Source organism: Klebsiella planticola ATCC 33531 (assembly GCF_000735435.1).
Taxonomy (GTDB): Bacteria; Pseudomonadota; Gammaproteobacteria; order Enterobacterales; family Enterobacteriaceae; genus Klebsiella; species Klebsiella planticola.
This window is the reverse complement of record NZ_JMPP01000055.1, coordinates 55,665-167,191: the sequence shown is the minus strand read 5'-3', so window position 1 is coordinate 167,191 and position 111,527 is coordinate 55,665. Positions and strand designations below refer to the sequence as shown.

The 111,527-nt window shown below is 53.9% G+C and carries 125 protein-coding genes and 2 pseudogenes (2 of these 127 cut by a window edge); 87 read left to right on the top strand and 40 right to left on the bottom strand.

Going from position 1 to position 111,527, the window contains the following annotated elements; genetic code table 11:
* Both GRPL_RS04580 and GRPL_RS04585 read left to right on the top strand, forming a co-directional pair.
* Positions 1-332: the final stretch of a dimethyl sulfoxide reductase anchor subunit family protein gene (locus GRPL_RS04580; RefSeq protein WP_032688602.1), read on the top strand. 532 nt of this gene lie to the left of the window's left edge; the window shows 332 of its 864 coding nt (coding positions 533-864); its start codon lies off the left edge, out of view; it ends in the stop codon at positions 330-332.
* A 271-nt stretch (positions 333-603) separates the two neighbouring features.
* The gene (locus GRPL_RS04585) at positions 604-1,752 is read left to right on the top strand and encodes an MFS transporter (protein WP_032688601.1); all 1,149 of its coding nucleotides are present in this window, start codon (positions 604-606) and stop codon (positions 1,750-1,752) included.
* Between the two features lie 112 nt (positions 1,753-1,864).
* Here the strand turns inward: GRPL_RS04585 and pflA are convergent, their stop codons facing one another.
* The 4 genes from pflA to ycaO form a co-directional block, all read right to left on the bottom strand.
* Entirely contained in the window at positions 1,865-2,605 is a 741-nt protein-coding gene (gene pflA / locus GRPL_RS04590) for a pyruvate formate lyase 1-activating protein (RefSeq protein WP_032688600.1), read from the bottom strand.
* A gap of 201 nt (positions 2,606-2,806) precedes the next feature.
* Positions 2,807-5,089 (bottom strand): formate C-acetyltransferase, encoded by a 2,283-nt coding sequence (gene pflB / locus GRPL_RS04595; protein WP_032688599.1) that lies wholly within the window; start codon positions 5,087-5,089, stop codon positions 2,807-2,809.
* 51 nt (positions 5,090-5,140) lie between these two features.
* Positions 5,141-5,998 (bottom strand): formate transporter FocA, encoded by an 858-nt coding sequence (focA, locus tag GRPL_RS04600; RefSeq protein WP_032688598.1) that lies wholly within the window; start codon positions 5,996-5,998, stop codon positions 5,141-5,143.
* Positions 5,999-6,383: 385 nt separating this feature from the next.
* Positions 6,384-8,144 carry a 30S ribosomal protein S12 methylthiotransferase accessory factor YcaO gene (gene ycaO / locus GRPL_RS04605; RefSeq protein WP_032700516.1) on the bottom strand — a complete coding sequence of 587 codons (1,761 nt, stop codon included), beginning with the start codon at positions 8,142-8,144 and terminating at the stop codon, positions 6,384-6,386.
* Between the two features lie 115 nt (positions 8,145-8,259).
* Between ycaO and GRPL_RS04610 the strand changes: the two genes are divergently transcribed.
* The 13 genes from GRPL_RS04610 to GRPL_RS04670 all read left to right on the top strand — a co-directional run bounded on the left by GRPL_RS04610 (position 8,260) and on the right by GRPL_RS04670 (position 23,305).
* Positions 8,260-8,952, top strand: a complete 693-nt coding sequence (locus GRPL_RS04610; protein ID WP_032700446.1) for a DUF421 domain-containing protein — start codon at positions 8,260-8,262, stop codon at positions 8,950-8,952.
* Positions 8,953-9,139: 187 nt separating this feature from the next.
* Positions 9,140-10,228, top strand: coding sequence for a 3-phosphoserine/phosphohydroxythreonine transaminase (serC, locus tag GRPL_RS04615; protein WP_032695660.1), 1,089 nt, complete (start codon positions 9,140-9,142; stop codon positions 10,226-10,228).
* A 72-nt stretch (positions 10,229-10,300) separates the two neighbouring features.
* Positions 10,301-11,584, top strand: coding sequence for a 3-phosphoshikimate 1-carboxyvinyltransferase (aroA, locus tag GRPL_RS04620; RefSeq protein ID WP_032688595.1), 1,284 nt, complete (start codon positions 10,301-10,303; stop codon positions 11,582-11,584).
* A gap of 204 nt (positions 11,585-11,788) precedes the next feature.
* Entirely contained in the window at positions 11,789-12,472 is a 684-nt protein-coding gene (gene cmk / locus GRPL_RS04625; RefSeq protein WP_032688594.1) for a (d)CMP kinase, read from the top strand.
* A gap of 136 nt (positions 12,473-12,608) precedes the next feature.
* Positions 12,609-14,282 carry a 30S ribosomal protein S1 gene (rpsA, locus tag GRPL_RS04630; RefSeq protein WP_004860074.1) on the top strand — a complete coding sequence of 558 codons (1,674 nt, stop codon included), beginning with the start codon at positions 12,609-12,611 and terminating at the stop codon, positions 14,280-14,282.
* 151 nt (positions 14,283-14,433) lie between these two features.
* Entirely contained in the window at positions 14,434-14,721 is a 288-nt protein-coding gene (gene ihfB / locus GRPL_RS04635) for an integration host factor subunit beta (RefSeq protein ID WP_004100704.1), read from the top strand.
* A gap of 209 nt (positions 14,722-14,930) precedes the next feature.
* On the top strand, positions 14,931-17,195 hold the full coding sequence (locus GRPL_RS04640) for a ComEC family protein (RefSeq protein WP_032700445.1): 2,265 nt from the start codon (positions 14,931-14,933) through the stop codon (positions 17,193-17,195).
* 36 nt (positions 17,196-17,231) lie between these two features.
* Entirely contained in the window at positions 17,232-18,980 is a 1,749-nt protein-coding gene (msbA, locus tag GRPL_RS04645; protein ID WP_032688592.1) for a lipid A ABC transporter ATP-binding protein/permease MsbA, read from the top strand.
* Positions 18,977-19,957 (top strand): tetraacyldisaccharide 4'-kinase, encoded by a 981-nt coding sequence (gene lpxK, locus GRPL_RS04650; RefSeq protein WP_032695663.1) that lies wholly within the window; start codon positions 18,977-18,979, stop codon positions 19,955-19,957. The genes msbA and lpxK overlap by 4 nt, the downstream gene beginning before the upstream one ends.
* A 55-nt stretch (positions 19,958-20,012) precedes the next feature.
* On the top strand, positions 20,013-21,242 hold the full coding sequence (locus tag GRPL_RS04655; protein WP_032695664.1) for a winged helix-turn-helix domain-containing protein: 1,230 nt from the start codon (positions 20,013-20,015) through the stop codon (positions 21,240-21,242).
* Between the two features lie 101 nt (positions 21,243-21,343).
* Positions 21,344-21,526 carry a Trm112 family protein gene (locus tag GRPL_RS04660; protein ID WP_004860086.1) on the top strand — a complete coding sequence of 61 codons (183 nt, stop codon included), beginning with the start codon at positions 21,344-21,346 and terminating at the stop codon, positions 21,524-21,526.
* Positions 21,523-22,269, top strand: a complete 747-nt coding sequence (kdsB, locus tag GRPL_RS04665; RefSeq protein ID WP_032688588.1) for a 3-deoxy-manno-octulosonate cytidylyltransferase — start codon at positions 21,523-21,525, stop codon at positions 22,267-22,269. The genes GRPL_RS04660 and kdsB overlap by 4 nt, the downstream gene beginning before the upstream one ends.
* Positions 22,270-22,411: 142 nt before the next feature.
* Positions 22,412-23,305, top strand: a complete 894-nt coding sequence (locus GRPL_RS04670; RefSeq protein WP_032700444.1) for a YcbJ family phosphotransferase — start codon at positions 22,412-22,414, stop codon at positions 23,303-23,305.
* On the opposite strand, the gene elyC is transcribed toward GRPL_RS04670, so the two are convergent.
* Positions 23,282-24,061, bottom strand: coding sequence for an envelope biogenesis factor ElyC (gene elyC, locus GRPL_RS04675; protein ID WP_032688586.1), 780 nt, complete (start codon positions 24,059-24,061; stop codon positions 23,282-23,284). The genes GRPL_RS04670 and elyC overlap by 24 nt on opposite strands.
* A 121-nt stretch (positions 24,062-24,182) precedes the next feature.
* On the opposite strand from elyC, the gene cmoM reads away from it, so the two are divergent.
* The 7 genes from cmoM to GRPL_RS04710 all read left to right on the top strand — a co-directional run bounded on the left by cmoM (position 24,183) and on the right by GRPL_RS04710 (position 34,789).
* Complete coding sequence (cmoM, locus tag GRPL_RS04680; RefSeq protein ID WP_032695666.1) at positions 24,183-24,962, top strand: tRNA uridine 5-oxyacetic acid(34) methyltransferase CmoM; 780 nt, start codon at positions 24,183-24,185, stop codon at positions 24,960-24,962.
* 3 nt (positions 24,963-24,965) lie between these two features.
* On the top strand, positions 24,966-26,288 hold the full coding sequence (mukF, locus tag GRPL_RS04685; protein ID WP_032688584.1) for a chromosome partition protein MukF: 1,323 nt from the start codon (positions 24,966-24,968) through the stop codon (positions 26,286-26,288).
* A complete protein-coding gene (gene mukE, locus GRPL_RS04690; protein ID WP_004860098.1) occupies positions 26,269-26,973 on the top strand; it encodes a chromosome partition protein MukE in 705 nt (234 codons plus the stop codon). The genes mukF and mukE overlap by 20 nt, the downstream gene beginning before the upstream one ends.
* Positions 26,973-31,421 (top strand): chromosome partition protein MukB, encoded by a 4,449-nt coding sequence (mukB, locus tag GRPL_RS04695; RefSeq protein ID WP_032688582.1) that lies wholly within the window; start codon positions 26,973-26,975, stop codon positions 31,419-31,421. Before mukE ends, mukB begins: the two co-directional genes overlap by 1 nt.
* A 184-nt stretch (positions 31,422-31,605) precedes the next feature.
* Positions 31,606-33,396, top strand: a complete 1,791-nt coding sequence (gene ldtD, locus GRPL_RS04700) for a L,D-transpeptidase (protein WP_032695669.1) — start codon at positions 31,606-31,608, stop codon at positions 33,394-33,396.
* A 180-nt stretch (positions 33,397-33,576) separates the two neighbouring features.
* Positions 33,577-34,128, top strand: a complete 552-nt coding sequence (gene mepK / locus GRPL_RS04705; RefSeq protein ID WP_015584788.1) for a peptidoglycan L,D-endopeptidase MepK — start codon at positions 33,577-33,579, stop codon at positions 34,126-34,128.
* Positions 34,129-34,141: 13 nt separating this feature from the next.
* Entirely contained in the window at positions 34,142-34,789 is a 648-nt protein-coding gene (locus GRPL_RS04710) for an MBL fold metallo-hydrolase (RefSeq protein WP_032688580.1), read from the top strand.
* A gap of 59 nt (positions 34,790-34,848) precedes the next feature.
* On the opposite strand, the gene aspC is transcribed toward GRPL_RS04710, so the two are convergent.
* The 24 genes and pseudogenes from aspC to GRPL_RS04775 form a co-directional block, all read right to left on the bottom strand.
* Positions 34,849-36,039, bottom strand: a complete 1,191-nt coding sequence (gene aspC / locus GRPL_RS04715; protein ID WP_032695670.1) for an aspartate transaminase — start codon at positions 36,037-36,039, stop codon at positions 34,849-34,851.
* 183 nt (positions 36,040-36,222) lie between these two features.
* Positions 36,223-37,305 carry a porin gene (locus GRPL_RS04720; protein WP_032688579.1) on the bottom strand — a complete coding sequence of 361 codons (1,083 nt, stop codon included), beginning with the start codon at positions 37,303-37,305 and terminating at the stop codon, positions 36,223-36,225.
* A 592-nt stretch (positions 37,306-37,897) separates the two neighbouring features.
* Complete coding sequence (gene asnS, locus GRPL_RS04725) at positions 37,898-39,298, bottom strand: asparagine--tRNA ligase (RefSeq protein ID WP_004860113.1); 1,401 nt, start codon at positions 39,296-39,298, stop codon at positions 37,898-37,900.
* A gap of 177 nt (positions 39,299-39,475) precedes the next feature.
* Positions 39,476-40,678 carry a nicotinate phosphoribosyltransferase gene (gene pncB / locus GRPL_RS04730; RefSeq protein WP_032688578.1) on the bottom strand — a complete coding sequence of 401 codons (1,203 nt, stop codon included), beginning with the start codon at positions 40,676-40,678 and terminating at the stop codon, positions 39,476-39,478.
* Between the two features lie 259 nt (positions 40,679-40,937).
* Positions 40,938-42,227, bottom strand: a complete 1,290-nt coding sequence (locus tag GRPL_RS04735; RefSeq protein ID WP_032700443.1) for a tyrosine-type recombinase/integrase — start codon at positions 42,225-42,227, stop codon at positions 40,938-40,940.
* Between the two features lie 42 nt (positions 42,228-42,269).
* Positions 42,270-42,518, bottom strand: a complete 249-nt coding sequence (locus GRPL_RS27180; RefSeq protein WP_015584784.1) for an excisionase family protein — start codon at positions 42,516-42,518, stop codon at positions 42,270-42,272.
* Positions 42,519-42,531: 13 nt separating this feature from the next.
* Positions 42,532-42,771 carry a DUF4222 domain-containing protein gene (locus tag GRPL_RS04740; RefSeq protein ID WP_032700442.1) on the bottom strand — a complete coding sequence of 80 codons (240 nt, stop codon included), beginning with the start codon at positions 42,769-42,771 and terminating at the stop codon, positions 42,532-42,534.
* 3 nt (positions 42,772-42,774) lie between these two features.
* Entirely contained in the window at positions 42,775-42,993 is a 219-nt protein-coding gene (locus GRPL_RS0126030; RefSeq protein WP_032700441.1) for a TraR/DksA family transcriptional regulator, read from the bottom strand.
* The gene (locus GRPL_RS04745) at positions 42,990-43,181 is read right to left on the bottom strand and encodes a DUF1382 family protein (protein ID WP_032700440.1); all 192 of its coding nucleotides are present in this window, start codon (positions 43,179-43,181) and stop codon (positions 42,990-42,992) included. Before GRPL_RS04745 ends, GRPL_RS0126030 begins: the two co-directional genes overlap by 4 nt.
* Complete coding sequence (locus GRPL_RS04750; RefSeq protein ID WP_032700439.1) at positions 43,178-43,714, bottom strand: phiTE_072 family protein; 537 nt, start codon at positions 43,712-43,714, stop codon at positions 43,178-43,180. The genes GRPL_RS04745 and GRPL_RS04750 overlap by 4 nt, the downstream gene beginning before the upstream one ends.
* Positions 43,711-43,933 (bottom strand): annotated as a pseudogene (locus GRPL_RS28065) (hypothetical protein). The gene GRPL_RS04750 and the pseudogene GRPL_RS28065 overlap by 4 nt, the downstream one beginning before the upstream one ends.
* Positions 43,930-44,700, bottom strand: a complete 771-nt coding sequence (locus GRPL_RS04755) for a hypothetical protein (protein WP_032700438.1) — start codon at positions 44,698-44,700, stop codon at positions 43,930-43,932. The pseudogene GRPL_RS28065 and the gene GRPL_RS04755 overlap by 4 nt, the downstream one beginning before the upstream one ends.
* Entirely contained in the window at positions 44,697-45,224 is a 528-nt protein-coding gene (locus GRPL_RS04760; protein ID WP_032700437.1) for a phage N-6-adenine-methyltransferase, read from the bottom strand. The genes GRPL_RS04755 and GRPL_RS04760 overlap by 4 nt, the downstream gene beginning before the upstream one ends.
* Positions 45,221-45,379, bottom strand: a complete 159-nt coding sequence (locus GRPL_RS27170; RefSeq protein ID WP_072003706.1) for a DUF1317 family protein — start codon at positions 45,377-45,379, stop codon at positions 45,221-45,223. The genes GRPL_RS04760 and GRPL_RS27170 overlap by 4 nt, the downstream gene beginning before the upstream one ends.
* The gene (locus GRPL_RS0126025) at positions 45,376-45,666 is read right to left on the bottom strand and encodes a hypothetical protein (RefSeq protein WP_032700436.1); all 291 of its coding nucleotides are present in this window, start codon (positions 45,664-45,666) and stop codon (positions 45,376-45,378) included. Before GRPL_RS0126025 ends, GRPL_RS27170 begins: the two co-directional genes overlap by 4 nt.
* A pseudogene (locus GRPL_RS26310) lies at positions 45,650-46,302 on the bottom strand (ERF family protein). The gene GRPL_RS0126025 and the pseudogene GRPL_RS26310 overlap by 17 nt, the downstream one beginning before the upstream one ends.
* Positions 46,299-46,457 (bottom strand): hypothetical protein, encoded by a 159-nt coding sequence (locus tag GRPL_RS28060; protein WP_162180113.1) that lies wholly within the window; start codon positions 46,455-46,457, stop codon positions 46,299-46,301. The pseudogene GRPL_RS26310 and the gene GRPL_RS28060 overlap by 4 nt, the downstream one beginning before the upstream one ends.
* Positions 46,454-46,651: a hypothetical protein gene (locus tag GRPL_RS0126015; protein WP_032700434.1), complete on the bottom strand. Its 198-nt coding sequence runs from the start codon at positions 46,649-46,651 to the stop codon at positions 46,454-46,456. The genes GRPL_RS28060 and GRPL_RS0126015 overlap by 4 nt, the downstream gene beginning before the upstream one ends.
* 8 nt (positions 46,652-46,659) lie before the next feature.
* Positions 46,660-47,664 carry a coiled-coil domain-containing protein gene (locus tag GRPL_RS04765; protein ID WP_032700433.1) on the bottom strand — a complete coding sequence of 335 codons (1,005 nt, stop codon included), beginning with the start codon at positions 47,662-47,664 and terminating at the stop codon, positions 46,660-46,662.
* An 88-nt stretch (positions 47,665-47,752) separates the two neighbouring features.
* Entirely contained in the window at positions 47,753-47,947 is a 195-nt protein-coding gene (locus GRPL_RS04770; protein WP_032688565.1) for a hypothetical protein, read from the bottom strand.
* Entirely contained in the window at positions 47,940-48,050 is a 111-nt protein-coding gene (locus GRPL_RS28055; protein WP_162180112.1) for a hypothetical protein, read from the bottom strand. Before GRPL_RS28055 ends, GRPL_RS04770 begins: the two co-directional genes overlap by 8 nt.
* Positions 48,047-48,292, bottom strand: coding sequence for a hypothetical protein (locus GRPL_RS0126010; protein WP_032700432.1), 246 nt, complete (start codon positions 48,290-48,292; stop codon positions 48,047-48,049). Before GRPL_RS0126010 ends, GRPL_RS28055 begins: the two co-directional genes overlap by 4 nt.
* A gap of 359 nt (positions 48,293-48,651) precedes the next feature.
* Positions 48,652-49,086: a hypothetical protein gene (locus GRPL_RS0126005; RefSeq protein ID WP_050500331.1), complete on the bottom strand. Its 435-nt coding sequence runs from the start codon at positions 49,084-49,086 to the stop codon at positions 48,652-48,654.
* Between the two features lie 19 nt (positions 49,087-49,105).
* Positions 49,106-49,801, bottom strand: a complete 696-nt coding sequence (locus GRPL_RS04775; protein ID WP_032700430.1) for an XRE family transcriptional regulator — start codon at positions 49,799-49,801, stop codon at positions 49,106-49,108.
* A gap of 102 nt (positions 49,802-49,903) precedes the next feature.
* Between GRPL_RS04775 and GRPL_RS04780 the strand changes: the two genes are divergently transcribed.
* The 55 genes from GRPL_RS04780 to pepN all read left to right on the top strand — a co-directional run bounded on the left by GRPL_RS04780 (position 49,904) and on the right by pepN (position 89,429).
* Positions 49,904-50,125, top strand: a complete 222-nt coding sequence (locus GRPL_RS04780) for a helix-turn-helix domain-containing protein (protein WP_032700429.1) — start codon at positions 49,904-49,906, stop codon at positions 50,123-50,125.
* Positions 50,126-50,165: 40 nt separating this feature from the next.
* Entirely contained in the window at positions 50,166-50,387 is a 222-nt protein-coding gene (locus GRPL_RS0126000) for a CII family transcriptional regulator (protein WP_032700427.1), read from the top strand.
* On the top strand, positions 50,387-50,641 hold the full coding sequence (locus GRPL_RS28050; protein WP_032700425.1) for a hypothetical protein: 255 nt from the start codon (positions 50,387-50,389) through the stop codon (positions 50,639-50,641). Before GRPL_RS0126000 ends, GRPL_RS28050 begins: the two co-directional genes overlap by 1 nt.
* Before the next feature lie 75 nt (positions 50,642-50,716).
* Complete coding sequence (locus tag GRPL_RS28045) at positions 50,717-50,863, top strand: hypothetical protein (protein ID WP_162180111.1); 147 nt, start codon at positions 50,717-50,719, stop codon at positions 50,861-50,863.
* A 40-nt stretch (positions 50,864-50,903) separates the two neighbouring features.
* Complete coding sequence (locus GRPL_RS04790) at positions 50,904-51,755, top strand: DNA replication protein (RefSeq protein ID WP_162180110.1); 852 nt, start codon at positions 50,904-50,906, stop codon at positions 51,753-51,755.
* On the top strand, positions 51,745-53,175 hold the full coding sequence (locus GRPL_RS04795; protein WP_032700423.1) for a DnaB-like helicase C-terminal domain-containing protein: 1,431 nt from the start codon (positions 51,745-51,747) through the stop codon (positions 53,173-53,175). The genes GRPL_RS04790 and GRPL_RS04795 overlap by 11 nt, the downstream gene beginning before the upstream one ends.
* Entirely contained in the window at positions 53,175-53,474 is a 300-nt protein-coding gene (locus GRPL_RS04800) for a MarR family transcriptional regulator (protein ID WP_032700421.1), read from the top strand. Before GRPL_RS04795 ends, GRPL_RS04800 begins: the two co-directional genes overlap by 1 nt.
* Positions 53,471-53,845 (top strand): hypothetical protein, encoded by a 375-nt coding sequence (locus GRPL_RS04805; RefSeq protein ID WP_032700419.1) that lies wholly within the window; start codon positions 53,471-53,473, stop codon positions 53,843-53,845. Before GRPL_RS04800 ends, GRPL_RS04805 begins: the two co-directional genes overlap by 4 nt.
* A complete protein-coding gene (locus GRPL_RS27165) occupies positions 53,842-54,051 on the top strand; it encodes a hypothetical protein (RefSeq protein ID WP_072010699.1) in 210 nt (69 codons plus the stop codon). The genes GRPL_RS04805 and GRPL_RS27165 overlap by 4 nt, the downstream gene beginning before the upstream one ends.
* The gene (locus GRPL_RS04810) at positions 54,048-54,293 is read left to right on the top strand and encodes a DUF7446 family protein (RefSeq protein ID WP_032700417.1); all 246 of its coding nucleotides are present in this window, start codon (positions 54,048-54,050) and stop codon (positions 54,291-54,293) included. The genes GRPL_RS27165 and GRPL_RS04810 overlap by 4 nt, the downstream gene beginning before the upstream one ends.
* Positions 54,290-54,640: a hypothetical protein gene (locus GRPL_RS0125995; RefSeq protein WP_080718646.1), complete on the top strand. Its 351-nt coding sequence runs from the start codon at positions 54,290-54,292 to the stop codon at positions 54,638-54,640. Before GRPL_RS04810 ends, GRPL_RS0125995 begins: the two co-directional genes overlap by 4 nt.
* Complete coding sequence (locus tag GRPL_RS28340; protein ID WP_050500330.1) at positions 54,637-55,296, top strand: hypothetical protein; 660 nt, start codon at positions 54,637-54,639, stop codon at positions 55,294-55,296. Before GRPL_RS0125995 ends, GRPL_RS28340 begins: the two co-directional genes overlap by 4 nt.
* The gene (locus GRPL_RS0125980) at positions 55,296-55,493 is read left to right on the top strand and encodes a hypothetical protein (RefSeq protein WP_032700415.1); all 198 of its coding nucleotides are present in this window, start codon (positions 55,296-55,298) and stop codon (positions 55,491-55,493) included. Before GRPL_RS28340 ends, GRPL_RS0125980 begins: the two co-directional genes overlap by 1 nt.
* Complete coding sequence (locus GRPL_RS04815) at positions 55,493-55,756, top strand: hypothetical protein (protein WP_032700413.1); 264 nt, start codon at positions 55,493-55,495, stop codon at positions 55,754-55,756. The genes GRPL_RS0125980 and GRPL_RS04815 overlap by 1 nt, the downstream gene beginning before the upstream one ends.
* Before the next feature lie 11 nt (positions 55,757-55,767).
* Positions 55,768-56,427 (top strand): DUF551 domain-containing protein, encoded by a 660-nt coding sequence (locus GRPL_RS26300; protein WP_050500329.1) that lies wholly within the window; start codon positions 55,768-55,770, stop codon positions 56,425-56,427.
* Entirely contained in the window at positions 56,424-56,729 is a 306-nt protein-coding gene (locus tag GRPL_RS0125965) for a hypothetical protein (RefSeq protein ID WP_032700412.1), read from the top strand. Before GRPL_RS26300 ends, GRPL_RS0125965 begins: the two co-directional genes overlap by 4 nt.
* Entirely contained in the window at positions 56,722-57,027 is a 306-nt protein-coding gene (locus tag GRPL_RS04820; RefSeq protein ID WP_032700411.1) for a hypothetical protein, read from the top strand. Before GRPL_RS0125965 ends, GRPL_RS04820 begins: the two co-directional genes overlap by 8 nt.
* Positions 57,028-57,184: 157 nt before the next feature.
* Positions 57,185-57,394 (top strand): hypothetical protein, encoded by a 210-nt coding sequence (locus GRPL_RS04825; RefSeq protein ID WP_032700409.1) that lies wholly within the window; start codon positions 57,185-57,187, stop codon positions 57,392-57,394.
* Positions 57,394-57,588, top strand: a complete 195-nt coding sequence (locus GRPL_RS04830; protein WP_032700408.1) for a hypothetical protein — start codon at positions 57,394-57,396, stop codon at positions 57,586-57,588. Before GRPL_RS04825 ends, GRPL_RS04830 begins: the two co-directional genes overlap by 1 nt.
* Before the next feature lie 189 nt (positions 57,589-57,777).
* On the top strand, positions 57,778-58,227 hold the full coding sequence (locus GRPL_RS04835) for a recombination protein NinB (protein ID WP_032700407.1): 450 nt from the start codon (positions 57,778-57,780) through the stop codon (positions 58,225-58,227).
* Positions 58,220-58,390, top strand: coding sequence for a NinE family protein (locus GRPL_RS27160; RefSeq protein WP_032700405.1), 171 nt, complete (start codon positions 58,220-58,222; stop codon positions 58,388-58,390). The genes GRPL_RS04835 and GRPL_RS27160 overlap by 8 nt, the downstream gene beginning before the upstream one ends.
* Complete coding sequence (locus tag GRPL_RS04840; RefSeq protein ID WP_032700404.1) at positions 58,383-58,964, top strand: recombination protein NinG; 582 nt, start codon at positions 58,383-58,385, stop codon at positions 58,962-58,964. Before GRPL_RS27160 ends, GRPL_RS04840 begins: the two co-directional genes overlap by 8 nt.
* A complete protein-coding gene (locus GRPL_RS27895) occupies positions 58,961-59,101 on the top strand; it encodes a YlcG family protein (RefSeq protein ID WP_032700403.1) in 141 nt (46 codons plus the stop codon). Before GRPL_RS04840 ends, GRPL_RS27895 begins: the two co-directional genes overlap by 4 nt.
* Entirely contained in the window at positions 59,098-59,787 is a 690-nt protein-coding gene (locus GRPL_RS0125955) for a bacteriophage antitermination protein Q (protein WP_032700401.1), read from the top strand. Before GRPL_RS27895 ends, GRPL_RS0125955 begins: the two co-directional genes overlap by 4 nt.
* Positions 59,788-60,172: 385 nt before the next feature.
* Positions 60,173-60,376, top strand: coding sequence for a phage holin family protein (locus tag GRPL_RS0125950; RefSeq protein ID WP_032700399.1), 204 nt, complete (start codon positions 60,173-60,175; stop codon positions 60,374-60,376).
* Complete coding sequence (locus tag GRPL_RS0125945) at positions 60,348-60,842, top strand: lysozyme (protein WP_080718645.1); 495 nt, start codon at positions 60,348-60,350, stop codon at positions 60,840-60,842. The genes GRPL_RS0125950 and GRPL_RS0125945 overlap by 29 nt, the downstream gene beginning before the upstream one ends.
* Complete coding sequence (locus GRPL_RS04850; protein ID WP_032700398.1) at positions 60,839-61,306, top strand: lysis protein; 468 nt, start codon at positions 60,839-60,841, stop codon at positions 61,304-61,306. The genes GRPL_RS0125945 and GRPL_RS04850 overlap by 4 nt, the downstream gene beginning before the upstream one ends.
* Positions 61,307-61,363: 57 nt before the next feature.
* Positions 61,364-62,104, top strand: coding sequence for a hypothetical protein (locus GRPL_RS04855; RefSeq protein ID WP_032700397.1), 741 nt, complete (start codon positions 61,364-61,366; stop codon positions 62,102-62,104).
* A gap of 3 nt (positions 62,105-62,107) precedes the next feature.
* On the top strand, positions 62,108-63,439 hold the full coding sequence (locus GRPL_RS04860) for a terminase large subunit domain-containing protein (RefSeq protein WP_032700395.1): 1,332 nt from the start codon (positions 62,108-62,110) through the stop codon (positions 63,437-63,439).
* 11 nt (positions 63,440-63,450) lie between these two features.
* Entirely contained in the window at positions 63,451-64,869 is a 1,419-nt protein-coding gene (locus GRPL_RS04865; protein WP_032700394.1) for an anti-CBASS protein Acb1 family protein, read from the top strand.
* On the top strand, positions 64,866-65,687 hold the full coding sequence (locus GRPL_RS04870; RefSeq protein ID WP_032700393.1) for a hypothetical protein: 822 nt from the start codon (positions 64,866-64,868) through the stop codon (positions 65,685-65,687). Before GRPL_RS04865 ends, GRPL_RS04870 begins: the two co-directional genes overlap by 4 nt.
* 12 nt (positions 65,688-65,699) lie before the next feature.
* A complete protein-coding gene (locus GRPL_RS04875) occupies positions 65,700-67,316 on the top strand; it encodes an NUDIX hydrolase (RefSeq protein WP_032700392.1) in 1,617 nt (538 codons plus the stop codon).
* A gap of 15 nt (positions 67,317-67,331) precedes the next feature.
* On the top strand, positions 67,332-68,192 hold the full coding sequence (locus GRPL_RS04880; RefSeq protein ID WP_032700391.1) for a hypothetical protein: 861 nt from the start codon (positions 67,332-67,334) through the stop codon (positions 68,190-68,192).
* 13 nt (positions 68,193-68,205) lie between these two features.
* A complete protein-coding gene (locus GRPL_RS04885; RefSeq protein ID WP_032700390.1) occupies positions 68,206-69,237 on the top strand; it encodes a hypothetical protein in 1,032 nt (343 codons plus the stop codon).
* A 71-nt stretch (positions 69,238-69,308) separates the two neighbouring features.
* Entirely contained in the window at positions 69,309-69,791 is a 483-nt protein-coding gene (locus tag GRPL_RS04890) for a hypothetical protein (RefSeq protein WP_032700389.1), read from the top strand.
* Positions 69,788-70,216 carry a hypothetical protein gene (locus GRPL_RS0125940; RefSeq protein WP_032700387.1) on the top strand — a complete coding sequence of 143 codons (429 nt, stop codon included), beginning with the start codon at positions 69,788-69,790 and terminating at the stop codon, positions 70,214-70,216. The genes GRPL_RS04890 and GRPL_RS0125940 overlap by 4 nt, the downstream gene beginning before the upstream one ends.
* Positions 70,213-70,647 (top strand): hypothetical protein, encoded by a 435-nt coding sequence (locus tag GRPL_RS04895; RefSeq protein ID WP_032700384.1) that lies wholly within the window; start codon positions 70,213-70,215, stop codon positions 70,645-70,647. Before GRPL_RS0125940 ends, GRPL_RS04895 begins: the two co-directional genes overlap by 4 nt.
* Positions 70,631-71,569, top strand: coding sequence for a hypothetical protein (locus GRPL_RS04900; protein ID WP_032700383.1), 939 nt, complete (start codon positions 70,631-70,633; stop codon positions 71,567-71,569). The genes GRPL_RS04895 and GRPL_RS04900 overlap by 17 nt, the downstream gene beginning before the upstream one ends.
* Before the next feature lie 4 nt (positions 71,570-71,573).
* Positions 71,574-72,968 (top strand): hypothetical protein, encoded by a 1,395-nt coding sequence (locus GRPL_RS04905; protein WP_032700382.1) that lies wholly within the window; start codon positions 71,574-71,576, stop codon positions 72,966-72,968.
* A gap of 3 nt (positions 72,969-72,971) precedes the next feature.
* Complete coding sequence (locus tag GRPL_RS04910) at positions 72,972-73,409, top strand: hypothetical protein (RefSeq protein WP_032700380.1); 438 nt, start codon at positions 72,972-72,974, stop codon at positions 73,407-73,409.
* 3 nt (positions 73,410-73,412) lie between these two features.
* On the top strand, positions 73,413-73,985 hold the full coding sequence (locus GRPL_RS04915) for a hypothetical protein (protein WP_032700377.1): 573 nt from the start codon (positions 73,413-73,415) through the stop codon (positions 73,983-73,985).
* A 123-nt stretch (positions 73,986-74,108) separates the two neighbouring features.
* On the top strand, positions 74,109-75,926 hold the full coding sequence (locus GRPL_RS04920; protein ID WP_032700376.1) for a hypothetical protein: 1,818 nt from the start codon (positions 74,109-74,111) through the stop codon (positions 75,924-75,926).
* Positions 75,926-76,636 carry a hypothetical protein gene (locus tag GRPL_RS04925; RefSeq protein WP_032700375.1) on the top strand — a complete coding sequence of 237 codons (711 nt, stop codon included), beginning with the start codon at positions 75,926-75,928 and terminating at the stop codon, positions 76,634-76,636. The genes GRPL_RS04920 and GRPL_RS04925 overlap by 1 nt, the downstream gene beginning before the upstream one ends.
* Positions 76,633-76,911, top strand: a complete 279-nt coding sequence (locus GRPL_RS28335; protein ID WP_072010698.1) for a hypothetical protein — start codon at positions 76,633-76,635, stop codon at positions 76,909-76,911. The genes GRPL_RS04925 and GRPL_RS28335 overlap by 4 nt, the downstream gene beginning before the upstream one ends.
* On the top strand, positions 76,908-77,945 hold the full coding sequence (locus GRPL_RS04930; RefSeq protein WP_032700374.1) for a hypothetical protein: 1,038 nt from the start codon (positions 76,908-76,910) through the stop codon (positions 77,943-77,945). Before GRPL_RS28335 ends, GRPL_RS04930 begins: the two co-directional genes overlap by 4 nt.
* Positions 77,942-78,658, top strand: a complete 717-nt coding sequence (locus GRPL_RS04935; RefSeq protein WP_032700373.1) for a hypothetical protein — start codon at positions 77,942-77,944, stop codon at positions 78,656-78,658. Before GRPL_RS04930 ends, GRPL_RS04935 begins: the two co-directional genes overlap by 4 nt.
* Positions 78,655-78,987: a hypothetical protein gene (locus GRPL_RS04940; protein WP_032700372.1), complete on the top strand. Its 333-nt coding sequence runs from the start codon at positions 78,655-78,657 to the stop codon at positions 78,985-78,987. The genes GRPL_RS04935 and GRPL_RS04940 overlap by 4 nt, the downstream gene beginning before the upstream one ends.
* Positions 78,984-80,402 carry a ubiquitin-activating E1 FCCH domain-containing protein gene (locus GRPL_RS04945; RefSeq protein ID WP_032700371.1) on the top strand — a complete coding sequence of 473 codons (1,419 nt, stop codon included), beginning with the start codon at positions 78,984-78,986 and terminating at the stop codon, positions 80,400-80,402. The genes GRPL_RS04940 and GRPL_RS04945 overlap by 4 nt, the downstream gene beginning before the upstream one ends.
* Position 80,403: 1 nt before the next feature.
* Positions 80,404-81,108, top strand: coding sequence for a hypothetical protein (locus tag GRPL_RS04950; RefSeq protein ID WP_032700370.1), 705 nt, complete (start codon positions 80,404-80,406; stop codon positions 81,106-81,108).
* Between the two features lie 56 nt (positions 81,109-81,164).
* On the top strand, positions 81,165-81,626 hold the full coding sequence (locus tag GRPL_RS04955) for a hypothetical protein (protein WP_032700369.1): 462 nt from the start codon (positions 81,165-81,167) through the stop codon (positions 81,624-81,626).
* A 79-nt stretch (positions 81,627-81,705) separates the two neighbouring features.
* Positions 81,706-84,048 carry an SGNH/GDSL hydrolase family protein gene (locus GRPL_RS0125935; RefSeq protein ID WP_434799913.1) on the top strand — a complete coding sequence of 781 codons (2,343 nt, stop codon included), beginning with the start codon at positions 81,706-81,708 and terminating at the stop codon, positions 84,046-84,048.
* A 5-nt stretch (positions 84,049-84,053) separates the two neighbouring features.
* Positions 84,054-84,863, top strand: coding sequence for a hypothetical protein (locus tag GRPL_RS04960; RefSeq protein WP_032700368.1), 810 nt, complete (start codon positions 84,054-84,056; stop codon positions 84,861-84,863).
* A 271-nt stretch (positions 84,864-85,134) separates the two neighbouring features.
* Positions 85,135-85,455 carry a S24/S26 family peptidase gene (locus GRPL_RS0125930; RefSeq protein WP_032700367.1) on the top strand — a complete coding sequence of 107 codons (321 nt, stop codon included), beginning with the start codon at positions 85,135-85,137 and terminating at the stop codon, positions 85,453-85,455.
* Between the two features lie 53 nt (positions 85,456-85,508).
* The gene (locus tag GRPL_RS27890; RefSeq protein WP_155274643.1) at positions 85,509-86,513 is read left to right on the top strand and encodes a hypothetical protein; all 1,005 of its coding nucleotides are present in this window, start codon (positions 85,509-85,511) and stop codon (positions 86,511-86,513) included.
* A gap of 300 nt (positions 86,514-86,813) precedes the next feature.
* Positions 86,814-89,429, top strand: coding sequence for an aminopeptidase N (pepN, locus tag GRPL_RS04965; RefSeq protein WP_032700366.1), 2,616 nt, complete (start codon positions 86,814-86,816; stop codon positions 89,427-89,429).
* A gap of 110 nt (positions 89,430-89,539) precedes the next feature.
* On the opposite strand, the gene ssuB is transcribed toward pepN, so the two are convergent.
* The 5 genes from ssuB to ssuE are packed head-to-tail and all read right to left on the bottom strand — an operon-like array spanning position 89,540 to position 93,784.
* Complete coding sequence (ssuB, locus tag GRPL_RS04970; RefSeq protein ID WP_032688507.1) at positions 89,540-90,313, bottom strand: aliphatic sulfonates ABC transporter ATP-binding protein; 774 nt, start codon at positions 90,311-90,313, stop codon at positions 89,540-89,542.
* Positions 90,310-91,101 (bottom strand): aliphatic sulfonate ABC transporter permease SsuC, encoded by a 792-nt coding sequence (gene ssuC / locus GRPL_RS04975; protein WP_004860122.1) that lies wholly within the window; start codon positions 91,099-91,101, stop codon positions 90,310-90,312. Before ssuC ends, ssuB begins: the two co-directional genes overlap by 4 nt.
* Positions 91,102-91,111: 10 nt before the next feature.
* On the bottom strand, positions 91,112-92,257 hold the full coding sequence (gene ssuD / locus GRPL_RS04980; protein WP_032700365.1) for an FMNH2-dependent alkanesulfonate monooxygenase: 1,146 nt from the start codon (positions 92,255-92,257) through the stop codon (positions 91,112-91,114).
* Positions 92,254-93,216 (bottom strand): sulfonate ABC transporter substrate-binding protein, encoded by a 963-nt coding sequence (locus GRPL_RS04985; RefSeq protein ID WP_032688505.1) that lies wholly within the window; start codon positions 93,214-93,216, stop codon positions 92,254-92,256. The genes ssuD and GRPL_RS04985 overlap by 4 nt, the downstream gene beginning before the upstream one ends.
* Positions 93,209-93,784 carry an NADPH-dependent FMN reductase gene (gene ssuE / locus GRPL_RS04990; RefSeq protein ID WP_004860128.1) on the bottom strand — a complete coding sequence of 192 codons (576 nt, stop codon included), beginning with the start codon at positions 93,782-93,784 and terminating at the stop codon, positions 93,209-93,211. Before ssuE ends, GRPL_RS04985 begins: the two co-directional genes overlap by 8 nt.
* A gap of 250 nt (positions 93,785-94,034) precedes the next feature.
* On the opposite strand from ssuE, the gene pyrD reads away from it, so the two are divergent.
* Positions 94,035-95,045, top strand: coding sequence for a quinone-dependent dihydroorotate dehydrogenase (gene pyrD, locus GRPL_RS04995; protein WP_004860131.1), 1,011 nt, complete (start codon positions 94,035-94,037; stop codon positions 95,043-95,045).
* Between the two features lie 167 nt (positions 95,046-95,212).
* The gene (gene zapC / locus GRPL_RS05000) at positions 95,213-95,755 is read left to right on the top strand and encodes a cell division protein ZapC (RefSeq protein WP_004860132.1); all 543 of its coding nucleotides are present in this window, start codon (positions 95,213-95,215) and stop codon (positions 95,753-95,755) included.
* Positions 95,756-95,761: 6 nt separating this feature from the next.
* Here zapC and GRPL_RS05005 read toward each other — a convergent pair whose 3' ends face one another.
* On the bottom strand, positions 95,762-96,871 hold the full coding sequence (locus GRPL_RS05005) for a YcbX family protein (protein ID WP_032700364.1): 1,110 nt from the start codon (positions 96,869-96,871) through the stop codon (positions 95,762-95,764).
* Positions 96,872-96,969: 98 nt separating this feature from the next.
* Here GRPL_RS05005 and rlmKL point away from each other — a divergent pair, with 98 nt between their 5' ends.
* The 6 genes from rlmKL to rmf all read left to right on the top strand — a co-directional run bounded on the left by rlmKL (position 96,970) and on the right by rmf (position 104,888).
* Positions 96,970-99,075: a bifunctional 23S rRNA (guanine(2069)-N(7))-methyltransferase RlmK/23S rRNA (guanine(2445)-N(2))-methyltransferase RlmL gene (gene rlmKL, locus GRPL_RS05010; protein WP_032688503.1), complete on the top strand. Its 2,106-nt coding sequence runs from the start codon at positions 96,970-96,972 to the stop codon at positions 99,073-99,075.
* Positions 99,076-99,087: 12 nt separating this feature from the next.
* Complete coding sequence (locus GRPL_RS05015; protein WP_032688502.1) at positions 99,088-100,995, top strand: ABC transporter ATP-binding protein; 1,908 nt, start codon at positions 99,088-99,090, stop codon at positions 100,993-100,995.
* Positions 100,996-101,009: 14 nt separating this feature from the next.
* Entirely contained in the window at positions 101,010-102,278 is a 1,269-nt protein-coding gene (gene pqiA, locus GRPL_RS05020) for a membrane integrity-associated transporter subunit PqiA (RefSeq protein WP_032688501.1), read from the top strand.
* Entirely contained in the window at positions 102,268-103,905 is a 1,638-nt protein-coding gene (pqiB, locus tag GRPL_RS05025) for an intermembrane transport protein PqiB (RefSeq protein WP_032700363.1), read from the top strand. Before pqiA ends, pqiB begins: the two co-directional genes overlap by 11 nt.
* Positions 103,905-104,465, top strand: coding sequence for a membrane integrity-associated transporter subunit PqiC (gene pqiC, locus GRPL_RS05030; protein WP_032688499.1), 561 nt, complete (start codon positions 103,905-103,907; stop codon positions 104,463-104,465). The genes pqiB and pqiC overlap by 1 nt, the downstream gene beginning before the upstream one ends.
* 255 nt (positions 104,466-104,720) lie before the next feature.
* On the top strand, positions 104,721-104,888 hold the full coding sequence (gene rmf, locus GRPL_RS27150) for a ribosome modulation factor (protein ID WP_004871568.1): 168 nt from the start codon (positions 104,721-104,723) through the stop codon (positions 104,886-104,888).
* A gap of 66 nt (positions 104,889-104,954) precedes the next feature.
* Here rmf and fabA read toward each other — a convergent pair whose 3' ends face one another.
* Positions 104,955-105,473 (bottom strand): bifunctional 3-hydroxydecanoyl-ACP dehydratase/trans-2-decenoyl-ACP isomerase, encoded by a 519-nt coding sequence (gene fabA, locus GRPL_RS05035; protein ID WP_004860150.1) that lies wholly within the window; start codon positions 105,471-105,473, stop codon positions 104,955-104,957.
* Positions 105,474-105,542: 69 nt separating this feature from the next.
* Complete coding sequence (locus tag GRPL_RS05040) at positions 105,543-107,300, bottom strand: AAA family ATPase (protein WP_032700362.1); 1,758 nt, start codon at positions 107,298-107,300, stop codon at positions 105,543-105,545.
* A 185-nt stretch (positions 107,301-107,485) separates the two neighbouring features.
* Here GRPL_RS05040 and matP point away from each other — a divergent pair, with 185 nt between their 5' ends.
* Positions 107,486-107,938 (top strand): macrodomain Ter protein MatP, encoded by a 453-nt coding sequence (matP, locus tag GRPL_RS05045; protein ID WP_004860155.1) that lies wholly within the window; start codon positions 107,486-107,488, stop codon positions 107,936-107,938.
* 105 nt (positions 107,939-108,043) lie between these two features.
* Here the strand turns inward: matP and ompA are convergent, their stop codons facing one another.
* Positions 108,044-109,114, bottom strand: coding sequence for a porin OmpA (gene ompA, locus GRPL_RS05050; RefSeq protein ID WP_032688496.1), 1,071 nt, complete (start codon positions 109,112-109,114; stop codon positions 108,044-108,046).
* A gap of 352 nt (positions 109,115-109,466) precedes the next feature.
* The gene (gene sulA / locus GRPL_RS05055) at positions 109,467-109,976 is read right to left on the bottom strand and encodes an SOS-induced cell division inhibitor SulA (RefSeq protein WP_032688495.1); all 510 of its coding nucleotides are present in this window, start codon (positions 109,974-109,976) and stop codon (positions 109,467-109,469) included.
* 459 nt (positions 109,977-110,435) lie between these two features.
* On the opposite strand from sulA, the gene GRPL_RS05060 reads away from it, so the two are divergent.
* Positions 110,436-111,059 (top strand): TfoX/Sxy family DNA transformation protein, encoded by a 624-nt coding sequence (locus tag GRPL_RS05060; RefSeq protein ID WP_032688494.1) that lies wholly within the window; start codon positions 110,436-110,438, stop codon positions 111,057-111,059.
* On the opposite strand, the gene yccS is transcribed toward GRPL_RS05060, so the two are convergent.
* Positions 111,047-111,527 carry the final stretch of a YccS family putative transporter gene (yccS, locus tag GRPL_RS05065; RefSeq protein WP_032700361.1) on the bottom strand. 1,655 nt of this gene lie beyond the right edge of the window, so the window shows 481 of its 2,136 coding nt (coding positions 1,656-2,136); the start codon falls outside the window, past its right edge; it ends in the stop codon at positions 111,047-111,049. The two genes, GRPL_RS05060 and yccS, sit on opposite strands and share 13 nt — an antisense overlap.

Sequence of the window (111,527 nt, the reverse complement as noted above, 5' to 3'; positions counted from 1 at the left end):
GTTGGGCGATGCGTCTGTTGCCGGTGGTCACGCTGCTGGCGCTGGTGGCCAGCGTGATTGTGGCCCTGATGCAAGGCAGCGAGCTGCCGACGATTCACAGCTCTATTCAGCAAGCCTCCGCGCTGGTGCCGGATTATGGCTCACTGATGGCCTGGCGTGTGGTTGCGCTGGTACTGGCTCTGGCATGCTGGGTTGTTCCGCTGCTCAAAGGCTATCAGCCCGCCGTGCCGCTGTTAAGTCTGGCATTTGTGCTGGTACTGGTGGGCGAGATGGTAGGGCGTGGCATCTTCTACGGTCTGCATATGACGGTCGGCATGGCTATCGCCAGCTGATTATCCGTTGCGCCAGAACGTCCGGTTCTGGCGCAACAAAAAAGTGCTGTTGATTCATGAAATTTTTCTACTGATATTCCCGCCGTTTTTTTTCAATAAATTAATAAAAACAATGGAATAATATAAAGAATAATTCTGTTGTCGCTCCGCTGGATGAAAAACTTCTATCGTTGCCCGTGAAACCGCGTCCCGCCTGATTTCTGGTGGATTGACAATGTTTTTAGCGGTGGCATGATGCGCACGAAATCTAAACTTCCTCACGGTTATATCCATGTCCATCTACACCCGGCCGGTGCAAATGTTGCTCTGCGGCCTGCTTCTGTTGACGCTGGCGATTGCGGTTTTAAATACCCTCGTCCCGCTTTGGCTCGCCCATGAAAATATGCCAACCTGGCAGGTCGGAATGGTGGGCTCGTCCTATTTCACCGGTAACCTGGTGGGGACGCTGCTGGCCGGATGGGTGATTAAGCGTCTGGGATTTAACCGCAGCTATTATCTTGCGTCGCTGATCTTTGCGGTGGGCTGCGTCGGACTGGGTATTACCCTCGGTTTCTGGACCTGGTTCAGCTGGCGCTTTCTCGCTGGCGTTGGCTGCGCGATGATTTGGGTCGTGGTCGAAAGCGCCCTGGTGTGCAGCGGAACGTCGCGTAGCCGCGGTCGTCTGCTGGCCGCCTATATGATGGTTTACTATGTGGGAACCGTGCTGGGTCAACTGATGGTCAGCAAACTGCCGACGGACCTGATGAGCGTGCTGCCGTGGGTGACTGCGCTGGCGCTGGCAGCGATTCTGCCTCTGCTGTTTACCCGCGTAGTGAATCAAAGTGATGAACAGCATGAGCCGGCGCGGATCTGGCCAATGCTCAGGCTGCGTCAGGCCCGCCATGGCGTGAACGGCTGCATTATCTCCGGAATTGTTCTCGGGTCGCTGTATGGATTGATGCCGCTGTGGTTGAACCATCAGGGCGTAAGTGACTCCGGCATCGGTTTCTGGATGGCGGTTATGGTCAGCGCAGGTATTCTGGGCCAGTGGCCGATCGGCCGTATGGCCGACCGCTATGGGCGCTTGCTGGTGTTGCGCGTTCAGGTTTTTGTGGTGATTTTAGGGTGCCTGGCTATGCTTAGCGGCGCGGCAATGGCTCCGGCGCTGTTTATCCTTGGCGCATCGGGCTTCACGCTGTACCCGGTGGCAATGGCCTGGGCCTGTGAGAAAGTCGAGCGCCATCAGCTGGTCGCCATGAACCAGGCGTTACTGATGAGCTATACCGTCGGCAGTCTGCTCGGGCCAACCTTCACCGCCATGCTGATGCAGAATTTCTCCGACAATCTGCTATTTATCATGATTGCCAGCGTGTCGTTTATTTATCTGCTGACGCTGCTGCGAAAAGCGGGGCACCATCCGACGCCGGTGGCGCACGCCTGATATTGTGATCATAAAAAGGGAGCGTCTACCGCTTCCCGTCCGCTGTTTTCTCCGACAGAAAGCAAAACGGCTGCCTGAAGCGGCAGCCGTAATGTAGGGGAAGGGGCGTGGATTAGTACATCACCTTATGGCCATACTGCTCCAGAATGCCTTTGACCCGCTCCATCGTCTCTTTCTTCGGCGGGTGTACGCCATCGAGCTTGTACTCTTCACCCATCGCCACCCATTTGTGCTTGCCTAACTCGTGATAGGGCAGCAGTTCGATTTTTTCGACATTGCCCATATCGCGGGTAAACTCGCCGAGGCGGTGCGCGGAATCATCATCGTCTGACCAACCGGGAACCACCACGTAACGAATCCAGACTTTGATGTTTTTATTCGATAAGTAGCGGGCAAACTCCAGCGTACGGTGGTTAGACACACCAACCAGATTCTGATGGATCTCATCATTCATCTGTTTGAGGTCGAGCATGACCAGATCGGTCACTTCAAGCAGCTCGTCAATCACCGGGTCGTAGCGCCGGACAAAGCCGTTGGTATCAAGGCAGGTATGAATGCCTTCTTTGCGGCAGGCGCGGAACCAGTCGCGCACGAACTCGGCCTGCAAAATTGCCTCACCGCCCGATGCCGTCACGCCGCCGCCGGAAGCGTTCATAAAGTGGCGATAGGTCACAACCTCTTTCATCAGGCTTTCGACGGTGACTTCGGTGCCGCCATGGGTATCCCAGGTGTCACGGTTGTGGCAATACAGGCAGCGCATCAGGCAGCCCTGGAAAAAGGTGATAAAGCGGATCCCTGGGCCATCGACAGTGCCGCAGGATTCAAAGGAGTGAATACGACCAATAGTTGACATTGCGGTGATATCTCCAGATTCGGCCCGTCCGGGGCCTGTGTATGCACAGCTCAAACCGGCTGTGTTAAGTCTGTTTTGGCTGTTATCCATGCAGTATAGATAGCGGGCAAAAGAGACTGTAGTACGGGAGGTGCTAAAAAGGCCCCACTTGCGTGGAGCCTTTATTGTACGCTTTTTAAATCGCGATTTCAGTCACAACCATTACATGGTCTGAGTGAAGGTACGAGTGATAACGTCCTGCTGCTGTTCTTTAGTCAGGGAGTTAAAACGTACTGCATAGCCAGATACACGGATGGTCAGCTGCGGATATTTTTCCGGGTTTTCCATCGCGTCGAGCAGCATTTCGCGGTTCATTACGTTGACGTTCAGGTGCTGACCGCCTTCGATTGACGCTTCGTGGTGGAAGTAACCATCCATCAGGCCAGCAAGGTTGGTTTTACGCACTTCGTCGTCTTTACCCAGTGCGTTCGGCACGATAGAGAAGGTGTAAGAAATACCATCTTTAGCGTAAGCAAACGGCAGTTTAGCAACGGAGGTCAGAGAGGCAACAGCACCTTTCTGGTCACGGCCGTGCATTGGGTTAGCACCTGGTCCGAACGGCGCGCCAGCACGACGACCGTCAGGGGTGTTACCGGTTTTCTTACCATAAACCACGTTAGAGGTGATGGTCAGAACGGACTGAGTCGGGATAGCGTTACGATAGGTAGTGAGTTTCTGAATTTTCTTCATGAAACGTTCTACCAGGTCAACCGCCATGTCATCAACGCGAGAGTCGTTGTTACCAAACTGCGGGTATTCACCTTCGATTTCGAAGTCAACGGCCAGGCCGTCTTCGTCACGAATCGGTTTAACTTTCGCATATTTGATAGCAGACAGGGAGTCAGCCGCAACGGACAGGCCAGCAATACCGCATGCCATGGTACGAATGACGTCACGGTCGTGCAGCGCCATCAGAGAGGCTTCGTAGCTGTACTTGTCGTGCATGTAATGGATAATGTTCAGGGCGGTGACATACTGCTTAGCCAGCCAGTCCATGAAGTGATCCATACGCTCCATAACTTCGTCGAAGTTCAGAACGTCGCCTTTGATTGGTTCGGATTTCGGACCAACCTGCATTTTCAGTTTTTCATCAACGCCGCCGTTGATAGCGTACAGCATGGTTTTCGCGAGGTTAGCGCGAGCACCGAAGAACTGCATTTGCTTACCAACAACCATCGGGCTTACGCAGCATGCGATAGCATAGTCGTCGTTGTTGAAGTCCGGACGCATCAGGTCATCGTTCTCGTACTGCAGAGAAGAGGTATCGATAGACACTTTAGCGGCGAATTTCTTGAAGTTCAGCGGCAGTTTTTCAGACCACAGAACGGTGATGTTCGGCTCCGGAGAAGGACCCATGGTGTACAGGGTGTTCAGGAAGCGGAAGCTGTTTTTGGTGACCAGAGTACGGCCGTCAACGCCCATACCACCGATGGATTCCGTTGCCCAAATCGGGTCGCCGGAGAACAGTTCATCATATTCCGGAGTACGCAGGAAGCGAACCATACGCAGTTTCATGACCAGGTGGTCAATCATTTCCTGAGCGTCTTGTTCAGTGATTTTGCCTGCTTTGATATCACGTTCGATGTAGGCATCCAGGAAGGTGGATACGCGACCGAAGGACATTGCTGCACCGTTCTGAGACTTAACGGCGGCCAGGTAGCCGAAGTAGGTCCACTGGATAGCTTCCTGTGCGTTGGTTGCCGGACCAGAGATATCGCAGCCGTATTTCGCTGCCATTTCTTTGATCTGACCCAGTGCACGGTGCTGTTCAGAGATCTCTTCACGCAGACGGATAGTCGCTTCCAGGTTTACGCCGTTTTCCAGGTCAGACTGCAGAGACAGGAACTGTGCGTATTTGTCTTTCATCAGGAAGTCGATACCGTACAGCGCAACGCGACGGTAGTCACCGATGATACGGCCACGGCCATACGCATCCGGCAGACCAGTCAGAACGCCAGACTTACGGCAGTTCAGAATGTCTTTGGTGTAGACATCGAATACACCCTGGTTATGGGTTTTACGGTATTCGGTGAAGATTTTTTTCAGCATCGGGTCCAGTTCGCGATCGTACGCTTTGCAGGAACCTTCAACCATTTTGATGCCGCCGAACGGGATAATCGCACGTTTCAGAGGCTTTTCAGTTTGCAGACCAACGATTTTCTCAAGAGCTTTGTTGATGTAGCCCGCGTCATGAGAAGTGATGGTGGATGCGAGGGAAGTGTCGAAGTCAACAGGCGCGTGAGTGCGGTTTTCCTGTTTAACACCTTCCATAACGTTGTCCCACAGCTTGGTTGTCGCTTCAGTTGCGCCAGCCAGGAAGGACTCGTCGCCTTCATACGGGGTATAGTTTTTCTGGATAAAGTCACGTACGTTGACTTCTTTCTGCCAGTCACCTTTCGCGAAACCTTCCCAGGCTGTGGCTAACTTTTCATTAAGCTCGGACATGTAACACCTACCTTCTTAAGTGGATTTTTTATTTACTGCCTGAAACGGCCCTTAGTGATGGTCGTCGCCACGCAGGTAAATGACCCAGTATGTCAACCCAACCAGCAGACCACCGCCGATAATGTTCCCGATAGTTACCGGAATCAGGTTATCAGTAATGAAGTTCATCACGGTCAGGTGAGAGAAATTTTCCGGAGCAGAACCAATAGCGGTCCAGAATTCCGGGCTTGCAAAGTCGCGGATTACGATACCCAGCGGGATCATAAACATGTTAGCGATACTGTGCTCAAAGCCGCTGGCAACAAACATAGCCACGGGTAAAACCATTATCATGGCTTTATCCATCAGGCTGCGGCCGGAGTAGCTCATCCACACCGCCAGACAGACCATCAGGTTAGCCAGGATCCCCAGACACACGGCTTCAATAAATGTATGGTGCATTTTGTGGTCGGCGGTTTGCAGGACGTTAAGGCCCCAGGCACCGTTGGCGGTCATATACTCGCCAGATAACCACATCAGCAATACAAACAGCAGTGCGCCTATCAGGTTACCAACATAGACGTTGAGCCAGTTTCTTGCCAGTTGACCCCAGGTAATTCGTCCGCTGGCTTTCGCCACGACGATAAGAACGGTGGAGGTAAACAGGTCGGCACCGCAAATGACGCAAAGAATCAGGCCGAGTGAAAAGCAGATCCCCCCGATCAGTTTAGCAATCCCGAAAGGCATCGCGGCAGTGCCGGTTGTCGCCGTAATATAGAAGACAAAAGCAATGGAAATGAAAACACCAGCGGTAATCGCCAGATAAAACGTCTTCATCGGGTGCTTTGTCGCTTTGTAGACACCTGCTTCTTCGGCGACTTTCGCCATGGCTGCAGGGAGTAAAAGATCAAAAGGGTTGTCAGCTTTCACACTAACTCTCTCTTTATAAAAGTTGGCGGTGAGATACTAACAAAGCATTATAGAAGGGAAATTGATGTAGATCATATCCCACCGGAACTATAAGCCCTGAATATGTGTGGTTTTGACTTATTATGGAAATAAATGATTGTTTTAGATGAAAAAAATAAATTTTAAAAATTACAACTTATGTTGATTTTTTTCATTTTGGGCCGCTCCGGACGGTTAATTAAAATGGGGTATTTTTTATTAAAATTAACAATCCCAAGCTGATGCGTAAAAAAAGTTTACTGTAAATTAACGTTGCAACCACAAATTAGCCGCGGGTCTACTTAGCGATGAAAAACGGGGTCTTTATCGACCCCGTAAATAATGTGGCTGGCAGTAAAATGAAGCCTTATTTAGCCCAGAATGCCGCTTTTGCCCGCTGCAGTTTTTCATAGGCTTTCAGTAAAGACTGATGGGCCGGGAAAGCCTGGAGATCGCTATCTACCGGCTGCAGGCCATAGAACGGCGCTTCACCGCTCATCGCCGCGCTGGCGGCTTCAACCGCATCAGCGCCGTACATGCGGATAAAGGCATTCAGGTACTGCAGAGGCTGGCGCTCTTCTTCCTGACTGAGCAGCAGCAGCGTCTGCAGGCAGCGGTAGTAATTTGCGCGTTCCGCACTGAAGATAGACGCATTGAATTCAATGGTCCATTCCGTCCAGATCAACGCCTGCTCCAGATCGCCGCCGGCCAGTGCCAGCATGGCTTTCAGTTCGCCAATACGCAGCGTATACCAACCGTTGTCTTTGCCCGTCGCCAGGCCCAGCAGCTCGCGTACGCGGGTGAAGTCATCATTTCCTTCATCGTCCAGTTGCTCGATCAGCGCCAGATAATCCTCTTTTTCCCATTCACTGCCCGGCAGGGAGAGCAGGGTTTCGCGCAGATGGCTGCCCATGCTGTTATTGGCCAGCCACAGATCTTCCGCCGGATAAATGTCTGACATTCCCGGAACGATGATGCGGCAGGCGTAGACGCTCAGGTGCTCATAATCGGCGATGTAAACTTCTTTATCTTCTTCTTTAAAGATAGCCATCAGGGTGGCGAACTCTTCTTCCGTCGTGCCGGAGAAGCTCCAGTCGACGAACGGGTAGTCGGCATCCTGTTTGAACATATCCCAGGAGATAAGACCGCTGGAATCAATAAAGTGGGTTTCAAGATTGGCGTGTTCGGCCACTTCTTCGTCATCGAAGGTAGGGGGGGTAAAGACATCGAGGTCTTTCAGGCTACGGCCTTGCAGCAGCTCGGTGACGGTACGTTCCAGGGCGACGCCGAAGTCCGGATGTGCGCCGAAAGAGGCGAAGCAGGTTCCGTTCGTCGGGTTAAACAACACCACACAGATAACCGGATATTTGCCGCCCAGCGAGCCATCGTAAGCAAAAATCGGGAAACCTTCGGCTTCCAGCTTATTGATGGACTCCACCACACCAGGATAACGCGCCATGACCTCTGCCGGAATTTCTGGCAGGCTGATGCTCTCCGCGATGATGCGGTTTTTAATATGACGCTCGAAGACTTCCGACAGCGCCTGAACGCGCGCTTCGTTCGCCGTGTTGCCCGCTGACATACCGTTAGAGACATACAGGTTGCCGACGATATTCATCGGGATATAGACGGTTTCGCCATCGGACTGGCGGGTGAACGGCAGGCCGCAAACGCCGCGTTCGTCGTTGCCCGACTGCAGGTCGACCAACATGCTGGCGGTCAACTGATCGTCAGGATCGTAAAATGCGCGCAGACGAGGATCCAGCAGACCTTCCGGCACCTCATCGTCTTCAGTCAGCGGGAACCATTTCTCATTGGGATAGTGGACGAACGGTCCGTTAGCGATGGTTTCGCCCAGCCAAAAGTCAGCAAAAAAGTAGTTGGTGGACAGACGCTCGAAATATTCGCCAAGAGCCGAAGCCAGCGCCGCTTTTTTGGTCGCCCCTTTGCCGTTGGTGAAACACAGCGAGCACTCTTTATCACGGATATGTACTGACCACACGTGCGGTACGGGATTCAGCCATGAGGCCTCTTCAATATCAAATCCGAGGTCGAGCAATTTCTGCTGGAAGCGAGCGATGGAATCTTCCAGGGCGGCATCTTTGCCGGGAATAAACGTTTGAGTCATGGCGATCACTTTTATCGTACGTAAAGCGCGCAATGATACGGCTTTTAGATGACCGGCGCTATCTCCATCGTCTGGCTATCCTTACTGACACCCGATAACTGTACAGGCGTTAACCATGAAGGCATTTGATTGGCATCGTATGGCGTTGGATAAAGTGCCAGTGGATTTTTTGGCTGAGGTGGCGCTCAGGAGCGTATACACCTTTGTCCTGGTATTTATCTTTCTCAAAATCACCGGCCGACGCGGCGTGCGGCAGATGTCGCTGTTTGAAGTGCTCATTATCCTGACCCTCGGTTCCGCGGCGGGGGATGTCGCTTTCTATGACGATGTCCCGATGCTGCCGGTGCTGGTGGTTTTTGTCACTCTGGCGCTGCTTTACCGGCTGATTATGTGGCTGATGGGCAAAAGCGAGAAGCTGGAGAACCTGCTTGAGGGTAAACCGATCCCGGTCATCGAACAGGGGGAACTGGCCTGGAAGAATTTACAGGCGGAAAACATGACCGAATTCGAGTTTTTTATGGAGCTGCGAATCAACGGCGTCGAACAGCTGGGACAGGTCCGGTTGGCTATTCTGGAAACGAACGGGCAAATTAGTCTCTACTACTATGCGGATCGGGACGTCAAAGCCGGTCTTTCTATTTTACCTCCGCCCCATAATGCAAGCTTCGCCACCATTCCGCGCGACGATGAATATGCCTGCGTACGTTGTAGCGCAGTTCTTAAGCTCCGCGCCGGGGATAAACAATTATGTCCGCGCTGCGCAAATGCAGAATGGTCGCGGGCCAGCAGGGCGAAAAGAGTCACCTGACAGCAATTATGTCGGTTTTATGACGTCAAGCCGGCAGATTCTTTTGTGTGACGGCAGCCACATTTCGTGGCTGCTTAGTTTTACTCGTTGCGGTGCGTGTCACTGAATGATAAAACCGATAGCCACAGGAATAACTTATGCCCGCGATGGTTCGCGGACAGACAACATAGCAACGTGGTGAGGGGAAATGGCTCAGGTCTATAACTTTAGTTCGGGCCCGGCAATGCTGCCGGCGGAAGTTCTCAAACTGGCACAGCAGGAGCTGTGTGACTGGCATGGTCTGGGTACGTCGGTCATGGAAATCAGTCACCGTGGTAAAGAGTTTATCCAGGTGGCCGAGGCGGCAGAACAGGATTTTCGCGATCTGCTCAATATCCCTTCCAACTACAAAGTATTATTCTGCCACGGCGGCGGTCGCGGTCAGTTCGCGGGCGTTCCGCTGAACCTGCTGGGTGATAAAACCACCGCTGACTATGTCGATGCCGGTTACTGGGCGGCAAGCGCGATTAAAGAAGCGAAAAAATATTGTTCGCCGAATGCCATTGACGCGAAAATCACGGTTGACGGCCTGCGCGGAGTTAAGCCGATGAGCGAATGGCAGCTGACGCCAGGTGCGGCCTATCTGCACTACTGTCCGAATGAAACCATCGACGGCATCGCGATTGATGAAACGCCGAATTTTGCTGACGACGTCGTGGTTGCGGCGGATTTCTCCTCCACGATTCTCTCTGCCCCGATTGATGTCAGCCGTTACGGCGTTATCTATGCGGGCGCACAGAAAAATATCGGTCCGGCGGGCCTGACGCTGGTGATTGTACGTGAAGACCTGCTGGGTAAAGCCAGCATCGCCTGTCCGTCAATCCTCGACTACACCGTACTGGATGCCAACGACTCCATGTTCAACACCCCGCCGACGTTTGCCTGGTACCTGGCCGGTCTGGTGTTCAAGTGGCTGAAAGAGCAGGGCGGCGTGGCGGCTATGGACAAAATCAACCAGCAAAAAGCCGATTTGCTCTATGGTACGATCGACCGCAGCAGCTTCTATCGTAACGATGTGGCAGCGGCTAACCGTTCCCGTATGAACGTCCCGTTCCAGCTGGCCGACAGTGCGCTGGATAAACTGTTCCTTGAAGAGTCCTTTGCCGCAGGTCTGCATGCACTGAAAGGCCACCGCGTAGTGGGCGGCATGCGTGCCTCTATCTATAACGCGATGCCGCTGGCGGGCGTGAAGGCACTGACCGACTTTATGCAGGATTTTGAACGCCGCCACGGCTAATCATCCTCCTGTTTTTCATCCCCGCGGCTGGTCTGCGGGGTTTTTATTCTGTTTGTTTGAGAGTTAAGTTTGATGGAATCCCTGACGTTACAACCCATTGCGCGAGTCGATGGCACCGTGAACCTGCCCGGGTCAAAAAGTGTCTCTAACCGTGCTTTGCTGCTGGCGGCTTTGGCCCGTGGCACCACGGTGCTGACCAACCTGCTGGACAGCGACGATGTACGCCATATGCTGAATGCCCTGAGCGCCCTGGGAGTTCATTACGTTCTGTCTTCTGACCGTACCCGCTGTGAAGTGACCGGCAACGGTGGGCCGCTGCAGGCCGGCAGTGCGCTGGAGCTGTTCCTCGGTAACGCAGGTACCGCCATGCGTCCGCTGGCCGCCGCGCTGTGTCTGGGCAGCAACGATATCGTGTTGACCGGCGAGCCGCGCATGAAAGAGCGCCCGATTGGCCATCTGGTTGACGCTCTGCGCCAGGGCGGCGCGCAGATTGATTATCTGGAGCAGGAAAACTATCCGCCTCTGCGCCTGCGCGGCGGCTTTACCGGCGGCGACGTTGAAGTGGACGGCAGCGTATCCAGCCAGTTCCTGACCGCGCTGCTGATGGCTGCGCCACTGGCGCCGCAGGATACCGTCATCGCGATTAAAGGCGAGCTGGTTTCCAGACCGTATATCGACATCACGCTGCATCTGATGAAAACATTCGGCGTTGAGGTCGAAAATCAGGCCTATCAGCGCTTTATTGTCCGCGGCAATCAGCAGTACCAGTCGCCGGGTGATTACCTGGTGGAAGGGGATGCCTCGTCGGCATCTTATTTCCTCGCTGCCGGCGCCATCAAAGGTGGAACGGTAAAAGTTACCGGTATCGGCCGCAACAGCGTGCAGGGCGATATTCGTTTTGCCGATGTCCTGGAAAAAATGGGGGCGACCGTCACCTGGGGTGAGGATTATATTGCCTGTACCCGCGGCGAGCTGAATGCTATCGATATGGATATGAACCATATTCCGGATGCGGCGATGACTATCGCCACCGCGGCGCTGTTTGCCAGGGGCACTACCACGCTACGCAACATCTATAACTGGCGCGTCAAAGAGACCGACCGTCTGTTTGCGATGGCCACCGAACTGCGTAAAGTGGGCGCCGAAGTGGAAGAGGGAGAGGATTACATTCGCATTACGCCTCCGCTGACGCTGCAGTTTGCCGAGATTGGCACCTATAACGATCACCGTATGGCAATGTGTTTCTCACTGGTGGCGTTGTCTGATACGCCGGTGACTATTCTTGACCCGAAATGCACGGCGAAAACCTTCCCGGATTACTTCGGGCAGCTGGCGCGGATCAGCACGCTGGCGTAACGTTCGCCTTCGCAAAAGCAAAACGAAAAAGTAAAATATTGTCATCTTCCGGGCTGGCGCTCCGTCAGCCCGCTATAATTGCGCAATTCTTCTGCGTTTCATTTCTGGTAGTCCGTAATTTGCAAGCAATGCTCACTTTCCGGCGTAGAGATGCGTATAATGCGCGGCGTTTATATTCTATGCGCCTTGCTGAAGGAGAAAAAGATGACGGCAAATATTCCGGTAATCACCATTGATGGGCCTGGCGGTGCAGGTAAAGGCACATTGTGCAAGGCAATGGCGGAAGCGCTGGGCTGGCATCTGCTGGATTCCGGGGCCATCTATCGTGTTCTGGCCCTCGCGGCGCTGCATCACCATGTTGATGTCGAATCTGAAGAGGCGCTGGTACCGTTAGCGGCGCACCTGGATGTGCGGTTTATCTCCACCGACGGCAGTCTGGAAGTGATTCTTGAAGGCGAAGACGTCAGCGCCGCCATTCGTACTCAGGAAGTGGCCAATACCGCATCGAAAGTTGCCGCTTTTCCCCGCGTGCGCGAAGCGTTGCTTCGTCGTCAGCGCGCATTTCGTGAACTGCCCGGCCTGATTGCCGACGGACGCGATATGGGAACCGTCGTGTTTCCCGATGCGCCAGTGAAAATTTTCCTTGATGCATCCGCACAAGAGCGCGCCCATCGGCGTATGCTGCAGTTGCAGGAAAAGGGCTTTAGTGTTAACTTTGAACGTCTTTTGTCCGAGATAAAAGAGCGCGACGATCGCGATCGTAATCGCAGCGTAGCGCCGCTTGTCCCGGCCGCTGATGCTTTAGTTCTCGATTCTACTGAACTAAACATTGAGCAAGTTATTGAAAAAGCGCTACACTATGCGCGCGAAAAACTGGCAGTCGCCTGACCGCTAAGCGGTGAAGCGAAACGGCCTCAGGATTATAGCAGTACCCCCGCAGCAATGGAGTGTTAGCGGGTATGTTAAACAACCCCATCCGGCACGGAGCCAGGTGGACGTTAAATATGAAACCTGAAGATTAAACATGACTGAATCTTTTGCTCAACTATTTGAAGAATCCTTAAAAACAATCGAAACCCGTCCGGGTTCCATCGTTCGTGGTGTTGTTGTTGCTATCGACAAAGATATCGTACTGGTTGACGCCGGTCTGAAATCTGAGTCTGCCATTCCGGCAGAGCAGTTCAAAAACGCCCAGGGCGAGCTGGAAATCCAGGTCGGTGACGAAGTTGACGTTGCTCTGGATGCAGTAGAAGACGGCTTCGGTGAAACCCTGCTGTCCCGTGAGAAAGCTAAACGTCACGAAGCTTGGATCACGCTGGAAAAAGCTTACGAAGAAGCTGAAACTGTAGTCGGTGTTATCAACGGCAAAGTTAAAGGTGGCTTCACTGTTGAGCTGAATGGTATTCGCGCGTTCCTGCCGGGTTCCCTGGTTGACGTTCGTCCGGTTCGCGACACCCTGCACCTGGAAGGCAAAGAGCTTGAGTTCAAAGTCATCAAGCTTGACCAGAAGCGTAACAACGTTGTTGTTTCCCGTCGTGCCGTTATCGAATCCGAAAACAGCGCAGAACGCGATCAGCTGCTGGAAAACCTGCAGGAAGGCATGGAAGTCAAAGGTATCGTTAAGAACCTCACTGACTACGGCGCATTCGTTGATCTGGGCGGCGTTGACGGCCTGCTGCACATCACCGACATGGCGTGGAAACGCGTTAAGCACCCGAGCGAAATCGTAAACGTTGGCGACGAAATCACTGTTAAAGTGCTGAAGTTCGACCGCGAGCGTACTCGTGTATCTCTGGGCCTGAAACAGCTGGGCGAAGATCCGTGGGTAGCTATCGCTAAGCGTTATCCGGAAGGTACCAAACTGACCGGTCGCGTGACCAACCTGACCGACTACGGCTGCTTCGTTGAAATCGAAGAAGGCGTTGAAGGCCTGGTTCACGTTTCCGAAATGGATTGGACCAACAAAAACATCCACCCGTCCAAAGTTGTTAACGTTGGCGACGTAGTGGAAGTTATGGTTCTGGATATCGACGAAGAACGTCGTCGTATCTCCCTGGGTCTGAAGCAGTGCAAAAACAACCCGTGGCAGCAGTTTGCGGAAACCCACAACAAGGGCGACCGTGTTGAAGGTAAAATCAAGTCTATCACTGACTTCGGTATCTTCATCGGCCTGGACGGCGGCATCGACGGCCTGGTTCACCTGTCTGACATCTCCTGGAACGTTGCAGGCGAAGAAGCAGTTCGTGAATACAAAAAAGGCGACGAAATCGCAGCAGTTGTTCTGCAGGTTGACGCAGAGCGTGAGCGTATCTCTCTGGGCGTTAAACAGCTCGCAGAAGATCCGTTCAACAACTGGGTTGCACTGAACAAGAAAGGCGCAATCGTCAACGGTAAAGTCACTGCAGTTGACGCTAAAGGCGCAACCGTAGAACTGGCTGACGGCGTTGAAGGTTACCTGCGCGCTTCTGAAGCTTCCCGTGACCGCGTTGAAGATGCAACTCTGGTTCTGAGCGTTGGCGACGACGTTGAAGCTAAATTCACCGGCGTTGATCGTAAAAACCGTGCAATCAGCCTGTCTGTTCGTGCTAAAGACGAAGCTGATGAGAAAGATGCCATCGCAACTGTTAACAAACAGGAAGATGCAAACTTCTCTAACAACGCAATGGCTGAAGCTTTCAAAGCAGCTAAAGGCGAGTAATCTTAGTCATTCAGGTTACAACAACCTGAATTACGACGAGTTTACTTGACAGATTGCAGGATTCGTCCTGTAATCAAGCACAAAGGGCGGCTACGGCCGCCCTTGTTTAAAGCAGTTAGCTAATTTTGCCTTGAAGGAAACCGGAGGAATAATGACCAAGTCAGAATTGATAGAAAGACTTGCCAGCCAGCAATCTCACATTCCTGCGAAAGCGGTCGAAGATGCTGTTAAAGAAATGCTGGAACATATGGCCTCAACGCTTGCTCAAGGTGAGCGCATTGAAATCCGCGGTTTCGGCAGTTTCTCTTTGCATTATCGAGCACCTCGCACCGGGCGTAACCCGAAGACCGGCGATAAAGTTGAACTGGAAGGTAAGTACGTTCCGCACTTTAAGCCAGGGAAAGAATTACGCGACCGCGCCAATATTTACGAAGAGTAAGTTTCGCAGAGCCGCGACAACGTACTCCGATGATAAAAAAAGCACCTCTGCGGTGCTTTTTTTATGTCTCTGGTTTGCCCCGCCTCACGGCAGTATCTTCGTTTTGCTGCAACCCCGTAGGTTTTTCGGAAGCCGAAATCCATACCCGCCCGCCGACCGCTGACGACCTTTAGCTTTCACGCGATACTCTCCGTCAACAGGGAGGGGACATGCGTTTATCACAGCTTGCCGGGTGCGTGGTTGTCGGGATCTGCCCACTGTTGTTCTTGCCAGAACTGCCCACACCGCTCGCCGTTCAGGTTATTATCGGTGGCGCGATCCTGATAGCGTTTTACCGCTGGGGGCCAGCACGTTACCTGGCTTTGACCATGCTGTTTTTTGCCTGGGGCGTGCTGAGCGCACGTCAGGTGTTGTGGCCGATGCAGGTGCTACCTGGTGGCAACCGGCAGGTTGAGATTAAGCTAACGGCAGTCGAAGGGGAGACCACCTACCAGGGAAATATTCTCCGTTTCAACGGGCAGAGGCTATGGCCAGCGCCAGGGGTGACTCTTTATGGTAACGCGCTGCCTGGCCTGCCATGTGCCGGGCAGCGCTGGAAGATGACCGTTCGTCTTCGCCCCATCCATAGCCAGCTCAACGAAGGGGGCTTTGACGGCCAGCGTTTTGCCCTGGCGCAACATCGTTCGCTAACCGGGCGCTTTACGTCGGCTGAAGCATCAGATCCGACGTGCAGCTACCGCGCACGCTATCTGGCATCGCTGGAACGCACTCTGGACGCTTTTCCCTGGCAGTCGGTGATACTCGGGCTCGGCATGGGGGAGAGACTGGTTGTACCGGGGGATATCAAACGTCTGATGCAGGAAACCGGTACATCGCACCTGATGGCGATCTCGGGTTTGCATATTACGCTAGGCGCCATACTCGGCGGACTGGTGGTTCGGGGCCTGCAATTCTTTTTCCCGTGCCGATGGATTGGCTGGAGAATGCCGCTACTTGTCGGTCTGGCCTGCGCGCTATTTTATGCCTGGCTGACCGGTATGCAGCCGCCTGCGCTGCGGACCTGCGTAGCCCTGAGCTGCGTGGTGGGCCTACGGCTATCTGCTAAACGCTGGTCGTCCTGGCAGATCTGGCTCTGTTGTATTGGCGCGATCTTATTTGCCGATCCGCTGGCGGTGTTGTCTGATAGTTTGTGGCTGTCCATCTTCGCCGTCGCAACGCTGATTTTCTGGTATCAGCTGGTGCCGCTGCAGCTGCACGCGTGGCGCTGGCCATGGCGCGAAGTGCTCGCTTTAGGCCATCTGCAGCTTGGGCTGATGTTTCTGCTATTGCCGATTCAGATTCTCCTTTTCCACGGCATCAGCCTGACTTCCTGGGCGGCAAATCTGATAGCCGTACCCTTGGTCACCTTTGCGGTTGTTCCCGCTATTCTGCTGGCGATGCTGCTGCATCTCAGCGGGCCCGTCGGGGTTGAAATGACGGTGTGGTGGTTGGCTGACCGACTGCTGGCAGCATTATTCTGGTTTTTGCGTCTGTTGCCGCAGGGCTGGCTCAGTCTGGATTTTCGCTGGGCGGGGCTCAGCGCATTGCCCTGGCTGATGCTGCTGGTATGGCGTTTTCATGCCTGGCGTTCGCTACCGGCGCTTTGTCTTAGCAGTACGCTGCTGCTGAGCTGGCCTTTTTGGCGTCACGGAGTGAAAGATGAATGGCGGGTTACGATGCTGGACGTCGGGCAGGGGCTGGCCATGGTCATTGAGCGGGAGGGGGCGGCAATCCTGTATGATACCGGACTGGCCTGGCCCGATGGCGACAGCGGTCAGCAGATTATTATTCCCTGGCTACGCTGGCATAACCTGCGCCCGGAGGGCGTTTTGTTGAGCCATGAACACCTTGACCACCGCGGTGGTCTCAATTCGCTGCTGAAGGCCTGGCCCGAGCTCTGGATCCGCAGTCCGCTGGGCTGGCAGGGACATCTTCCCTGTCGGCGAGGCGAAAGCTGGCGATGGCGTGGATTAACTTTTCGCGTGCTGTGGCCGCTGCCGGATTCCGACATGACGGGCAATAACCGCTCCTGCGTGGTCCGTATTGATGACGGAAAGCAGAGCATTCTGCTGACCGGGGATATTGAAATTCCGGCGGAACGGGCGATGATGAGCCACTACTGGCAGCATCTTGCGTCTACACTTATCCAGGTTCCGCATCATGGCAGCAATACCTCTTCTTCGCTGGCACTATTGCAGCGAACCGGAGGTGCGGCGGCGCTGGCGTCGGCCTCGCGATATAATACCTGGCGTATGCCTGCGGCCAAAGTGGTACAGCGCTACCGTCAGCAGGGCTATCGATGGCTCGATACGCCGCATCAGGGACAAATTACGGTTATTTTTTCTACAGAAGGTTGGCAAATCCAAAGCTTACGAGATCAACTTTTACCGCGTTGGTATCATCAGTGGTTTGGCGAGACCGTGGATAACGGGTAGAATATGCGGCTATTTCAACATAAGCTGGTTTATTGAATGCAGAATGATAAAGATCTCTCCACGTGGCAGACCTTCCGCCGCCTCTGGCCACTTATTGCGCCATTTAAAACCGGACTGATCGTCGCGGCAGTTGCGTTAGTCTTTAACGCCGCTAGTGATACCTTCATGCTATCGCTTCTTAAACCGTTACTGGATGATGGTTTTGGTAAAACGGATCGCTCAGTGCTGCTATGGATGCCGCTGGTCGTGATTGGGCTGATGTTACTGCGTGGCGTCACCAGCTACATTTCGAGCTACTGTATCTCGTGGGTTTCAGGCAAAGTCGTCATGACGATGCGCCGCCGTCTGTTCAGCCACATGATGGGGATGCCCGTCTCCTTCTTTGATAAACAGTCCACGGGTACCTTGCTGTCTCGTATCACCTATGACTCCGAACAGGTTGCGTCATCCTCTTCCAGCGCCTTGATTACCGTCGTGCGTGAAGGCGCCTCGATCATCGGCCTGTTTGTGATGATGTTCTACTACAGCTGGCAGCTGTCGCTGATTCTGATCGTCCTGGCCCCCATCGTCTCCATGGCGATTCGCGTGGTATCGAAGCGTTTTCGTAATATCAGCAAGAATATGCAGAACACCATGGGTCAGGTCACCACCAGCGCAGAGCAGATGCTGAAAGGGCATAAAGAAGTGCTGATGTTTGGCGGTCAGGCGGTAGAAACCAAACGTTTTGATAAGGTCAGCAACAAAATGCGCTTGCAGGGGATGAAAATGGTCTCTGCGTCGTCTATTTCTGACCCGGTTATTCAGCTGATTGCGTCACTGGCGCTGGCATTTGTCCTCTATGCCGCCAGCTTCCCGAGCGTCATGGAAACGTTAACTGCCGGTACCATCACCGTCGTCTTCTCCTCAATGATTGCGTTGATGCGCCCGCTGAAATCGCTGACGAACGTCAATGCTCAGTTCCAGCGCGGGATGGCCGCCTGCCAGACGCTGTTTGCGATTCTTGATTCCGAACAGGAAAAAGACGAAGGCAAGCTGGTTATCGAGCGTGCGAAGGGCAACCTGGAATTCAAAGACGTCACCTTTACCTATCCGGGCCGTGAAACGCCGGCGCTGCGAAATATCGACCTCAATATCCAGGAAGGTAAAACGGTCGCCCTGGTCGGGCGTTCGGGGTCGGGTAAATCGACCATCGCCAGCCTGATTACGCGTTTTTATGATATCGATAACGGTCAGATTCTGCTGGATGGCCACGATCTGCGTGAATACACTCTGGCATCCCTGCGCGACCAGGTGGCGCTGGTGTCGCAAAACGTGCATCTGTTCAACGATACCGTGGCCAACAACATTGCCTATGCGCGCACGGAAGAGTACAGCCGCGAGCAGATCGAAGAAGCGGCGCGTATGGCCTACGCGATGGACTTTATCAGCAAAATGGATAATGGCCTCGATACCGTTATCGGGGAGAACGGCGTACTGCTCTCCGGCGGTCAACGCCAGCGTATTGCCATCGCGCGTGCGCTGCTGCGTAACAGCCCGATTCTGATTCTGGACGAAGCGACATCGGCGCTGGATACCGAGTCTGAACGCGCGATTCAGGCTGCCCTCGATGAACTGCAAAAAAACCGCACTTCGCTGGTCATTGCCCACCGTCTTTCCACCATTGAACAAGCCGATGAAATTGTGGTTGTGGAAGATGGCCGCATTGTCGAGCGCGGTAGCCATGCCGATCTGCTGGAACACCGCGGCGTGTATGCTCAGCTACATAAGATGCAGTTTGGCCAATGATTGCGCGTATCTGGTCCGGTGAGTCGCCCGTATGGCGACTCTTGCTGCCGCTCTCCTGGCTCTATGGCCTGGTGAGCGGGCTGATTCGTCTCAGCTATCGGCTGGGGCTGAAGAAAGCCTGGCGAGCACCGGTTCCGGTGGCGGTGGTGGGGAATCTCACCGCCGGAGGCAACGGCAAAACGCCGGTGGTCATCTGGCTGGTGGAACAGCTCCAGCAGCGCGGTATTCGCGTTGGCGTCGTTTCCCGCGGCTATGGCGGGAAAGCAGCGAGCTATCCATTATTACTCAGCAATGACACCAGTACCGCGGAGGCCGGCGATGAACCGGTACTCATTTTTCAACGCACCGGCGCGCCGGTTGCGGTCTCACCAGAGCGTCGTGAGGCGGTACAGGCGCTGCTTCATGCACATGATTTGCAGCTCATCATCACCGATGATGGCCTGCAGCACTACAAACTGGCACGGGACAAAGAAATTGTCGTGATTGATGGCGAGCGCCGTTTTGGCAATGGCTGGTGGCTACCGGCCGGGCCGATGCGTGAACGCGCGTCACGTTTACGTAGCGTCGACGCCATCATTGTTAACGGCGGCGTCGCGCAGGCGGGGGAGATCCCCATGCAGCTGCGACCCGGACTGGCGGTGAATTTACGCAGCGGCGAACGGCGTGACGTGGCTTCTTTCGAGAATGTCGTTGCCATGGCCGGGATCGGCCATCCCCCGCGCTTTTTCGCCACGCTGGAAAGCTGCGGCGTCCTGCCGGTAAAAACCGTCGCGCTTGCCGATCACCAGGCATTGACTCAGGCGAGCGTTTCCGCCCTTGTGAACTCACAGCAAACGCTGCTGATGACCGAGAAAGATGCGGTGAAATGTCGCGGGTTTGCCGAATCAAACTGGTGGTATTTACCTGTCGACGCCATAATGACGGATGAACGCGCACAGCAGCTGCTGACGGAACTGGTGACGCTGGCGCAACGTTAGTTCTGCCACGCTCGCTTCAATAACGCTGTGCCGGAGTCCTTTACGGAGAACCTGCATGTCGGTATTACAACTGTCGCTTAAAGAAGCCCGTCATCTCCACCTTGCGGCGCAGGGATTGCTGAAGAAGCCCCGGCGACGTGCCCGCGCCAGCGATATTCTGCAAACTGTTCAGCAGATGTCCTTGCTGCAAATCGATACCATCAACGTCGTTGCCCGCAGCCCCTATCTTGTGCTTTTTAGCCGTCTTGGTCGCTATCCGCAAAGCTGGCTGGAGGACGCCCTGCGCAGCGGGGAGCTGATGGAATACTGGGCTCATGAAGCCTGTTTCCTGCCCCGTAGCGACTTTGCCCTGGTGCGCCACCGCATGCTGACGCCCGATAATATGGGCTGGAAGTATCACAAGGCGTGGATGACGGAACATGCGGACGATATTCAGCTGCTGCTGGAGCATATCGCGCAGAATGGTCCGGTTCGTTCGGCTGACTTTGAACATCCGCGCAAAGGCGCCAGCGGCTGGTGGGAATGGAAACCGCATAAGCGCCATCTGGAAGGCCTGTTTACCGCAGGTAAAGTGATGGTCGTGGAGCGGCGTAACTTTCAGCGGGTGTATGACCTGACGCATCGCGTGATGCCGCACTGGGACGATGAGCGCGATGCGCTGACGCAGCCGCAGGCGGAGGCGTTAATGCTGCGCAACAGTGCCCGGAGCCTCGGCATTTTTCGCCCCCAGTGGCTGGCTGATTACTATCGGCTCCGCCAGCCCGCTTTATCGACGCTGCTGGCGAACTGGCAGGAGGAAGGCATGGTGGTCCCGGTGAAGGTCGAGGAACTGGGCGACATGTGGCTCCACCACGAAGCGCTCGGGCAGCTGGAATCGGCGCCCGGCGGCAAACTTGCCGCCAGCCATAGCGCGGTGCTCTCGCCATTTGACCCGGTAGTCTGGGACCGTAAACGCGCTGAGCAACTCTTCAATTTTAGCTATCGCCTCGAGTGCTACACGCCGGCGCCGAAGCGTCAGTATGGCTACTTTGTTCTGCCGCTGCTGCACCAGGGAAAACTGGTGGGCAGAATGGACAGCAAGGTGCATCGGAAAACCGGAGTTCTGGAGGTTTTTTCGCTGTGGCTGGAAGAAGGGGTCAGGGTCACCTCGGGGCTGGAGAAAGGGTTGCACCGGGCGATTGAAGAGTTTGCTCTCTGGCAGTCGGCTCAACGTATAACCTTCGGTCGTTTGCCGCCGGGGCTTTTCTCTGACCGTCAGCAGGGCTGGGAGATTTCCCCGGCCTGAACAAGGCCACACCCCGCTCAGCCTTTGCCGCAAACGGATCCCTGAGTTTGCCATCATGTGATATGCTGCTGCGGAATCTATTCGGTCCATCAGGAGGAATCATGGATCACCGTTTACTAGAAATCATCGCCTGTCCTGTCTGCAACGGTAAACTCTACTACAGCCAGGATAAGCAAGAGCTGATCTGCAAAATTGACAGCCTGGCCTTTCCTTTCCGTGAAGGCATTCCCGTCTTGCTGGAAACCGAAGCCCGCGCACTAGCCGTGGGAGAGAGCCATTCATGAGTTTCGTGGTCATCATTCCTGCGCGTTTTGCCTCCACGCGTCTGCCGGGCAAGCCTCTACAGGATATCAACGGTAAGCCGATGATTGTTCATGTTCTGGAGCGCGCGCGCGAATCCGGGGCCGATCGTATTATCGTCGCGACGGATCATGACGATGTTGCGCGTGCGGTCGAGGCTGCCGGCGGCGAAGTGTGCATGACCCGTGCGGACCATCAATCCGGGACCGAGCGTCTGGCCGAAGTTGTTGAAAAGTGCGGCTTCAGTGATGACACGATCATCGTTAATATCCAGGGCGATGAGCCGATGATCCCGCCGGCGATCGTACGCCAGGTGGCTGAGAATCTGGCGGCCAATACCTGCGGCATGGCAACGCTCGCCGTTCCGATTCACGACGCAGAGGAAGCATTTAATCCGAATGCTGTGAAAGTGGTGATGGATGCGCAGGGCTATGCGCTCTACTTCTCCCGCGCCACCATTCCGTGGGATCGCGATCGCTTTGCGCAATCACGCGAGACTATCGGTGATTCTCTGCTGCGTCATATTGGTATTTACGGTTATCGTGCCGGCTTTATCCGTCGCTACGTCAGCTGGGCGCCGAGTCCACTGGAACAGATCGAAATGCTGGAGCAGCTGCGGGTGCTGTGGTACGGCGAAAAAATCCATGTCGCGGTGGCCGAAGTTGTCCCGGGGACCGGTGTCGATACGCCAGAAGATCTGGAGCGCGTGCGCGCAGAGCTGCGTTAATCCGTTCATCCCCTCCGTCGTGAGGGGATATCCTCAAGCTATTTTTCCATACTTTTTCCCCAAATTTTTTGATCTCACCTGATGACATCCCTGCGGCTGGCGCTCATTATAAAACCAGTAGTATTCACAGGGGTAATCAGAGATGGAACAGCTGCGAACCGAACTTAGCCACCTGCTGGGAGAAAAACTGAGCCGCGTGGAGTGTATCAGCGAGAAACCCTCCTCGGCGCTGTGGTCGCTGTATGACGCGCAGGGAAACCCGCTGCCGCTGTTGGCGAGAAGCTTTACCACGCCCGGGGTTGCCCGCCAGCTGGCGTGGAAAATCTCCATGCTGGCGCGCAGCGGTACCGCGCGCATGCCGGTGGTCTACGGGGTGTTGACGCATGAAGAGCATCCAGGCCCGGACGTGTTGCTGATTGAGCGGCTGCGCGGAGTCTCTGCGGAAGCGCCGGCCCGTACGCCTGAGCGTTGGGAACAGCTGCAGGAGCAGATCGTGGAAGCTCTTCTGGCCTGGCACCGGCACGATAGCGGCGGCTGCGTCGGTATGGTGGACAGCACCCAGGAAAACCTGTGGCCGCACTGGTACCGCCAGCGGGTAGAGATGCTGTGGAGTACCCTTAATTTGTATCAGGATACCGGCCTGACGATGCAGGATAAACGGATTCTGTTCCGCGCCCGCGAGTGCCTTCCGGATTTATTGAAAGATTTTAATGATAACTGTGTGCTGGTCCACGGCAGCTTCACGCTGCGCAGTATGCTGAAAGATGCGCGTAGCGATCAGCTGCTGGCGATGGTCGGGCCGGGCATGATGTTGTGGGCGCCGCGAGAATATGAACTGTTTCGCCTGTCCGACGGTGGGCAGGCGGAGCAGCTGCTGTGGCGCTATCTGCGCCGTGCGCCGGTGGCTGAATCTTTCCTGTGGCGACGCTGGCTCTATCTGCTGTGGGATGAGGTGGATAATCTCGTCAATACCGGGCGCTTTGACCGCGCCCGGTTTGACCTGGCCGCTAAATCAATCCTCCCCTGGCTCGCCTGAGCTGCCTTTTAACCATTGCCAGAGGCGTCCCAGCGTTTCGTAGCCGACGCGATCGCTGTGCATCAGCCAGACGGGAGAAGGGATCGCCTGTTCCCACGGATTGAGAGGTGACGCGATCGCCAGCTGATTGGCGGGCGCCGGCAGCGGGTTTAGCCCGACATGTTGGAAGAAAATCATCGCCCGGGGTAAATGCGATGCGGAAGTTACCAGCAGGAACGGCGCATCGCCGATGGCCTGTTTCACCGCCTCGGCTTCCTCTTCGGTATCTTTGGGTTTATCCAGAACGATAATTTCGCTGCGCGGTATCCCCAGACTCTCCGCAACTCTGGCGCCGGCTTCTGCCGTGCTGACGGGATTCGTCTTCGCCGCTGCGCCGGTAAAGATGAGTTTCGCGCCCGGATTCTCATACCACAGGCGGATTCCCTCCGTCAGCCGCGGCAGGCTGTTGTTGATGAGATTTGAACTGGGCGCCCACTCCGGATTCCAGGTGTAGCCCCCGCCAAGTACGACGACGTACTGCACGCGCTCTGCATTGCGCCACGTCGGGTATTTATCTTCGATTGGTTTGAGCAAACTATCGGCTACCGGTTGCAGGCTCAACAGCAGCAACAGCAGCCAGCTGAGGCTGACGCAGAGCTTGCCGGTACGCTGGAAACGGCTAAACCACAGTAACGCGATGCCGACCGCCATCAGCAACAGCAGCAGGGGAAGCGGCAGCATCATGCCGCCTAAATACTTTTTCAGTGTAAAAAGCATGCCAGATGGGTCCTTTTTTAACCATATAACCAAAGTTATGTCCGGATCTTATAACAGATCGCTTCATTCTCAGCGTGGGTATGACAAAATAGCGGCTTTGTGTTGGCAGGTGGATCCGTCCGTGAAAGATCGTAATTTCGATGACATGGCTGAAAAGTTTTCGCGCAATATTTACGGCACCACCAAGGGCGAACTGCGTCAGGCCATTCTGTGGCAGGATCTGCAACCGCTGTTGAGCCAGCTGGGGCCAGGGCCGCTTCGGGTTCTTGACGCGGGCGGCGGCGAAGGGCAAACGGCGGTAAAAGTCGCGGAAATGGGCCACCATGTGACGTTATGCGATCTTTCGGCTGAAATGGTGGCGCGCGCCCGGCAGGCTGCTGCCGATAAAGGTGTGATCGACAACATGCATTTTGTACAATGCGCCGCTCAGGATATTGCGCAGCATTTGGAAAGCCCGGTCGATCTGATACTGTTTCATGCGGTGCTGGAGTGGGTGGCCGAGCCGCAGGAGATGCTACGTACGCTGTGGTCGGTTTTACGACCCGGCGGTGCGTTATCGTTAATGTTCTACAATGCTAACGGTCTGTTGATGCATAACATGGTCGTCGGGAACTTCGACTACGTACAACTCGGCATGCCGAAAAAGAAAAAACGTACGCTGTCGCCGGACTATCCGCGTTCCCCGCAGCAGGTTTATGGCTGGCTGGAAGAGCAGGGCTGGCACATTACCGGTAAGACCGGCGTGCGGGTGTTTCATGATTATCTGCGTGAAAAACGCAAACAGCGCGACAATTTTGCGGCGCTGCTGGAGCTGGAGACGCGCTACTGTCGCCAGGAGCCGTATATCAGCCTGGGTCGCTACATTCATGTCACAGCGCTTAAGCCGCAGATGCAAGGATAAACTATGAGTGAATTTTCCCAGACAGTCCCCGAACTGGTTGCCTGGGCCAGAAAAAATGATTTTTCTATTTCGCTGCCGGTAGACAGACTCTCGTTTCTGCTGGCGGTTGCTACGCTGAACGGCGAGCGGCTCGAAGGGGAAATGACCGAGGGAGAACTGGTGGATGCGTTCCGCCACGTCAGTGATGCGTTTGAGCAGACCAGCGAAACCATCAGCCAGCGCGCCAATAATGCGATCAACGATATGGTGCGCCAACGTCTGCTGAACCGCTTTACCAGCGAAATCACGGAAGGCAACGCGATTTATCGCCTGACGCCGTTGGGTATCGGTATTACCGACTACTATATTCGGCAACGCGAATTTTCCACTCTGCGTCTGTCGATGCAGCTGTCGATCGTCGCCGGCGAGCTCAAGCGCGCAGCCGACTCGGCAGAAGAGGGCGGCGATGAGTTTCACTGGCATCGCAACGTCTTTGCGCCGCTGAAATATTCGGTTGCGGAGATTTTCGACAGTATCGATCTGACACAGCGCATCATGGATGAGCAGCAGCAGCTGGTCAAAGATGATATCGCTCAGCTGCTGAACAAAGACTGGCGCGCGGCGATCTCCAGCTGTGAGCTGCTGCTGTCAGAAACCTCTGGCACCCTGCGCGAGCTGCAGGATACGCTGGATGCCGCAGGCGATAAGCTGCAGGCTAACCTGCTGAGAATTCAGGATGCGACAATTGCGCGCGACGACCTGCATTTTGTCGACCGCTTAGTCTTCGATCTGCAAAGTAAACTGGACCGTATCGTCAGCTGGGGGCAGCAGGCTATCGACCTGTGGATCGGTTACGATCGCCATGTGCACAAATTTATCCGTACCGCTATCGATATGGATAAAAACCGTGTCTTCGCCCAGCGTCTGCGTCAGTCGATCCAGACCTACTTTGACGCCCCGTGGGCGTTGACTCACGCCAGCGCCGATCGTCTGTTGGATATGCGCGATGAAGAGATGGCGCTGCGTGATGAAGAGGTCACCGGGGAGCTCCCGGCGGATCTGGAATACGAAGAGTTTAACGAAATTCGCGAGCAGCTCGCCGCGCTGATTGAAGCGCAGCTGGTGGTTTACAAAGACAAAGGCGTCCCGCTGGACCTTGGTCTGGTGGTGCGCGAATATCTGGCGCAGTATCCGCGAGCTCGCCATTTTGATGTGGCGCGAATCGTCGTCGATCAGGCGGTACGCCTGGGCGTCGCACAAGCAGATTTCACCGGACTGCCGGCAAAATGGCAGCCGATTAATGATTACGGAGCCAAGGTACAGGCGCATGTCATCGACAAATATTGAACAAGTGATGCCAGTTAAACTGGCGCTGGCGTTGGGCAATCCGTTATTTCCGGCGCTGGATAGCGCCCTGCGAGCAGGCCGTCATATCGGCCTGGACGAACTGGATAATCACGCATTTTTGATGGATTTCCAGGATTACCTGGAAGAGTTTTACGCGCGTTATAACGTTGAGCTGATTCGCGCGCCGGAAGGGTTTTTCTATCTGCGCCCGCGCTCCACGACGCTGATTCCGCGCTCGGTGCTCTCCGAGCTGGATATGATGGTCGGCAAAATTCTTTGCTACCTCTATCTCAGCCCGGAACGGCTGGCTAACGAAGGGATCTTTACCCAGCAGGAGCTTTACGACGAGCTTCTGACCCTGGCGGACGAGGCTAAACTGCTGAAGCTGGTGAACAACCGTTCTACCGGGTCCGATCTCGACCGCCAGAAGCTGCAGGAAAAAATGCGCGCGTCGCTCAACCGTCTGCGCCGCCTGGGCATGGTCTGGTTTATGGGCCATGACAGCAGCAAATTTCGTATCACCGAGTCGGTCTTCCGCTTCGGTGCTGACGTTCGCGTCGGCGACGATCCGCGTGAGGCGCAGCTGCGCATGATTCGCGACGGCGAAGCGATGGCGCTGGAAAACCATCTGCGGCTCCATGACGAGAATGAAGAGAATCAGCCGGATAGCGGGGAGGAAGAGTAATGATAGAACGCGGTAAATTTCGCTCGCTGACGCTGGTTAACTGGAACGGTTTTTTTGCCCGCACCTTTGATCTGGATGAGCTGGTCACCACCCTCTCCGGCGGCAACGGCGCCGGGAAATCGACCACCATGGCGGCTTTCGTCACGGCGCTGATTCCGGATCTGACCCTGTTGCACTTCCGTAACACCACCGAAGCGGGCGCCACCAGCGGTTCGCGTGATAAAGGTCTGCACGGGAAGCTGCGGGCCGGGGTGTGTTATTCGGTACTGGACGTGGTCAACTCGCACCACCAGCGCGTGGTCGTGGGCGTGCGCCTGCAGCAGATCGCCGGTCGCGATCGTAAAGTGGATATCAAGCCGTTTGCTATCCAGGGACTGCCGATGTCCATTCAGCCGACCCAGCTGTTGACGGAAACCCTTAACGAGCGCCAGGCGCGCGTGCTGAGCCTCAACGAGCTGAAAGACAAGCTTGAAGAGATGGAAGGGGTGCAGTTCAAGCAGTTCAACTCGATAACCGATTATCACTCGCTGATGTTCGATCTGGGCGTTGTCGCGCGTCGTCTGCGTTCGGCCTCCGACCGCAGCAAATACTATCGCCTGATTGAAGCCTCGCTGTACGGCGGGATCTCCAACACCATTACCCGCTCGCTGCGCGACTACCTGCTGCCGGAAAACAGCGGCGTGCGTAAAGCGTTCCAGGATATGGAAGCCGCGCTGCGCGAAAACCGCATGACGCTCGAAGCCATTCGCGTCACCCAGTCCGATCGCGACCTGTTTAAACACCTGATCAGCGAAGCGACGAACTATGTTGCGGCGGACTATATGCGTCACGCCAACGAACGTCGCGTGCATCTGGACAAAGCGCTGGAGTATCGTCGCGATCTCTTTACCTCGCGGGCGCAGCTGGCGGCAGAGCAGTATAAGCACGTCGATATGGCCCGTGAACTGCAGGAACATAACGGCGCTGAAGGCGATCTGGAAGCCGATTATCAGGCGGCCAGCGACCATCTGAATCTGGTTCAAACCGCGCTGCGCCAGCAGGAAAAAATCGAGCGCTATGAAGCGGATCTCGATGAACTGCAGATTCGTCTTGAAGAGCAGAATGAAGTCGTCGCCGAAGCGACCGATTTGCAGGAAGAGAACGAAGCCCGCGCAGAGGCCGCTGAACTGGAAGTGGATGAGCTGAAAAGCCAGCTCGCCGACTACCAGCAGGCGCTGGATGTGCAGCAGACCCGTGCCATTCAATACAACCAGGCGCTGCAGGCGCTGGAACGTGCGAAGGCGCTGTGTCATTTACCGGATTTAACGCCGGAAAGCGCCGACGAATGGCTGGAAACATTCCAGGCCAAAGAGCAAGAAGCGACGGAAAAAATGCTGTCGCTGGAACAAAAAATGAGCGTGGCGCAGACCGCCCACGGTCAGTTTGAGCAGGCTTACCAGCTGGTGGCGGCCATCAACGGCCCGCTGGCGCGTAATGAGGCCTGGGACGTGGCGCGCGAGCTGCTGCGCGATGGCGTCAACCAGCGTCACCTCGCCGGGCAGGCACAAGGGTTGCGCAGCCGTCTGACCGAGCTGGAACAACGTCTGCGCGAGCAGCAGGATGCCGAACGCCAGCTGAGTGAATTCTGCAAGCGTCAGGGTAAACGCTACGAGATCGACGATCTGGAAGCGCTGCATCAGGAGCTGGAAGCGCGCATCGCCTCCTTGTCCGACAGCGTCTCTTCTGCCAGTGAACAGCGCATGAACCTGCGTCAGGAACTGGAGCAGCTGCAGTCGCGCACTCAGTCTCTGCTGCGTCGGGCGCCGATCTGGCTGGCCGCGCAAAATAGCCTCAACCAGCTCTGCGAGCAGAGCGGTGAGCAGTTTGAATCAAGCCAGGATGTCACTGAATATCTCCAGCAGCTGCTGGAGCGCGAGCGCGAAGCCATCGTCGAACGTGACGAAGTGGGCGCCCGTAAACGCGCCATCGACGAAGAGATCGAGCGCCTCAGCCAGCCGGGAGGGTCTGAAGATCCCCGTCTGAACGCCCTGGCTGAACGTTTTGGTGGCGTACTGCTGTCGGAAATTTATGACGATGTCAGCCTTGAAGACGCCCCGTACTTTTCCGCGCTGTATGGCCCGTCGCGTCACGCGATCGTGGTACCCAATCTGGCGCAGATCGCCGAACAGCTGGAAGGGCTGGAAGATTGCCCGGAAGATCTCTATCTGATCGAGGGCGATCCGCAATCCTTCGATGACAGCGTATTCAGCGTCGATGAGCTGGAAAAAGCGGTTGTCGTTAAGGTAGCCGATCGCCAGTGGCGCTACTCGCGTTTCCCGACCCTGCCGCTGTTTGGCCGCGCCGCGCGTGAAAGCCGCATCGAGAGTCTGCATGCCGAGCGTGAGGATCTGTCAGAGCGTTTTGCGACCCTCTCTTTTGACGTGCAGAAAACGCAGCGTCAGCACCAGGCCTTCAGCCGCTTTATCGGCAGCCATCTGGCCGTCGCGTTTGAAGACGATCCGGAAGAAGAGATCCGTAAGCTCAACAGCCGCCGCGGCGAGCTGGAGCGCGCGCTCAACGCGCACGAAAGCGACAACCAGCAGAACCGGGTGCAGTTTGAGCAGGCGAAAGAGGGGGTTTCCGCCCTTAACCGCCTGCTGCCGCGCCTTAACCTGCTGGCGGACGATACGCTGGCCGACCGCGTTGACGAAATTCAGGAACGGCTGGATGAAGCCCAGGAAGCGGCGCGCTTTATTCAACAGTATGGCAATCAGCTGGCGAAACTGGAGCCGATCGTTTCCGTCCTGCAGAGCGACCCGGAACAGTTTGAACAGCTGAAAGAAGACTATGCCTATGCGCAGCAGATGCAGCGCGATGCACGTCAGCAGGCGTTTGCGCTGAGCGAAGTGGTTCAGCGTCGTGCCCACTTCAGCTATTCCGATTCGGCGGAAATGCTGAACGGCAACAGCGATCTCAATGAAAAACTGCGTCAGCGCCTGGAGCAGGCGGAGGCTGAACGCAGCCGCGCCCGCGACGCGATGCGTACCCATTCCGCGCAGCTGAACCAGTACAATCAGGTGCTGGCGTCGCTGAAAAGCTCCTTTGATACCAAAAAAGAGCTGCTGAGCGATCTGTACAAAGAGCTGCAGGATATCGGCGTACGCGCCGACAGCGGTGCGGAAGAGCGTGCGCGTGCGCGCCGCGATCAGCTGCATACGCAGTTAAGCAACAACCGCTCACGCCGGAATCAGCTGGAAAAAGCGCTGACTTTCTGTGAAGCCGAAATGGACAACCTGACCCGCAGGCTGCGTAAACTTGAGCGCGACTACTGCGAAATGCGTGAGCAGGTAGTGAGCGCCAAGGCGGGCTGGTGTGCGGTTATGCGGCTGGTGAAAGATAACGGGGTCGAACGTCGTCTGCATCGCCGCGAGCTGGCCTACCTCTCCGCTGACGAGCTACGCTCGATGTCGGATAAAGCGCTGGGTGCGCTGCGTCTGGCCGTATCGGATAACGAACATCTGCGCGATGTGCTGCGTGTTTCCGAGGATCCGAAACGTCCTGAACGTAAAATTCAGTTCTTTGTCGCTGTCTACCAGCATCTGCGCGAGCGTATCCGTCAGGATATTATCCGCACCGACGACCCGGTAGAAGCGATTGAACAGATGGAAATCGAACTGAGCCGTCTGACGGAAGAGTTGACCAACCGCGAGCAGAAGCTGGCCATCAGCTCCCGCAGCGTAGCCAATATTATTCGCAAAACGATCCAGCGCGAGCAGAACCGCATCCGTATGCTCAACCAGGGGCTGCAAAGCGTCTCCTTCGGCCAGGTCAACAGCGTGCGCTTGAATGTCAACGTGCGGGAAACCCACTCGACGCTGCTTGATGTGCTGTCCGAACAGCACGAGCAGCATCAGGATCTGTTTAACAGCAACCGCCTGAGCTTCTCGGAAGCGCTGGCGAAGCTGTATCAGCGTCTGAACCCGCAGATCGATATGGGGCAACGCACGCCGCAGACCATCGGCGAAGAGCTGCTCGACTACCGCAACTATCTGGAGATGGAAGTGGAAGTCAACCGCGGCTCCGACGGCTGGCTGCGCGCAGAATCCGGCGCGCTGTCCACCGGGGAAGCTATCGGTACCGGGATGTCGATTCTGGTGATGGTAGTGCAGAGCTGGGAAGATGAGTCTCGTCGCCTGCGCGGCAAAGACCTGTCGCCGTGCCGTCTGCTGTTCCTTGATGAAGCGGCGCGTCTCGATGCCCGCTCTATCGCCACGCTGTTCGAGCTGTGCGAACGTCTGGAGATGCAGCTGATTATCGCGGCGCCGGAAAACATCAGCCCGGAAAAAGGCACCACCTATAAGCTAGTGCGTAAAGTGTTTAATAATCACGAACACGTCCACGTTGTCGGGCTGCGCGGCTTTGCCGCACAGTTGCCGGAAACGCTGCCTGGAACGGCGGATGCCTCTTAGCGGTCATCGATCGATAGATAAAAGGGCGACTTGATGTCGCCCTTTTTGTTATCGGATTCGCTAAGTTAACGCTTTATAATCTTTAAACTTCTTTACATTTGGGGAGGCAAAAGCTTTTGCGCCTCTATATACTGAGAGTAAAACCCGTTTTTACGGGCGGCAATGTGACAACAGGGGGCAAGGGATGTTGCTAAAAAAACGCTATGGTCGTCAATTGTCAGCGCTGAGTTTGAGCCTGGCATTTGCATTTGCTCCACTGTTTAATGCCCAGGCCGAAGAGCCTGAAATCGTACCCACAGACAGTTCTGCGACGATGGGGGAGCTGTCGTCTGCGCTTACCCAGAGCGATGGTCAGTCCGCGACGGTCGCGAAAATGGCCGGGGAACAGCCGCTGGCTGCCGGCGCCGCAGAAAAAAGTCGCGCCGCGATAACGGCACAGCTGCCGGCCGGCTATCAGCCCGTGTTTATGAACCCGCTGGTGTCGCTCTATGCGGCCAGAGATATGAAGCCGATGTGGGAGAACCGCGGGGCGGTTCAGGCTTTCCAGCAGCAGCTGGCTGAGGTCGCCATCGCCGGTTTTCAGCCGCAATTTACCACCTGGGTAAGTCTGCTGACCGATCCGGCGGTAAGCGGTATGGCTCGCGACATCGTGCTCTCCGACGCCATGATGGGATACCTGCATTTTATCAGCGGTATTCCGGTGCAGGGGAATCGTTGGCTGTACGGAACGAAGCCGTACACCATGGCGACCCCGCCGCTGTCGGTGATTAACCAGTGGCAGTTGGCGCTGGATAATGGCTCTCTGGTGCCGTTTATTGCCGGACTGGCGCCGAAGCATCCGCAGTATGAGGCGATGCATCGGGCGCTGCTGGCGCTGGTGGCCGATTCCCGTCCGTGGCCGCAGCTGACCAGCAACGCGTCGCTACGTCCAGGAGAGTGGAGTAACGACATTGGCGCGCTGCGCGAAATTTTACAGCGCAACGGTATGCTTGATGATTCTGCGAAAATTGCTCTGCCGGGGGATGTTGTCAGTCCATCTGCCGGGAAGAAGAGTAAAACCGCGGCGCGCGGCGTCTACGATCGCCAGCTTGTTGAGGGCGTTAAGCGCTTCCAGGCCTGGCAGGGGCTGGGCGCCGATGGCGTGATTGGTCAATCCACCCGTGACTGGCTCAACGTTTCTGCGGCCCAGCGCGCCGGCGTGCTGGCGCTGAACATTCAGCGCTTGCGTCTGCTGCCGGGAAAACTGTCTACCGGCATCATGGTCAATATTCCGGCCTTCTCGCTGGTCTATTACCAGGATGGCAGCCAGGTGCTGGCATCGCGAGTGATTGTCGGGCGGCCGGATCGTAAAACGCCGATGATGAGCAGCGCGCTAAACAACGTGGTGGTTAACCCGCCGTGGAACGTACCGCCAACGCTGGCGCGCAAAGATATCCTGCCGAAGGTGCGTAACGATCCGGGCTATCTTGAGCAGCATGGTTACACCGTGATGCGCGGCTGGAACAGCAAAGAGGCTATCGACCCGTATCGGGTTGACTGGTCGACGATCACCGAAAACAATCTGCCGTTCCGTTTTCAGCAGGCGCCTGGCGCGCGTAACTCATTGGGGCGCTATAAGTTTAATATGCCCAGCTCCGATGCTATCTATCTGCACGATACGCCGAACCACAATCTGTTCCAGAAAGACGTGCGGGCCTTAAGCTCCGGCTGCGTGCGGGTCAACAAAGCCTCGGAGCTGGCGAATATGCTGCTGCAGGATGCCGGCTGGAACGACACGCGGATTTCCGATGCGCTCAAGCAGGGCGATACCCGCTATGTCAATATCCGCCAGAATATCCCGGTCAATCTCTATTACTTGACCGCCTTCGTCGATGCGGACGGCCGCATGCAATATCGCACAGATATTTACAATTACGATCTCACCGCGCGATCTGGCGCACAAATTCTGGCGAAAGCAGAACAATTAATCAGGTAAATGAAGTAGTTCAACGAATTTCGTTGTCCTAACTCTCAGTGAAAACAGGCCCTGTTCCTCTACAGGGCCCGTATTTACTGGGGTTAGGCTACCTTGACGTTGGCAATAATGCCCGGTAAGGTGCCTTTCGTGCGCCAGAAGTGCATATATTCGATTCATTTACTTGTAGACCTGATTATCATGGACAAATTTGACGCTAATCGCCGCAAATTGCTGGCGTTAGGTGGGGCTGCGCTCGGTGCTGCCGCCATTCTGCCTGCGCCGGCATTTGCTACCCTCTCGACCCCCCGACCGCGTATTCTGACGTTGAATAACCTGCATACTGGTGAATCACTCAAGGCGGAGTTTTTCGATGGCAGAGGCTATATTCAGGATGAATTAGCAAGGCTTAACCATTTTTTCCGTGATTTTCGCGCGAATAAAATTAAGCCAATCGATCCGAGTTTGTTTGATCAACTCTATCGTCTGCAGGGATTACTTGGTACCAATAAACCTGTTCAGCTTATCTCAGGCTATCGTTCCCTTGATACCAATGACGAGCTCCGTGCACGAAGCCGTGGTGTGGCGAAACATAGCTATCACACCAAGGGACAGGCAATGGATTTCCACATAGAAGGCATTTCGTTAAGCAATGTTCGCAAAGCGGCGTTATCTATGGGCGCAGGTGGTGTAGGATACTACCCACGTAGCAACTTTGTGCATATTGATACCGGTCCGGTCAGGCACTGGTAACGAAAGGAGCATCATGAACTATCGTATTATTCCGGTTACCGCGTTCGCTCAGAACTGTTCTTTAATCTGGTGCGAGCAAACCAGGCTCGCCGCGTTGGTCGATCCCGGCGGTGACGCTGAGCGAATCAAACAGGAAGTTGCGGCAGCAGGCGTCAGCCTGATGCAGATTTTGCTCACCCACGGTCATCTCGATCACGTTGGTGCGGCGGCCGAACTGGCACAACACTATGGCGTGCCGATTATCGGACCGGAAAAAGAAGATGAGTTCTGGCTGGAAGGTCTGCCGGCGCAAAGCCGGATGTTTGGTCTGGAGGATTGCCAGCCGTTGCAGCCGGACCGCTGGCTCAATGAAGGCGACGTCGTCAGCGTGGGGAACATTTCTCTGCAGGTGCTGCACTGTCCCGGGCATACGCCAGGACACGTGGTCTTTTTTGATGATGCTTCCCGGCTGCTGATTTCCGGCGATGTGATTTTTAAAGGTGGCGTTGGGCGCAGCGATTTCCCGCGCGGCGATCACGGTCAGCTGATTGATGCGATTAAACGTAAGTTATTGCCTTTGGGTGATGACGTGACGTTTATTCCCGGTCACGGGCCGATGTCGACGCTGGGCTATGAGCGTCTGCACAATCCTTTCCTGCAGGATGAAATGCCCGTCTGGTAATCACCGTGACGGGATATAAAAAAGGCCGCGGAAGCGGCCTTTTTTTGTCGGCTGCGAGATTACAGCACGGCGACAATCGCTTCACACAGTGGCGCCATATTATCTGGCGTCATGCCCGCAACGTTAATACGTCCGGAAGCCACGGCGTAAACCGCGAACTCTTCACGCAGACGCAGCACCTGCTCTTTGGTCAGGCCGCTGAACGAGAACATGCCGTTTTGCTTGATGATGAAAGAGAAGTCGCGGCTGGCCCCTTTTTCCTGCAGGGTATTGACGAACAGCAGACGCATACGCTGAATACGCTGGCGCATATCGGTCAGCTCTTGTTCCCAGATAGCACGCAGTGCATCGTTGCTGAGAATCGTCGCCACCACCGACGCACCGTGCGCAGGCGGGTTGGAGTAGTTCGCACGAATTGCCGACTTCATCTGAGTGAAGGCGCGGTCAACGGTCTCGGCATCTGCCGCAACCAGCGTGCAGGCACCCACGCGTTCGTTGTACAGGCCAAAGTTCTTCGAGTAGGAGCTCGCAACCAGCAGCTCTTTATGCAGCGCAACGAACGCGCGCAGACCTTCGGCATCTTCTTCCAGACCACGGGCAAAGCCCTGGTAGGCGAAGTCGAACAGCGGCAGCCAGCCTTTTTCAACGGACAGCTGCGCCAGCTGCTGCCACTGCTCCAGCGTAGGATCGATACCGGTTGGGTTATGGCAGCAGCCATGGAACAGAACCACGTCACCCGCCTGGGCTTCATTGAGGCTTGCCAGCATACCGTCGAAGTCGAGGGTATGGTTGGCCGCATCGTAATAGGCATATTCGCGAACTTCCAGACCAGCGGAATTAAAGACGCTTTTGTGGTTCGGCCAGCTCGGGTTGCTTACCCAGACGCGTTTTACTGCGGTGTTCTTCGCCAGGAAGTCAGCGGCAACGCGCAGGGCGCCGGTGCCGCCAGGGGTTTGGGCGGTACGTGCGCGCTTATCGCTGATGATGGCGCTTCCTTTACCGAACAGCAGTTCCTGGGTGCAGCGACCAAATTCCGCAATACCGTCGATACCCAGATAGTTTTTTGTGGTTTCATTTTCCAGCAGATACTGTTCTGCTTTTTTAACGCTGGTCAGGACCGGGGTTTTACCCGTTTCATCTTTGTAAACACCAATCCCGAGGTTAATTTTAGTCGGGCGGTCATCGGCACGAAACAGATCGGCCAGTCCTAAAATGGGGTCGGCAGGGGCGGCAGTAATGTTCTCAAACATGACGAGGTTCCATTGTGATTACTGAGGGGATTTCGCTATCAGGGTAACGGGAGATTTACAAATTGCCAACCGTTTGCGACAAAAAGCGAGAAGGTTTTCGAAAGTTACGATCTTTATCTTAGTAATGTAGAAAAGCAGGACCGAAGTCCTGCTTTTTAGGCATATCACGAAGGGGTGTACTGATTAGAACTGGTAAACGATACCGACTGCAGCCTGGTCATCGGTGGCCACTTTAGCAGTTTCGGTATAGCTGTTGTCGTCCAGCAGGTTGAATTTGTATGCTGCGTAGACGTTCATGTTCTTGTTGAAGTAGTACCAGGTACCCACTTCGATGTATTTAACCAGGTCAGCATCGCCGCCGGAGAAACCGGTACGACCCTGCAGGTTTTTACCTTTAGTCTGAACGTAGCCGATGGACGGACGCAGACCGAAGTCGAACTGATACTGAGCAACGGCTTCGAAGTTCTGAGTTTTGCCAGCGAAGTAGTTCGCCTGGTTTTCCGGGGTCATGTTGTAGGTCTGAGAGTACATGACTGCTGCGTAGATGTTGTTGGCATCGTACTTAGCGGAGGTTGCCCATGCTTCAGCTTTGTCGCCGTTACCGTCAGCTTTCTGTGCGACGCTGCGGTTAGAAGAGGCGTAACCTGCAGACAGCGCGACACCGTTGTCAAATGCATAGGTCGCAGAGGTGCTGACGCCGTCGCCGTTTTGTTTCTGGATAGCACGGCTGCTGTCGTTTTTACCCTGGTACTGCAGCGCGAAGCTCAGACCGTCAACCAGACCAAAGAAGTCAGAGTTACGGTAGGTCGCTACGCCGTTGGTACGACCGGTCATGAAGTTGTCGGTGTAGTTCCAGCCGTCGCCGCCCCACTCAACCAGCATATCGGTTGCGGATTCAACGTCGTAGATAGCACCGTAGTTACGGCCGTAGTCGAATGAACCGTATTCACCCGCTTTCAGACCCGCGAAGGCCAGACGAGTTTTGGTACCCTGGGAACCTTCAACGTTGGACGCATCCATGTTGTATTCCCACTGGCCGTAACCGGTCAGCTGATCGTTGATCTGGGTTTCGCCTTTCAGGCCGATACGTGCATAGGTGGTGTCGCTGCTGTTGGTGTCACCATTGGTGGTCCAGACGTGCTCACCAACCATTTTCCCGTAGAAGTCCAGTTTGTTGCCGTTTTTGTTATAGATTTCTGCAGCGTTAGCTGCGCCGGCTACCAGCAGGGCAGGGATTACCACTGCCAGAATATTGCGCTTCATCATTATTTATTACCCTCATTAATATTTTTTATATGAACACTTGCCACTGCCGCCAATAAATTCCGTCAATAAAAATTTACAGAACTATTGATGATAGTTTGGTGTCTGAAGGCATCTTTCCATCCGCGCCAGCGTTTCGCTAGCCGGAAAATGCTACCAATGTCGCATATGAGTAACAATAAGAAAAAGTATGTAACTAAATGTGTATTTTCTGGAACTTTGTGAACTCAATCAAAATTCCGTTCCACTTTGCTCGTAAAACAAACAGACCATATATATCTATATGAATTAATTATGATTAATTTAGATAAAGACCCATTTGTGCATTTTATGTCTGCATTTCGCTTTTTTTTCGCTCAGCATTTGTCTTTACATCTTGTGCTGCGTGAGGTTAAAAAATGAACAAAATTATCAGGCATTTCGTCGATGAATGAACATAAGGTGCGGTTTGCGGGATGAGAAGAAGTCGTAATAGTGAGTAACATAAATGTGAACTGGAAGGGTTGATGTTTAAATTTCTTGATATTCATTAACAGAGCCTGACATAAAAAAAGGCCAGCTTACGCTGGCCTTCGGCAATGATAAGAAAAATTAATCAGAATGTGGCGTTGCGTGGAGTCCGCGGGAACGGGATCACATCACGCACGTTTTGTACGCCGGTGACATAGGCGATCAGACGCTCAAAGCCCAGGCCAAAGCCGGAGTGCGGTACGGTGCCGTAACGACGCAGGTCGCGGTACCACCAGTAGTCTTCTTTATTAAGACCCATCTCCGCCATACGCGCGTCAAGCACATCCAGGCGCTCTTCACGCTGGGAACCCCCGATGATTTCACCGATGCCAGGCGCCAGAACGTCCATGGCGGCGACGGTTTTACCGTCTTCATTAAGGCGCATATAGAACGCCTTAATGTCTTTCGGATAGTTTTTCACGACGACCGGCGCTTTGAAGTGTTCTTCAGCCAGGTAGCGCTCGTGCTCGGAAGAGAGGTCCACGCCCCAGTAAACCGGGTTTTCAAACTGCTTACCGCAGTTTTCCAGAATGGTGACGGCGTCGGTGTAATCGACCTGAGCGAAGTCGGCATCAATAAAGCGCTCCAGACGGGAAACGGCTTCTTTGTCCACGCGCTCGGCAAAGAACTTCATATCGTCCGCGCGTTCTTCCAGTACCGCCTTGAAGACGTATTTCAGCATGGCTTCCGCCAGGCCTGCGACGTCGTTCAGGTTGGCAAACGCGACTTCCGGTTCCAGCATCCAGAATTCCGCGAGGTGGCGGCTGGTGTTGGAGTTTTCGGCGCGGAAGGTTGGGCCAAAGGTGTAGATTTTAGACAGCGCACAGGCATAGGTCTCACCGTTCAACTGGCCGGATACGGTCAGGAACGACTCTTTACCAAAGAAGTCTTTATCGAAATCTACTTTGCCCTGATCGTTACGCGGCAGGTTTTCCAGATCCAGCGTGGAGACACGGAACATTTCACCCGCGCCCTCGGTATCGGAGGCGGTAATCAGCGGCGTGGAAACCCAGAAGAAGCCCTGCTCATCAAAGAAGCGATGCAGCGCTTGTGCCAGGGTATGACGCACGCGGGCGACCGCGCCAATCAGGTTGGTACGCGGACGCAGGTGCGCAACTTCACGCAGATACTCGATGCTGTGACGCTTAGCGGCCATCGGATAGGTATCCGGATCTTCTACCCAACCTGTCACTTCAACGTGGCTGGCCTGGATTTCAAAACTTTGACCCTGGCCTTGAGATGCCACGATTTTACCCGTAATGACGACCGAGCAGCCGGTGGTCAGGCGCAGCACTTCCTGATTGTAATTGGGCAGAGAATTATTAATAACGGCCTGTACAGGATCAAAGCAGGAACCGTCATAGACGGCCAGGAAGGAAAAGCCAGCTTTTGAATCTCGGCGGGTACGTACCCATCCGCGCACGGTGACTTCGCTGTCAACGGCAACACGGCCCTGGAGTACGTCGGCTACAGGCACAACGCTCATAATAGTCTCTCTATTCGTAGTCCAATAAAAAAATCTGTTTCCCCCGATAATGGGGGATATCTATGTTACCTGTCATCTTCCATCAGACAAGCAGATTTCGCACCATCAAGGGGAGTTTTCGGAAATAAATAAAGAACAAGGAGCCAGAGCGGCTCCTTGCGATGATGAATGTGGTGATTAACTGGCCTTTTTCACCGGCGGAAGGTCAAAGGCTTTACGCAGTGCCCGGACAAACGCCTTGTCGTGGCAGATAGTTTTCCCCGGGCTGTCGGAGAGCTTCGCGACCGGCTTACCGTTACATTCCACCAGCTTTATCACGATGTTTAGCGGTTTAACCTGTGGAATGTCGCAGGTTAAACGCGTACCAATGCCGAAGCTCAGATTGACCCGCGAAGAGAAGTGGCGATAGAGATCGACGGCTTTTGCCAGATCGAGGTTATCGGAAAAGACCAGCACTTTACTCATGGGGTCGATCCCCAGCTTCTGGTAATGCGCGATGGCTTTTTCGCCCCACTCGACAGGGTCGCCGGAATCGTGGCGCAGCCCCTGGTAGCGGCTGGCAAACTCCGGGCCGAAATCGCGCAGGAAAGCGTCCATGGTAATGCAGTCGGTGAGGGCGATGCCGAGTTTGTCAGGATACTCTTCCAGCCAGGCTGCCAGCGCCGCGCGCTGGCTGTTGGCTAAACTGGGGCTGATTTGCTGATGCGCCTGGAACCATTCATGCGCCTGAGTGCCCATTGGCGTCAGATGAAGACGGCGAGCCAGATCGTAGTTGCTGGTACCGATAAACCACGGCTCCTGCTGCAGACGTTCGACGATGGCCTGCTGCACTTCACGCGAGAAGCGACGGCGGGTGCCGAAGTCCATCAGACGGAAGTGGCTGAGATCGAGGTCGGCGGTGAGTTGCGCAAAATCAGCCAGCTTGTGTTCGAGGGTTTCCAGCGCTAAATCGACGCTGATTTCCGGCGAGCGATAATGATGGACCAGCTCGCTAATCACCGCCAGCAGCGGAACTTCCCACATGATGACTTCACGCCATGGACCGGACAGGCGAATATTCAGCTTGCCGTTTTCATTGTTGACGGTGACCTGGCCCGGGTCATAACGGAAGTCGCGTAGCCAGTCGAGATAATCCTGGGAAAAGAACGGCAGGGTAGACAACCAGTGATATTCATCGTCCTGCAGCTTCAGGTCGCGCATGGTTTCAACCTGCTCGCGAATTGCGTCGGCGTAGATCCCGAGCAGATCGTCCCCGCGGCAGCGGAACTCCGCCGCAACGTGTACATCGCCGTAGCGGTGGAAGACAGCCTGCTGCATGTGCAGCTTGTAGGCGTCCGTATCGAGCAGCGAGTGCAGTACAGGAGAAGTGAATTGTGTCATGGTGCGCAGTAGCGTCCTCTCACTGGAGCGTTTCCATCAAAAACCGAAGCAGAAAAAAGGAGGCGGAGTATACCTTTATTACCCGACTCTGTCCCGCAGTGACGGTCGATGGCGACGCTGACGGTCATTTGCGAGGCCTAGTTTAATATATTGAACAGGGATCACACCACAAGCTTTGCACCGGGTCGAGCGCATTTCGTGCCTCTTGTGTTATCAATATGTAGCATGTTGGTATGTAACATAATGATATAACAATATATTATCCATTCATCACTTCATCATGGGGCAGGGATGGGGCAAAATCGGATAGTTTCTGGTTCAAAAGCGCCACCTGCTCCGTGTTTTTTTCCGCCATCCATTTTCCATAAACCTTGTAAACCATCTGTGCATCGGCATGACCCATTTGTGTGGCGATGAAGTTCGGGTTTGCTCCGGCTGACAGAGACCAGCAAGCATAAGTGTGTCTCGTCTGATAAGCGTTCCGGTGTCGAAGGCCGGCGCGCTTAATATGAGCATCCCAAATTTTCTTTATCGACCCGACTGCATAATGGTCACCTGCAAGGTAGTTTCGCCCGGTTAGTCGCGGATCAAACACAAACGTACATTCGTGCTTTTCCTTTCTCCCATACTCCCGTAGGTTTACTTCTACTTCATGCTGTTTACCAAACCTTGTCATCTCTGCCTGGCTGCGGAGTGCTTCTATTGCTGGTTCAATGAGGAAAACAACCCTGTTCGTTCCAGCTTTAGTTTTTGGCATGGTAAATTCATTTGTCGGCGTAAAGTTCCTCCTGATCATCATCGTTCCCGCTTTCAGGTCGATATCCTCCCAGGCCAGTGAAACCAGCTCTCCATGACGAATGCCGGTGTACACTGCCAGGGCCCAGATGTTCCTGATCTGAGTGTGCTTGCAGCTATCAAGAAGCCTCAAAAACTCATCTCTCGAAAGAGGGTCGGGATCTGGGCGACTTCTTGTCAAAGCTGATATACCGTTAAACGGGTTTTCTGCCGTGTACCCACTCGCTACAGCAAAACTGAACATTCCTGAAATAGTGGTCATATAGTTGTTAACAGTGGGTACCGTTCTTCCCTTTGATGGTTTATGCCCTTTTTTAGGCACTTTCCACCCGGTCAGAAGCTCCTTCCTGATAATCAGCAAATCCTCTCTGTTTACTGAGGAAATGAACCTGTCACCGCCAATCCTTGGCACCATGTTTTTGACAATGGACTCATAACCCACAAATCCGTTGCTGCTCATCTCAATACGTTTGAGCTCAAGCCATTTCTCAGCGATTTCGCTTACTGTTATTTCCTTTTTCTCAACCCCGAATTTTTTCAAGTTTTGAGACTCAGGAAACTGGCTGGCATAGTTGAAGTTTCCCATTTTGATTGCGAAACATACTGAGCTTCTTAGCTCGCCAGCTGTCTTTCTGTTTTTTGGTGTGTCAGGAACGCCAAGGTTTTCCCTAACCCTGACACCCTGATAAATGAACCATATGCGAAGCGATCCGCCATGGTTCTCAACGCCAGTTGGATATGACGGTTTAGCCATTCTTCCTCCCCAGCGCCCAAGAGCATGTTAAGAATATCGCTTTCAGCATGAATGAGCACCTGGCTGTTTCGACGACTGGCGCTCTATCCACTGATTTATCGCTTCCAGGTTATACATACATTGGCTGTTCGGGTTTGGATCACCATCAGGTGATACATGCATATATTCTCGGCCAACGAACCAGGAGTTCTTTCTGGCTCTTTCAATTGTTCCAGAACGAAGACCGGTAATTTCTGTGAGTTTTTTTTCTGTAACCCACTTGTTAGGTACCAGTTGAATTACGTCGCTCATAAGCTCTCCTGAATCAGGCCGCGCGCTGGGCGCGCAGCTTTTTAATATGCTCACTCTGCTCCAGTTCGGCGCGTATCTGGTGCGCCTCTTCGGGTGAGAGCGGTTCGAAGTCGGTATTAAATCTGTCAATGCTTGCCGTGTTGATCCGACCCTGACGCCAGTAGCGCACCGTCTGACTGTCGCTACTGTGGATTAACACCGGCCATCCGTGGCTGTCTGCGAATATCTGGCCGCGCTGAATAAGCTTGAACACCTGTCACCTCCGATGCTTTCCGCGTTCTTCAGCCTCTTCCTGACAGGAGGCGCAGCGCTGACATCCCGCCACCGCCTCCCGGCGCCGTTCTGGTATTCCTTCCCCGCAATCCACACAATGAGTAGCCGATACTGCGTTATGGTCGATGCGATACTTCGCTATAGCGGCTTCTCGCTGAAGCTCTGCCAATTCGTTGGCTTGGTCGATGATTTCGGCGCTCATGCTGCACCGCCTTCGCTCTTTTCAGCTTCAATCGCCATCTGCTCAAGCTTTCGTGAAAGCGCGGCAGACAGGGCCTGGAACTCTTCCTCTGTCGCTACGGGGATCGGAACAAAACGGATACCGATATGAGCGAGGCCATGTGCGGCTTCAAGGCATTTCCTTAAATCAACGGGAGAGGCTCTGTTCATGCCGCACGCTCCAGTTCTGCGAGCCCGCCACGCACCGCGTCAATGATGCGTTCGAGGTATTGATAATTGTGGTTTGGCACTGCCGGCCATTTTGCATACCACGGGTCATCACCAAGCAGCCCTGGCAACTTTTCACCGACGCGACAATCGCAGCAGTTCTCCTTCACATCCTCAGCGCTCTCTGCCTCCTCCCACATATCCCTGGCTTCATCAGCATCGATTTCATGCTGACGCCGGAGTTTGATGATTTCACCCTTTACGAATTCAAGGTTGGCGTCGTTATCATCATCAACCGTGCTCTGCAGTTGCGGGTCAAAATAGCCGATTAGATAGTCATTGCTGACACGCTTAATAAATTCCTGAACGGTGTCTCCGCCCATAGCAAACCAGGCACCGGTCCACGCCTTTCCGAAGCATGTGATGGTGATGCGGCCCTTCCCAGGCTCATAGTTTTCAATCATCACCCTGACAGGGTCGAGGCGTTCAACATCGAAAATGGTAAACCCCAGAACATCGATTTTTTCTACCTTCATGATTCCACTCCATACCGCCCATTCATGCGGCCAATAACACTGACAAATTTCACCAGGCTGACACCCATCGGCCGGACCTTCTCGTAGTGCTTGCGAAGGATGGGGGGGGCATACAGCGTTCCACTTCGGTTTAGGCTTTACGCTCATCGCTTTGGTTAGCTCTTCTGCGCAGCGACGAGCCTGGGCGCGGAGGGCGTTTTCTTTTTCTTCTGGCGTCATGCCGCCTCCCGATTCTTTTTAAGATGGGGTGCATTCGAAAGGAAAACGGCCTTTGCAAAGCCCAGCGGGGTAGCGCTGCGAATGTTGGCGCGCTCGTCGCTGGGCGGACATTCGTGAATGCGGTTGTCCGGATACCAGTCGTTCACCAACCCGGCAAAGGATGTTCCGGAGATGGCCTCGATCGCCTTTTTCTTCGGCATCATCCGGCCGCAGGCCAGCTTCACGGCGTCGATAGCCGCTTCTACCATCGGGTGTATATTCTCTCCCGGCGCCCTGAAGCCGTTACCCGTCCAGAGGCAGGTCTGCTTCGTGTAGTTGTCATCCGCGCACAGTCCAGTGAACTGGTACGGATGGAACGTGTAATCGGCCGAACCGAATATGCTGCTGAAAACGCTAACCGGGTTTTCGAATGCCCACGGGCAGCCGGCCGCCAAGCCAACCATCCTGCATTGCTCAGCGACCAGAGCGGCCTTGGCCTGGAAATGCGGGTCTTTGGCGCGCTTGGACTCGAACCAGCGGGAACCGGAAACAGCCACGTCCGTGCATGGCGGGAAGCCGATGACGGTGACGACGTTCTCAGAGCGGACGATCTGAGATAGCCGCGGCATCGCCTCAAGGATGGTTGCCGATATGCTCTCAACAGGACCATCGATCGAAGTTTCAGGGTGCTGCGGGTCCACCAGGACGGCGCGATAACCTGCTTCGACCCATGGCTCAGCCATGACGCCAGTGATATCACACAGGCAGATAATGGTTCCTTTGCTCATGCTTCCTCCAGAGTGCCGATCCGCTTTAACTCAGCCAGCGATACGGACGTGATGATGTGTCGCGGACTGATGAACGGTCGCCAGATAAACAGTAGCGAGCCTTTTGGGTTGCTCTGGCGCTTGCCTGTAACGGATGCCGGAACAAACTGGACGCGACCGCCGGTTATCAGCCTCAGTTCATCAGCTGACTGCATAGCCGAGATAAACCAGCCGGTAGAGATGTCAGCCGGCAACAGCATCACTACAGCCTGAGACTGCGCTCTGGATTGTTCGGCAGCCTTTTCCACCCATGGACCGATATCGGAATAGGGCGGGTTACACCAGATCGAGCCGTATGACGTCCAGTCGCTGTTCAGCGAGTCATCCAGCTCAGTGAGGTAATGAGCGCAAAGCGCATTACTCTCAGAGGCTGCAGCGTCCAGCCAGAAGCCAAATTCGCGATCGAGGGCATTGAAAATTTCAATCGGTGTTTGCCAGTAGTCACGTTCATTTTTTGGTGTTTTCGATCCGCCGAAATCAGTCATTGCGCACCTCTTTTCGTGTCCAGCTTCTCTGCAAGCCTCTGAGCTTTTAACGGGTTACTCACCACTTCACCCCAAGGCATTAGCCAGCCGCGGCGAATTACGGAGTACGTGAACTTCACTTTCCCTACGGTTATGGCGTCGCGGTGATGTTTCATTCTTCCTCCCCTGGGATTCGATAAATTTCCCCGCCAATCACTCCGTCACCCCAGTGCTCTACAGAGAGAAAAGGCATTACCTGCTGAAGTTCAGGTGCAGAGATGATCACTTCACACATCTCAAGAGCTGGCGCCCATCCCTCGTAATAAGGCTCGTGGTAATTGAGAGTTATTCCTGCAGTGTGTCCAAGCGCACCCCGCACGGTCTGCCAGCGGTGGAACGCGGTGATGTTATTCCGCGCATCCTTGCGCAGAATGGCCAGTATTGATTCAGCTGTGATTTTCATGACTGCCACCAACTGATACCTGCTTCAGCTCTTTCAGTCGAATACCGGTAACGTCTTTGCACTTCGTCTGATGCTCAGGAAAACCATGCAGGCTATTCCATGCCTTCCCGTAGCTACCCTGAAGAGCTTTTGGGTCATTCTCTGAGCTCGCGTAATTCGTGAACTCAGCAAGAATCTGGTCTGCATCAGCAGGTTTCACCTGGTGAGCTTCGTAATCCGGGTCAACGGTCGTCTCTTCGGTAGGAATGCAGAACGCCTGAAAAGCGGCATATTTATAAGCAATCGACATGGCTTTGTTCGTCGCTTTGTCGCCGCTGTCCATTGCTTCCCCGTAGGTGACAACAGTATGAAAACTTCCATCTTCTGTACTGACAAAGTCGAACTCAGCCCGGACGGTTACGTAAAACAGGGCACCACCACTTTTGCTGGTTCGCTCGCAGGATGACCGTTCAGTGCACCGCGGGAGGATCAGCAACTTGTGCTTCACCAGGGCGGGGGCCAGAGCGTTGTAAACGTCATCGATCCCACGGAATGCGTAGTTGACCTGGCTGCCTTGTTTTTTTCTTTGCTGATGCCTTTCTCTGCCAGCTCTCCGGCTACAGCGCTGATAGCGGCGTATACTTTTTTCTCCGTCATTGAAAATTCCCCGCAAACTCGTCCCAGTTGATTTCTGGGTTCAGGCGCTCAGCTGACAAATCAACCAGGCCTTCATTACCTTCATCAGGAGTGCTGATTGCTTCTGACATCAGCTGGATAAATGCATCGTCATCCCATTTTTCTGCTGCGCTCATGCTGCCCGCTCCCGGTGCGTAATTACGTACCCTTGTTCAGAAAGCCATTCCAGAATCACTGCGGTGTCCAGCTGTGGAAGCACGTCACGCGTATCAACCGTTCCGTCGAGTACAACACCGTCAAGCTCCAGCACCTGATCACGCTGCGTATTCAAGTAGCCATGTGCATGGTCGTATCTGAGTTTTAATTTCATGACGCACCTCAGTAACTGATCCCGGTACGCGGGATTTTTCCGTCTTTAATCGCGGTCAGAACTTCAATCGCCTGATCGCGGGTTAAGCTGGTATTGGCCTGCAGAGCTTTGACGATGTCAGTACCGACAGTCTTACGGTGCTTAACGTCGGCTTCCCGCCGCGCCTGCTCGTCAGCTTTGCGCTTCTCCTCTGCCAGTCGGGCCTGTTCTCGTTGCTCTGCCTCGCGGCGGATGCGATCGGCTTCTTCCTGAGCCTTGCGGCGCTCAGCTTCCACTGCTTCGAATTTTTCCCGTTCCGCCCGGGCGTCTGCTTCCTGCTTCTCGCGTGCCGCACGCTGCTCTGCTTCGATTCGTTGACGTTCAGCCAGCTCTGCGCGCGCTTTTTCTTCAGCTTCACGGCGTGCTGCGGCTTCCAGTTCAGCTTTGTGTTTATTTTCTGCATCCCGGCGGGCTTGCTCTGCCGCTTCCTGCTTCAGTCTCTCGTCACGCTCACGTTGAGCCTGCTCTGCCTGGATGCGCTGCTCTTCGCGGTCACGGTCGAAAGCGTCATTCATCAGCAAGGCCATTTCGTGGTCGGTTTCAATCTGTTTTTTCAGGGCCTCGAGTGCCGCTGTTTGCTCGGCTTCAATACGGCGGCGCTCTTCTTCTGCAGCCTTTTCCTCAGCAATGCGTGCCTGTTCAGCTTCCCACTCGGTCAGAGGGCGGCGCACTTCATCTTTCAGCGCATCGAGACGCTCACGAGCCACGCGGCGGCTTTCGTCGATCTGCTTTGGCAGCGCCTTCAACTCAGCGACCAGGTCTTTACCTGCGTTGTCTATGTAGGTTTTCGAGCGCGCCACCTTGTGAGCCATGGATGCGATGGCATCGCGGCCTTTTTTGGTGGTTACGTCCGGCACCAGGCTGCGGGCCTCTTTTTCGATCGCTTCGATAAGTGGGTCGAGCTGGTCGTTACTGGTGAATATGGCCATCGCATTGCTTTTCTCGATGACGACTAAATCTGTTATTTCGCTCATGGTTTCCCCTGAAATTTGGTTGTAAGAATCCCGGCGCGATAAAGGCCGCCTGATAGCTCAGTTAAATTCGTGCGCTGATATGCGCGGGTTAATGCGTCCCGGCGGGTACCAGGTTGGGCTCAACGCTTCGTGATGCGTATGGCCGGCGAATGTGGCGCAAATTGCCTTGTGGCTCGTGCCAGTAGCTGCCGTCGCGGTAGTCGAAGCTGACCAGCCATGCAGCGCCGGTGCGGTTATTGCGCATCATCACGGCGCGTCCGTTGTTTGGAATTGCTTTAGCCATTGAACACCCCCGTAACGTGCAGAATTTTGATAACCACCGCTGCCCAGATAACGACGCAGATCAGCAGGCAGTAAATCATTGAACGAATGCCGTTTCTGCTCATGCATCCTCCCGAGCCTTAAGCATTGCGTCGGCAACTAGGAATGCATCTCTTGCCACGCACTGCGCATGATTTTCATTTATGAGATCCCACATGCCATGGTTGGCCAGCATTCCCTGCATCGCCTTTGCTGCGAAGTAATCTCTCAGCGTCATGCCTTCTTCCTGATACTGAAGGACGTTGTTTTGACCGTCGTATTCCCACTGCTGACGTGGGAAAGCTTGTCCACCTGTTTCTTTGCTCATTTGCCACCCCAGCACTGAACGCTGACAGCTACGACTGCAACCAAAAACGGAACGACCTTTAACCAAAAATTACGCCATGCAGGCTTGTCTTCTTCGCGGATCATCTCTTCACCTTGCCTTATCGCCGGCTAGCGGAGCGTTGTTGCTAATGACCGGCGTTGCCGGTGTTGTTTGGATGAGTTGAATATACAAAATACAATCAATCTTGTAAACACATAAAATTGTATTTTGTTGTATTTGGCATTTAAATGTTTGTTATTATTGTTTTTATATTTGTTATTTGATGGTTTTTGGGGAGGGGATCTTGTGCTGAGGGCGAAAAAAAAGCCCGGCAGCGGGCTTTACAGAAGTGATGGTGGTTATTTTTGCAGGATTTTTATTGCGGAAGGGTTGAGCATAGAAGGGGGAAGACTGCGAAGATTATAAAGGTAAGTCATATAGCACCCGCAATCCTTGGGGATGGGTATGTCATTGAGGAAGCCATCAGATTCAGGCCTTATCAATTTTTTCTTTATCGCCCATGACCCCTTAATTGTATAGATCCGACCATCTCGCTCTGCATGCTCTTTGCAGCCTCTTGATCTCCATATAGCTGCAAGGGCATTGTTATCTATAGCATAAATATGATCAGCTGCATTCAGAAGCGTTTTCGCACTCTGAACTGAAGAGTCAACGCTTGCAGGTTCATACTGTTTTAATTTCTTTTTTGTAGCCTTTTTTTTATGCCAGAACAGGATAAATAAACAGCATGCAACCGCTAAGATTACCCCCAACAAAAAAGAGGAAATGATCATAAATACAATACCTTATATGCTAAAGTAAAACTGAATACCAAAAAACCCTTCCTATGATTTCAACGTCTTGCTCCATTGCCTCTTCGTCCTCTCGGTTGAAGCTGCGGATCACAAGAATTCCACCTGGCTTACGGTATAACTGCTTTATCCGCTTTAGCTTTTCATCTCCGGCCCCTGGTTGCGCGATAGCATATAATTTTCCATCAATAATCCGTTTGTTATTGGTATCTACTGCAACCGTTGTGCCGTCGGGGATAACTGGCTCCATGCTGTCTCCAGTCGCCGGGAAGCAGATGACGCCAGATCCATCGCTGTTAGCGCCTACTCTTCGTAAAGTGGCCTTGGAAAATCTCAACTTAAAACCATTATGATCATCGCTTTGAATGCGCCCATCTCCGCAAGCAAATTCAATATCTTTCAAAAAAGGTACTTCCACTTCACCGTCACTTAGTGGGGTATTTTTGTCCCATGAATCGACATGAGACCATTCTTTTTCGGGTGGAATCTCACTGATCATTTCATGCTCACCAGTTAAGAGCCAGCTTACGGAACACTTTAAAGCCGCTGCTAACTCCGGCAAGTATCTAGGGCGCTTCGTCCTTCCGTCTTCAAGTTGCTGTATAGCCTGCTGAGAGGTTTTAGCTAGTGAAGCCAGCTCCGCCTGCGTCAATGACAGTTCCGCACGCCTTAGTTTTACTCTGTCCGCAATATTCATATCCACCTCATAAACCGATCCCTCATGCTTACAAGAAACAAGGTATTTGACAAACAAGTTTGTTTGACAATAAAATACAAATAACCTTGTAAAGGAGGCACCATGGAAACTCTTTCTGACCGCGTTAAAAAACGCCGTAGTGAACTTAATTTGACCCAGGCCGGACTTGCTGAAATTTCTGGAACCAAACAGCAGACCATTCAGCAAGTTGAATCCGGATTAACAAAACGCCCACGCAAGCTCATTGAGCTAGCGACCGCCCTTCAGTGCGAGCCAAGCTGGCTTCTTTTCGGAGAGCAAGGGAATAAAACTAATGCCGCCTGACCGGCGGCCATTCCAAACAACACCATAGGGAGTATCACAAATGGGGACCTCAACAGCACGCAACAAAGTGGAGGCTCAGAGGATAGAGAGCTGGTTACACAGCCAGATATCAGAACTGGGCACAACGACAATCGCAAAAGTTGCCGGCGTCAATAAATCGACGGTGAGTCGGTGGCGGGAAAGTTTGCTACCGAACATGTCGCTGCTGCTGGCCATCCTGATTTCTCATCGTAAGTCCGAAGAAGGGCAGATGGAGGCTTGATGAACCACATCGAATTCATTGAGAAGAACGTCCGCGAAGAGCTGATGCGCCAGGGATTCACTCAGGCAGTGGCTCAGGGGGGGGCATACCAGGCGGTCGATATGTACAAGCGCATGTCGCAGGCCAGTCGCAAGGGGAGGATTTTTGATGATGTTTTACGCCACGCAAAGCTGTGGGCAGAGAAACAAACGCTGCCGTCAGACAAGTTTGAAAAGAAAAGGGCAAAGCCTGTTAAGCAGCAGGGGTTGTTCTGAAAAAGGCGAAAGCCGCGGTGCGCGAACACCAACGGCTTTCAGGCGAATTAACTGGATCAATTCACAGGAGTAATTATGCCTAAGAGCAACAGATTTTACCAGGTCCAAACACACAAAAACGTTACTCGTGACCGATTTGTCCGTTCGGTAAATCCGGTGGTGGCTGAAAAGATGCGCGCCATCCTGGAAGATCTGAAGCGGAAGGAGGAAGGCCGTGAGTAACGTTCTTCGCATATCCGATTTTAGAGGGTCTCAGAAGCCCATGGAGAAACCTCAGCCATCCGGGCAGGGGTTGGTATTCCTGCACCGAAAAGTAAGGGAGCTGCCGTTCTACAAGAGCGACAGTGAGGCCGTCCATTTGTGGATCCATCTCATCATGGAAGTGAATTCAGCTGACGGTATGGTCACCACTGAGTTTGGCGAATACCCGGTAGGGCGTGGCCAGGTCATCACCGGGCGCCATACGCTTTCGAAAGACACCGGCATAACCCCTGATCGGGTAAAATACCTGCTGAATAAGTTCACCAAAATGGGGATGGTCACCACCCTGGCAAACAAAAAATTCACCCTCTTAACCGTCACCAAATATGACGATTATCAGCAGTTTTTTGTGCCAACAGAATGCCAACAGATTGCCAACGCAAACCCAGTAACCACGCTGCATGCGCGGGAGGTTGTGCCAACAGAATGCCAACAGAGTGCCACAAACAATATATTAAATAATATCTCTTCTACTGACGTAGAAGAGAGTGCATCAGCATCACAAAAACCTGAACAAAAAAAACCGTCTCTCAGTTGTGAGCAGGTTGTTGAGGTTTACCACCAGGTTCTGCCAGAAGCGCAAGGCATCAGGATCCTCACTGACAAGCGCCGTAACCTGATCCGCTCGTTCTGGCAGAAGGCCAATAAAATCACCCGTCAGCTCGATGGCCATGGCTTCACCCTGGAAGACTGGGAGTCCTACCTGAGTTACATCGCCAGTAACTGCCGCTGGATGCTGGAGAATCGCCCTGACCAGCGCACCGGTAAGACCTGGCGCCGTAAGTCACTCGAATACTTCCTGAACGTCGACGTTTATGCCAAAACACGCGAGGGGGCCTGTGATGACCTCTGAATTCCTCACCCCTCCGAGCAGTATCGAAGCAGAGCAAAGCGTTCTGGGCGGCCTTCTCCTGGATGACGACAGCAGCGAACGCACTCAGAAGGTTCTGTCGATCCTCAAGCCCGAATCATTTTACTCGCGCCCGCACCAGGTGATTTTTGCCGAAATGCGGCAGATGTACCGGGACCAGAAGCCGGTGGACCTGCTGACCCTGTTTGATGCCCTGGAAAGCAAGTCTCTGACGGAATCGGTAGGGGGATTTGCATACCTTGCTGAACTGTCAAAAAACACGCCAAGCGCGGCGAACATCGTGGCCTATGCAATGCGCGTCCGCGAGACAGCAATGGAACGCTACGGCATCGAAAAAACCACGAAGGCGATCGAGCTGCTTTATGCCCGCAACGGCATGACGGCAGAACAGAAATTTGACGCTATTCAGGGGCTGTTTACCGAGATAAATGAGCACGTCAAAACTGGCCGTAAAACCGGTCTGCGCACGTTTTATGACGCGGTGAAGGACTGGTCAAATGAGTTTGACGATCGAATGAAACCTGACGGTCGTTCCCGAGGGTTGTCTACCGGGATCCGCTCGCTTGATGAATTGCTCGGGGTTAAGCGCATTGTGCGCGGTAGCCTGTTCGTCATCGGCGCCCGCCCGAAAATGGGGAAAACCACGCTCTACACCCAGATGGGTGTCAACTGCGCCACGGTGGAAAACGAACCGGCCCTGATGTTCTCCCTTGAAATGCCGGAAGGCCAGATGGTGGAGAAAATCACAGCCCAGAAGGGGCACATCTCGCCCAACCTGTTTTACCCCGACATGACGAAGGACGACTACGGGTATCACGGTGACTGGAATAGCGATCTGCAAAAGGCTACCGGTGTAATGGGTGCCCTGATTGACACTAACAACCTCCTGATCGACGACACCCCGGGTATTTCGCTGGCGCATGTCATGGCTGAGTCTCGGCGCATCAAGCGCGAGCGCGGCAAGGTCGGGATGATCCTCGTCGATTACCTGACGCTGATGACTGCCGATAAGGCCGAGCGAAACGACCTGGCCTATGGGCTTATCACCAAAGGCCTGAAGACCCTGGCGAAGGAACTGGATTGTGTTGTCGTTCTCCTGACTCAGCTCAACCGGGATCTGGAAAAGCGAACCAATAAACGCCCGCTGCCGAGCGACTCCCGAGACACCGGCCAGATCGAGCAGGATTGCGACTACTGGCTGGCCATCTACCGGGAAGGCGCCTACGACGAGAACGCAAACCAGAGTGACACAGAGTTGCTGCTGCGCCTGAACAGGCATGGCGAGACAGGTGTTGTCTATTGCGAGCAACGGCATGGTGCGATTTATGACTGCGACCAGGAGGCTGCCAGTCAGCGCCGGCGCGAGAAAGAAGAGAAACCTACCAAGCGGGGTGGATTTTGATGAAAAAGAACTCTGGCAAACAAGCCGTTATCAACTTTATCGGTATGCATCCGGGCTGCAACTTTCAGGATATCCGCCGCGGCACCGGGCTCGATTCGTCGGTGGTCAATTCAGCACTCTGGCAGATGAACAAAGACGGTCAGGTTAAGCGAGAAGGGGAGTGCAGAAGCTACCGCTACACCCTGACAGATCCGACAACGGTAACTGAGGCATCAGACCTCCAGTTTATGAAGCGTCCGGGTGGCGCAAACCCAATGACAAACCTGTTTAACCAGTGCCTGGCGGGAGTGAGAAAATGAACATCGAAACTGTAAACGAGCTCATCCAGTCGCTGGAGTCGGCGGGCGAGCTGTCGATCAGAGAGCAGAAGTTCCTGAAGCTGGCGAAAGCGTTTAAGCAGATGGCTGCGGAGAATGTGGTTCAGAAGGAAAGCCGCAATAATTTGGCTGAATTCATCCATGAAGAACTTGATGCTGATTACCCGCTGAATATGAATCTGGAAACCCCTGCCACCGATAGCATCGTAGCCGGGATTAAGGCTGATGGGGTGGAGGAGTTCGCAGCAAAACTTCGAATTCCTGGTGATGACCCATTCCTTGACGCTGTCGCAGAGGGGGTTGCGGGTGCTGCTGACGACTACGCCAAGAAGATGCGCGAGGGGGCCAAATGAGCGACAACACAAAAGCGCTGAACTACGACCCATCAGACCCGGACAAGATGAATCTCCCGGCAGGCGCTACCTGTGGTAACTGTCATCACATCCGACGCTGCAAAGCTATTTTCGGACACACCGAAACTGACACTTATTGCGACTGGTCGCCATCCCGCTTTGTTATGGCGCAAACATCAAATTTGCTGCGCGAGGGGGCCAAATGAGCAATACAGCAAAACTTCAACTCGGATTTTCCCCGCTGAGCAAGACCATCACCCTCGCGAAAATGCGAGACGTAGAAGGCGGAAGGCTGCGCGTTGGCAATGACCGCGGGCGCGACGTAACCAATGAAGCTGCACAACTCGTGTGGCAGTTGGTTATGGCTGAGGGCGGTGAGATTGCATGGGATTTGGAGGACGGCAGCAGAATGGTGTTGAGCGCGAAAAAACAGGAGCGTGCCGCATGACAACTGATATCACCGAACTGGCGCTACTCGTCAGCAAAGCAAAAGCATCTGTATTTACCCTGGAATATATCTCGCAGTTTGACCCTGCTGATATTGATTCCGATGACGTTGATTTGCGGTTTGAGGTGGATGGTAGAGATACCGGCACCAACGTTTCTATCGTCGATGAGTGCGGACAGGCAGCCAAAGTCATCCTCGCGCTGGTAGAGGTGCTGGAGAAGGCGCAGCAGCGCATCGAGGAACTTGAGTCTGATCTGTCTGAATGGACGGACTGCAAGCACGATGGGGCCACTTATTACGACATGAGTGGCCGTGAGCGCTGCGGAAAATGTGGGGGCGACTTATGAAACCTGCAAAATTTACACCTGTAGTCGTCGCACCAGTAACTGTTGAAACAGTACGTGAGCGACTTTCGTACCTGGAAGGCTTGAACGCCAAAGGTGCTGGCACCGCAGTAAAGTCGCAGCAATTTGAAATAGCTTGCCTGCGGGAATTGCTGGCACGTCTGGAGTCCCGCACCGCTGCCGCCGCTGACGTACTGGCTGAGCGTAAGCGGCAGGTTACAGCTGAGGGGTGGACACCAGGACATGATGATGAATATGAACATGGCGAATTAGCCGATGCGGCCGGGTGCTATGCGCTTTCTTCTGAGCTGTTCGATTGTGCCGGTGAACCGCCCAGGCCGTGGCCGTGGCCAGATGAATGGTGGAAGCCAACCAGTCGCCGCCGTGACCTGGTAAAAGCTGGTGCGCTTATTCTGGCTGAGATTGAGCGTATCGACCGAGCCGGTTCTGGTAGGGAAGGCAAAAATCAGCCGGGTATGGTTGTAGCGGTACATATCGATGCTGGCGACTTCGTGAAATTCAGAGGTCAGGTGTATGAGGTGAAGGAAACCGACTTTGACGATCACGACGTTACGTTATGGTTCGTTTGTGGTGAAGCGCTGAAATGTGCAGCGGGTTGCCAGATAGAAGTGGTTTCTGCTCCGGGGGAGACTGAGTGATGTGGATTTTATTTGTTTGGTTAAGCGGTACCTATTCCGTGAGTTTGTCTGATGCTGTACAGCCCACGCTGACCTCCATGAACCAGGAATTCAACTCTGAAAGCGCATGCCGAGCAGCATTTGTGAAAATTAAAGAGGTTAACAACGGTGAGCTCATGCTGCGTGGCGTATGTGCTCCAAAGGGGGATGCGGACTGATGGCAAAATTAACCAAAAAAGAGCAGGCCTGGGTAGATGAGGTTAACGCGGTGTTCGCGCGGTGCCCGTCGCCGAAGAAAATCGGCTTTTACACTATCGGCGACCCGTCAATCGCGCTATACGACCTGCGCAGGCTAGATGAGGTAATGGCAATGCTGGATGGCCGCAACTCATCTGACTGGTGTACCGCCGTTCAAAAAATCGGTGCGGGCTTTGATGAAACCATTGATTTTCCTTCCGCCGTCGAAAGCACAGCAGGATAAGGAGCCAACCAATGACCAGCAAATTAACCAGGGACATCATTCAAAGCGAAATTGCCGACTTCTTTGCCGGTGTCGTGGAAATTCACACAGAGTTAGGCGGCCCGAACTCCGTAGAAGAGGCGCAGAACCAGCTAACAGAGCGCGTGCTTGCCTGCGTGCCAGCGGTGGACAGCGAGCCGGTATTTTTCATTGAGGTAGAGGGAGACGACTGGATAAACGCGGGGAGGATTGAAGGGAAAAATCGCCAGGATTTAGGTCTGCTACCGGACGGGATTAATTACCTCTATGCCGCCCCGCAGCCAGCGCCGGTAGTGCCGCCAATGCAGCACTGGGAGGAATTATGCCGTCAGTATCCAGACATGAGTATTCGTGATGCCATTATCCGTGCCGCTTGGTGGAATCACTGCCGCGCCGCCATGCTCCAGGCTGGCAACTCTCCGGCGCATTCTGGACTCCGCCCGGAGCAAATAGGCGTCTCTCCGGCGCAAGACCATGGATGGATTCCGGTAAGCGAGCGGATGCCAACAAAGCAGGAGGGTTCTGTGTTTCTGACATGGAATGGCCAGTACATCGGTAAAGAATTATTTCTGATGGGTTCTTTCCAGTGTCTCAAGCCGGAAATTATCACGCACTGGATGCCGCTGCCAGCAGTGCCGCAGGAGGCAAAGTGACTATAGCCATCGATCGACTTAAAGAAGTTACAAGGGTCTTTGGCCGCAGGCATATCGCTTACCAGATGGCTAGAGAGTTGCTGGAGATATATCGAGGTAACGGCCCAGTGGTCTGGAATGCCATGGAAGATTTTCCTCCTGAAGTGAATGGTAAATATCTTGTCATTACCAGCTACGGGGATATCAGAACAGCTTGCTATGACCATGAGTCAGGGGAATGGCGGGCGTCAGATGGCATTATTACCCGCATTATCAAGTGGATTGATTTGCCAGCCGCCCAGCAGGAGGTGAAAGGTGAGTAACTTGCGCGATGAAATCAGAACCTTCGACCTTGACCAATTGCGCTCTCTTCGCGAGTTCGTGGGAGACCTCATAGCCAGAAGAGAAAACGAGCCACGCAGAACGGTATGGCGTGTCTGCTCTGACGGTATTTGCTACGGTAATTTTAGGGAAGATGAATACCTCAAAGCCGTCGCGTTTCTTATGGAAAAGGCGATCGAGATTGACGCGGACCCGACATCGGACAGGCGGGACAGGCGCATGGAGATTTTATCTAATCGGGTTATCGAGTCTGAATATGAGGGATGGTTTGATGCCTAAATCCCCCGCAGAACGCAAAGCCGCTCAGGGGGGGGGCGATTGTTTGTGATTGGAATCATAAAACAATAAACATATGTCACGTTATTTAGTGACATTTTAAAAAGGTAGGGTATTATGTATTCAACGAAACAAAATACCCTAATCTCTGGAGAAAAAAATGGCGACTATCACAATCTCTCACGAAGTATCAGATGAAAAAATCGAAGCTATTCAGGCTATGCTTTCCCAAGAAGAAATCAACAACGTAAATTTTAACGGAGAAGATTTCACTATCGAGCGCGGCGATTTTACCAGCATTGACAGCGATGATGCCGAATACGCGGTTTTGCTGGGTAAGATTCAGGATATCATTCTCGGGTACAACTGATGAGGCTCGCTGAGTACATTGCTAAGCACTATGGCGGCAATCAAGCCGCCTTTGCTCGTTCTGTCGATAAACCACGGCAGCGTGTTAAAGAGTGGGTCAATGCTGGCAACTGGTACGTCTATGAAGGTTACCTGTGCCAGCGAAAAATAAAGCTCTGTGATATCGAGATGGCAGAACAGAACACCAAAAAATAGCCTATGCTCATTTTGCAATTTGGGATTTAGCCCGTCATAATTCCCCTGTCAGCCTGAGCAACTGACACTAATGACCGGCGCCAAGTGGGGACACATGGCGCACAAAACCTTAAAGCAATTCCTGTCACCGATGGCACATGCCACCGGCGATTTTCTGCATTCAGCGTTTGACCTCTGCGGAGGTGAAGCGTGAAACAGCAATTCCACCTCGTCAACGATGCTATCAAACAGAACGCCATCAATTTCGTTCGAGAATTGCCAGTCGATGCAAAGCGTCCTCTGATTCTCGATATCAAGGAGATGACGCGCACTCTCGAACAAAACAAGAAAATGTGGCCGCTCCTGAAAGACCTATCAGATCAGGTTGTCTGGTTCGGTAACAAATACGACTCCGACGACTGGAAAGACCTCATTACTGCCCTGGTGGCCAAGTCGAAAAAACAAGAGCAGCGCATGGCTCCCGGGCTGGATGGCGGCGTTGTGATGTTCGGTCAGCGTACTAGCAAAATGACAGTGCGTCAGATGGTCGAAGTCATCGAGGCTATCTACTGGTTCGGTACCCAACAGGGCGTCAAGTTCAGTGAAAAGTCCCGCATTGAAATCGAATGGGCCAAGCGCTGGGGAGAATCCCATGCATAGTCCCCTCGCCAAAGTAATTGAGCGCTCAATCTTCCGCATTCCTGCTCGCCGCAAGCGCAAGGTCGATGTTAAGCCGTCTGACATCCCGACGCTGAAAGACTATACCGCCCGCCTGGTCGAGAAGAAGTGGCTCTGCCTGAGAGCAAGGAGGGGTCATGCTTAACCGAACTCAGCGCCGGTGCAAAATCTGCCGGGCGAAGTTTACTCCAGCATTTGAGAATCAGCGCTGGTGCTGCCCTGAGCATGGCGCAGAATTTGCCATGCAGGAACTTGAGAAGAAGCGCGAGAAGCAGGCCCAGGCGAAAGCGAAAAAAGAGCGTGCAGCCTGGCGCAAGCGCAAAGCCGCGGTGAAACCTCTCCGTCACTGGGAAGATATGACCCAGCGCGTCGTCAACGACTATATCCGCGAACGTGACCATGATTTGCCGTGCATCAGCTGCGGCACGTTCGATACGGTTCAGTGGGAGGCCGGGCATTACCGCTCCCGCGGGAAAGCGTCCCACCTGCGCTACATCGAGGACAATATCAATAAACAGTGCCATCACTGCAATGTCCAACTGTCCGGCAATCAGCAGCAATACCGCATCGGCCTGGTAGCGAAAATCGGCGATGAACGCGTCGAGGCTCTCGAAAATAACAACACCCCTCACCGATACACCATCGAAGAACTGGAAGGCATCAGGCGCCATTACAGCGCGATTCGTCGTGCGCTCATAAAACAACGGGAGGCAGCATGAACCAGGACGTAATCGAACGCATCCGCGACCGCTGGCAAAAGCTCCGCCTCTGCCGTCACCGCGGCACAGTGATGACCGACTACCGAATCCTGAGAAATTACATTCGCATCTATCAGACCCTGGGAGAGACAGCATGAACACACAATACCTCCAATACGTTCGTGAGCAGCTGATAGTAGCTACCGCCGATCTGAGCGGCGCGACGAAAGGACAACTGGTAGCCTTTGCGGAAAACGCGATGTTTGAGGCTACGCCACGAAGCCGCGGGCGTAAGAAGGTGTATGACCCCCAGAAGAAGAGAATGGTCAACCCTGACAGCCCACCAATGACCGGCAGCCAGTCTCGCGCAAAAGGCTCAGCAATCGCCCTGGTGCTTCCAGTCGAATACTCAACGGCATCATGGCGCCGGGCGCTGCTGTCGCTCGATGAGCATCAGAAAGCCTGGCTGCTCTGGAACTACAGCGAGAATATCCGCTGGGAGTACCAGGAGACGATAACCCGGTGGGCGTGGGAACAGTTCAGCGCGCAGATGGCCGGCATGCGCATTGCAAAGAAAACAGTCGATCGCCTGCGTCAGCTTATCTGGCTGGCTGCACAGGATGTCAAAGCCGAACTGGCAGGGCGTGAGATGTACGAATACCAGAAACTGGCGGGGTTGGCTGGCGTCGCAAAATCCACATGGACAGAAACATATCTGCCTCATTGGCTGGCGTTGCGCAGCAGTTTTGTGAAGCTTGACAGCGATGCTCTCATATCAGTAACGCGATCACGTTCACAACAAAAGGCGACAAATTTAGATGCAAGTCTTGCAAAACCGAACTGAAAGGCATATATTTCATGTAAATCTGATATCGTCGCCATAGCTTCGATTGTCGACCAAATTAAGAGCCTCGCCATCGTGCGGGGCTTTTTCATTTGTGGTGAGAGAACATATCGGTTAATACCGGCCAATAACGTAGCGATGTGTAAGCGTTGATTGACGTTAAGCGAGAGATGGGCGCTCGCCACCACATGCCAGACCCAGCCAGGGTATCTTCGGCCATAGAGCCGCATTGTTCGACCCTCGATATCTTTTGCCAGCCTTATCGCTGGCTTTTCTATTTCAGGCTCACGGGAATCATCCTCGACGCATGTTGTTGTTAATCCAGCCCGTGAAGCCTGACCTTTTCAAACACACATAGCACCCGCAAACAACGCGAGGTGAGAGCATGCAACGCATGGATAAAATCAGAGAATGGCTCAGTTATTGGGTTGGAGGCTTAACGACCATGGGTGGCGTTCTTTCCCTGAACGACTGGGCAATCATCATCGGTATCGTCTGTACCATTGGCACTTTCGGGGTGAACTGGTACTACAAGCGCAAAGAGCGCGAGGATAGATTAAATGGCAATGTCACCAGCGCTCAGAAATAGCATTATCGGAGCCCTGGGTACGGGCGCCATTGGTATCGCTACCGTCATGGTATCCGGCAAAGTTGGTCTTGAGGGCCGAGAGTACACTGCCTATCGCGACATCGTTGGTGTTGCCACCGTCTGCGATGGCCACACTGGTTCAGACATTGTCTGGGGTAAGCGGTACACAGACAAAGAATGTGACGCTCTAACCCGGCGCGATATACAGCGCATTGCCGCGCAGGTCGATCCGCATATCAAAGTGCCGACCACGGAAACCCAGCGCGCAGCAATTTACTCATTTGCCTATAACGTCGGCGCCACTGCAGCCATTAACTCCACACTGCTGAAAAAGCTTAATGCCCGCGACTATGCCGGTGCATGTGCAGAGCTAAAGCGTTGGGTATATGCCGGCGGTCAGAAGTGGAAAGGGCTGGTTAATCGCCGTGATGTTGAGTATCAGGTATGCACCTGGAGCCAGAAATGAGTCGCTTAACCGCCATTATCAGTGCAGTAGTTATCTGTCTCATAGTCAGCCTCGCCTGGCTGGTCAGTCACTACCACAGCAACGCCACCGAGTTCAAAAGGCAGCGCGACGAGAAGGTGAAGGCGCTAAATCTGGCGAACGAGACCATCACCGACATGGAGACCCGCCAGCGTGACGTCGCAGCGCTCGATGCCAAATACACGAAGGAATTAGCCGATGCAAAAGCTGAAAATGATGCTCTGCAGCGCAAGCTTGATAATGGTGGTCGGGTGCTCGTCAAAGGAAAGTGTCCAGTGTCAGCCGCAACCCAAACCGCCGGCGCCGCCAGCATGGGCGATGATGCCACCGTCGAACTCTCTTCAGTTGCTGGACGAAACGTTCTCGGTATCCGGTCTGGAATCATCAGCGACCAGACAGCCCTGAGAGCACTGCAGGAATACATCACCACGCAGTGCCTGAAGTAGGGCATTACAGAGCCACTTCCAGAGGTGGCTCGATAATGTCACAACGAGGTAAGGACTATGGCAAAACCGGACTGGGGAGCACTGCAACACCAGTTCCTCGCCGAGCATGCCAAAACAGGAATATCCCCGAAAGACTGGTGCGCAGCGCAGGGACTGAATTACTCATCTGCGAAACGCTATATCAAAGCAACGACATACGGTGCGAATTCGCAAAAAAAAAGTGCGAATAAATCTGCGAATTCGCAGAAGGAGAAAGGCGGGGCCGGTAAAAACGGGAAGGTGAAAAAAAACCAGCCCGACACAGGCGCCAGCTCAAAATCTCCAGAAACGAAACCGATACGCGGATCGCGCACCGCGCCGCCGACTAACGCCTTCCTGCCAGGCAACCAGAATGCATTAAAGCACGGAGGCTACGGCCGCCGGATGCTGCTCTCTGACGCCATCACCGAAGATGCCCAGATGCTCACGCTCGACGATGAGCTTTTCTGGCTGCGCGCGGCGAGCCTGACAGCGGCAGAGAATATAGGGCGCTGGCAGACAGAGCTGGAGACAGCCGACAGCGATCAGGCCAAAGATCTGCACGACCTTATCTCTCAGGCGCAGAAAGCCATGCATCGCAACACTGCGCGCATTGAGTCGCTGGAGTACACCAAAGCGGCAATCATTAAACAGCGCGTCGATGCTGCTTACCGCGAAGCTGCGACCGAAAAGGTTGAGCTCGAAATCGACGTGATGAAAGACGGCGACAAGGATAACGCTATCGTCGTGCATAACTCGCTGCCGATACCGGGAAGATAAATCATGGCCGACATTTACCTACCCACGCTACACAACGGGCAGTTAACGGTCTGGTCTGACTCATGGGACCACCAGTTGAATGCGGTTCGATGCGGTCGGCGATGGGGTAAAACCTTCATGCTGTCGAGCGCTGCTGTGACCTACGCAACGTCACCGTTCCGTCGCCCGGGTATGGACATCGAGCTAGGCGGCCGGGTTGGTATCTTCACCGCCGAGTATCGTCAGTACCAGGAGATTTACGACAAGCTCGAAGAAATCCTGCTACCGCTGAAAAAGAGCTTCAGCCGCCAGGAGAAGCGTCTGCTGCTGAAGAACGGCGGGAAGATCGACTTCTGGGTAACCAACGACAACAAACTGGCCGGCCGTGGCCGTGAGTACGAAATCATCCTGATCGATGAGGCGGCGTTTACCAAGTCGCCGGAGATGCTGAAGGAAATCTGGCCTAAATCGATTAAACCGACGCTGCTGACGACCAAAGGACGGGCCTACGTATTTTCAACGCCTGATGGTGTCGATGAGGAAAACTTCTTTTACGCCATCTGCAACAACAAGTCCCTGGGCTTCGTTGAGCACCATGCACCGACATCTTCCAACCCGTTCGTTCCTCCGGAGGAGCTGGAGAAAGAGCGGGCGAACAACGATCCACGCGTATTCCGCCAGGAGTTCATGGCCGAGTTCGTAGACTGGTCTGCAGCCTCCTTATTCGACGTCCGTAAGTGGTTCGAGGGTGAAAACCAGGATCAGCCTGTCGATTTCCCTGAAATGTGTCAGGCGGTCTTTGCTGTTATGGACACCGCCGTTAAGGGTGGCACTGAGCACGACGGCACGGCGGTTGTTTACTACGCGGTCGATACCCGGCCCGGTCGTATGCGCCTGACGATACTCGACTGGGACGTAGTGCAAATAGATGGCGCGTTGCTGGAAAGCTGGATGCCATCAGTATTTGACCGCCTAAATGAGTTATCAGGGCAGTGCGTAGCCGTTAATGGCAGCCTTGGCGTGTTTATCGAGGATGCCAGCATGGGCAGCATTCTGTTGCAAAAAGGCGAAAGCCTGGGATGGCCGGTCAACAAAATTGAGTCCGCCCTGACCAGCAAAGGAAAGGACGAGCGCGCCATTATGGCATCCGGTTATCACTACCGCGGCCTGGCGAAAATATCCCGATACGCCTACGAGAAGACCGCCGTTTTCAAAGGCGAAACAGCAAACCATCTGCATAAGCAGGTTTCCCGATTCCACCTTGCTGATAAGAAAGCGCATAAGCGCGCCGACGATTTGCTGGATGATTACACCTACGGGCTGATCATCGCGTTCGGTAGCGGAGACGCAATCTGACGAGAGAACCAATGAACGAAGACGATTTCGAAATCGGCAGCTGCTCTCACTCAGAGTTGATGGCATTGCTGGACAGTGACGATATCCAGCCGGGAACGTCGGCAGGATACCAGACCTGCAAAACGGTTTATCTATTCCATCCGCTGGGCGGAAAGATGGTAGATCGCCCAATCAAGATGGCTATGAACGAGCCGCGCACCGTGCACGTGGCTCAGTCGTATGGCCTTGAGCAGCGACTGCGTGACGCGTTCGAGCGCGAATGGAAGGCTATAGGTGCTAACCAGCACATCGCCAACGCCGCGCGCATCGCCAGGATTTACGGAGTATCAGCGATCGCAATGCTCGTGGATAACCAGGAGCCTAACGAGTCGCTGGACTATCGCACTCTGTATAAGCACAACGTCAGTTTTAACATTCTCGACCCGCTCAACACTGCGGGAAGTATTGTACTGAATCAGGACCCTAATGCTCAGGACTTCCAGAAAGTTGACGGAATCCGGGTGGCGGGCAAGCCGTATCACAAATCGCGCTGTGTCGTCGTGCAGAACGAAGACCCGATTTATCTCGCGTATAACCCGGCGGCGTTCGGCTTCTCCGGTCGTAGCGTTTACCAGCGCGCGCTTTATCCGCTGAAATCTTTCATCCAGACCATGCGCACCGACGACATGGTTGCGGTGAAAGGCGGCCTGCTGGTGACGAAAATCAAGGGTCCAAGCTCCGTCGTCAACAACATGATGCTGAAGCTCAGCGGCATTAAACGCATGATGTTGAAGCGCGGGAAGACCGGAGAGGTCCTGCAGATCGGCGAGAACGACAATATCGAGTCAATCGACCTGAGCAATCTGGAGAAGCCTCTCGACTCTGCGCGTAAACACATCCTGGAAAACGTGGCCGCAGCCGCCGACATGCCAGCGATCATCCTCAACTCTGAGACATTCGCTCAGGGCTTCGGTGAAGGCACTGAAGATGCCCGAGCCGTCGCGGTGTACATCGACAACATTCGGGAATGGCTTGATCCGTTGTATGCGTTCTTCATCCGAGTGTGCCAGTACCGAGCCTGGAGCATTGAATTCTTCCAGTCTCTGCGAGCCGACTTCCCGGAGCTGAAAAACACCTACAGCGTGTATTTCGCGAGCTGGATAAATAACTTCGAATATCGCTGGCCACCATCCCTGAAGGAGCCGGATAGCGAAAAAGTGAAGGTCGACGAAACCCGCTTTAAGGCGATCGTCAGCTTACTGGAAGTCCTGCTTCCTCAGGTCAACACGGATGATGAAAACCGCGCTCTGCTTATCGAGTGGGCTCAGACCAACGCGAACGCTAACGAAAACTTGTTCCCACAACGGCTCGATCTCGATATCGAGTCGCTAAAGGCTAATCGGCCTCAACAGCCGCAGGTGGATGAGCCCGGCGGCGGGATGATGCTATGAACACTTTCACCCGAACAGTGAGAGATGCGGTGAAGTTCTTTCTCCGCAACGGCTACTCATCCCGTGAAGAGCTGGAGCGTTGGCAGGCGATTATTCGCCAAGCCGCCGAAAGCGAAACATCTGATGACTACATGGCGATGGTTACCCGCAACCTGACGAAAGCATACGACCTGCAGGTGGGGCGTGCTGGCGCGCTGAAGCGTCATCAGGGCATATCCCGTTTTACGCTCAACTACCTGGAGCCGAAACTGAGGACTGAGCTCGACAGGCGGATACTCGCCAGCGCTGACTTAATCCAGCTCAACCGCCAAAAAGCCATCGACACTACGCTGTCGCGGTTTAGCGGCTGGGCCAGCAGTATCCCCTCTGCAGACAGCATTGCGCTGACCGGCATTCAGGGAACGATGCGGGAAACTGCTGACCACATTCAGAAGGCCGCCGAGAAGGTGGACTATGAAGCGCGCCGGGTGATGATCGACCAGAACCATAAGCTGATCGCCAATATCGACAACATCATCGCGACGAGCAATAACGCGATTGCTGCCGAGTGGCATAGTCACTGGCGCCAGGCAGGATACGACTACCGGGAAGACCACAAAGAACGTGACAAGCTGGTTTATCTCATCCGCGGTAACTGGGCGCAGAAAAATGGTTATGTCAAGGCTGGGACCGCCGGCTATCTCGACGAAATCACGCAGCCTGGTGAAGAGGTTTTCTGCCGGTGCTACGTCACCTATCTGTACAACCTCCGCAGCATTCCTGAGGACATGCTGACCCAGAAGGGCCGCAAGTTCCTGGAGTCCATGAAAGCAGCATAGGAGCATTAAAACGTGGCTATTTTTGGCAGCGGGATCATGTTCCGTCAGGGGAAGTTCGTCTTCCTGATCCAACGCTCGGATGATGGCACATGGTGCCAGCCGGGCGGGACGATAGAGCCGGGAGAGTTAGCCATAGACGCCGCAAGGCGCGAGGTGCTTGAAGAGGTAGGTTATCAGTACGATGGCCTGTTGACGCCGCACAGCGTATATGGTGACTACCTGACCTACCGCGCCGACGTGCCGGAGCAGTTCGAAGCGAAGTTAAACGACGAATCGCTGGCCGCCGGATGGTTCCATATTGACGATCTGCCAAAGCCGCTTCATCAGCCATTCGCTGAAATGCTGGCGCAGCAGGCGCTCAACGAAACCGACGTGGCCGCGCTCATCGCTGACGGAACGCTCAGCAGCCCGCAATATTTTTACAACATGTGGATGTTCGCCATTCGGGTGACCGGAACAGGGGTTACATGGCGATCTGCAAATCAAGAAATGACCTTCCGTAACCCGGAAGACTATCTCACTCCTGAATTTCTCCAGCGGGTGGCCGGCGTACCACTAATCTGGCTTCACCCCGAAAAAAGAACGCTTGATAGCGACGAGTTCTCAAAACGCGTTATCGGCACCCTGACGAATGCCTGGGTAGCTGATAAGGGCGAGGTTTGGGCCGTTGCGCGCGTGTACGACGCCGAAGCTGCTGAAATTATGGCAACAAGGCAATTAAGCACCTCGCCAACTGTGAAGTTCTCAGAGGTTGCTACATCAATCATTGTCGACGGTCAGCCTCTACTGGTGGAGCCATCCCCCGAGCTGCTCGACCACGTTGCAATTTGTGAACAGGGCGTATGGGACAAGCTCCTTAACCCTACCGGTGTTAAATCTGATTCCATTCCCAAAGAGGCTGAAAAGATGGACGAGGAAAAAATCGTAGCGCTGATTAATAAAGCGATCGATGCGCGTTTGGCTAAGGCTGATTCAGAAGCAGCAGATCTGAAAGCCAAGGCTGACGCCGAAGAGGCCGCCAAGAAAGAAAAGGCGGACGCGGAAGACAAAGAAGCGGAAGAGGCGAAAGCTAAAGCCGACGCGGAAGAGAAAGCCGCGAAGGAAAAAGCTGACGCCGAAGCCAAAGAAAAGGCAGATGCCGAAGCGGCTGAGAAAATGGCAAAAGAAAAAGCCGACTCTCAACTGCGTCAGGAAATTGCAGAGCTGCGTTCCCGCATTCCTACCGAACTGAGCGACGAAGAGCGCAACGAAGTTGCTGAAGCGCAGGTGAAAGCTGATAGCGTCTTCTCCAGCTTTGGTAAGCGCGCCCCGATCCCGCTGTCCGGTGAAAAACCGATGGCGTATCGCCGCCGGCTGATGATTCAGCTGCAGGAGCATTCTCCGGACTACAAAGCCGTCGATCTCTCCGCTATCGCTGATTCTCAACTACTGAGCACTGCCGAAAAACACATCTACGCTGACGCGCAGAAAGCTGCCAGTTTGTCAGTTGGTCCGGGCATGCTGCGCGAAATTAAGCGCGCCGATGCTACCGGCCGCCAGATCAGCACTTTCGAAGGCGATCCTGAGGCTGCATGGGCGCCATTCAAGTCTGGCAAGCGCCAGGTCACCAGTTTCAACAACCAGGCTTAACGGGAGCTCTCAAGCATGGCTAATTTATCTCTTAACCCGATGGCGACCACGAATGCCGCTGGTTCCTTCGGTGTGCAGTCTGATGGCTTCATTCAGGGTGTTGCCCTGGACGATCCGGCAAACCGCTTTAACCTGGCGTCCGGCACTGTCGCCGCCACCGAAACCAAGCCATTGTGGGGCGGCCTGCCGGTTGCTGAACTCCTGCCTGGCGTGAAATCCAGTCCTCGCGGTTCGACCATTCGTCGTGCTGTGTCACTTGCTGAGCTGGAAGGCTTTACCGTCTTCAATCAGGCTCACAACGGTTTGACTACCCCGCAGTCTCCGGTGCCGCTGTATGCGTCCGGTATGAGCGTTTCATTCTATCGTCTCGGTTCTAACATGCGCGTGCCGCTGAAAGCATCTGAGCAGGTTGTGGCGCTAGGCACCACTGGCGCCTCAGTGAAAACGCCGCTGGCGTGGGACTTTGTCAATGATCAGGTGACCACCGCAGCCGCGGCGGCTTTTGCCGGTTCTGACATTGCCACGACCGCCGTGACCTACTCGAACGGTGTGGCCACAGCCACCACCGACTCTGCGCATGGTCTGACTGCTGGCCAGTACGTGAAGATCAGCGGCGTAGCCCCGGCGGCCTATAACGGCACCGTAGTTGTGCTGACCGTGGGTAGTGCGACAACCTTCACCTATGCGCCAGCAAGCGCGCCTGGCGGCTCAGCGACCACGCAGGGCAATATCGGAGCTGTGGCTCAGGCAGATATCACCCTGCCGGTGAAAGTCATCTCCATTGAGGCTGGAAACTCTAAAACTGTCAGCTATGACAGCACTACGGGCTTCCTTACCTGGAACAACACCGACAGCTGCGCGCTGGTCTTACTTTAATCGGGAGCTTTAAATGGCTGCAATTACCCCCAGCTACACCATCGTCAACCCGTCGTTTATTGCGCCGGAGTTGATCATTGGTTACCAGCAGGCGTCCGGTGCGTTTGAAACCATCGCCAGCGGTAACCCGCAGGTCCGCCTTGGCGTAGGCGACCAGTACGTTTATATGCGCCGCCTGGATATCCGTACCCAGGTGACCTCCAGTCAGTCCGGCAACGCCAACCAACTGCCGAGCGTGGCGCTCGAAGCGCGCATGATTTCCACTCCTACCTATCTGTTCCGCTGCCGTGGTATCTACGATCACCACGACACCGCTGCGGCCGGTAACTGGAACATCGCGCTGCCCGAAGCCCAGCGCCTCGGCATGCGTCAGGGTATCTTTCAGCAGTTGCGCTCTGCGCTTCTGTACGGGATGAACCCGGCAGGCGGCGAAGGCCTGCTGAACACCGCAGGCGCGACCACCGAAACCCTGCCGCCGGACAGCAACAGCAATACCACCGTGCTGACCTATGACCACGGCCAGATGGCGGTCTATCTGCTGGGCCATGTGCAGGCCGCACTCACCCGCACCATGCAGTTAGGCCGTCAACAGCGCGTCGTGATCTTGGGGCCGCAGCGTGTGCTGGGCGCAATGGAGATTCAGCAGATTGTTCAGCTGACCTCTTATCAGCGCCCTGGCGGCGGTACCGATACCGTCGGCGGAACTGTGAAAGAGGTGCTGCGCGGCGCGAATGCCCAGGTTGACTGGGTATACGACGACACGCTGATCGGCGCAGGCGCCGGCGGCACTGACGCGGTAGTTATCACCATCCCGGAAGTGGAAGTGCCGATGGTCAACGCCACCGTGAACACCAACGAATTTGCCAAGCTGAGCCCGTCTCTTTCGGCGAACGCTCTGATGTTCACTGATATGCCAGCGCCGATGGAAATCCCGACGCCAATCCCCGGGGGCGCTATCGACGTACTGTCAGAAATGCGCTCTACGGCTGGCTGGGCCGTCCGTCCGGAAGCTATCACCATCCTGTCGATGGCATATAGCGCCTAAAACGCGAAATTGAGAAGTGCTTAAGCCTCTGCATGGTGCGCCGTGCAGGGGCTTTTTTACGAGGGTAAACAATGAAACTGTACATCGCCAACACTACCAAGCAGCGCCACATTTTCACTTTCCGCCAGCTGGAAACCGGGCGCCTGCGCCAGATCCCTATTGAGCACGGTTCGCAGATGATAGTCCTGGATGGCTCGACCGAAGAAGTCGAAGCGGTTATTCAGCATCATCAGGTTTACGGCCTGATCGACTCAACAAAAATCGACCAGAGTCAGGCATTTGTCGGCCTGTGCTACAGCGTCAATAAACCCGTTTCCGCCAGCGTTATTGAGAAAACCATTCGTGATAACGATGGCCATCTGACCCGCGGAGCTCATAACCGCCGGCAGGCATCCGTCGCAGCGCTGGATAACAAACTTCTTGAAAGCGGGATCGGCTACGAGGGTGATATGGAATTTAGCGCAGAGCAGGCCAAAGGGCGCGATGACCATTCTGACGATCCGACCATCAACGAAAAAATTGTCACGCCGAGAGCCGGGAGCAAGAAAAAATGACCACCAGTCTGTCGGGATTCATCGAATTCGTTCGATCTGATATGGGCATTACCCCCGACCAGGTTCCCGACGACTTGCCGTCTTTTTCACTCGCCTATGGCGGCGCCGTTGAATGGGTTAACCCTGACATCGCATGCGTTATGCCGAACATGTACAGCATCGCGGTTTATAACCTTGGGGCGTCGTTTCTCATCAATTACGGGACAGAGGCGGTGTTTGCCAATTTCCGTGGCCAGTATGGACTGAACGACTTCAAAGCCGGGGTTATTACGGGAGCCGGGGATAACTCTACCAGCGCACAGCGACTGGTCCCTGATTTCTTCAAAGACCTGTCGCTGGCAGATCTGCAGATGCTCCAGGACCCGTGGGGGCGCCGATACCTGATGATCGCTCAGCAGTTCGGGAGTCTGTGGGGCCTGTCATGATCACCTTTCATCTGGGTGTTATCGACATTCCCTATGAGGACGAGGACGCCACGACGGGGAGCGTAGCGGAGGAGCTGGAAGCAAGGTATCAGATTATGCAGACGTTCTTTGACCGCTATGGTAACGACATCGCCGATCTGATGAGTAAAGACCTCGCCGCATCGCTTGAAAACATGTTCTCTGGCGCGCCTCCAGTAAAAGACCCACTCGCTGAGTCAATGTCCAAAGTTCACGATCTCTTTGTCGGCTTCCTCGATAACACCGAGATGAACGGCCTCCCTGGTGTTCCAACGCGCCGCGCGCTTGAGGGTATATCGAAGCGCTTTAAAGGCAAGAAGGGGCCGCCTCGCCCTTCGTTCATTGACACAGGAACCTATCAGGCAGCGATGCGTGCCTGGGTAAGCGGGGTGCTGAATGCCTTCCCTGAGTGAGTTACAGAACGCCAAAACGGAACTTAACGCCACTCTGACGCAGGGCCTGGACGACCTGAGTCGATTCCAGGTGGTGATGTTCACTAAGTACATCAGAAAGGTGCTGCCGCTCGATGGCTTCGTTTTCTGGGTGAAAGCCTCGGTTTTGTCGGACGATCCGAGCAACGAGCCGGACACGGTGGCTGTGAAAGGCTATCTGCACTTGACGACCGAAACCATTCAGGACGATGAGCAGCTTTATGACCGTAATGTGGTGACGTTCACCGCGCAGGCGGACATCGACCCGTTCAATGATATCGGGTCAGAGGTACTGTATATCGGCGAGTTTTTCGGTGTTCAGTTCTCGTTCTCCCGGCGTACCGGGCTCAATGAGCCGGCGAACCTGTACCACTACACTGGCGAGGCCATTTTCCCGCACATGCGGTCGCAGATCATCAACTCTGCGGATGACATAGACCTCTCTGACGTGGTGGTGTCGAGCTCTCTGCCGATCTGGCTGACCCTGAATCAGTACATGCCGATGTTCCCGGCGATGCTCTCAACGCAGAACCTGTCGCCGCCCTATGCGACGGTGAAATGCAGTAACACATCACCGATCGCCGGCGCGTTCTATCTCGACGAAAAGCAAAACCAGTATCAGCTGGTATCGGAAGATGTGACGCTTTCTGTAACTGGCCTGCGTAACGCCAGCATTGAAGACTTTGTGAGGTATGTGCAGGACTACACGACCGGCGATGCACCTGAGATGGGGATCATGAATATTCCCGTCGTGCAGGATGAGAGAGTCACTCAAAACGAGCTGAACATCATCGCCATGCGCAAGACCATAAAATTCAAAATCAACTACTACCAGCAACGGATGCGTAACTTAGCGCGCCAGCTGATCACGTCTGCAATTCCGTCCATTGACCCGGAGAAATAAGTAAATGGCAATTGTTAATATTAACGTGTCGGTGACGAATCCGCCGAAGCCCTCGCAGTTGTTAAAGTCCGGGGCAATGATTTCTATGGGTGGCACGACGCTGAATGCCGGTGAATATCAGCTGCTGACCAGTGAAACCGATCTGGCCGACATCCTCGCGCCGGCGAAAACAATTTCATCGCTCGCCTGGGCGACTGGCGTGGTAACCGTCACGCTGGCTGCCGCTCACGGGTGGGCTAACGGGGTGCAGGTCCCGGTTATCATCTCCGGCGCGACGCCTGCAGGCTACAATGGCGCCTATACCGCCACGGTAACAGGGGCCAATACCTTCACCTATTCGCTGACGAGCAACCCCGGCACTGCAACAGCAATGGGAACGGTAAAAACGGTTGTTCAGAACGAAATCGCCCAGATGAATACCTCGTTCTGGGCCCAGGGGAAGACGCGGGCAGTTTATGTGCTGGAGCTGGGCGATGTGTCCATGACCGCCGCTGTCGAAGCGCTGACAACCTTCATTGCTGAAGACGTCGCCTTGGGCAACACCTACCAGAAGTTCTTTTCCTATCTGGTGCCGCGCGAATGGGATTCAGTTGCTGAATTTAAAACCCTGACTGGTCTCTATACCTCGCCGGGAAGTCTGGTTTACTTCTTTGTCACCACAACGATCGCCACTTATCAGGCATGGGTGGCTACGAAATACAAAACTGTGTTTGCTGATGTCGAGGCTCCAGATATTCCCGCTAGCGAGTTTTCTATGGCTGGGCCGTTCCAGTCTTCCCTGGCAAATGACCCGGGGTCGAGCAACATGGTGCCGCCGATGTCGTACCGCTTCATGTATGGTCTGACGGCTTACCCCCTGGAAGGCAACAGCGCACTGCTGAAATCGCTGCAGGACAACAACATCAACTACATCGGCACCGGTGCTGAAGGCGGACTCAGCAACAAAGTACTGTTCACCGGCCGTATGCTAGACGGAAACCCTTTCAACTACTGGTATTCAGTGGCGTGGACTGCGATCAACCTTGAGCTCGATCTGGCGAATGAAATTATCAACGGCTCCAACACGACCGTTAACCCGCTGTACTACGAGCAGAAGGGCATTGATCGCCTGCAGCGTCGCGCGCTGAAAACCTTGCGTAACGGCATCAGCTACGGGCTGATCCTCGGTCGCGTCATTGACACGCAGCTGACGCAGGAAGATTTCAACACCGAGTATGACAAAGGCACTTACGCCGGCAACGCGGTAATCAACGCCGTTCCGTTCAGCAACTATAACAGCCTGAATCCTTCCGACTACCAGGACGGGAAATATAACGGTCTGAGCGCCGTCATGACGCCGCGCCGCGGCTTCGAATCCATCACGTTTAACGTGAACGTAACGAACTTTGTAGGGGCGTAAAAAATGGCGAACCCATTAGTACAGCAGGGCTTTCTTAACCGCGTACGCGGAGCTCTTTCTGTCACGGATACACCGGCGCTGAACGTGTCGGCGTCGTACCTGGCGAAGGATGGCATTAGCCTGCGCCCGGATGGTCCGGCGACCGATATCATCCCCACGATGACAGGCACCGTCGGCAGCCAGGCGCCGTATCAGCAGGTAACGCTGACCGTGCATCTCCTGAAAACCCAGGGGCTGGGAGAAAGCTACCGGCAGCGATTTTTAACCGACACGTCGCTGGGTGAGCTTGTGGTGACGCCGGATGCAACGACGTTCGGCAATATCACGCTGCTCAACTGCTACCTGGTCAACTTCAACGAGCTGGCTTTCAGCGGGATGGACCCGTCTTTTGTGGTAACCATCAGCGGCTATATGGTCACCAACGACAACATGTGGGTGTAATGCATGAAAATCGACAAGAAACTGAATCTGGTCACCAATATTGCCCGCGATGACGGCTCGATCGTTTACCTGCATGTGACCCCGTTCCCCTACGAAGTGGTGGAAGAGCACTGCATTCTGCTGGGGAACCTGTTCACCAAATTCATCTCGCAGGTTGGTGGTCTTGGTGCCGCCAGAGTCGCCGCAATGATGCTGCGGCAGAGCCTGAAAGCGGAAATCGATAACGGTCGGACGGGGCCAAACATCGTTGATGAAATTCAGCGACTGACGGTCGTTATCCATAACGTCGACGGCCAGTGGAAGACCGCCCCGCTTGAAGTGGCATTTAAACAGGGGATAGTCGACCCTGACGAATACCGAGAGGTTGAGGGCGAAGTGGTTTTTTTTATGGTTTCCTCTGCTATTCAGAAGGCGAACCTGATCGCTCCAACCGTGGGAACGGTGATCAAAATGTACGATGGGCAACTAACCTCATCGAGCGTTACGGCGTTTCGCGATTCGTTGCAGACGTCGAAGCCGGATATCGATACCCAGACCCAGAATGCCCCGCCGGAAACGTCATATGTACCCTCTTAGACTGGGCGTCGAATGAGGGATTCTGGAAAGTGATCCGGGAAATTACTGGCGAAGAGTACGCCAGCCCGGCTCAGTATCGCCAGCGTTTCATTCTGTCAGCGCTCAAAGAAAGAGGTTTTTTCAATGGTAGCTAAGTCAATCGTCGACATTGACGTAAATGACGACAAATTTGTCGCGTTTATGGAAAGGTTCCGCGAGTACCAGAGCGCGCTGGATGATTTACCGGAAGCCTGGCGGGTAGCCGCTGTAGGTATTAGCGAAAGCAGCAAGCAGACCGAAAAGGCCAAAGGAGAGGCGAAGGGATTAGGCGCTGAGTTTAATGCTGTTTCCGAAGCCATCCTGACCATCAACAGCGGTCTTGATAGGCTGAATACCAACCTGGAAGACTCAAAGAAAAAGCAGGACGAATTCAACAAAAGCACCCGATCCGCAAAAGGCCTCCTCAGCGATGCGACGAAAGACGCAAAATCGCTGGCTGGCCATATCAAGGAAGCTACGGCCAGTCTTCTGTCGTGGGGCGGTATTGTCGGCCTGTTTACCGGCGTCCTCGGCGTTGGTGGTCTGTTTGGTATCAACCGCCTGGCGGCCACAACCGGCGCCCAGCGGTTTACCTCTCTGGGTCTCGGAACGAGCATCGGTGCGCTGGATTCCACCGCCATAAACTACCAGAAAGTGCTGGGCAATCCGGCTGGGACGCTGGGCGCTATCCGCGATAACCAGATGGACCTGTCGAAGCGCTGGACGTTTCAGGCGATGGGGATTAATAACCCAGACCTGGACCCGGCCAAACTGCTACCGCAGATGATCCGCAGCGCGCGCGACATCTTCGTGCAGAACGGCAGCACACTGCAGGGAGCACAGGCGCACGGCCTGACCAACTTCTTCACACTGGATGACCTGAACCGCTTCAAAAACATGAGCGATGAGGAGATCACCGCCATGGAGAAGCGCGCGCAGCAGGATTCACGAATGCTGCAAATAAGCGACCAGCAGGCGCGACAGTGGCAGGATTTTAACGTTCAACTCGACTACAGCAGTCAGAGCATCAGAAACACGTTTGTGCGCGGCCTGGGTCCACTCACGCCGCAACTGAGCAAACTGTCTGATGCGTTGTCAGGCGCGATCGATACCGTCCTGAAATCACCTGAACTTGGGAAATGGATTGATGGGATGGCCAGCGGTGTGCAGAAGTTTGCGAACTATCTTGCCTCCCCTGAATTCTCGACAGACGTAAGCAACTTTATGTCAAAAGTTGAGAGAATGGGGGATTTAATTGGCAAGGTAATAGACTGGATAACCGGGAAAACCAGCATCACCACGGAGGGAATCTCATCTGGGTCAACGATGATAAATCCTGGCTCCCGTGTCGATCCGCAAACGGGGAAAACTTACACGCCAGGAACAGATGATGATCCGCATGTTTGGGGGTGGCTGAAAGGCGTAAAACGCTTCTTTGAAAATGGGGCAGTCAAACCTGTTGACCCGACGCCCGCCAATACCTCAGACAGAAACAGGACAATTGCTGACAGGTTTAATAATCCGGGAAATCTTCGCTGGGCTGAAGGATATGGGACTGAAAATACTCGCAGTGGGAAATTTGCAGTTTTCCCCACTCTTGATGAGGGAGTTCTCGCCGCGACGAAGCAACTTCAGATTTATGGATCGCAAGGGGTTAACACGGTTCGCGACATTGCAAAAAAATGGGCTCCATCAAGCGAGAATGACACCGAGTCCTATATCAGACATGTCGTAAAAACAACCGGGTATAACGAAAACCAGCGCCTGAATCTTAATGATCCGCAAATACTGGCAAAACTCATATCTGCAATGTCTCAGAAAGAGGGCGCTGGCAGTCGTGTGTCAGAAGGTGCTGTGATTCAGATTTATAACAATACAGGCGGGAATGCCGTTGTAACTTCAGCACAACTGGGGGCCAGGTAATGGGATTCACTCGTGAAATGTATAAGCTGGGATTTGAAATATCCCCAGTAATACTTTGCGGCGGGATAGCTCAGGCGATTCCTGGAGGTATGCTCCCAATAGTCGCCCTGACGCAAAGTACCAGTTTTGTTACGGGGCTACTTGGAGGGGCCATAAACCTTACCGACCTGGATAAATATTTCTGCCACTGGCGTCCTGCACCGGGCGCCACAATGGTTGATTACGAAATTGCCAGATACCCTTTCGCCAACCAGGTGGTTGCTGCGAACGCTTTGCTTGCTCAGCCTTTGCGCGTTTCGTTGGTAATGGAGGCTCCGGTCAATGAAAACACAGGGGCAATGACAAAACTCGTTACGATGAGTGCTTTGCAAGCTGTCCTTCAGGCGCATTCTAACTTAGGCGGCACGTTTATCGTCGCCACCCCGTCAGTTATCTATAGCAACTGCATTTTGCGAGTTGTGAGGGATATTACCTCCGGTAACGACCCCTTACCGCAGCGTTCATGGGTATGGGATTTCGAGCAGCCACTGATAACCGACAATGGCGCAGAGCAGGCTGTGAACAATTTTTTAAACAAGATTGGGGCCGGGGATATGGTAACCGATCCTTCCTGGACCAATACCGCGAATGCTCTTGGCAACACACCTCTCGGTAGCTCTGTTTCGGAAGCAATCACCGGGCTATTGGGTAAGTTGGGGGTAGGGCCATGACAACCCAGTATTATCCGTTTACCGGCAATGATCGTCAAAGCATGACATTTACACCGATCCTTGATGGCACCGTATATAACTGCCAGGTCAAATGGAACATTGCCGGACTGAGGTGGTATGTCCTAATAACAGATGGCTCTGGGAATACCATTCTTAATACCCCGCTCGTTGGCTCCGTGCTTAACGGTGGAATAAATATTATCTCCGGAGTGTTTAATTCGTCCTCCATGTACTGGCGCGAACAGAATGGACAGATTGAGGTAAACAGCTCATGAGATATTATGATATTGAGATAACCATCCCCGCTGAAGGTGCTTCTCCGGAAAGAACGATAAAATACAGTAGCCATAAGAACGGAGTTTACAACCCAGGCGCCCTGATGATTGAGTTTGATATCCTCAGGTACGGCGAATCGACTCCCCAGGGGGAAACTCACCTGACCATCTGGGGTATTGGCCCAAAAGAAATGCAGCAGGCCCGCCAGAATTTCTTTGGCAAAAAAATTAAAATATTCCTTGGGATGAAAGATGGGCTGCCATTGGCTGGAAAAGTTACCGCGCCAAAACTGGTATTGGATGGCGTGATAAATCAGGTCTTTGGTAACTGGCAGGGAATTGAGTTACGACTTGACTTCATAATCGTGGTCGGCCCTGTCCAGAACGTGCAAAATAACAAACCAGTACCCCTCCCTTTAACCTTTGACTGGAAGGAGGGGCAGAAGCTTTCTGTAGCCCTCACGCAGTGTTTTATGAACATCAGAGGGTATACGTTTAATATCAACATAAGCGACCGGCTAATCCTTAATCATTACCGGGGGCTGTTTTGTGATGACATTGTCACCCTGGCCAAGGACCTAAATGCTTTTTCACGTTCCAGAATTCGCGATGGTGGATACTCTGGAGTAGAGATCGCAATAGTGAATGGTAATGAGATCCGGGTATGGGATAACGATTACGATAACCACCCGGATAAGACTTCTGTTTCCAGCGCAGTAGCCAGAAGCAACAGCCCTACCCAAATAGATTTCAAGGATTTAATAGGGCAGCCAACATGGGTGGCATTTAACACAATCAGCATGGCGTGCGTAATGCGCGGTGATATTCAGGTTGGTGATCACATCCTGATGCCTAAAAAAAGCACTCCGCTGATACAGGCCTCTTCTTACTCTCAATATCGAGAAGACTCTGCCTTTACTGGCGACTTTATTGTGAACTCCGTTCGCCTGTTAGGAAATAGCAGGCAACCAACGGCAGAAGCATGGGTAACAATTGTTGAGGCTTCCCCTTTCATTAAGGCAGGTAATGCATGAGCATCGACAATAAGCTTAATTTTGCCTCAAGCATGAACAGGTTTACTGAAAGAAAGATTGAAAATGCGTTTCAAAAATCAGGGAAAGTTCTTCCGGCGAGTGTGGTTAAGCAAACAGGGAATATGATCACCGTTTCCTTTGAGCTAAGGGATATCCCATATGTTTTGCCGCAAGTGACTATCCCCTTATTTGGCCCTCAATATATTCGTTACCCTATGCAACCGGGAGACAAGGGGATTGTTATCCCCGCAGATACTTACATTGGCGGGGTTAGCGGCCAGGGGGGCGGCATTGCAGATATGACTCCGCCAGCAAACTTAAGCGCCCTTGTTTTCTTGCCGATCAGTAATACCGAGTGGCAGAGTGTCGACGGGCAGGTGGTTACTGTGTACGGGCCGGATGGTGTAACTCTGCGCGATAGCGAAAATAACACCACTTTTCTTCTAAAGCCTGACAGCATCGCTATTTCCACGCCTGACAGCTTTACGGTAACCGTTGGCAGCACTGTATTTTCTCTTACGGCAGGCCGCTGGAGCTTATCTGGTGATGCCGGACATCTTCAGGATTCAGTGGCCAGCACCAGCCCGGCAATTATGCTTAGAGGATGGCAGTCACTTTTAACCTGGCTAAACAGCCATGAACATTCAAACGGCAACGATGGAAATGATACCGGGGGGCCGACTTCAACCTTTAACGGGAGTATCACCGAGTGAGAACCTATGGCCGAAACTCTGATGGGAAGTGGGTCCTGGTGGAAACCGACGAAAACGGGTTTAACGACTCGGTGTATTTGACCACCCTGATCCAGAATCTGAAACTGGCGCCGCAGGAGTCGCCTTTTTACGCGAATAACGGCATCCCAGCCGCCGGGTCGGTGATCCAGCAAATCCTGCCGACGTATTACGTAAACCGCATTCAGAAACAGTTCAGTCAGTATTTTTCCTCACTACAGATTGCGCTGATCAGCGACGACCCGCCTGTTTATAACATCTCGGCAATCACAAACGCAGGTTCAAAAATAATCACACAGGTGGCCGTATGAGCGATTTACCAGTCAGCTATACGTCAGCAGGCCCGGTACCTCTGACGGCGGAAGAGCTACGAGCACAGCTAGTTTCCCAGGCTATTGCGCTATCTCCGGGACTGACAACAGAATTACCAGGCTCATTGATTGAGGATGTGGCCAGTACCGATGTCGGCGCGCTCATCGTTTGTGATCAGGCAAGGGTTGACCTGATTAACTCAGTGGGGCCGCTAAAGGCTAACCTCGCCATGCTGGAACTTCTCGCGCAGCAGGCCGGTATTCCCGCTCAGAAAAAGGCTGGCACGACAACGGTCCCGATTCAGTTTTCCGGCCCGGCGGGGTTTGTTATCCCGCAGGGGTTTATTGTTTCTGATGGGACCTATACCTATTCAGTTAGTGATGCGACGATTATCTCGTCATCTGGCGTGTCTTCCAGCGTGTCATGCGAAGGAACGGAGACCGGGACCTGGGCGGTGCCGGTGAATACGGTTAACCAGATCATTTCCAGCCTCCCGTCTGACGTCACCATCACCTGCACCAACCCGATCGCCGGCACTCCTGGTGCTGACCCGGAAACGAATTATCAGTTTCGTGATCGCGTATGGCAGGCGCAGATGGCCACAGTTCAGGGATATCCTGGATTTATCCGGCAATATCTCACCAGCCTTGATAACGTGCAGGCGCGCCTGGTTTCTGTCATTCAGGACGGGGATAAGTGGATAGTCATGTGTGCGGGCGGTGATATTTATGATATTGCTGGCGCACTCTATAAGTCAGCAGGGGATATCAGCCGGCTGAAAGGGTGTTCACTGAACGTCACGGGGATCACGAATGCAAACCCTGGTGTCGTCAGTACAGACCTGACTCATGGTTACACCGACGGACAGGTTATCAGGATCACTGGCGTAACCGGGATGACCGGCATTAATGACGTACCGCTGACTGTGACGGTATTGACACCCCACACGTTTTCCATCGGGATTGATACCACCTCCTCCGGGACATGGGGGGGCGGGGGTGAAGTGACGCCTAACGTCAGAAACAATACCGTGACGGTGAACGACTGGCCAGATAACTACGTGATCCCATTCGTGACGCCATTACTGCAGCGCGTCACAGTGACGTATCAGTGGGGGACCGAAAGTGTTAACTACCTGACTGATGCCACGGTCGCCTCTCTGGTTTCGGCGCCTACGATTCAGTATGTGAATGGCATATTCGCCGGGAAACCGCTGAACGTTAACAACCTGAAAGACGCATTTTTGCAGGCGATTAACTCCACAATCGATATGGGGCTGATCAGCACTTTAAACGTCGTAGTCACCATCAACGGTGTGATAACGCCGCCAGACGCCGGGACGAATATCATCAGCGGCGATAAGTTCAGTTATTTTTATATCGCGTCGGATGGCGTGATCGTAACAGGGGCGTAGCATGCTGGACGATATCATCCGGTCGTATATGTATACGCAATACAACGACGATGACAATCTGCGGGCGTTTTTTACTGCGTATAATTCGATGGCGCAGGGCATTTATGACTGGATGGTTAATGCCAACCTGCCGATTTTCATCGGTGAATACAACACCGGAGACCAGCTCCGATGGATTGCCCATGGCATTTATGGCGTGTTGCCGCCAGTAATTTCCAGCAGCGATCAGCATGAGATAGGGCCATACAACACCTTCGAGTTCAACCAACTGGCATTCAATGAATACCGGGTTGTTGATCAGTCAAACCAGGTGGTGGTCTCCGATGACCTCTTTAAGCGGATCATGACCTGGAATTTTTATAAAGGTGATGGCTTCTATTTCTCCATCCCATGGATAAAGCGGAGAATTCTGCGGTTCCTGCTGGGGGGCAATGGTACTGATATCCTCAATGACCAGCGCTGGAGTATCTCGATCCAGTTTGTGGATGGCGGCATCGTGATTTCCATCTATAAAGGGCGCCGACAGTTCACGCGGAGCGCCATCTACAACGCATCGGCCTATAACTCCAGAAAGTACAACCAGAAGGATACAGCCTTTGTGATTACCGAGGATTTCGAGTTCGCCATTTTCTTCAAACAGGCCATGGATAGTGGGTTGCTCCACATGCCATTTTATCAGAGCATAACAGTTGATATTATTGATTGATAAAAAAATCATGGAAGGATATTGTAACCATAACTGTTATATTTAGAGATGGTAAAATGAAACGCAAAATTTTGACTATTGTTTTATTGTTTATTGTATCGCCATTAGCTATTTCAGAAGATTTGGTTCCTGGTCTAACCCAGGAGCAGTCATCAGAGATGAAGGCTATAATAAACAAGATAAATCAGAAGGGGCTAAAGCCAACCGATTCAAACATATATAATATATGTTATGCCTCATCTCTTATCATGATTAATGCAGCTAAAGACGCGGCATCAGGAACGTATGATGGTGATAGAGGGATAGGTGAAATTCTTCTCATTCCTCATGATGAATATAGAGACATGGTTAAAGAATTGATTAAAAGTGACGCGGTATTTGGTATAAACGAAAATCCTGACAACTTTGACAGAAACTTTCAAATGAAATGCAGGGCAAGTCCTGACATCTACATTAAAAAATACAAGAAAATATTTAGGCGTGAATTGAATGAATCTGATAAAAATAATCAGTGGTAATATTTAATTAAATCTTCCAAATAATTAATCAAACAACCCGCTTCGGCGGGTTTTTTTATGCCTATATCCCGGAGGAGACATGGCACTGACCCTTTTGGCTACAAACAACGCAGAAAGCACGCTGGCTTCTGCTATCAGCGCAACCGACACGTCGCTGATCGTTAGCGCTGGAACTGGTGCCGAGTTCCCAAGCGTCGAGGAAGGTGTCAGCTATTTTAAGTTGACCATCATTGACGCAGCCACTGGTTCACAAGTTGAAATTGTGAACGTTACAGCAAAAACAGGCGATATCTTCACGATTGAGCGTGCGCAGGAAGGTACGCTGGCGCGAGCATGGGCAGCCAATGACTTCGCGGCAAACATGATGACCGCTGACACGCTGAATGTGATCGCTCAGTACACGCAGCAGGCTGGAGAGTCTGCGTCGCAGGCTGCCGAATATGCAGATAATGCTTCTGAATACGCGCAGAATAAGTTCACGTTCTATAAGACAGCAACTGATCCGGACGGCACAATTGCTGGTATGGCGGCTACTACTGACGGTCAGTCTTTCTGGGTGGCTCAGGGTCCCGACGCTCTGTCTGCTGCATGGCAGTACCAAAACAAAGCAGGTGTGCCAGTACTTCAGGCCAAACAGCCAGGAACGGCGGCGGTAACAGGGACTATTCGCGAGTTTCCTACTCTGGCGGCGGCACAGGCTGATGCAGATGCTGGAAATATTCCGACTGGGGCAACTGCGTATTACCGCAGCTCAGATGGTGGAGCGCTGGCTATTGAGGTCATCAATACTGCCGGGACACTGGAGCCAACTGGCAGGGTAATGCCGTCACAGGAGGCCATAAACGCAGTTTTCGATTTCATCAGTCGGTTTATTGTGAGCGGCGACGTCGGTAACAACTATTTCCCGTTTTTCACTGATGGAGCTGATAACGTTCCGGTCTGGTGGGATGATGGTTTTGCAGTATCACGACTTTCATTAGCTCTATACCAGATGATTTATGATGACGTTCATTCTAGGCTGGGTGATGCACTAAATTCTCAGGTAGATGATGTATCAAACGCTTTCTTTCCTCTGTTTATTGATGCCAATAATAACGTTCCGGTTTGGTGGGATAGTGGATTCGATGTATCCATTATTTCCGAAAGTTTTAAAACAAAAATATGGAACTATATTAACTCCATTATTTCCCCCGCCCTTAATAAAGCGGTCCCGCTTGTATCGGCGGGATTCGTTCCGGGCATGACGGATGGTAGTGATAACGTTCTGTTCTGGTTTCAGGATGGAAAGTTTGATGCTTACGGGGTCGGACCAAACATCAGCGCGTCACTTGCCAGCGCATACCAGCGCCGCATGTATACCGCCTATTACAACATGCCTTTGCATACCGACAGTCGCACGCTGTGGCGCTGGAAAGCCAAAAAGGCGCAACTCAAAGCCGGGATGGCTACGCAGCCTAATTTTCTTCTCACGGGTGACAGTTGGACGCAGAATAATGAACTTGCGACCGCAATCGCTGGCGTCCTGAGTGCTGAATATGGTGACGCTGGTTTAGGCTGGCGCACTGTGAACTATGGTGCGTCCCGCGATGGTTCAAATATCTTTCGCTCTGCCGGCTGGGATTTATATGACGCTTCGCCGACGAGTGGAGCTCCGCTTTATGGCTGCGGTATTGACGGCCAGTCCATCAACACCACGACGAACACGGCCTATTTCAACGTAACGAACGTGCGCTGTACTGATTGCCGTATTTACTATCAGGACCTGAATGGCACCTTTCAGTACGGCTACGACGTTGGCGGGGTGACACAGTGGACCACTGTTGTGTGTGGAAATACAGGCACGACGAAATCTGTGTTACTGACAGGTATGACGGATGAGGTCAGGACGATTTATACCAAGACTGACGGGAATACCGGGCGCGTGGCCATACATGGATTTTACTTCTGGCGCTCTGGCGTTGCAGGATGCGTGATGAGTAAGGCAGGTAATGCCGGGATTCTCGCCGATCAGTTTTTGCTGTTCTCCGACAAAATCTCGGAATACCTCAGCACCATTCAGCCTGACGTGATCGCTATAGTCATTGGTAACAACGACTACCGCATTTCAACCGGAACCCAGACATTTCGCACTGCACTGCAAACCTATATGGCCGCATGTCGCGCTGTACTGCCTGACGTGGGTTTCATCCTCATGGCTCCCCCGAGAACCAACGGCACCGCGGTAACACCGCTCGTTGCTTTCCGTGACGTAATGTACGACCTATCTCAGACGCTGAACTGTGAGTTTTTCAGTATTTATGACCTGTTCGACACCTGGACGGAAATGAACGGGCTTGGCTGCTTCATTGATAACCTGCACCCGAGCACCGTTGGCGGAAACATGATCGCTTCATCCCTTAATAACGCGCTGATTAAAGGCTAAAAAATATGAGCACAATTTATATTCCAAAACTGGGCGACATTGTTATTCCAGGAAGCCACCCCAAAAAGGGGCATTTTATGCTGCCCGATTTGCCTGTCACTACCGGACTGAAAGGTATGCATGTCCAGGGCGGCAATGCCGCGCTGAGCATCAGGAATCTGGCTGACAGCTCCACTCCGCTGACCATGGTAGGCACACCGACAATTTCCCCGACCTTTGGCGCTGTGTGTAATTTCAGTAACTGTTTCGATACAGGCAGGGTGTCTACCAGGAACCAGACCCATATCGTGATCTGTAAGCCGGTAAAACCGACGGCGGCCACCGAAACGCAGCAAGCGTTCATGATGGGTAACTACAATTACTCGGGATCACCGATTGTATACCGCGGTGATGGCCTTGCATTTATGTATACGGCCACTGCACCAAATACCATCTATGGCGCATTTGTTGAAGATAACAACGCCACGCCGACCAATATGATTAATAACTTCACGACCAATTATGATGTGACGAAATGGGCGGCCTTTGTATCACTGATTGACGGCGATAATAACATTGCCCGAATCGGCGGTCGGCAAGGGGGTGCTCTTGCATGGCAGGGGTCAAGAGCGCTGACTAACAGGACGGCTTACACGGGGAGAACTATCAGGATTGGTTCGCATCATGCCAGTGCGGCATATCCAGCCGGTGCGGATATCACCATGGGTATGGAACTGATTTTTGAAGCTGCCCTGTCACAGGCTGAGGTGGCATCTGTTATCGACAGTATCAGCACATACCTTAATGCAGCATGGGGCATTACAGATTTAGGATAAACCAGTAATAGTAATCACTTACGGCTATCGTGAAAATTGATAGCCGAACACTCACTTGATCAGATTCCAAATTAAAACTACTGTATGTAAAAACAGTATTATTGAGAGGTTCAGATCATGCCACGCACAGCAGACGTTGAGGCCGCCTGGTTTCGGTCAATTGTTATTGAGCCAAACGGGCGGCGCACAGTCACGACGTTCCGGGACGTGTCTACTGAGGAAGGCGATAACCGCACTTTCCAGTTGTTTAATCCGAACGGAGGGCTGTGATATGGGCTTTCCTTCTCCAGCAACTGACTATGTCGAACGCCGGATCAGTATAACCAGTCTGTGCAACCTTGGTGCCAATACGCTCGCAATCGAAACCAGCGAGGGCTATGCGGTCATTGACGTGTCTCGCAGGCCTCAGCAGGGCGACACAGTGCTGATTAGCTATGACGGCCGCACTGAGTTCGCAAAACTGATGGGAATGGCGTTAATCACGACTGACGGGGAGGCGATCGAGGGAGAGGCACTTGATGACGTTGAAGTTGGCGGCGTGGTTACGCATACGATCATTGATCTGCAAAGAGATGACGCCCCAGTTATCTAAATACTATCTCATATTTATTAGCCGCTTAAATTCGGCTGTTTTTTGGAGGATATATGGCTCTGAGTCTTTTAGCCAATAATAATGCGAAAAGTGTACTTTCTTCAGGAATAAGCGCCTCCGCCACCGTTATTACAGTTGGTAGCGGAGCGGGTTCTTTATTTCCTGTGCCGGTACCGGGTCAAAGCTATTTCAAATTAACAATAACTGATGCAGCGACGAAAACAATATCAGAAATTGTTCATGTTACCTCTGTAAGTGGTGATGTAATGACTGTTATTCGCGGACAAGAAGGGACACCTGCGAGAGTATGGTCAACGAATGATATTGTTGCAAACATGATGACGGCAGGCTCCTTTTTATCGTGCTTGCAAATATCTAATAACTTGTCAGAAATATCGGATGCCGGAAGCGAATCAGTAAAAGCGGCATTGTTAAATCTTGGCTCATCTGATGGGACAATAAATGGGCGTTTGATTGACATTAAAATATTTAATGATAATGGGGTGTATGTAAAATCAGAGGGAACAAGAAAGGTAATTGTTGAGATAGTAGGGGCCGGTGGAGGTTCTAATTCCATCTCTGCTGATAGTGCATCTACTGGGGGGTCTCAACCTGGTTACAATGGCCAGTATAATAAATCAATATTTAATTCTACAGATGTTCCCGGTTCTGTGAATGTAACAATAGGGAATGGCGGCTCTCCAGGGAATGCTGGCGGACAATCTTCATTCGGTAGTCTTGTTACCGTTGCCGGGGGCTTCTCAGGGGCTACTGGAATTTCGTCTGCTGGATCGTTCATCTCCGGGAGCGCTTATCGTTACACGGGACTTGTAAACACATCGGCAGGGACTGTGCTTGCATCAAGTAACGGAGACGCCCAGTCACCACAGGTGATGCAGGTCACTGCAGGTACAGCTACCGGATTTATTGCTTATCCATCACAATTCCCGGGTGGGACGTTCGGACGCGGTGCTGATGGTCGTTATGCAGGAGCTGGAATGAATGTTGCCGGTCTTTCTGGGAATAAAGGGTGCTGCATTGTTTATGAGCTTGCCTGATCGGCGTGTCGAATTGTGATACCACTTTTGAAAGTGGCGATGAATGGGGCATGGATGGGGCATAAAATGAGGGCGAACGAGGGCGAACTTAGTAACCATGTATCCATCAAGGCCATAACCTGTTGTTTATGAATGCGCTCTTGGGCGACCTTGGATGTTAATAGAAACTACGCTCTTATATTATCAATATGTAGCAATTTTCGTGTTTAGCGTTGAAAAGATGAAGATTCTGCATAGCGCGATCTACGCAACAGGAATAGACTGGGTTTGACACTTTATGGAACATGCTAAAGGTTTTTTATGACACAACAGCCCCAAGCCAAATACCGCCACGACTACCGTGCGCCGGATTATCTGATTAGCGATATCGATTTGACCTTTGACCTGGATGCCGAGAAAACCGTGGTTACGGCTGAGAGCAAAGTCTCCCGTCACGCGGCGGCGTCCGATGCGCCGTTGCGTCTGGATGGCGAAGACCTGACGTTGGTCTCCCTGCAGGTGGATGGCCAGCCGTGGAGCAACTATAAAGAAGAAAATAACCAGCTGGCGATCGGCGGATTACCGGAACATTTCACCCTGACCATCGTCAATGAAATCAGCCCGGCGGCGAATACGGCCCTGGAAGGTCTCTATCAGTCTGGCGAAGCCCTGTGCACCCAGTGCGAGGCGGAAGGTTTCCGTCACATTACCTGGTACCTGGATCGTCCGGATGTGCTGGCCCGCTTCACAACCAAAATTATCGCCGACAAAACGAAATACCCGTTCCTGCTCTCCAACGGCAACCGCGTGGCGCAGGGCGAGCTGGATAACGGTCGTCACTGGATCCAGTGGCAGGATCCGTTCCCGAAACCGTGCTATCTCTTTGCGCTGGTGGCCGGCGACTTCGACGTATTGCGCGATACCTTCAAAACCCGTTCCGGACGTGAAGTGGCGCTGGAGCTGTTCGTTGACCGCGGCAATCTCGACCGCGCGCCGTGGGCGATGACCTCGCTGAAGAACTCGATGAAATGGGACGAAACCCGTTTTGGTCTCGAGTACGACCTCGACATCTATATGATTGTCGCCGTCGACTTCTTTAATATGGGGGCGATGGAGAACAAAGGGCTAAACGTCTTTAACTCCAAATACGTACTGGCCCGCACCGATACCGCAACCGATAAAGATTATCTCGATATTGAACGCGTCATCGGCCACGAATACTTCCATAACTGGACCGGCAACCGCGTGACCTGCCGCGACTGGTTCCAGCTGAGCCTGAAAGAAGGGCTGACCGTGTTCCGCGATCAGGAGTTCAGCTCCGATCTCGGTTCGCGCGCGGTGAACCGGATTAACAACGTGCGCACCATGCGCGGTCTGCAGTTCGCTGAGGATGCCAGCCCGATGGCCCATCCGATACGCCCGGATAGCGTTATCGAGATGAATAACTTCTATACCCTGACGGTGTATGAGAAGGGCGCCGAAGTGATCCGCATGCTCCATACGCTGCTGGGCGAAGAGAATTTCCAGAAAGGGATGCAGCTGTACTTCGAGCGCCACGACGGCAGCGCCGCCACCTGCGACGATTTTGTCCAGGCGATGGAGGATGCCTCGAACGTCGACCTGTCGCATTTCCGTCGTTGGTACAGCCAGTCCGGCACGCCGGTGGTGAGCGTCCATGACGACTACAATCCGGAAACCGAGCAGTATACGTTGACCATCAGCCAGCGTACGCCGCCGACCGCGGAACAGCCGGAGAAACAGCCGCTGCACATTCCTTTCGATATCGAACTGTATGATAACGAAGGGAAGGTGATCCCGCTGCAGAAAGGGGGCCATCCGGTGCATCACGTGCTGAATGTGACCCAGAGCGAGCAGACTTTTGTGTTCGACAACGTCTACTTCCAGCCGGTACCGGCGCTGCTGTGTGAGTTTTCCGCCCCGGTGAAGCTGGAATATAAATGGAGCGACCAGCAGCTCACCTTCCTGATGCGCCACGCGCGCAACGACTTCTCCCGCTGGGATGCCGCGCAGAGCCTGCTGGCAACCTACATCAAGCTGAACGTCAACCGCCATCAGCAGGGCCAGCCGCTGTCGCTGCCGGTTCACGTCGCCGATGCGTTCCGTGCGATTTTGCTGGATGAGAAGATCGATCCGGCGCTGGCGGCTGAAATTCTGACGTTGCCTTCCGCCAATGAAATCGCTGAGCTGTTTGCGATAATCGACCCGATCGCCATTGCGGCGGTTCGCGAAGCGTTGACCCGCACGCTTGCAAAAGAGCTGGCGGACGAGTTCCTCGCGGTTTACAACGTCAACAAGCTGGCGAGCTATCGCGTGGAACACGCCGATATCGGCAAGCGTTCACTGCGCAATACCTGCCTGCGCTATCTGGCGTTTGGTGAAGTTGCGCTGGCGGATAAGCTGGTCGTCGCCCAGTATCATCAGGCCGACAACATGACCGACGCGCTGGCTGCACTGTCGGCCGCGGTCGCCGCGCAGCTGCCTTGCCGCGATACCCTGATGCAGGAGTATGACGACAAATGGCACCAGGACGGCCTGGTCATGGATAAATGGTTTATCCTGCAGTCCACCAGCCCGGCGGACAATGTTCTTGAGACGGTTCGCGGCCTGCTGAATCACCGCTCGTTTAGCATGAGCAACCCGAACCGCGTACGCTCGCTGATTGGCGCGTTTGCCGGCAGTAACCCGGCGGCATTCCACGCCGAAGATGGCAGCGGCTATCAGTTCATGGTGGAGATGCTGACGGAACTCAACAGCCGCAACCCGCAGGTGGCGTCCCGGTTGATTGAACCGTTGATTCGACTGAAACGCTACGATGCTAAACGCCAGGCGCTGATGCGCGCGGCGCTGGAGCAGTTGAAAGGTCTGGAGAATCTCTCCGGGGATCTGTTCGAGAAAATCAGTAAGGCGCTGGCGTAACGGGGCAGGAATCCCGGATAACGGCGCGGATGCGCCTTATCCGGGCTATTCACAATCTCGGGCCGTCGCCCCGCCAGGCACCGCCCCGCCGGGGCGATCTCCGGGCTGGCTTAACCGTGGCTCAATAAGCGCGGCGCCGATTCGCTCTTACCGCGTTTCATCACTCTGTTCAGCACCTCGGCTTCCAGTTCAGCCAGTCTGGCCGATCCGGTCCGCCGCGGTCGTGGAATATCGACGGCGACATCGAGGCCAATTTTCCCTTCTTCAATCAACAGCACCCGGTCAGCCATGGCCACCGCCTCACTCACATCATGCGTCACCAGCAGTACGGTAAAACCGTATTCCTCCCACAGCGAGACGATCAGATCCTGCATCTCCAGCCGGGTTAACGCATCCAGCGCACCCAGCGGTTCATCGAGAAGCAGCAGGCGAGGACGATGAATCAGCGCGCGGGCCAGCGCAACGCGCTGTTTTTGTCCGCCGGAGAGCGCAGCCGGCCAGTCGCCGGCGCGGTTTTCCAGGCCAACGCTGGCCAGCGCCTGCAGGGCGGCATCACGCCATTGGCCCTTCAATCCAAGACCGACGTTGTCTATCACCGATTTCCACGGCAGCAGCCGCGAGTCCTGGAACATCATGCGACTGTCTTCCTGGACCTGTGCCAGCGGCGTTGAGCCGGCCAGCAGCTCGCCAGCGTTGGGTTTTTCGAGCCCGGCCAGCAGACGCAGCAGGGTACTTTTGCCGCCGCCGCTGCGCCCGACCACCGCGACAAACTGCCCGGTCGGAATATGTAAATCCAGTGCGTTAAGAATGGTATTTTCGCCGTAGCGTTTGGTCACGCCGTTAAGCAACAGCGGGATCCCTGGGTTCAGACGGGCAGTAGTCATGCGTTGGCCTCCTGAAGATGATAAGCCGGGTTCCAGCGTAGCCAGACGCGTTCCAGCAGCTGCGCGCTGAAGTCGGCCAGTTTGCCAAGAATGGCATACAGAATAATGGCGACCACCACCACATCCGTTTGTAAAAACTCCCGCGCATTCATCGCCAGGTAGCCAATACCGGCGTTAGCGGAGATGGTTTCGGCCACAATCAGCGTTAACCACATCAGCCCGAGGGCAAAGCGGATGCCGACCATTATCGAGGGCAGGGCCCCCGGCAGAATCACATGGCGGAACAGGGCGAAGCCGGACAGGCCATAACTACGCGCCATTTCCACCAGTCCGCGATCGATATTGCGAATGCCGTGCCAGGTGTTGATGTAGATTGGGAACATGGTCCCCAGCGCGACGAGGAAGATTTTGGCGCTTTCATCAATGCCGAACCATAAAATAACCAGCGGAATCAACGCCAGATGCGGGACGTTACGCAGCATCTGAATCGAGGTATCCAGCAGACGCTCTCCCCAACGCGACAATCCGCTTATCAGGCCCAGCACCAGCCCGATGGAACCGCCGATGGCGAAGCCCAGCAGAGCACGCCATGAACTGATGGCCAGGTGTTGCCACAGTTCGCCGCTGGCGGAAAGCGTCCAGAAGGCCTTGAGCACCCCCTCCGGAGAGGGGAGGATGCGGGTGGATAACCAGCCGACGGAAGAGGCGAGCTGCCAGATAATGACGGTCCCCACCGGCAGCAGCCAGGGGGCAACCCGCAGCAGCAGTTTTTGCGCAGACGTAGCCATGATGTGCTCCTTAGCTTTGTGCGACTTTGCGCGGGATAAATTCGTTGGCCACCGCCTCGCCCTGCAGGTGCAGAGGTTGCGGCTGCGGAATCGACGGGATATTGACATCCAGCAGCGGGAACAACAGTTCGCCGACGCGATAAGCTTCTTCAAGGTGCGGATAGCCGGAGAAGATAAAGCTATCGATACCCAGTGCCGCATATTCATTGATGCGTTCGGCTACGGTAGCCGCATCGCCGACCAGAGCGGTTCCCGCACCTCCGCGTGCCAGCCCGACGCCGGCCCACAGGTTAGGGCTGATTTCAAGCTTGTCGCGCCGTCCGTTGTGCAACGCGGCCATCCGCTGCTGTCCGACGGAGTCGGTTTTGGCAAAGGCGGCCTGCGCCCGGGCAATGGTGTCGTCATCCAGATGCGAGATGAGGCTTTCGGCCGCTTCCCAGGCTTCTTCATTGGTTTCCCGGACAATGACATGCAGACGAATACCGAAACGGACCGTACGACCGTGACGAGCGGCTTTTTCACGCACCTGGGCGATTTTTTCCGCCACCTGCTCCGGGGGCTCTCCCCAGGTGAGATAAAGATCGACCTGCTCGGCGGCGAGATCCTGCGCCACGTCGGACGATCCGCCAAAGTAGAGCGGCGGGCGCGGCTGCTGCAGGGGCGGAAACAGCAGCTTCGCACCGCGTACCCGCTGGTGTTTTCCATTGAAGGTCACGGTTTCGCCTTCCATCAGGCGGCGCCAGATATGAGTAAATTCAGAAGAGGCTTCGTAACGTTCGGTATGGTCGAGGAAAACCCCGTCACCGGCGAGCTCCTGCGGATCGCTGCCGGTGACCAGGTTAAACAACGCCCGACCGTTGGACAGGCGGTCGAGCGTAGCGGCCTGGCGGGCGGCGACAGTCGGAGAGGTCACGCTCGGGCGCAGGGCAACAAGAAATTTCAGGCGCTGGGTGACGGGAATCATTGAAGCGGCAACCAGCCACGCATCTTCGCAGGAGCGCCCGGTCGGGATCAGGACGCCGGTAAAACCGAGGCGGTCCGCAGTTTGCGCAATTTGCTGCAGATAGCCGTAATCCACCGGGCGGGCACCCTCTTCAGTCCCCAGGTAGCGACCATCACCGTGGGTCGGTAAAAACCAGAACATATTCAGACTCATGATTTCGCTCCTTGTGCGGTTGCGGGTTGCCAGATGCGGGTACGGATGTCGACTTTTTTCGGCACCAGTTTGTTCTCGTAGAACAGATCGGCCGTTTGCTGCTGCCGGGCGGCGGTTTCGGCACTGACGGGAGTAATGGTGGTCGGCGGCCGATGGTCCAGATAGCTGGCGATCACCGTTTCAGGGAGGCCCATCGTTTTGGCCAGCAGGGTAATACTTTGCGGACGTTGGCTCAGCGTCAGGGCATCCGCCTGGCTGAAGGTGTCGAGCACGCCGCTAATAAAGGCGCCGTTCTTTTCTGCATAGGGGCGCGAAGCCAGATAGAAAGAGCCGGTTTGTTTCAGATCGGTTCCGTCTTTGAGCACCCGGGCGCTCGCTTGTTGCAGAGCGGCTGAATAGTAGGGATCCCAGATAGCCCATGCATCAACATTGCCCTGTTGAAACGCCGCGCGGGCGTCCGCGGGGGCAAGATAAACGGGCTGAATATCGCTGAATTTTAGTCCTGCCTGCTGTAATGCCCTTAGCAGCAGGTTGTGGGAGCTGGAGCCTTTCTGAAACGCGACCTTACGGCCCTTCAGTTCAGCGACGGTTTTGATCGGGCTGTTTTCCGCGACCAGAATCACTTCCGCTTTTGGCTTCGGGGGTTCCGCGCCGACGTAAACCAGATCGGCACCGGCGGCCTGGGCGAAAATCGGTGGGATATCGCCGGTACTGCCCAGATCGATGCTGCCGACGTTTAGCGCTTCAAGCATCTGGGGACCGGCGGGAAATTCTACCCAGGTGATTTTGCTGTTCGGGTAGCGTTTCTCCAGCAGTTGATGGCTTTTAGCCAGCACCATACTGACGCTGCCTTTTTGGTAGCCGATGCGCAGCGCGTCCGGCGCGGATTGTGCCGCATGGCTCAGGGCCGATAGCGTCAGCAACCCGCTCAGCGCGAGGGTCCTGAAAAGGTTAGGCATGTTCCACCCCGCGGAGGGTCTTGAGCGCGGGAGCGCGGCTGGTCGGGCGGTGCAGCGCCTGCCAGAAGGTCTCCAGCGCCAGGTCGAGGCGTCCCTGCAGATTAGGCGTAAACTGCGGCTTATGTTGATAGTCGGTGACCTGGCTATCGTCGGCGAATACTCCGTGCAGAATCTCCTGCGCTTTCAGGGCGTTGAGCACCGGTTTCAGCGCATAATCCACCGCCAGCATGTGGGCGATCGTGCCGCCGGTGGCCAGCGGCAGGACGATTTTCCCCTCCAGCGCCCGTTCCGGGAGCAGGTCGAGCAGCGTCTTCAGCGCGCCGGAAAAAGAGGCCTTATAGACCGGGGTAGCGATGATAAGCCCATCGGCGCCTGCCAGCTGTTCATTCAGCGTATGTAATGCCGGGTTATCGAAGCGAGCATACAGCAGGTCTTCCGGAGCAAAATTTTGCAAATGCCAGTGGCAGACTTCAACATCTGCCGCGGAGAGCGTCTCTCTGGCATATTCCAGAAGCGCGCTGGAACGGGAAGGGTAACGCGGACTGCCCGCAAGTGTAATGACACGCATCTTCTCTCTCCTTATAACCAAATGTTTGCATTTATCTATAATTGATAACATTTGCTGGCAGTGTGACAGAGCCGATTTATTTCCCTAAATGATTTTTCCACCCTTGTTTTGTCAGAAATTGCATAACGCGGGGGCGAAAAGTAAACGTTTGCGTTGGATGCGAGATTTTTTGTCGTAGGTCAATTCCCTTTCAGGCGTCAATCGAACATAATACGCCCCCGGTTTGCACACCGGGAATCCAGGAGAGTTCATGTACTACCCCTTCGTTCGTAAAGCCCTTTTTCAGCTCGATCCTGAGCGCGCTCATGAAGTTACTTTTCAACAATTACGTCGCGTATCAGGTACGCCGCTGGAAATGCTGGTCCGTCAGAAGGTGCCGTCCAAACCGGTCACCTGCATGGGTCTCACGTTTAAAAATCCGCTGGGTCTGGCCGCTGGGCTGGACAAGAACGGCGAGTGCATTGATGCGCTCGGCGCCATGGGTTTTGGCTCCATTGAAATTGGTACCGTAACGCCGCGTCCGCAGCCGGGGAACGATAAGCCGAGGATCTTCCGTCTGGTGGATGCCGAAGGTTTGATCAACCGCATGGGCTTTAATAACCACGGCGTTGATAACCTGGTTGAGAACGTTAAAAAGGCGCATTTTGACGGTATTCTCGGTATTAATATCGGTAAGAATAAAGATACGCCGGTTGAGCAGGGTAAAGATGATTATCTGATTTGTATGGAAAAAGTCTATCCGTATGCCGGCTATATCGCCATTAATATCTCTTCACCGAATACCCCAGGGCTGCGTACCTTACAATACGGCGATGCCCTGGATGATTTACTCTCTGGTATTAAAAATAAGCAGCTTGAGCTGCAGCAAAAGCATCAGAAATATGTCCCAGTCGCTGTGAAGATCGCCCCGGATCTTTCTCTTGAGGAATTGATCCAGGTGGCCGATAGTTTAGTTCGTCATAATATTGATGGGGTCATTGCCACCAATACTACTCTCGATCGTTCGCTGGTCCAGGGAATGAAATTCTGTGATGAAACCGGTGGCCTCAGCGGTCGTCCATTACAATTAAAGAGTACGGAAATTATCCGTATGCTGGCGACAGAATTAAACGGTCGTTTGCCGATTATCGGAGTCGGAGGGATTGACTCGGTGATCGCCGCACGGGAAAAAATCGCCGCCGGTGCAAGCCTTGTCCAGATTTATTCCGGATTTATTTTTAAAGGCCCTCCGCTGATTAAAGAAATTGTTACCCATATCTAATCTTTTCCTCCTCTGATCCCCCCCAGGGCTTTATTTCCGGCCCTGGTTGTTTTATATTCCTTCATTGTTGCTTATTTAGACATTTTAGTCTTTTCTTAATTTTGGAAATTATTCTGTTGCAGGATGCTATTGCATAAGAGATGCACGGGAAAGAGGACGGGGGAACGATGCGAATTAAACCTGACGATAACTGGCGTTGGTATTACGATGAAGAGCACGATCGTATGATGCTCGATTTGGCCAATGGTATGTTGTTCCGTTCGCGGTTTGCGCGTCGGATGTTGACGCCCGATGCCTTCTCACCTTCCGGATTCTGTGTCGACGATGCCGCACTGTATTTCTCTTTTGAAGAAAAATGTCGCGATATCGAGTTATCGAAAGAGCAGCGCGCGGAATTAGTTCTCAATGCGCTGGTCGCCATTCGCTTCCTGAAACCGCAGATGCCAAAGAGCTGGCACTTCACAACGCATGAAGTCTCCTGGCAGCCTGCCACCGGCGACGCCGCCAGCGCCTGGCTCAGCGATAGCGGACAGCAGGTTAATCTGCTGGTGGTTGAGCCGGGTGAAAATGCCGCGCTCTGTCTGTTGGCTCAGCCGGGCGTGACGGTCGCCGGGCGAGTCATGCAGCTGGGGGATGTGATTAAAATCATGAACGACAGGCTGCAACCGGCACAGGGTATGACCAGCTACAGCCTGGGTCAGGCGGTTTAAAACGCGCTAAGGCGCCAGCCGTAAGGCCGTTTTCGGTATACAGCTACAGCACAGAATCGTGCCATCGTCAGCGACCGCGTTTTTCTTCAACGGGCTGACCTCGCCTTCTTCCAGTCTGATGCGGCAGCTGCCGCAAATCCCCGCCCGACAAGAGTAGGGGATTCGAATGCCTTTTTGCTCCAGCTGCTCCAGCAATACCTGCTGATTATTGCCGCTAAACCGCTGCCCCTGCCATTCAATTTCAATGACGGCATCCGGCTGTGCGACAACCGCGGGCGTATCGTCGCTCTCGCCTGCGCCATAGGCTTTTGCCGGGCCGCGAGTCAGCACTTCCACTTCATCGCCCACGCGCACTACGCCGCTGTTGCGGGCAATCAGGTTTTGTCCAAAATCGACATCGCCGCTATCCAGCGCGGTGCGGAACCGTTGCAGCGTGGCCAGCGGTTCACCGGAAGGATGCTTTTTCCCCCGTTCCGGACTGACGGTAGTCAGCACGCAGCGGCTGCAGGGTTTTGCTACGTCAAAAACCACGTCACCGATGCGAATCACTTTCCAGGTATCCTCTTCCCAGGCCGCCGCACCGGTCACCACCAGGTTAGGGCGAAACTGTTCCATTCGCACGCTGGCCGGACAGCGTTTTTGCAGATCGCGCAGTGAGGCTTCGTTAGCCAGCAGATAGGGGAAACCATCGGCGAAGGTGAGTGGGACGGCATCGTGGCGCTTCACCCGCCGGGTGAGGCGGGGTCCTAACCAGCGGAGCTGAACATCGCGGTTAAAGAAACCGCTGAGCCACTGGTTGACCGATGGTGGAGCGATCAGCGCGGTGAAGTGATTCCCCCATACCTCGGTAGGCTCCTCCTGCGCCGAAAAATCGCTGAAGCGCACCACCGCGCTGCTGCCGTCTACCGCCGTCAGATGAATACCGTCGTACAGCGGAGATGGCGTAAACTTCACCATCTGCGGAAACTGACGGGCGGTAATAAAGGTGCCATCGGTTTCCGTCACCATAAAGGCGCGATCGAAGGCCAGGCCGCTGATATCGGCAAACGCGTGCGTCAGACCAATTCCACGCATGGATTTGACGGGATGAATAAAAAGTCGCGATAGCGTTAGCATGCGCTGCCTCTGGGCTTAAAAATAAGCCTTTAACTTTATGACATGAGGCGCATATTGGCTATAATGCGCAACAATTTTCTTTTAGTAAAAGTGACGATATGAATTCTCTGTTTGCCAGTACGGCTCGTGGCCTTGAAGAGCTGTTAAAAACTGAACTGGAAGCACTTGGCGCGGTGGACTGCCAGGTAGTCCAGGGCGGGGTCCATTTTCAGGGAGATACGCGCCTGCTGTATCAAAGCCTGATGTGGAGCCGACTGGCTTCGCGCATCATGCTGCCGCTGGGCCAGTGTAGCGTGTATAGCGACCTGGATCTGTACCTCGGTGTGCAGGCCATTCCGTGGACGGAGATTTTCACCCCTGACGCCACCTTCGCCGTTCATTTTAGCGGGCTGAACGATGAGATTCGCAACAGTCAGTACGGGGCGTTAAAGGTTAAAGATGCGATCGTCGATAGCTTCACGCGTAAAAATCTGCCGCGACCCAACGTCGATCGTGAAAACCCCGATCTGCGGATTAATGTCTGGCTGAATAAAGAAACGGCGCACATTTCACTCGATCTTAGCGGCGAAGGTCTGCATCTGCGCGGCTACCGCGACGGCACCGGCATGGCGCCGATCAAAGAGACGCTCGCTTCGGCGATCGTCATGCGCTCTGGCTGGGTTCCGGGGACGCCGCTGCTCGATCCAATGTGCGGTTCCGGTACGCTGCTGATTGAAGCCGCCATGCTGGCGACCGATCGTGCGCCGGGCCTGCATCGCGGTCACTGGGGCTTCAACGGCTGGCTGCAGCATGATGACGCGGTCTGGAAAGAGGTGAAGGCCGAAGCGCAGACCCGAGCACGTAAAGGGCTGGCGGCCTATGAGTCGCGTTTCTATGGTTCTGACGTCGATGCCCGCGTCATTGAACGCGCGCGCAGCAACGCCCGTCGCGCGGGCGTCGGCGAACTGATCGCATTTGAAGCGAAAGATGTCGCCCAACTCAGCAATCCGCTGCCAAAAGGCCCGTACGGAACCGTTATCAGCAACCCGCCGTACGGCGAACGTCTTGAAAGCGAGCCGGCGCTGATTGCCCTGCATAGCCTGCTTGGGCGGACGATGAAAACCCAGTTTGGCGGCTGGAACCTGTCGCTGTTCAGCGCTTCGCCGGAGCTTCTGAGCTGCCTGCAATTGCGCGCAGACAAGCAGTTTAAAGCCAAGAATGGCCCGCTGGACTGCGTACAGAAGAACTACCATCTGGCGGAAAACGACGGCAGCGGCGCGGTCTCCCTGGCGGAAGATTTCGCTAACCGTCTGCGCAAAAATCTGAAGAAATACGAGAAATGGGCGCGTCAGGAAGGGATTGAGTGTTACCGCCTGTATGATGCCGATTTGCCGGAGTATAACGTCGCGATCGACCGCTACGGCGAGTGGGTTGTGGTACAGGAGTATGCGCCGCCGAAGACGGTTGATGCGCATAAAGCGCGTCAGCGTCTGTTCGATATTATCGCGGCAACGATCTCCGTGCTTGGCATTGCGCCGAATAAGCTGGTGTTGAAAACCCGCGAGCGGCAGAAAGGGAAAAACCAGTATCAGAAAATGGCCGAGAAGGGCGATTTCCTCGAGGTTCAGGAGTATAACGCGCGTCTGTGGGTCAACCTGACCGACTATCTGGATACCGGTCTGTTCCTTGACCACCGTATTGCGCGTCGCATGCTGGGCCAGATGAGTAAAGGCAAGGACTTCCTCAACCTCTTCGCCTACACCGGCAGCGCCAGCGTTCATGCCGGCCTTGGCGGGGCGCGTTCGACGACCACCGTCGATATGTCGCGTACTTATCTCGAATGGGCCGAACGTAACCTGCGCCTCAACGGCTTAACCGGACGCGCGCATCGTCTGATGCAGGCTGACGTGCTGGGCTGGCTGCGCGAGAGCGATGAACAGTTCGATCTGATCTTTATCGATCCGCCGACGTTCTCTAACTCAAAACGCATGGAAGATGCCTTCGACGTGCAGCGCGACCATCTGCGTCTGATGACCGATCTCAAACGTCTGCTGCGCAAAGGCGGCACGATTATGTTCTCGAATAACAAACGCGGTTTCCGTATGGATCATGACGGGCTGGCGCAACTGGGGCTGAAAGCGCAAGAAATTACCCAAAAAACGCTGTCTCAGGATTTCGCCCGTAACCGTCAGATCCACAACTGCTGGCTGATTACTGCAGCCTGAAAGGAATAAAGAATGTCATTAATTAGTATGCATGGTGCCTGGCTCTCCTTCAGCGACTCTCCGCTGCTGGATAATGCCGAGTTGCATATCGAAGATAACGAGCGCGTCTGTCTGGTCGGGCGTAACGGCGCGGGCAAATCCACCCTGATGAAAATCCTTAACCGGGAGCAGGGGCTGGATGACGGGCGCATTATTTATGAGCAGGATCTGGTGGTCGCGCGACTGCAGCAGGATCCGCCGCGCAATGTGACCGGAACCGTCTATGATTTCGTTGCGGAAGGTATCGCCGAGCAGGCGGCCTACCTCAAAGGCTATCACGATGTTTCGCAGTTGGTAATGACCGACCCGAGCGACAAGAACCTGAATGAACTGGCGCGTCTGCAGGAGCAACTGGATAATTTAGGGCTGTGGCAGCTCGATAGCCGTATTAACGAAGTGCTGGAGCAGCTTAATCTCGATCCCAACGCCGAGCTCTCCTCGCTTTCCGGCGGCTGGCTGCGTAAAGCGGCTCTCGGCCGTGCCCTGGTCAGCGGGCCGCGCGTGCTGCTGCTCGATGAACCGACCAACCACCTGGATATTGAAACCATTGACTGGCTGGAAGGTTTCCTCAAGACCTTCAAAGGGACCATTATTTTCATCTCGCACGACCGTTCCTTTATTCGCAACATGGCGACGCGGATTGTCGATCTCGATCGCGGCAAGCTGGTGACCTACCCGGGGAACTACGATCAGTATCTGCTGGATAAAGAAGAAGCGCTGCGCGTCGAAGAGCTCCAGAATGCGGAATTCGATCGTAAACTGGCGCAGGAAGAGGTGTGGATCCGTCAGGGGATCAAAGCGCGTCGTACCCGTAACGAAGGGCGGGTGCGGGCACTGAAAGCCATGCGCCGCGAACGTGGCGAGCGCCGTGAAGTGATGGGCAGCGCGAAGATGCAGGTCGAAGAGGCTGCTCGCTCGGGTAAGATTGTCTTCGAAATGGAGAACGTCAACTACCAGGTTGATGGCAAGGTCCTGATTAAAGATTTCAGCGCCCAGATCCAGCGCGGTGACAAAATCGCCCTGATTGGTCCAAACGGCTGTGGGAAAACCACGCTGCTGAAATTGATGCTTGGTCAGCTGAAGGCGGATAGCGGGCGTATTCACGTCGGGACCAAGCTGGAAGTGGCCTACTTCGACCAGCACCGCGCGGAGCTTGACCCGGATAAAACGGTGATGGACAACCTTGCGGAAGGCAAGCAGGAAGTGATGGTCAACGGCAAGCCGCGTCACGTTCTGGGCTACCTGCAGGACTTCATGTTCCATCCGAAACGCGCGATGACACCGGTTCGCGCGCTGTCCGGCGGTGAGCGTAACCGCCTGCTGCTGGCGCGTCTGTTCCTGAAGCCGAGCAACCTGCTGATCCTCGATGAACCGACAAACGATCTGGATGTCGAGACCCTCGAGCTGCTGGAAGAGCTGGTCGACGGCTATCAGGGCACCGTGATGCTGGTCAGCCACGACCGTCAATTCGTCGATAATACCGTTACCGAGTGCTGGATCTTCGAAGGGGAAGGGCGCATCGGGCAATACGTCGGCGGCTATCACGACGCCCGCGGTCAGCAAGCGCAGTATCTGGCGCAAAAGCAGCAGATTAGCAAAAAAGCGGTAGAAGCTGCTCAACCGAAAGCAGAAAGTGTCAAACGAGCGTCAGGCAAACTAAGCTATAACCTGCAGCGCGAACTGGAACAGTTGCCGCAACGGCTCGAAGAACTGGAAACCCAACTGCAAACGCTGCAGGAACAGGTTGCCGATCCTTCTTTCTTTGGCCAGTCCCATGATCATACACAGCAGGTGCTGGCACAGCTGGCCGAGGCGGAACAGGCGCTGGAAACAGCCTTTGAACGCTGGGAATATCTCGAAGGATTAAAAAACGGCGCATAAGCTGAGGAGTTTTCATGTGCGATCATCATCATGCTGCGCGGCATATTCTGTGCCCACAATGTGATTTGCTGGTGGCTTTGCCGCAGCTGGAGCATCGCCAGAAAGCCGTATGCCCGCGCTGTGGCACGACGCTGACAACTTCGTGGGACGCGCCCCGGCAGCGTCCTACAGCCTATGCGCTGGTGGCATTATTTATGCTGCTGTTGGCCAACCTGTTTCCCTTCGTGGATATGCAGGTGAGCGGTCTCAGCAGCGAAATCAAGCTGCTGGAAATCCCCGGGGTGCTGTTTAGCGAAGATTACGCCAGCCTCGGCACCTTCTTTTTACTCTTCGTACAGCTGGTGCCCGCTTTTTGTCTGGTCACCATTCTGCTACTGGTCAACCGCATCCATATGCCGCGCGCGTTAAAGGCGTTTCTGGCGCGCATTCTGTTTCACCTCAAAACCTGGGGAATGGCGGAGATTTTCCTCGCCGGGGTGCTGGTGAGCTTCGTCAAGCTGATGGCATACGGTGATATCGGCGTCGGCTTAAGCTTCGCTCCCTGGTGTCTGTTCTGCATGCTGCAGCTGCGAGCGCTGCAGTGCGTAGACCGACGCTGGTTGTGGGACGATATTGCCCCGATGCCGGCGGTGACGCAGCCGCTGAAGATCGGCGTGACGGGGATCCGCCAGGGACTCCGTTCATGTTCGTGCTGTACCGCGGTTTTGCCCGCTGATGAAGCCGTTTGTCCCCGCTGTCAGACAAAAGGTACCGCGCGACGCAAACATAGCCTGCAGTGGACGCTGGCCCTGCTGCTGACCTCATGCGTCCTTTATCTGCCCGCTAATATCATGCCGATCATGATTACCGATTTACTGGGCGATAAATTGCCGTCAACGATTATGGCAGGGGTGATCCTGCTGTGGAGTGAAGGTTCATACCCGGTGGCGCTGGTGATATTTATTGCCAGTATTATGGTACCGACGCTGAAAATGCTCGCCATTGCCTGGCTGTGCTGGAACGCTAACGGTAACGGGCAGCGTGATTCGGAGCGCATGCACCTGATTTACGAAATTGTGGAGTTTGTTGGCCGCTGGTCAATGATTGATGTTTTTGTCATCGCTGTGCTCTCGGCGCTGGTGCGCATGGGAGGGTTGATGAGTATCTATCCTGCGATCGGGGCGGTGATGTTTGCGCTCGTTGTTGTCATGACAATGTTCTCAGCCATGACCTTTGACCCTCGTTTGTTGTGGGACCGTGAACCAGATTCAAGCCATGAGGAAATGCAGCAGCATGGAAAATAAGAGCGGAGAAGCGAAAGTGCAAAAGGTGAAGAACTGGTCACCCGTGTGGATCTTCCCCATCGTCACTGTGCTAATCGGCGCGTGGATTCTTTTTTATCACTACAGCCATCAAGGGCCGGAGGTGACGCTGATCACCACCAACGCTGAAGGGATTGAAGGGGGGAAAACCCGGATTAAAAGCCGCAGCGTGGATGTGGGGGTAGTCGAGAGCGCAACGTTGACCGACGATCTGACGCACGTAGAGATTAAAGCCCGGCTGAACGCCGGCATGAAGAAACTGTTGCATGAAGATTCCGTTTTTTGGGTCGTCAAACCGCAGGTAGGACGTGAAGGGATCAGTGGACTCGGCACGCTGCTGTCCGGAGCGTATATTGAACTGCAGCCGGGGACGAAAGGTGGGGAACCCGCCCGTTTCCCGCTGCTGGATTCTCCGCCGCTGGCTTCACCGGATGCAAAAGGGATCCGTATCCTGCTGGAGAGTAATAAAGCGGGTCAGCTGTCGCCTGGCGATCCGGTACTTTTCCGTGGCTATCGCGTTGGATCGGTGGAAACCAGTTCCTTTGATGCCCAAAAGCGCAGGATCACCTATCAGCTGTTTATCAATGCGCCCAACGATCGTCTGGTCACAACCAACGTCCGCTTCTGGAAAGACAGCGGTATTGCGGTCGATCTTTCTTCATCCGGGATGCGCGTGGAGATGGGATCGCTGGCGACCCTGTTCGGCGGCGGCGTCAGCTTTGATATCCCGGAAGGTCTGGATATGGGCGAGCCGGTGGCGAACAAAACGGGCTACCATCTCTTTGACGATCAGAAGAGCATTCAGGATTCAGTCTTTACCCAGCATATTGACTACGTCATGTTCTTTAAAGACTCCGTGCGCGGGCTGCAGCCGGGAGCTCCGGTCGAGTTCCGTGGAATTCGCCTGGGTACCGTCGGGAAAGTGCCGTTCTTTATTCCAGGACTGTATCAGCACCTGAATGAAGACTACCGCATCCCGGTGGAAGTCCGTATTGAACCAGAACGGCTGATCAGTCAGCTCGGCGGCGATCCAAATATCCGTACGCATATTGATGATCTGATTAATCGCGGCTTGCGGGGATCGCTGAAAACAGGGAACCTGGTGACCGGCGCGCTGTATATCGATCTCGACTTCTATCCGAAGGCGCCTCCGCGCGGCAAGATTCAGGAGTTTGGAACCTATCCGATCATTCCAACAATCAGCGGTGGTCTGGCGCAGATCCAGCAGCGTCTGATGGAAGCGCTGGATAAGATTAACAACCTGCCGATAAACCCGCTGCTGGAACAAGCGACCACCACGCTGGCGCAAAGTGAAAAAACGATGCAGCACGTTCAGACCACGCTGGATAGCCTGAACAAGATAGCGGCAAGCCCGTCAATGCAGCAGCTTCCTGGCGATATGCAGAATACGCTGCGCGAACTGAACCGCAGTATGCAGGGCTTCCAGCCTGGCTCGGCGGCATACAATAAAATGGTGGCCGATATGCAGCGACTGGATCAGGTTCTTCGCGAACTGCAGCCGGTACTGAAAACGCTCAATGATAAGAGCAATGCGCTGGTATTCGAGGCCAAGGATAAGAAAGATCCTCAGCCGAAGGGAGCAAAATAATGAAAAAATGGCTAATTGTGGCTGCGGCCTGCGCGTTGGCGGCCTGCAGCAGTGGGGAAAATAAAACCTACTATCAGCTTCCGGTTGTACAAAGCGGCGCACAAAGCGCCGCCCACCAAAGCAAAAACCTGCTGTGGGTTGAACAGGTCAGCATCCCGGATTATCTGGCGGGCAACGGGGTGGTCTATCAGACCAGTGACGTGCAGTATGTCATTGCCAATAACAATCTGTGGGCCAGCCCGCTCGATCAGCAGCTGCGTACCACGCTGGTGGCGAATCTGAGTGCTCAGCTTCCGGGCTGGGTGGTTGCTTCGCAGCCTCTGGGCAGCGAACAGGATACGCTCAATGTGGCGGTTAATGGCTTCCATGGCCGTTACGATGGCCGGGTCATCGTTAGCGGTGAGTGGTTGCTGAAGCACCAGGGTCAGCTGATTAAGCGCCCGTTCAATATTGAGCTTAAGCAGCAGCAGGATGGCTATGATGCGATGGTGAAGACTCTGGCTCAGGCCTGGTCTCAGGAAGCCACGGCAATTGCCAGCGAATTGAATCGCCTGCCATAAGTAAAATGAATGAAAATGAAGCGCCGCGGTGGACTGAAAAACCCCCGCGGTTTTTTATTTGTCTCGTCAGATCGTTACTTGTGCCGGTTCACATTTTTTGTACAAATGAATTTTCATGTAGCTCACAATTATGACAATGGCGTGAATTTTGCGCATTGACGTTGCCTCTGATTCGCGGTATTCGTTAACCGTGGTTGCATATTTAGTGACCACTGTTTTCTTTTCCACCAGATCAAATAATGAGGGAAACGAGGCATGAAGAGACAAAAACGAGATCGCCTGGAACGGGCACATCAACGTGGATACCAGGCCGGGATAACCGGAAGATCGAAAGAAATGTGTCCCTACCAGACCTTGAACCAAAGGTCCTACTGGCTAGGAGGCTGGCGAGAAGCCATGGAGGACAGGGTACAAACTGCCTGACTGTCTCTTTAAAAAAAGAAGCCTCCGCAGAGCGGGGGCTTCGCCTTTTTCAAGCATTGCTGCTTATCAGAATGCGGACGTATCCTGGAACAGACCCACTTTCAGATCGTTTGCGGTGTAGATCAGACGATCGTCAACCAGCACTTCACCATCCGCCAGGCCCATAATCAGACGACGGTTAACAACGCGTTTGAAGTGAATACGGTAAGTGACTTTCTTTGCCGTCGGCAGTACCTGGCCGGTGAATTTCACCTCGCCAACTCCCAGCGCGCGGCCTTTGCCTTCGCCACCGAGCCAGCCCAGATAGAAGCCTACCAGCTGCCACATGGCATCCAGCCCCAGACAGCCAGGCATAACCGGATCGCCGATAAAGTGGCAACCGAAGAACCACAGGTCCGGGTTAATATCGAGTTCTGCTTCAACATAACCTTTATCGTAGTTACCACCCGTCTCAGTCATTTTGATGACGCGGTCCATCATCAGCATATTCGGCGCGGGTAACTGTGGGCCTTTTGCGCCAAACAGTTCACCACGGCCAGAGGCAAGAAGGTCTTCTTTCGTATAGGATTCGCGTTTATCTACCATGTTTTCAGTAAGCCTTATTTTGAGTTCGGGACGCAGGATAGCTAACACGTGTAAGCTGAACAAGTCCGATCAGTTAGAACCTGAACCACCTAACCAGCGTAGCGGCCACGGAAAACGATGACGACTCTCTTGCTGCGTCGCCTGCGCGATCCGTTCCTGGATGGTTTGCCGTAAAGTTTGCCCTTCGCCATCCCATAGCAGCTGGGTCAGAACCGGCAGCGCTTCCGTGACATCTTCCACCGCCCAGATGAAAAACTGCTCGTCAGCGACGGCCTGCCGGAGTTCTGCTGCCAGACTCAGGTGGCGGATATTTGCCGCAGGAATAATGACCCCTTGCTTACCGGTTAATCCGCGCTGCTGGCAAATGGTGAAAAAGCCTTCGATCTTCTCATTAAGGCCGCCTACCGGCTGCACGCGACCAAACTGATCGACGGAACCGGTAATGGCAATGCTCTGATTAATCGGTACGCCGGCGAGAGCACTGATTAGCGCACATAGCTCGGCCATCGAGGCGCTGTCGCCGTCGACTTCACTGTAGGATTGTTCGAAGGTCAGCGAAGCCGTGAAGGGGAGCTGCTGTTCGAGCTCCAGCTCGGACATCAGGAACGCCTGCATGATCATCATGCCTTTGGCATGGATGTTGCCACCCAGCTCCGCCTTACGTTCAACGTCGATGAACTCACCGTCACCGATGTGTACGACGCAGCTGATGCGAGACGGTTCGCCAAACGGACGCGGATGTCCGGGGAATTCGATGACCGACAAGGCGTTAATCTGGCCGATGCATTCGCCTTCGGTTTCAATCATTATCTGCTCTTGCAGGATTTCATCCTGAATCCGCTCGGCGAGATAGCCTTCACGCCACTCGCGCCGGGCCAGCATGGTTTGCATCTCTTCCGCGGTGATCTGCCCACCTTCGCAGAACGCCGCTGCTTCTCGCAGCTGACGGGCTATCCAGAGCGGGCACAGCGGTAATGTCTCCTGATCGCCGGTATAACGCGCGGCTTCCTGAATCAACAGGGGCCAGGCGTCAGCGGCCAGTTCCGGTAGTCCGAGCTGCTGCGCGTTTTTCCCGACCCACTGACACCACAGCTTGAGCGTATCCGCATCGGCAATCTGTAGATTCTCTTCGTATTCGCTGTAAATCGCCTGAGCGGAGAGTTCGGGCTCCATCTCCTGGAAATCGGCCAATGAATCACGCTCCCCAACCAGAATCACCTTCAGGCTGAGCGGCATAGAGGGAATCGCGACCGGCAGAGGACGAGACTCGTCAATGGACAGCCAGTCAAAGCGCTGGCGGGCGACCATGCTTTTCAGGCGCATCCAGAGCAGCGGTTGAGCGAGTAACGCGCGCAGAGAGATAATCAGTACGCCGCCGTTGGCCCGGTGCACCAGTCCTGGCTGGAGAGTGATTTCGCCGTTGAATTGCCGTACGCAGCCAAAGAGCTGCTCTGCTTCTATCCAGTCGGCAGATTCAACCGGTGCGGAGCTGGCAAAATTATCGTCGGCATCTTTAGCCGGGGTGAGGGTGACGTTGCCGCCATTGACCTGATAGCGCACACCGTAGAGCGGTGCGGCAGGCTCATGTAAGGTTCGCGTTTCCGTCGCCAGCCACTGCAGGTACTCCGGTTCTTCCGGGGCTTTCACCAGCATGAATGGCGAGATGGTCGGAGTCACCAGAAGCTGCTCCAGACCATAGAATAAACGGGGCTGCAGTTCGCCGGAGAGGCCATCTTCTGCCTGAGCTAAATCGGCTTGTGCAAACAGCGCCTGATAACTTTCCGTATCAGGAGCAAGGTCGTTTCGGGTAAGTTTCGTAATGGTCAAAGTCGCTGTTTTTTAGTCAGATGTAAAACGCGCGATTATACCTGATGCTGCGTCTGAGCACACGGGGGATTGCGTTTGCCGTGATGATTACCGGGTTACCTGCATCACGAATGATGATTTATTCTCAGCACATTGGGAAAAAACTGATATCCTGAAATGAGTTACACGGTCACATTGAGATCGCAATGAAATATCAACAACTGGAAAATCTTGAAAGCGGCTGGAAATGGAAATATCTGGTAAAAAAGCACCGGGAAGGTGAGCTGATTACCCGCTACATTGAAGCCAGCGCAGCGAAAGCCGCGGTCGATGTCTTACTGACGCTCGAAAATGAACCTGTTCTGGTGCATACCTGGATTGAGCAGCATATGAATCCGGAGTTAATGAACCGGATGAAGCAGACAATCCGCGCGCGTCGGAAACGGCACTTCAACGCTGAGCATCTGCACACGCGTAAAAAATCGATCGACCTGGAGTTTATCGTCTGGCAGCGCCTGGCGGGACTCGCGCAGCGGCGTGGGAAAACCCTGTCTGAAACCATCGTACAGTTGATTGAAGACGCCGAGCATAAAGAGAAGTACGCCAGTAAAATGTCCAGCCTGAAGCATGATTTACAGGTGCTGTTGGGGAAAGAGTAGCTGCAGAGGACAGGGCGAGACAGTATCGGGCAGGCTATGTGTTGATGCCAGAAATAAGTCCAAAAAAAACCCCGCAAAAGCGGGGTTTTTTATCGGTAGTAAAACTTAAGCCTGCGGCTGAGTTACTACGTCTTTGTAACCTTTAACTTCGATCTCTACGCGACGATCTGGGCCCAGGCAGTCGATCAGTGCAGCGCGAGCTTTCACGTTGTCACAGGTATTGCCGGTAACCGGGTTGGATTCACCCATACCACGTGCGGAGATTTTGCCAGCCGGGATACCTTTAGATACCAGGTAATCAACAACGGACTGAGCACGTTTCTCAGACAGCTGCTGGTTGTAAGCGTCAGAACCGATACGGTCGGTGTAGCCCAGAACCACTGCAGAACCGTCTTTCGGATCCATGTTGCTCAGCTGAGTGTACAGCTGATCCAGTGCCTGCTGACCTTCCGGTTTCAGGGTAGATTTGTTGAAGTTGAACAGAACGTCAGACTTCAGAGTGAAGTGCTTAGTCGTCACTTCCGGAGCCGGTGCCGGTGCCGGAGCAACAACCGGAGCTGCTTCTTCCTGACCGAAACGGTAAGAAACACCCAGGCTCAGCATGCCGTTGTCAGGACGCGCGCCAACGGTACCTGCGTCACCGATGTTGTTAACCCACTGGTATTCCAGACGGGTAGCGATGTCACGAGTAACAGCCCACTCTAAACCACCAGCAAATACCGGGGATACGCCAGTGTCGTGTTCGCTGCGGGATACGCCGGTAGAACCGTAGTTGCCGTCAGCATCTGCACGCCAGACCATACCACCCAGACGGGTATAGATATCCAGATCGTCAGTGATCGGGTAACCCAGTTTAGCAGTCAGCTGAACGCCCTGAGCTTTGAAAGCGCCGTTGTCTACGCTGCCTTTATAAGCCATACGGCCCAGCCAGTCGTAACCCATTTCAAAACCGAGGTACGGGTTAACCTGATAACCACCGAACGCACCAGCACCCAGCTGATCGTTACGGGTCGGGCCGTTGTTGTTCTGGAAACCGTTACCGTAGAAACCGGTATCGTGATACTGGGACCAGCCCAGTTTACCACCTGCATACCAGGTGTTATCTTTCGGTGCGGCCTGCGCTACGGTAGCGAAGCCAGCCAGTGCCACTGCAATCGCGATAGCTGTCTTTTTCATTTTTTGCGCCTCATTATCATCCAAAATTCGCCATGAAGTTACAAAAGACCTCACGGTTAAATCCTTCACCCGGGGCGTGACTTGTTGTTAACTATGCTGATACATGCAGCGTAAGCCGATCACCCCTGGCGATGTAAAGTCTACAACTTAGTTCGAAACTTACAAGTGTGAACTCCGTCAGGCATATGAAAAAAAAGGGTTGTGTACACAAGATTTAACAAATATGGTTAATTTTTATTCACCAAATAAAGCCGCGAAACCGCATCAGACAGGCATTCCGCTACAAATCACCCTGTTTTAAAAAGGGTATTGTTGTAAGCAAAAAAAATTCCAGGATTAATCCTAATTTGGCTTAATGATACAAATTCGAGTGAATTTTTAGCCCGCTGAGTTGTCTCCCAGCCTGGTTCGTATTTCCAACCGGCCGCATGATAAACCCCATTGCATTACCCTCTTGTGCGGCAATGGCCAGGCGTTCATGCTCTTCTGCCGCCAGCTCATCTGCCAGCCAGCCAATCACCACACTGTAATTCCCAGTGCGCAGCGCGCGGATCATCGACTCGACGGTGTTGAAAGGGGAGAGCTGATTAATCTGCATAACCTTCGACAGCGGTAATCCGGAAGACTGAACCCATTCGCGACTCAATTTCTGCTTCGGCGTCAGCCAGAGCTGCCAGCGTGACTGCTGGCCGAGCTGCTGTAATAAAGGTAGCAGGAGTAATTGTGTCATCATCGGTTGATCTTCACGGTAGACAATTTCACTGATCAGCCCGCTGGCCGGTTGTTCGACAACGTCATGTGAAGGGCGACGTACTGAAGCAGAAGTCAGTGATGAACGATTTGCGTAAGCTGAAGTAAACATAGTCTATCCCGCCTGTGGGTTACTGTATGAATATACAGTATATCCAGCAGGGGAAAAGATCAACCTCATTTATCGCTTCATTGGTTGAAAATTGTACATGATTTTTGTCGATTCCGCGCCTGAGCGTTCTGGTGGGGAGAGCGGAGAGCGCGATTCTTATCACCAATCGTCGTGGCGCAAGCCAAGCGCCTGGTCCAGCGCTATATGCACATTGCCCAATTTACCATGCGGCTTGCCAAACTATTCACCGGCATTTCAGTGAGCAGGGCTGGCGTATTTATTACTTATATATCGGGTATTCCCGCCAGACTGTTTTCTGAAAGCCCCTCGCAAAATGATGATTAAATGTTGAACAGTGTAAAAATCATCTTGCTGCAATATACGAAGTCACTTATTTTCTATATTAACGGATCCGTTAACAAATAATCTTCTATTTACATGATTAACAAAGGAATAATCATGAAGAAAATGTCATCTTTACGGTTCCATCAACTCCAGGAATGTTTATCTCCACTCGGCAAAATAAGCTGTCGCCCGCTCTTTGGCGGCTACAGCCTTGCCATAGACGATACCGTTTTTGCCATGGTCGCCGAGGGCGAAATCTATCTTAAAATTTGTGAGCAGAGCGCGGAATATCGCGTTGTGCATGCCACTCCACTCTTGACGATGCGAAAAAATGGTCGCCCGGTCTTACTGAAATATTATCAGGTTGACGAGACCCTCTGGGGTGATAGTAAAACGCTTTTCAATCTGTCGGCGTCCTCATTACAAAGTGCACGCAATGAAAAGCGTCTACAGCATGCGTCCGGAAGATTAAAAGATCTCCCGAATATCAGTTTTCATATGGAGCTGCTGTTGATTAACGCAGGCGTGAGCGATGAAAAAATGCTCCGTCAGTTTGGTGCGGAGAAAGTCTGGTTGAAATTGCGGGAATCAAACAAAGCACTTACGTTGAATGTTCTCTATGCGCTGGAAGGGGCTATTGCCGGAGTGCATTCCGCAGCGCTCCCGACGCAGCGGCGTCAGGAGCTTAAGGTATGGGCCGGCAGCCAGCACAAAAATATCGATCTTTACTCGGGTTGAACCGCAACCTGCTTTTGCAACCTACAGATTTCCGGCAACAGCGCCAGCAGCAGACCAATTTGCTGCAGCACCAGCGGCTCTTTGCTGTCAGCCCGGGGCTCAAGATGTTGGATCCGGGTCTGCAAACTATTAAGCGCCTGCTGCACCCGCTGTTCGTCGGCAGGCGTGTGGTGCAGCGCATCATCAACGTAGCAGACGGCATCATCAAGCAGGGCGAGAATTTCCGCAGTCGTGAGTTTTTCCCGGTGCGCACCGAGTGCGGAAATATAGCTGGTAAAGGTATGGTTCAGGCAAAGTAAACGGAATGCCGTTTCGCGCATGGCTGAGTTAGCCCGCGGTTCCGTCGACAGGTTTGATACCACAGATGCCAGTTCACCATCCCGGCTATGGGCATCGCGGCGGGCAACGCGATAGGCCAGGCGGTTATCGCGTCCCTGGTGATATTGCTCGAGGATGGCATCGAGGTAG

Bases quoted from the DNA above. Each gene is read 5' to 3' on its own strand.
- GRPL_RS27160 (WP_032700405.1), top strand. From the start codon at position 58,220: ATGCATAGTCCCCTCGCCAAAGTAATTGAGCGCTCAATCTTCCGCATT.
- rlmKL (WP_032688503.1), top strand. From the start codon at position 96,970: ATGAATTCTCTGTTTGCCAGTACGGCTCGTGGCCTTGAAGAGCTGTTA.
- GRPL_RS04860 (WP_032700395.1), top strand. From the start codon at position 62,108: ATGGCCGACATTTACCTACCCACGCTACACAACGGGCAGTTAACGGTC.
- GRPL_RS04655 (WP_032695664.1), top strand. From the start codon at position 20,013: ATGTCGGTATTACAACTGTCGCTTAAAGAAGCCCGTCATCTCCACCTT.
- aspC (WP_032695670.1), bottom strand. From the start codon at position 36,039: ATGTTTGAGAACATTACTGCCGCCCCTGCCGACCCCATTTTAGGACTG.
- pyrD (WP_004860131.1), top strand. From the start codon at position 94,035: ATGTACTACCCCTTCGTTCGTAAAGCCCTTTTTCAGCTCGATCCTGAG.
- GRPL_RS0125955 (WP_032700401.1), top strand. From the start codon at position 59,098: ATGAACACACAATACCTCCAATACGTTCGTGAGCAGCTGATAGTAGCT.
- GRPL_RS04660 (WP_004860086.1), top strand. From the start codon at position 21,344: ATGGATCACCGTTTACTAGAAATCATCGCCTGTCCTGTCTGCAACGGT.
- GRPL_RS27180 (WP_015584784.1), bottom strand. From the start codon at position 42,518: ATGAGCGACGTAATTCAACTGGTACCTAACAAGTGGGTTACAGAAAAA.
- elyC (WP_032688586.1), bottom strand. From the start codon at position 24,061: ATGCTTTTTACACTGAAAAAGTATTTAGGCGGCATGATGCTGCCGCTT.
- GRPL_RS04935 (WP_032700373.1), top strand. From the start codon at position 77,942: ATGAGCATCGACAATAAGCTTAATTTTGCCTCAAGCATGAACAGGTTT.
- GRPL_RS0125980 (WP_032700415.1), top strand. From the start codon at position 55,296: ATGTGGATTTTATTTGTTTGGTTAAGCGGTACCTATTCCGTGAGTTTG.
- GRPL_RS04915 (WP_032700377.1), top strand. From the start codon at position 73,413: ATGAAAATCGACAAGAAACTGAATCTGGTCACCAATATTGCCCGCGAT.
- GRPL_RS27895 (WP_032700403.1), top strand. From the start codon at position 58,961: ATGAACCAGGACGTAATCGAACGCATCCGCGACCGCTGGCAAAAGCTC.
- GRPL_RS04945 (WP_032700371.1), top strand. From the start codon at position 78,984: ATGAGCGATTTACCAGTCAGCTATACGTCAGCAGGCCCGGTACCTCTG.
- GRPL_RS04905 (WP_032700382.1), top strand. From the start codon at position 71,574: ATGGCAATTGTTAATATTAACGTGTCGGTGACGAATCCGCCGAAGCCC.
- GRPL_RS28060 (WP_162180113.1), bottom strand. From the start codon at position 46,457: ATGAGCGCAGCAGAAAAATGGGATGACGATGCATTTATCCAGCTGATG.
- GRPL_RS0125940 (WP_032700387.1), top strand. From the start codon at position 69,788: ATGACCACCAGTCTGTCGGGATTCATCGAATTCGTTCGATCTGATATG.
- GRPL_RS04810 (WP_032700417.1), top strand. From the start codon at position 54,048: ATGAGCAATACAGCAAAACTTCAACTCGGATTTTCCCCGCTGAGCAAG.
- GRPL_RS04890 (WP_032700389.1), top strand. From the start codon at position 69,309: ATGAAACTGTACATCGCCAACACTACCAAGCAGCGCCACATTTTCACT.
- GRPL_RS0126015 (WP_032700434.1), bottom strand. From the start codon at position 46,651: ATGAAATTAAAACTCAGATACGACCATGCACATGGCTACTTGAATACG.
- GRPL_RS04880 (WP_032700391.1), top strand. From the start codon at position 67,332: ATGGCTAATTTATCTCTTAACCCGATGGCGACCACGAATGCCGCTGGT.
- aroA (WP_032688595.1), top strand. From the start codon at position 10,301: ATGGAATCCCTGACGTTACAACCCATTGCGCGAGTCGATGGCACCGTG.
- GRPL_RS04930 (WP_032700374.1), top strand. From the start codon at position 76,908: ATGAGATATTATGATATTGAGATAACCATCCCCGCTGAAGGTGCTTCT.
- GRPL_RS04885 (WP_032700390.1), top strand. From the start codon at position 68,206: ATGGCTGCAATTACCCCCAGCTACACCATCGTCAACCCGTCGTTTATT.
- pflA (WP_032688600.1), bottom strand. From the start codon at position 2,605: ATGTCAACTATTGGTCGTATTCACTCCTTTGAATCCTGCGGCACTGTC.
- GRPL_RS28055 (WP_162180112.1), bottom strand. From the start codon at position 48,050: ATGAGCAGAAACGGCATTCGTTCAATGATTTACTGCCTGCTGATCTGC.
- GRPL_RS04870 (WP_032700393.1), top strand. From the start codon at position 64,866: ATGAACACTTTCACCCGAACAGTGAGAGATGCGGTGAAGTTCTTTCTC.
- GRPL_RS04840 (WP_032700404.1), top strand. From the start codon at position 58,383: ATGCTTAACCGAACTCAGCGCCGGTGCAAAATCTGCCGGGCGAAGTTT.
- GRPL_RS27165 (WP_072010699.1), top strand. From the start codon at position 53,842: ATGAGCGACAACACAAAAGCGCTGAACTACGACCCATCAGACCCGGAC.
- GRPL_RS0126025 (WP_032700436.1), bottom strand. From the start codon at position 45,666: ATGAAAATCACAGCTGAATCAATACTGGCCATTCTGCGCAAGGATGCG.
- GRPL_RS04710 (WP_032688580.1), top strand. From the start codon at position 34,142: ATGAACTATCGTATTATTCCGGTTACCGCGTTCGCTCAGAACTGTTCT.
- pflB (WP_032688599.1), bottom strand. From the start codon at position 5,089: ATGTCCGAGCTTAATGAAAAGTTAGCCACAGCCTGGGAAGGTTTCGCG.
- GRPL_RS04805 (WP_032700419.1), top strand. From the start codon at position 53,471: ATGAACATCGAAACTGTAAACGAGCTCATCCAGTCGCTGGAGTCGGCG.
- ssuB (WP_032688507.1), bottom strand. From the start codon at position 90,313: ATGACTACTGCCCGTCTGAACCCAGGGATCCCGCTGTTGCTTAACGGC.
- GRPL_RS04830 (WP_032700408.1), top strand. From the start codon at position 57,394: ATGAGGCTCGCTGAGTACATTGCTAAGCACTATGGCGGCAATCAAGCC.
- cmk (WP_032688594.1), top strand. From the start codon at position 11,789: ATGACGGCAAATATTCCGGTAATCACCATTGATGGGCCTGGCGGTGCA.
- zapC (WP_004860132.1), top strand. From the start codon at position 95,213: ATGCGAATTAAACCTGACGATAACTGGCGTTGGTATTACGATGAAGAG.
- GRPL_RS04800 (WP_032700421.1), top strand. From the start codon at position 53,175: ATGAAAAAGAACTCTGGCAAACAAGCCGTTATCAACTTTATCGGTATG.
- GRPL_RS04610 (WP_032700446.1), top strand. From the start codon at position 8,260: ATGAAGGCATTTGATTGGCATCGTATGGCGTTGGATAAAGTGCCAGTG.
- pqiA (WP_032688501.1), top strand. From the start codon at position 101,010: ATGTGCGATCATCATCATGCTGCGCGGCATATTCTGTGCCCACAATGT.
- GRPL_RS28335 (WP_072010698.1), top strand. From the start codon at position 76,633: ATGACAACCCAGTATTATCCGTTTACCGGCAATGATCGTCAAAGCATG.
- ssuD (WP_032700365.1), bottom strand. From the start codon at position 92,257: ATGAGTCTGAATATGTTCTGGTTTTTACCGACCCACGGTGATGGTCGC.
- GRPL_RS04745 (WP_032700440.1), bottom strand. From the start codon at position 43,181: ATGAACAGAGCCTCTCCCGTTGATTTAAGGAAATGCCTTGAAGCCGCA.
- msbA (WP_032688592.1), top strand. From the start codon at position 17,232: ATGCAGAATGATAAAGATCTCTCCACGTGGCAGACCTTCCGCCGCCTC.
- GRPL_RS04865 (WP_032700394.1), top strand. From the start codon at position 63,451: ATGAACGAAGACGATTTCGAAATCGGCAGCTGCTCTCACTCAGAGTTG.
- mukF (WP_032688584.1), top strand. From the start codon at position 24,966: ATGAGTGAATTTTCCCAGACAGTCCCCGAACTGGTTGCCTGGGCCAGA.
- GRPL_RS04775 (WP_032700430.1), bottom strand. From the start codon at position 49,801: ATGAATATTGCGGACAGAGTAAAACTAAGGCGTGCGGAACTGTCATTG.
- GRPL_RS04855 (WP_032700397.1), top strand. From the start codon at position 61,364: ATGGCAAAACCGGACTGGGGAGCACTGCAACACCAGTTCCTCGCCGAG.
- GRPL_RS26300 (WP_050500329.1), top strand. From the start codon at position 55,768: ATGACCAGCAAATTAACCAGGGACATCATTCAAAGCGAAATTGCCGAC.
- pqiC (WP_032688499.1), top strand. From the start codon at position 103,905: ATGAAAAAATGGCTAATTGTGGCTGCGGCCTGCGCGTTGGCGGCCTGC.
- lpxK (WP_032695663.1), top strand. From the start codon at position 18,977: ATGATTGCGCGTATCTGGTCCGGTGAGTCGCCCGTATGGCGACTCTTG.
- GRPL_RS0125950 (WP_032700399.1), top strand. From the start codon at position 60,173: ATGCAACGCATGGATAAAATCAGAGAATGGCTCAGTTATTGGGTTGGA.
- GRPL_RS28045 (WP_162180111.1), top strand. From the start codon at position 50,717: ATGCCTAAGAGCAACAGATTTTACCAGGTCCAAACACACAAAAACGTT.
- fabA (WP_004860150.1), bottom strand. From the start codon at position 105,473: ATGGTAGATAAACGCGAATCCTATACGAAAGAAGACCTTCTTGCCTCT.
- GRPL_RS04960 (WP_032700368.1), top strand. From the start codon at position 84,054: ATGAGCACAATTTATATTCCAAAACTGGGCGACATTGTTATTCCAGGA.
- GRPL_RS28340 (WP_050500330.1), top strand. From the start codon at position 54,637: ATGAAACCTGCAAAATTTACACCTGTAGTCGTCGCACCAGTAACTGTT.
- ssuE (WP_004860128.1), bottom strand. From the start codon at position 93,784: ATGCGTGTCATTACACTTGCGGGCAGTCCGCGTTACCCTTCCCGTTCC.
- GRPL_RS04795 (WP_032700423.1), top strand. From the start codon at position 51,745: ATGACCTCTGAATTCCTCACCCCTCCGAGCAGTATCGAAGCAGAGCAA.
- GRPL_RS05015 (WP_032688502.1), top strand. From the start codon at position 99,088: ATGTCATTAATTAGTATGCATGGTGCCTGGCTCTCCTTCAGCGACTCT.
- GRPL_RS0125930 (WP_032700367.1), top strand. From the start codon at position 85,135: ATGGGCTTTCCTTCTCCAGCAACTGACTATGTCGAACGCCGGATCAGT.
- GRPL_RS04825 (WP_032700409.1), top strand. From the start codon at position 57,185: ATGGCGACTATCACAATCTCTCACGAAGTATCAGATGAAAAAATCGAA.
- serC (WP_032695660.1), top strand. From the start codon at position 9,140: ATGGCTCAGGTCTATAACTTTAGTTCGGGCCCGGCAATGCTGCCGGCG.
- GRPL_RS04950 (WP_032700370.1), top strand. From the start codon at position 80,404: ATGCTGGACGATATCATCCGGTCGTATATGTATACGCAATACAACGAC.
- GRPL_RS04640 (WP_032700445.1), top strand. From the start codon at position 14,931: ATGCGTTTATCACAGCTTGCCGGGTGCGTGGTTGTCGGGATCTGCCCA.
- GRPL_RS04955 (WP_032700369.1), top strand. From the start codon at position 81,165: ATGAAACGCAAAATTTTGACTATTGTTTTATTGTTTATTGTATCGCCA.
- GRPL_RS04895 (WP_032700384.1), top strand. From the start codon at position 70,213: ATGATCACCTTTCATCTGGGTGTTATCGACATTCCCTATGAGGACGAG.
- asnS (WP_004860113.1), bottom strand. From the start codon at position 39,298: ATGAGCGTTGTGCCTGTAGCCGACGTACTCCAGGGCCGTGTTGCCGTT.
- GRPL_RS05005 (WP_032700364.1), bottom strand. From the start codon at position 96,871: ATGCTAACGCTATCGCGACTTTTTATTCATCCCGTCAAATCCATGCGT.
- kdsB (WP_032688588.1), top strand. From the start codon at position 21,523: ATGAGTTTCGTGGTCATCATTCCTGCGCGTTTTGCCTCCACGCGTCTG.
- GRPL_RS04850 (WP_032700398.1), top strand. From the start codon at position 60,839: ATGAGTCGCTTAACCGCCATTATCAGTGCAGTAGTTATCTGTCTCATA.
- GRPL_RS0126000 (WP_032700427.1), top strand. From the start codon at position 50,166: ATGGGGACCTCAACAGCACGCAACAAAGTGGAGGCTCAGAGGATAGAG.
- GRPL_RS28050 (WP_032700425.1), top strand. From the start codon at position 50,387: ATGAACCACATCGAATTCATTGAGAAGAACGTCCGCGAAGAGCTGATG.
- GRPL_RS04755 (WP_032700438.1), bottom strand. From the start codon at position 44,700: ATGAGCAAAGGAACCATTATCTGCCTGTGTGATATCACTGGCGTCATG.
- GRPL_RS05060 (WP_032688494.1), top strand. From the start codon at position 110,436: ATGAAGAAAATGTCATCTTTACGGTTCCATCAACTCCAGGAATGTTTA.
- GRPL_RS04920 (WP_032700376.1), top strand. From the start codon at position 74,109: ATGGTAGCTAAGTCAATCGTCGACATTGACGTAAATGACGACAAATTT.
- GRPL_RS04815 (WP_032700413.1), top strand. From the start codon at position 55,493: ATGGCAAAATTAACCAAAAAAGAGCAGGCCTGGGTAGATGAGGTTAAC.
- ompA (WP_032688496.1), bottom strand. From the start codon at position 109,114: ATGAAAAAGACAGCTATCGCGATTGCAGTGGCACTGGCTGGCTTCGCT.
- GRPL_RS0126030 (WP_032700441.1), bottom strand. From the start codon at position 42,993: ATGAGCGCCGAAATCATCGACCAAGCCAACGAATTGGCAGAGCTTCAG.
- GRPL_RS27170 (WP_072003706.1), bottom strand. From the start codon at position 45,379: ATGAAACATCACCGCGACGCCATAACCGTAGGGAAAGTGAAGTTCACG.
- GRPL_RS04760 (WP_032700437.1), bottom strand. From the start codon at position 45,224: ATGACTGATTTCGGCGGATCGAAAACACCAAAAAATGAACGTGACTAC.
- GRPL_RS04770 (WP_032688565.1), bottom strand. From the start codon at position 47,947: ATGGCTAAAGCAATTCCAAACAACGGACGCGCCGTGATGATGCGCAAT.
- mukB (WP_032688582.1), top strand. From the start codon at position 26,973: ATGATAGAACGCGGTAAATTTCGCTCGCTGACGCTGGTTAACTGGAAC.
- GRPL_RS27890 (WP_155274643.1), top strand. From the start codon at position 85,509: ATGGCTCTGAGTCTTTTAGCCAATAATAATGCGAAAAGTGTACTTTCT.
- pepN (WP_032700366.1), top strand. From the start codon at position 86,814: ATGACACAACAGCCCCAAGCCAAATACCGCCACGACTACCGTGCGCCG.
- GRPL_RS04670 (WP_032700444.1), top strand. From the start codon at position 22,412: ATGGAACAGCTGCGAACCGAACTTAGCCACCTGCTGGGAGAAAAACTG.
- GRPL_RS04790 (WP_162180110.1), top strand. From the start codon at position 50,904: ATGGAGAAACCTCAGCCATCCGGGCAGGGGTTGGTATTCCTGCACCGA.
- mukE (WP_004860098.1), top strand. From the start codon at position 26,269: ATGTCATCGACAAATATTGAACAAGTGATGCCAGTTAAACTGGCGCTG.
- GRPL_RS0126010 (WP_032700432.1), bottom strand. From the start codon at position 48,292: ATGAGCAAAGAAACAGGTGGACAAGCTTTCCCACGTCAGCAGTGGGAA.
- GRPL_RS04765 (WP_032700433.1), bottom strand. From the start codon at position 47,664: ATGAGCGAAATAACAGATTTAGTCGTCATCGAGAAAAGCAATGCGATG.
- GRPL_RS04925 (WP_032700375.1), top strand. From the start codon at position 75,926: ATGGGATTCACTCGTGAAATGTATAAGCTGGGATTTGAAATATCCCCA.
- GRPL_RS04780 (WP_032700429.1), top strand. From the start codon at position 49,904: ATGGAAACTCTTTCTGACCGCGTTAAAAAACGCCGTAGTGAACTTAAT.
- GRPL_RS04720 (WP_032688579.1), bottom strand. From the start codon at position 37,305: ATGATGAAGCGCAATATTCTGGCAGTGGTAATCCCTGCCCTGCTGGTA.
- mepK (WP_015584788.1), top strand. From the start codon at position 33,577: ATGGACAAATTTGACGCTAATCGCCGCAAATTGCTGGCGTTAGGTGGG.
- GRPL_RS04910 (WP_032700380.1), top strand. From the start codon at position 72,972: ATGGCGAACCCATTAGTACAGCAGGGCTTTCTTAACCGCGTACGCGGA.
- GRPL_RS0126005 (WP_050500331.1), bottom strand. From the start codon at position 49,086: ATGATCATTTCCTCTTTTTTGTTGGGGGTAATCTTAGCGGTTGCATGC.
- GRPL_RS04750 (WP_032700439.1), bottom strand. From the start codon at position 43,714: ATGAAGGTAGAAAAAATCGATGTTCTGGGGTTTACCATTTTCGATGTT.
- GRPL_RS04735 (WP_032700443.1), bottom strand. From the start codon at position 42,227: ATGGCTAAACCGTCATATCCAACTGGCGTTGAGAACCATGGCGGATCG.
- matP (WP_004860155.1), top strand. From the start codon at position 107,486: ATGAAATATCAACAACTGGAAAATCTTGAAAGCGGCTGGAAATGGAAA.
- GRPL_RS04900 (WP_032700383.1), top strand. From the start codon at position 70,631: ATGCCTTCCCTGAGTGAGTTACAGAACGCCAAAACGGAACTTAACGCC.
- GRPL_RS04985 (WP_032688505.1), bottom strand. From the start codon at position 93,216: ATGCCTAACCTTTTCAGGACCCTCGCGCTGAGCGGGTTGCTGACGCTA.
- rmf (WP_004871568.1), top strand. From the start codon at position 104,721: ATGAAGAGACAAAAACGAGATCGCCTGGAACGGGCACATCAACGTGGA.
- GRPL_RS0125935 (WP_434799913.1), top strand. From the start codon at position 81,706: ATGGCACTGACCCTTTTGGCTACAAACAACGCAGAAAGCACGCTGGCT.
- GRPL_RS0125945 (WP_080718645.1), top strand. From the start codon at position 60,348: ATGGCAATGTCACCAGCGCTCAGAAATAGCATTATCGGAGCCCTGGGT.
- GRPL_RS0125995 (WP_080718646.1), top strand. From the start codon at position 54,290: ATGACAACTGATATCACCGAACTGGCGCTACTCGTCAGCAAAGCAAAA.
- ssuC (WP_004860122.1), bottom strand. From the start codon at position 91,101: ATGGCTACGTCTGCGCAAAAACTGCTGCTGCGGGTTGCCCCCTGGCTG.
- sulA (WP_032688495.1), bottom strand. From the start codon at position 109,976: ATGTTTACTTCAGCTTACGCAAATCGTTCATCACTGACTTCTGCTTCA.
- ihfB (WP_004100704.1), top strand. From the start codon at position 14,434: ATGACCAAGTCAGAATTGATAGAAAGACTTGCCAGCCAGCAATCTCAC.
- pncB (WP_032688578.1), bottom strand. From the start codon at position 40,678: ATGACACAATTCACTTCTCCTGTACTGCACTCGCTGCTCGATACGGAC.
- pqiB (WP_032700363.1), top strand. From the start codon at position 102,268: ATGGAAAATAAGAGCGGAGAAGCGAAAGTGCAAAAGGTGAAGAACTGG.
- ldtD (WP_032695669.1), top strand. From the start codon at position 31,606: ATGTTGCTAAAAAAACGCTATGGTCGTCAATTGTCAGCGCTGAGTTTG.
- ycaO (WP_032700516.1), bottom strand. From the start codon at position 8,144: ATGACTCAAACGTTTATTCCCGGCAAAGATGCCGCCCTGGAAGATTCC.
- GRPL_RS04585 (WP_032688601.1), top strand. From the start codon at position 604: ATGTCCATCTACACCCGGCCGGTGCAAATGTTGCTCTGCGGCCTGCTT.
- rpsA (WP_004860074.1), top strand. From the start codon at position 12,609: ATGACTGAATCTTTTGCTCAACTATTTGAAGAATCCTTAAAAACAATC.